The sequence below is a fragment of the Klebsiella sp. 54 genome (genome assembly GCF_018223875.1).
Taxonomy (GTDB): Bacteria; Pseudomonadota; Gammaproteobacteria; order Enterobacterales; family Enterobacteriaceae; genus Klebsiella; species Klebsiella quasipneumoniae.
The window spans coordinates 111,937-227,279 of record NZ_JAGRRA010000001.1; the positions used below are offsets into that span (position 1 = coordinate 111,937).

Annotated in this window: 86 protein-coding genes, 1 tRNA gene and 2 pseudogenes (2 of these 89 only partly in view); 52 read left to right on the forward strand and 37 right to left on the reverse strand. The window is 59.2% G+C overall.

From position 1 onward, the window contains the following. Window positions 1–873, reverse strand: the 5' portion of a protein-coding gene (gene mtlD / locus KHQ24_RS00560) for a mannitol-1-phosphate 5-dehydrogenase (RefSeq protein WP_004205038.1). The gene continues 276 nt to the left of window position 1, outside the view; the window shows 873 of its 1,149 coding nt (coding positions 1–873); the start codon lies at window positions 871–873; its stop codon lies beyond the left edge, outside the window. Window positions 874–975: 102 nt separating this feature from the next. Then, window positions 976–2,883, reverse strand: coding sequence for a PTS mannitol transporter subunit IICBA (mtlA, locus tag KHQ24_RS00565; RefSeq protein WP_017900038.1), 1,908 nt, complete (start codon window positions 2,881–2,883; stop codon window positions 976–978). A 538-nt stretch (window positions 2,884–3,421) separates the two neighbouring features. Here mtlA and KHQ24_RS00570 point away from each other — a divergent pair. The 5 genes from KHQ24_RS00570 to selB all read left to right on the forward strand — a co-directional run bounded on the left by KHQ24_RS00570 (window position 3,422) and on the right by selB (window position 8,978). Further along, the gene (locus KHQ24_RS00570; RefSeq protein ID WP_004205035.1) at window positions 3,422–3,790 is read left to right on the forward strand and encodes a DUF3302 domain-containing protein; all 369 of its coding nucleotides are present in this window, start codon (window positions 3,422–3,424) and stop codon (window positions 3,788–3,790) included. A 3-nt stretch (window positions 3,791–3,793) separates the two neighbouring features. Further along, window positions 3,794–4,930, forward strand: coding sequence for an HlyD family secretion protein (locus tag KHQ24_RS00575; protein ID WP_004205034.1), 1,137 nt, complete (start codon window positions 3,794–3,796; stop codon window positions 4,928–4,930). Between the two features lie 92 nt (window positions 4,931–5,022). Then, complete coding sequence (locus KHQ24_RS00580; RefSeq protein ID WP_004205033.1) at window positions 5,023–5,631, forward strand: glutathione S-transferase; 609 nt, start codon at window positions 5,023–5,025, stop codon at window positions 5,629–5,631. Between the two features lie 105 nt (window positions 5,632–5,736). Next, window positions 5,737–7,125, forward strand: coding sequence for an L-seryl-tRNA(Sec) selenium transferase (gene selA, locus KHQ24_RS00585; RefSeq protein WP_004205032.1), 1,389 nt, complete (start codon window positions 5,737–5,739; stop codon window positions 7,123–7,125). Continuing rightward, window positions 7,122–8,978, forward strand: a complete 1,857-nt coding sequence (gene selB / locus KHQ24_RS00590) for a selenocysteine-specific translation elongation factor (protein ID WP_211777079.1) — start codon at window positions 7,122–7,124, stop codon at window positions 8,976–8,978. The genes selA and selB overlap by 4 nt, the downstream gene beginning before the upstream one ends. A gap of 74 nt (window positions 8,979–9,052) precedes the next feature. Here selB and KHQ24_RS00595 read toward each other — a convergent pair whose 3' ends face one another. Both KHQ24_RS00595 and KHQ24_RS00600 read right to left on the reverse strand, forming a co-directional pair. Beyond that, entirely contained in the window at window positions 9,053–11,002 is a 1,950-nt protein-coding gene (locus KHQ24_RS00595) for a glycoside hydrolase family 127 protein (RefSeq protein ID WP_032456725.1), read from the reverse strand. Between the two features lie 9 nt (window positions 11,003–11,011). Next, window positions 11,012–12,412 (reverse strand): MFS transporter, encoded by a 1,401-nt coding sequence (locus KHQ24_RS00600; protein WP_032456724.1) that lies wholly within the window; start codon window positions 12,410–12,412, stop codon window positions 11,012–11,014. 251 nt (window positions 12,413–12,663) lie between these two features. Here KHQ24_RS00600 and KHQ24_RS00605 point away from each other — a divergent pair, with 251 nt between their 5' ends. Both KHQ24_RS00605 and KHQ24_RS00610 read left to right on the forward strand, forming a co-directional pair. After that, window positions 12,664–13,479 carry an AraC family transcriptional regulator gene (locus KHQ24_RS00605; RefSeq protein ID WP_004205028.1) on the forward strand — a complete coding sequence of 272 codons (816 nt, stop codon included), beginning with the start codon at window positions 12,664–12,666 and terminating at the stop codon, window positions 13,477–13,479. A gap of 110 nt (window positions 13,480–13,589) precedes the next feature. After that, window positions 13,590–14,075 carry a 4Fe-4S dicluster domain-containing protein gene (locus KHQ24_RS00610; protein WP_004205027.1) on the forward strand — a complete coding sequence of 162 codons (486 nt, stop codon included), beginning with the start codon at window positions 13,590–13,592 and terminating at the stop codon, window positions 14,073–14,075. Window positions 14,076–14,117: 42 nt separating this feature from the next. Here the strand turns inward: KHQ24_RS00610 and avtA are convergent, their stop codons facing one another. Then, on the reverse strand, window positions 14,118–15,374 hold the full coding sequence (avtA, locus tag KHQ24_RS00615) for a valine--pyruvate transaminase (protein ID WP_004205026.1): 1,257 nt from the start codon (window positions 15,372–15,374) through the stop codon (window positions 14,118–14,120). Between the two features lie 167 nt (window positions 15,375–15,541). Continuing rightward, window positions 15,542–17,575 carry an alpha-amylase gene (locus tag KHQ24_RS00620; RefSeq protein WP_004205025.1) on the reverse strand — a complete coding sequence of 678 codons (2,034 nt, stop codon included), beginning with the start codon at window positions 17,573–17,575 and terminating at the stop codon, window positions 15,542–15,544. Between the two features lie 313 nt (window positions 17,576–17,888). Between KHQ24_RS00620 and KHQ24_RS00625 the strand changes: the two genes are divergently transcribed. Further along, window positions 17,889–18,707, forward strand: a complete 819-nt coding sequence (locus KHQ24_RS00625; protein WP_017900030.1) for a protein bax — start codon at window positions 17,889–17,891, stop codon at window positions 18,705–18,707. 61 nt (window positions 18,708–18,768) lie between these two features. Here the strand turns inward: KHQ24_RS00625 and xylR are convergent, their stop codons facing one another. The 4 genes from xylR to xylF form a co-directional block, all read right to left on the reverse strand. Continuing rightward, the gene (gene xylR / locus KHQ24_RS00630) at window positions 18,769–19,947 is read right to left on the reverse strand and encodes a D-xylose utilization transcriptional activator XylR (protein WP_049004410.1); all 1,179 of its coding nucleotides are present in this window, start codon (window positions 19,945–19,947) and stop codon (window positions 18,769–18,771) included. A gap of 233 nt (window positions 19,948–20,180) precedes the next feature. Then, window positions 20,181–21,362, reverse strand: coding sequence for a xylose ABC transporter permease XylH (gene xylH, locus KHQ24_RS00635; RefSeq protein WP_053809875.1), 1,182 nt, complete (start codon window positions 21,360–21,362; stop codon window positions 20,181–20,183). Then, entirely contained in the window at window positions 21,340–22,881 is a 1,542-nt protein-coding gene (locus tag KHQ24_RS00640) for a xylose ABC transporter ATP-binding protein (RefSeq protein WP_017900028.1), read from the reverse strand. Before KHQ24_RS00640 ends, xylH begins: the two co-directional genes overlap by 23 nt. Window positions 22,882–22,944: 63 nt before the next feature. Beyond that, complete coding sequence (gene xylF / locus KHQ24_RS00645) at window positions 22,945–23,940, reverse strand: D-xylose ABC transporter substrate-binding protein (RefSeq protein ID WP_017900027.1); 996 nt, start codon at window positions 23,938–23,940, stop codon at window positions 22,945–22,947. A 495-nt stretch (window positions 23,941–24,435) separates the two neighbouring features. On the opposite strand from xylF, the gene xylA reads away from it, so the two are divergent. The 3 genes from xylA (at window position 24,436) to yiaB (ending at window position 27,843) form a co-directional block, all read left to right on the forward strand. Then, complete coding sequence (gene xylA, locus KHQ24_RS00650; RefSeq protein ID WP_004205019.1) at window positions 24,436–25,758, forward strand: xylose isomerase; 1,323 nt, start codon at window positions 24,436–24,438, stop codon at window positions 25,756–25,758. A 92-nt stretch (window positions 25,759–25,850) separates the two neighbouring features. Then, a complete protein-coding gene (xylB, locus tag KHQ24_RS00655) occupies window positions 25,851–27,305 on the forward strand; it encodes a xylulokinase (protein ID WP_064151002.1) in 1,455 nt (484 codons plus the stop codon). Between the two features lie 166 nt (window positions 27,306–27,471). Continuing rightward, window positions 27,472–27,843, forward strand: coding sequence for an inner membrane protein YiaB (gene yiaB, locus KHQ24_RS00660; protein ID WP_049115149.1), 372 nt, complete (start codon window positions 27,472–27,474; stop codon window positions 27,841–27,843). 28 nt (window positions 27,844–27,871) lie between these two features. Here the strand turns inward: yiaB and KHQ24_RS00665 are convergent, their stop codons facing one another. Next, complete coding sequence (locus KHQ24_RS00665) at window positions 27,872–28,867, reverse strand: acyltransferase (RefSeq protein ID WP_211777080.1); 996 nt, start codon at window positions 28,865–28,867, stop codon at window positions 27,872–27,874. Window positions 28,868–29,046: 179 nt separating this feature from the next. Between KHQ24_RS00665 and KHQ24_RS00670 the strand changes: the two genes are divergently transcribed. From KHQ24_RS00670 to KHQ24_RS00690, 5 genes are all read left to right on the forward strand, one after another. After that, on the forward strand, window positions 29,047–29,346 hold the full coding sequence (locus tag KHQ24_RS00670; RefSeq protein WP_025999219.1) for a YsaB family lipoprotein: 300 nt from the start codon (window positions 29,047–29,049) through the stop codon (window positions 29,344–29,346). 127 nt (window positions 29,347–29,473) lie between these two features. Next, complete coding sequence (gene glyQ, locus KHQ24_RS00675) at window positions 29,474–30,385, forward strand: glycine--tRNA ligase subunit alpha (protein WP_004205014.1); 912 nt, start codon at window positions 29,474–29,476, stop codon at window positions 30,383–30,385. Window positions 30,386–30,394: 9 nt separating this feature from the next. Continuing rightward, a complete protein-coding gene (glyS, locus tag KHQ24_RS00680; protein WP_211777081.1) occupies window positions 30,395–32,464 on the forward strand; it encodes a glycine--tRNA ligase subunit beta in 2,070 nt (689 codons plus the stop codon). 325 nt (window positions 32,465–32,789) lie between these two features. Next, on the forward strand, window positions 32,790–32,942 hold the full coding sequence (gene hokA / locus KHQ24_RS00685) for a type I toxin-antitoxin system toxin HokA (protein WP_004205012.1): 153 nt from the start codon (window positions 32,790–32,792) through the stop codon (window positions 32,940–32,942). Between the two features lie 301 nt (window positions 32,943–33,243). Further along, entirely contained in the window at window positions 33,244–34,863 is a 1,620-nt protein-coding gene (locus KHQ24_RS00690; protein ID WP_135699425.1) for an ATP-binding cassette domain-containing protein, read from the forward strand. Between the two features lie 98 nt (window positions 34,864–34,961). On the opposite strand, the gene cspA is transcribed toward KHQ24_RS00690, so the two are convergent. From cspA to KHQ24_RS00705, 3 genes are all read right to left on the reverse strand, one after another. After that, on the reverse strand, window positions 34,962–35,174 hold the full coding sequence (gene cspA / locus KHQ24_RS00695) for an RNA chaperone/antiterminator CspA (protein WP_000014594.1): 213 nt from the start codon (window positions 35,172–35,174) through the stop codon (window positions 34,962–34,964). Between the two features lie 251 nt (window positions 35,175–35,425). Next, window positions 35,426–35,716 (reverse strand): HTH-type transcriptional regulator, encoded by a 291-nt coding sequence (locus KHQ24_RS00700; RefSeq protein ID WP_004205010.1) that lies wholly within the window; start codon window positions 35,714–35,716, stop codon window positions 35,426–35,428. A 244-nt stretch (window positions 35,717–35,960) separates the two neighbouring features. Then, a complete protein-coding gene (locus KHQ24_RS00705; RefSeq protein WP_049093596.1) occupies window positions 35,961–37,316 on the reverse strand; it encodes an MFS transporter in 1,356 nt (451 codons plus the stop codon). 440 nt (window positions 37,317–37,756) lie between these two features. On the opposite strand from KHQ24_RS00705, the gene KHQ24_RS00710 reads away from it, so the two are divergent. Next, window positions 37,757–38,467 (forward strand): DUF3053 domain-containing protein, encoded by a 711-nt coding sequence (locus KHQ24_RS00710; RefSeq protein WP_002921929.1) that lies wholly within the window; start codon window positions 37,757–37,759, stop codon window positions 38,465–38,467. Between the two features lie 109 nt (window positions 38,468–38,576). Here the strand turns inward: KHQ24_RS00710 and ghrB are convergent, their stop codons facing one another. From ghrB to KHQ24_RS00740, 6 genes are all read right to left on the reverse strand, one after another. Beyond that, window positions 38,577–39,548, reverse strand: a complete 972-nt coding sequence (ghrB, locus tag KHQ24_RS00715; RefSeq protein WP_017900020.1) for a glyoxylate/hydroxypyruvate reductase GhrB — start codon at window positions 39,546–39,548, stop codon at window positions 38,577–38,579. Window positions 39,549–39,572: 24 nt separating this feature from the next. Then, on the reverse strand, window positions 39,573–40,853 hold the full coding sequence (locus KHQ24_RS00720; RefSeq protein WP_004205006.1) for an MFS transporter: 1,281 nt from the start codon (window positions 40,851–40,853) through the stop codon (window positions 39,573–39,575). A gap of 104 nt (window positions 40,854–40,957) precedes the next feature. Beyond that, a complete protein-coding gene (locus KHQ24_RS00725) occupies window positions 40,958–41,893 on the reverse strand; it encodes a sugar kinase (RefSeq protein ID WP_004205005.1) in 936 nt (311 codons plus the stop codon). Window positions 41,894–41,896: 3 nt separating this feature from the next. Then, the gene (locus tag KHQ24_RS00730; protein ID WP_211777082.1) at window positions 41,897–42,646 is read right to left on the reverse strand and encodes a sugar phosphate isomerase/epimerase family protein; all 750 of its coding nucleotides are present in this window, start codon (window positions 42,644–42,646) and stop codon (window positions 41,897–41,899) included. 111 nt (window positions 42,647–42,757) lie between these two features. Continuing rightward, window positions 42,758–43,774, reverse strand: a complete 1,017-nt coding sequence (locus tag KHQ24_RS00735) for a LacI family DNA-binding transcriptional regulator (RefSeq protein ID WP_004205002.1) — start codon at window positions 43,772–43,774, stop codon at window positions 42,758–42,760. 103 nt (window positions 43,775–43,877) lie between these two features. Continuing rightward, on the reverse strand, window positions 43,878–44,540 hold the full coding sequence (locus KHQ24_RS00740) for an OmpA family lipoprotein (protein ID WP_002921917.1): 663 nt from the start codon (window positions 44,538–44,540) through the stop codon (window positions 43,878–43,880). Window positions 44,541–44,706: 166 nt separating this feature from the next. Between KHQ24_RS00740 and KHQ24_RS00745 the strand changes: the two genes are divergently transcribed. Next, window positions 44,707–47,037 (forward strand): molybdopterin guanine dinucleotide-containing S/N-oxide reductase, encoded by a 2,331-nt coding sequence (locus KHQ24_RS00745; protein WP_180405310.1) that lies wholly within the window; start codon window positions 44,707–44,709, stop codon window positions 47,035–47,037. Here the strand turns inward: KHQ24_RS00745 and KHQ24_RS00750 are convergent. Both KHQ24_RS00750 and tag read right to left on the reverse strand, forming a co-directional pair. Then, the gene (locus tag KHQ24_RS00750; protein WP_004205000.1) at window positions 47,006–47,446 is read right to left on the reverse strand and encodes an N-acetyltransferase; all 441 of its coding nucleotides are present in this window, start codon (window positions 47,444–47,446) and stop codon (window positions 47,006–47,008) included. The genes KHQ24_RS00745 and KHQ24_RS00750 overlap by 32 nt on opposite strands. Beyond that, window positions 47,424–48,005 carry a DNA-3-methyladenine glycosylase I gene (tag, locus tag KHQ24_RS00755; RefSeq protein ID WP_004204998.1) on the reverse strand — a complete coding sequence of 194 codons (582 nt, stop codon included), beginning with the start codon at window positions 48,003–48,005 and terminating at the stop codon, window positions 47,424–47,426. The genes KHQ24_RS00750 and tag overlap by 23 nt, the downstream gene beginning before the upstream one ends. A 205-nt stretch (window positions 48,006–48,210) precedes the next feature. Between tag and KHQ24_RS00760 the strand changes: the two genes are divergently transcribed. The 18 genes and pseudogenes from KHQ24_RS00760 to KHQ24_RS00845 all read left to right on the forward strand — a co-directional run bounded on the left by KHQ24_RS00760 (window position 48,211) and on the right by KHQ24_RS00845 (window position 72,385). Then, entirely contained in the window at window positions 48,211–48,792 is a 582-nt protein-coding gene (locus tag KHQ24_RS00760; protein WP_072140522.1) for an autotransporter outer membrane beta-barrel domain-containing protein, read from the forward strand. A 241-nt stretch (window positions 48,793–49,033) separates the two neighbouring features. Further along, a complete protein-coding gene (locus KHQ24_RS00765) occupies window positions 49,034–50,239 on the forward strand; it encodes an MFS transporter (RefSeq protein WP_004204995.1) in 1,206 nt (401 codons plus the stop codon). Window positions 50,240–50,481: 242 nt separating this feature from the next. After that, window positions 50,482–52,155 carry a kdo(2)-lipid A phosphoethanolamine 7''-transferase gene (gene eptB / locus KHQ24_RS00770; RefSeq protein WP_211777083.1) on the forward strand — a complete coding sequence of 558 codons (1,674 nt, stop codon included), beginning with the start codon at window positions 50,482–50,484 and terminating at the stop codon, window positions 52,153–52,155. 193 nt (window positions 52,156–52,348) lie between these two features. After that, window positions 52,349–53,743: an ankyrin repeat domain-containing protein gene (locus KHQ24_RS00775; protein WP_154041470.1), complete on the forward strand. Its 1,395-nt coding sequence runs from the start codon at window positions 52,349–52,351 to the stop codon at window positions 53,741–53,743. 119 nt (window positions 53,744–53,862) lie between these two features. Further along, a tRNA-Pro gene (locus KHQ24_RS00780) sits at window positions 53,863–53,939 on the forward strand. An 828-nt stretch (window positions 53,940–54,767) separates the two neighbouring features. Next, complete coding sequence (gene dppA, locus KHQ24_RS00785; RefSeq protein WP_049004417.1) at window positions 54,768–56,375, forward strand: dipeptide ABC transporter periplasmic-binding protein DppA; 1,608 nt, start codon at window positions 54,768–54,770, stop codon at window positions 56,373–56,375. A gap of 134 nt (window positions 56,376–56,509) precedes the next feature. After that, window positions 56,510–57,529, forward strand: coding sequence for a dipeptide ABC transporter permease DppB (dppB, locus tag KHQ24_RS00790; protein ID WP_002921786.1), 1,020 nt, complete (start codon window positions 56,510–56,512; stop codon window positions 57,527–57,529). 9 nt (window positions 57,530–57,538) lie between these two features. Further along, the gene (dppC, locus tag KHQ24_RS00795; protein WP_004204988.1) at window positions 57,539–58,441 is read left to right on the forward strand and encodes a dipeptide ABC transporter permease DppC; all 903 of its coding nucleotides are present in this window, start codon (window positions 57,539–57,541) and stop codon (window positions 58,439–58,441) included. 10 nt (window positions 58,442–58,451) lie between these two features. Beyond that, window positions 58,452–59,435, forward strand: coding sequence for a dipeptide ABC transporter ATP-binding protein (dppD, locus tag KHQ24_RS00800; RefSeq protein WP_043522501.1), 984 nt, complete (start codon window positions 58,452–58,454; stop codon window positions 59,433–59,435). Beyond that, the gene (gene dppF, locus KHQ24_RS00805) at window positions 59,432–60,445 is read left to right on the forward strand and encodes a dipeptide ABC transporter ATP-binding subunit DppF (RefSeq protein WP_004204985.1); all 1,014 of its coding nucleotides are present in this window, start codon (window positions 59,432–59,434) and stop codon (window positions 60,443–60,445) included. Before dppD ends, dppF begins: the two co-directional genes overlap by 4 nt. Before the next feature lie 18 nt (window positions 60,446–60,463). Beyond that, a pseudogene (locus KHQ24_RS00810) lies at window positions 60,464–60,643 on the forward strand (hypothetical protein). 316 nt (window positions 60,644–60,959) lie between these two features. Next, window positions 60,960–61,496: a cellulose biosynthesis protein BcsO gene (bcsO, locus tag KHQ24_RS00815; protein ID WP_211777084.1), complete on the forward strand. Its 537-nt coding sequence runs from the start codon at window positions 60,960–60,962 to the stop codon at window positions 61,494–61,496. 1 nt (window position 61,497) lies between these two features. Further along, window positions 61,498–62,290, forward strand: a pseudogene (locus KHQ24_RS00820) (cellulose synthase operon protein YhjQ/BcsQ). Window positions 62,291–62,309: 19 nt separating this feature from the next. Next, window positions 62,310–64,421, forward strand: coding sequence for a UDP-forming cellulose synthase catalytic subunit (gene bcsA, locus KHQ24_RS00825; RefSeq protein WP_211777085.1), 2,112 nt, complete (start codon window positions 62,310–62,312; stop codon window positions 64,419–64,421). After that, window positions 64,418–66,853: a cellulose biosynthesis cyclic di-GMP-binding regulatory protein BcsB gene (bcsB, locus tag KHQ24_RS00830; protein ID WP_053809883.1), complete on the forward strand. Its 2,436-nt coding sequence runs from the start codon at window positions 64,418–64,420 to the stop codon at window positions 66,851–66,853. Before bcsA (KHQ24_RS00825) ends, bcsB (KHQ24_RS00830) begins: the two co-directional genes overlap by 4 nt. After that, a complete protein-coding gene (locus tag KHQ24_RS00835; protein ID WP_211777086.1) occupies window positions 66,850–70,896 on the forward strand; it encodes a cellulose biosynthesis protein BcsC in 4,047 nt (1,348 codons plus the stop codon). Before bcsB (KHQ24_RS00830) ends, KHQ24_RS00835 begins: the two co-directional genes overlap by 4 nt. Continuing rightward, the gene (bcsD, locus tag KHQ24_RS00840; RefSeq protein WP_004204979.1) at window positions 70,896–71,372 is read left to right on the forward strand and encodes a cellulose biosynthesis protein BcsD; all 477 of its coding nucleotides are present in this window, start codon (window positions 70,896–70,898) and stop codon (window positions 71,370–71,372) included. The genes KHQ24_RS00835 and bcsD overlap by 1 nt, the downstream gene beginning before the upstream one ends. Before the next feature lie 11 nt (window positions 71,373–71,383). Continuing rightward, window positions 71,384–72,385 (forward strand): glycosyl hydrolase family 8, encoded by a 1,002-nt coding sequence (locus KHQ24_RS00845; RefSeq protein WP_017900010.1) that lies wholly within the window; start codon window positions 71,384–71,386, stop codon window positions 72,383–72,385. Between the two features lie 105 nt (window positions 72,386–72,490). Here the strand turns inward: KHQ24_RS00845 and bcsG are convergent, their stop codons facing one another. The 3 genes from bcsG to bcsE are packed head-to-tail and all read right to left on the reverse strand — an operon-like array spanning window position 72,491 to window position 75,914. Continuing rightward, window positions 72,491–74,167: a cellulose biosynthesis protein BcsG gene (bcsG, locus tag KHQ24_RS00850; protein WP_004204977.1), complete on the reverse strand. Its 1,677-nt coding sequence runs from the start codon at window positions 74,165–74,167 to the stop codon at window positions 72,491–72,493. Next, complete coding sequence (gene bcsF, locus KHQ24_RS00855) at window positions 74,164–74,361, reverse strand: cellulose biosynthesis protein BcsF (RefSeq protein WP_004204976.1); 198 nt, start codon at window positions 74,359–74,361, stop codon at window positions 74,164–74,166. Before bcsF ends, bcsG begins: the two co-directional genes overlap by 4 nt. Further along, complete coding sequence (gene bcsE, locus KHQ24_RS00860; protein WP_064178572.1) at window positions 74,361–75,914, reverse strand: cellulose biosynthesis protein BcsE; 1,554 nt, start codon at window positions 75,912–75,914, stop codon at window positions 74,361–74,363. The genes bcsF and bcsE overlap by 1 nt, the downstream gene beginning before the upstream one ends. A 169-nt stretch (window positions 75,915–76,083) precedes the next feature. On the opposite strand from bcsE, the gene bcsR reads away from it, so the two are divergent. The 9 genes from bcsR (at window position 76,084) to KHQ24_RS00905 (ending at window position 91,984) form a co-directional block, all read left to right on the forward strand. After that, window positions 76,084–76,272: a cellulose biosynthesis protein BcsR gene (gene bcsR, locus KHQ24_RS00865; RefSeq protein WP_002921513.1), complete on the forward strand. Its 189-nt coding sequence runs from the start codon at window positions 76,084–76,086 to the stop codon at window positions 76,270–76,272. Window positions 76,273–76,283: 11 nt separating this feature from the next. Continuing rightward, window positions 76,284–77,015 carry a cellulose biosynthesis protein BcsQ gene (bcsQ, locus tag KHQ24_RS00870; RefSeq protein ID WP_004204974.1) on the forward strand — a complete coding sequence of 244 codons (732 nt, stop codon included), beginning with the start codon at window positions 76,284–76,286 and terminating at the stop codon, window positions 77,013–77,015. Next, window positions 77,012–79,630 carry a UDP-forming cellulose synthase catalytic subunit gene (gene bcsA, locus KHQ24_RS00875; protein ID WP_004204973.1) on the forward strand — a complete coding sequence of 873 codons (2,619 nt, stop codon included), beginning with the start codon at window positions 77,012–77,014 and terminating at the stop codon, window positions 79,628–79,630. Before bcsQ ends, bcsA (KHQ24_RS00875) begins: the two co-directional genes overlap by 4 nt. A 10-nt stretch (window positions 79,631–79,640) precedes the next feature. Further along, the gene (gene bcsB / locus KHQ24_RS00880; RefSeq protein ID WP_032426090.1) at window positions 79,641–81,986 is read left to right on the forward strand and encodes a cellulose biosynthesis cyclic di-GMP-binding regulatory protein BcsB; all 2,346 of its coding nucleotides are present in this window, start codon (window positions 79,641–79,643) and stop codon (window positions 81,984–81,986) included. Window positions 81,987–81,989: 3 nt separating this feature from the next. Then, a complete protein-coding gene (gene bcsZ / locus KHQ24_RS00885) occupies window positions 81,990–83,099 on the forward strand; it encodes a cellulose synthase complex periplasmic endoglucanase BcsZ (RefSeq protein ID WP_017900006.1) in 1,110 nt (369 codons plus the stop codon). Next, a complete protein-coding gene (gene bcsC / locus KHQ24_RS00890) occupies window positions 83,081–86,560 on the forward strand; it encodes a cellulose synthase complex outer membrane protein BcsC (protein WP_087771797.1) in 3,480 nt (1,159 codons plus the stop codon). Before bcsZ ends, bcsC begins: the two co-directional genes overlap by 19 nt. Window positions 86,561–86,803: 243 nt before the next feature. Then, window positions 86,804–88,810, forward strand: a complete 2,007-nt coding sequence (gene hmsP, locus KHQ24_RS00895; RefSeq protein WP_017900004.1) for a biofilm formation regulator HmsP — start codon at window positions 86,804–86,806, stop codon at window positions 88,808–88,810. A gap of 156 nt (window positions 88,811–88,966) precedes the next feature. Next, window positions 88,967–90,253, forward strand: coding sequence for a dicarboxylate/amino acid:cation symporter (locus KHQ24_RS00900; RefSeq protein ID WP_211777087.1), 1,287 nt, complete (start codon window positions 88,967–88,969; stop codon window positions 90,251–90,253). 219 nt (window positions 90,254–90,472) lie between these two features. After that, on the forward strand, window positions 90,473–91,984 hold the full coding sequence (locus KHQ24_RS00905; protein WP_004204964.1) for a M16 family metallopeptidase: 1,512 nt from the start codon (window positions 90,473–90,475) through the stop codon (window positions 91,982–91,984). Between the two features lie 54 nt (window positions 91,985–92,038). Here the strand turns inward: KHQ24_RS00905 and KHQ24_RS00910 are convergent, their stop codons facing one another. Beyond that, a complete protein-coding gene (locus tag KHQ24_RS00910; RefSeq protein ID WP_032456707.1) occupies window positions 92,039–92,968 on the reverse strand; it encodes a sugar kinase in 930 nt (309 codons plus the stop codon). Between the two features lie 194 nt (window positions 92,969–93,162). On the opposite strand from KHQ24_RS00910, the gene KHQ24_RS00915 reads away from it, so the two are divergent. Then, window positions 93,163–95,214, forward strand: a complete 2,052-nt coding sequence (locus KHQ24_RS00915) for an AsmA family protein (RefSeq protein WP_211777088.1) — start codon at window positions 93,163–93,165, stop codon at window positions 95,212–95,214. A gap of 37 nt (window positions 95,215–95,251) precedes the next feature. Here the strand turns inward: KHQ24_RS00915 and KHQ24_RS00920 are convergent, their stop codons facing one another. From KHQ24_RS00920 to KHQ24_RS00930, 3 genes are all read right to left on the reverse strand, one after another. Then, entirely contained in the window at window positions 95,252–96,574 is a 1,323-nt protein-coding gene (locus KHQ24_RS00920; protein WP_017900001.1) for an MFS transporter, read from the reverse strand. A 271-nt stretch (window positions 96,575–96,845) separates the two neighbouring features. Continuing rightward, window positions 96,846–97,877 (reverse strand): inner membrane protein YhjD, encoded by a 1,032-nt coding sequence (yhjD, locus tag KHQ24_RS00925; RefSeq protein ID WP_004204960.1) that lies wholly within the window; start codon window positions 97,875–97,877, stop codon window positions 96,846–96,848. A 106-nt stretch (window positions 97,878–97,983) separates the two neighbouring features. Further along, window positions 97,984–98,883 (reverse strand): LysR family transcriptional regulator, encoded by a 900-nt coding sequence (locus tag KHQ24_RS00930; RefSeq protein WP_004204959.1) that lies wholly within the window; start codon window positions 98,881–98,883, stop codon window positions 97,984–97,986. A gap of 119 nt (window positions 98,884–99,002) precedes the next feature. Here KHQ24_RS00930 and KHQ24_RS00935 point away from each other — a divergent pair, with 119 nt between their 5' ends. Next, window positions 99,003–99,761 (forward strand): SDR family NAD(P)-dependent oxidoreductase, encoded by a 759-nt coding sequence (locus tag KHQ24_RS00935; RefSeq protein WP_053809889.1) that lies wholly within the window; start codon window positions 99,003–99,005, stop codon window positions 99,759–99,761. A 34-nt stretch (window positions 99,762–99,795) separates the two neighbouring features. On the opposite strand, the gene KHQ24_RS00940 is transcribed toward KHQ24_RS00935, so the two are convergent. The 3 genes from KHQ24_RS00940 to KHQ24_RS00950 all read right to left on the reverse strand — a co-directional run bounded on the left by KHQ24_RS00940 (window position 99,796) and on the right by KHQ24_RS00950 (window position 103,436). Then, window positions 99,796–100,329 (reverse strand): GNAT family N-acetyltransferase, encoded by a 534-nt coding sequence (locus KHQ24_RS00940; RefSeq protein WP_017899999.1) that lies wholly within the window; start codon window positions 100,327–100,329, stop codon window positions 99,796–99,798. Window positions 100,330–100,395: 66 nt separating this feature from the next. Further along, window positions 100,396–102,048 (reverse strand): alpha,alpha-trehalase, encoded by a 1,653-nt coding sequence (locus KHQ24_RS00945; RefSeq protein WP_053809890.1) that lies wholly within the window; start codon window positions 102,046–102,048, stop codon window positions 100,396–100,398. A 239-nt stretch (window positions 102,049–102,287) separates the two neighbouring features. Next, window positions 102,288–103,436 (reverse strand): iron-containing alcohol dehydrogenase, encoded by a 1,149-nt coding sequence (locus KHQ24_RS00950; RefSeq protein WP_053809891.1) that lies wholly within the window; start codon window positions 103,434–103,436, stop codon window positions 102,288–102,290. A gap of 126 nt (window positions 103,437–103,562) precedes the next feature. Here KHQ24_RS00950 and KHQ24_RS00955 point away from each other — a divergent pair, with 126 nt between their 5' ends. After that, window positions 103,563–104,186 (forward strand): glutathione S-transferase family protein, encoded by a 624-nt coding sequence (locus KHQ24_RS00955; RefSeq protein ID WP_023319290.1) that lies wholly within the window; start codon window positions 103,563–103,565, stop codon window positions 104,184–104,186. Window positions 104,187–104,239: 53 nt separating this feature from the next. On the opposite strand, the gene gorA is transcribed toward KHQ24_RS00955, so the two are convergent. Together gorA and KHQ24_RS00965 are read right to left on the reverse strand one after the other, a co-directional pair. Then, complete coding sequence (gene gorA, locus KHQ24_RS00960; protein WP_023319289.1) at window positions 104,240–105,592, reverse strand: glutathione-disulfide reductase; 1,353 nt, start codon at window positions 105,590–105,592, stop codon at window positions 104,240–104,242. A 72-nt stretch (window positions 105,593–105,664) separates the two neighbouring features. Beyond that, window positions 105,665–106,507, reverse strand: a complete 843-nt coding sequence (locus KHQ24_RS00965) for a 23S rRNA (adenine(2030)-N(6))-methyltransferase RlmJ (RefSeq protein WP_211777089.1) — start codon at window positions 106,505–106,507, stop codon at window positions 105,665–105,667. Between the two features lie 193 nt (window positions 106,508–106,700). On the opposite strand from KHQ24_RS00965, the gene KHQ24_RS00970 reads away from it, so the two are divergent. The 3 genes from KHQ24_RS00970 (at window position 106,701) to rsmJ (ending at window position 110,957) form a co-directional block, all read left to right on the forward strand. Beyond that, window positions 106,701–107,972, forward strand: coding sequence for an acid phosphatase (locus tag KHQ24_RS00970; protein ID WP_211777090.1), 1,272 nt, complete (start codon window positions 106,701–106,703; stop codon window positions 107,970–107,972). Window positions 107,973–108,154: 182 nt separating this feature from the next. Next, window positions 108,155–110,197 carry an oligopeptidase A gene (gene prlC, locus KHQ24_RS00975; RefSeq protein ID WP_135683846.1) on the forward strand — a complete coding sequence of 681 codons (2,043 nt, stop codon included), beginning with the start codon at window positions 108,155–108,157 and terminating at the stop codon, window positions 110,195–110,197. A gap of 7 nt (window positions 110,198–110,204) precedes the next feature. Further along, window positions 110,205–110,957, forward strand: coding sequence for a 16S rRNA (guanine(1516)-N(2))-methyltransferase RsmJ (gene rsmJ / locus KHQ24_RS00980; RefSeq protein ID WP_043522531.1), 753 nt, complete (start codon window positions 110,205–110,207; stop codon window positions 110,955–110,957). Window positions 110,958–111,102: 145 nt separating this feature from the next. On the opposite strand, the gene dtpB is transcribed toward rsmJ, so the two are convergent. After that, complete coding sequence (gene dtpB, locus KHQ24_RS00985; protein WP_004204941.1) at window positions 111,103–112,575, reverse strand: dipeptide/tripeptide permease DtpB; 1,473 nt, start codon at window positions 112,573–112,575, stop codon at window positions 111,103–111,105. Window positions 112,576–112,830: 255 nt separating this feature from the next. Beyond that, window positions 112,831–113,268 (reverse strand): universal stress protein UspA, encoded by a 438-nt coding sequence (gene uspA, locus KHQ24_RS00990; protein WP_004145166.1) that lies wholly within the window; start codon window positions 113,266–113,268, stop codon window positions 112,831–112,833. A 382-nt stretch (window positions 113,269–113,650) separates the two neighbouring features. Here uspA and uspB point away from each other — a divergent pair, with 382 nt between their 5' ends. Continuing rightward, window positions 113,651–113,986: a universal stress protein UspB gene (gene uspB / locus KHQ24_RS00995; protein ID WP_002921203.1), complete on the forward strand. Its 336-nt coding sequence runs from the start codon at window positions 113,651–113,653 to the stop codon at window positions 113,984–113,986. A 58-nt stretch (window positions 113,987–114,044) separates the two neighbouring features. Here the strand turns inward: uspB and pitA are convergent, their stop codons facing one another. Then, window positions 114,045–115,343 carry the 3' portion of an inorganic phosphate transporter PitA gene (gene pitA, locus KHQ24_RS01000; protein WP_004204940.1) on the reverse strand. 198 nt of this gene lie beyond the right edge of the window, so the window shows 1,299 of its 1,497 coding nt (coding positions 199–1,497); the start codon falls outside the window, past its right edge; it ends in the stop codon at window positions 114,045–114,047.

The window sequence follows — 115,343 nt, forward strand, 5'->3', positions numbered from 1 at the left end:
CTCAACATCGTCTTTCAGGTACGGGTTCTCGAAACGGCCAAGAATTTTCTGGATATAAGCCGCGTGCTTCTGCGGGTCAAAGGCGTAGCGTTTGATCAGCACCGCGCCGCTCTCCTCCATCGCGCCCTGCACGACGGCCCGAATTTTCTCGTCGAGGATCGCATCGCGAATCGTCTGGTGGCCCGCCAGTTTTCCGAGGTAGGCGGTTATAGCATGCCCGGTGTTCAAGGTGAAGAGCTTGCGCTCGACAAATGCCATCAGGTTATCAGTTAATTCCATTCCCGGGATGGTCGGCAGTTCGCCCTTGAACTGGGTTTTATCGACGATCCATTCGCTGAAGGTTTCCACGGTGACTTCCAGCGGGTCATGGGTAGCGGACGCCGATGGCGGCACGATACGGTCAACGGCGGAGTCGACGAAGCCGATATGGGTTTCCACCCAGGCCTTATCTTCCTCCGCCAGGGCGTTAAATACGTGGCCTTTTAACTGCGTGGTGCCGCGCACCATATTTTCGCAGGCGATAATGTTCAGCGGGCGTTCGGTGCCTTGCGCTTTGCGCTTCGCCAGCCCTTTGGCGATGGCCGGGGCGATGCGCTCAAGGACCACGGGACCGACGGCAGTGGTCACCAGGTCGACGCTGGCGATCAGATCCACGACCTCGTCGCCAATGCTGCTGACGGCATTCACGCCGGAGACGGTATCCACCTGCTCATTTTCGCCAACGACGTGAACCTGGTAGCTATGACGGGCATTCAGGGCATCAAGTACGGTCTGATTAACATCGGCAAACGTCAGTTCGATGCCCGCGTCGGCCAGCAGTTTACCGATAAAGCCACGTCCGATATTACCTGCGCCAAAATGTAATGCTTTCATAGTAGTAACCTTCAATTAATGTTTTTACCTGAGAGGGCTGGGGTGAGGCTTTTCCCCTCACCCAAACCCTCTCCAAAAAGGAGAGGGAATGGACCGGTCTGTTTATTTATTCAGCAGCGCCAGTACGTCGTCGACGCTGGTGGTGTTCGCCAGTCGCTCAATCACCGTTTCGTCATCCAGCGCGTTGGTCAGGCTGGTAATCACCTGAATGTGCTCGTTGTTGCGGGCGGCGATGCCGATCACCAGGCGGGCAACATCGTCTTCATCTTCCCCAAAGCGCACCCCTTCCGGGTACTGGCAGAAGACGACGCCGGTTTTCAGCACGCGGTCTTTCGCTTCGATGGTGCCGTGCGGCACCGCGATGGACTCGCCAAGATAGGTCGAGGTCAGTTTTTCGCGGTCCAGCATCGCCTGCACATATTCCGGCTCAACGTAGCCGCCTTTCACCAGTTGCTCGCCGGCGAAGCGGATGGCTTCTTCTTTTGTGGCCGCTTTGCGACCGAGGAAGATGTTATCCGCACCCAGCTTGAACAGGTTTTTGTCAGTATCATCAAAGCTGTCTTTCAGGCTATCAGTGACTTTGACTTCGTTGTCGATGTGGCGCTGGGCCGCCACCAGACGCTCGGTCAGGCTGGTGTAGAGACCGCTGTCGAGGAAGTTGGTCAGCGAAATATGCTGCGCCTGCGGTACCTGGCGCATGGCGCGCTCGGTCAGGTCGCGGTGGGTGATCACCAGGTCAACATCCGGCGGCAGATTATTGATCGCGCTGTTGGTGACCGAGATGTTGCTCAGGCCGGCATCCTGCACTTTCTTGCGTAGTACCCCGGCGCCCATGGCGCTGGAACCCATCCCGGCGTCGCAAGCGACGATGATTTTCCGCACATGGCTCAGGTCGTTGGTGACATTGCCTGCCGCCAGCGGGTTGGCGCCTTTTGATTGCGCCTTCATGTCATGCATACGACGCGTCGCGGCTTCGATATCGTCTTCTTCTTTGACTTTGCTGGTCTTCAGCAGAACCGCAGAGACCACGAAGGAGACCGCCATCGCGGCGATAATGGCTGCGATGTTCGCGAAGTAGGCTCCTTTCGGCGTCATCGCCAGCACCGCCAGGATAGAGCCCGGGGAAGCCGGAGAGACCAGACCGCCGTTGAGGATGGTCAGGGTGAAGACACCGGTCATCCCGCCGAGGATAACGGCCAGGATCAGACGCGGGTTCATCAGCACGTACGGGAAGTAGATTTCATGGATACCACCCAGGAAGTGGATGATAGCCGCCCCGCCTGCAGACTGTTTAGCGCTGCCGCGGCCAAAGAACATGTACGCCAGCAGAACGCCCATCCCCGGACCCGGGTTCGCTTCAATCAGGAAGAAGATGGATTTACCCAGCTCGTGGGACTGCTGAATACCCAGCGGCGAGAAGATACCGTGGTTGATGGCGTTGTTAAGGAACAGGATTTTCGCCGGTTCCACGAAGATAGACGCCAGCGGCAGCATGTCGTGCGCCACCATGAAGTTAACGCCAGCCGCCAGAATTTTCGACAGAACTTCTACCGCCGGGCCGATGCCGAGGAAGGCAAGAATAGCGAGGATCATCCCGATGATGCCGGCGGAGAAGTTATTCACCAGCATTTCAAAACCGGATTTGATCTTACCGTCGACCCAGTTATCGAACTTCTTGATGCAGTAGCCGCCCAGCGGGCCGGCAATCATGGAGCCGAGGAACATCGGCATATCCGCGCCGACGATAACGCCCATGGTGGTGATCGCCCCGACCACGCCGCCACGTTCGCCGCCGACTAATTTACCGCCGGTGTAACCGATCAGCAGCGGCAGCAGGTAGGTGATCATCGGACCGACCAGCTTCGCCAGCGTTTCGTTTGGCAACCACCCTGTCGGAATGAAAAGCGCGGTGATGATACCCCACGCGATAAACGCGCCGATATTCGGCATCACCATATTGCTGAGAAAACGACCAAAGCTTTGCACTTTGATCTTGATATCGGATGACATAAAACACCCCTTCTTCTGTTTTGCGTATCGCGCAGGCTAAAAGCCCGAGGTTTGTTGTTAATGTGGCGGCAGAGGTAGCCGGGCCCTGATTGATAGTGCGAAATCTGGCACTGAATCGTTTAGCTGTCCAGCCAACGCCTTTTTATGTGATATAGATCACATGAATATAGGGGGCACGGTGGGTTTTGTAGTGATTGCGATCACATAATTGCTGTGTAAAAAAACAACAGACCGTCGTTTTTGCCGCTAATCTGCGATTTAGTGTGATATTTGTCACAATTTTGTTTCGTATTTTTGTTGTTTGTTTGTGATTTTGATCACAAAGAATTTCACGGTGGATTTTCGCCGCTGTGATCTCGGCCCGGTTTTGCGGCCAGGGTGAGGTGGCTGTGTAACTAAGCAACCATGTTGGTTAAATAACTTTTTTCCACCGGATGGCAAAAATGAAAGGGGTGAATTATGCTCAAATCAGCGGCCCGGATGTCAGTGGGTCGTGAATAAAATTTATATAAATTATTAGCGTAAAGCCGAGGGAATTATGTTTCTCAATTATTTTGCGCTGGGTGTTCTGATCTTCGTTTTTCTGGTCATTTTTTATGGGATTATCGTTATTCACGATATTCCTTATTTGATTGCCAAAAAACGCAACCACCCCCATTCCGATGCTATTCATGTCGCCGGATGGGTCAGTCTTTTTACTCTCCACGTCATCTGGCCGTTTTTATGGATATGGGCCACGCTGTACCAACCTGAGCGCGGCTGGGGCATGCAGCATAAGGCGAATACGGACCCCGACGAACCTGAAAAAGAAAGCGATATACAACAGCTTCGCCAACGACTGAGCGACCTTGAACATCAGGTGGCGGCCATCCAGCGGCCACAGTCCACCTCTGCGGCGGAGAAATAAACTATGGATCTGTTGATAATTTTGACCTACGTGGCTATCGCCTGGTCGATATTTAAAATTTTCAAAATACCGGTAAATAAATGGACAGTTCCCACCGCGGCGCTGGGGGGCGTATTTATTGTTAGCGCGCTTATTTTATTAATGAACTATAACCACCCTTACACCTTTCTGGCGCAAAAGGCGGTGATATCTATTCCTATCACGCCGCAGGTTACCGGAGTAGTTGACAGCGTCACCGACAAAGCGAATCAGCGCGTCAAAAAGGGCGAGGTGCTTTTTACTATTGACCCGGCGCGCTATCAGGCGCGGGTCGACCGTCTGCAGGCCGACCTGGTGACAGCGCTGCACAGTATTAACACCCTCAAGGCGCAGCTCTCTGAAGCCCAGGCCAACACCACCCGCGTATCGGCGGAACGCGATCGCTTATATAAAGACTATCAACGTTACCTGAAAGGGAGCCAGGCCCGGGTGAATCCGTTCTCAGAAAGCGACATCGATAACGCCCGGCAGAATTACCTTGCTCAGGACGCGCTGGTCAAGGCGTCGGTAGCGGAACAGGCGCAGATCCAGAGCCAGCTGGACAGCATGATCAACGGCGAGCAGTCGCAGGTGGTTAGCCTGCGCGCCCAGCTGGCGGAGGCGAAGTACAATCTCGACCAGACTACCGTGCGGGCGCCCAGCGATGGGTATATCACTCAAGTGTTGATCCGTCCGGGGACCTACGCTGCCTCGCTGCCGCTGCGGCCGGTGATGGTGTTTATCCCTGAGCAAAAAAGGCTGATCGTCGCCCAGTTCAGGCAAAATTCGCTGTTAAGGCTGGAGAAGGGCGACGACGCGGAAGCGGTGTTTAATGCCCTGCCCGGACAGGTATTCCACGGCAAACTGGTGAGCATTTTACCGGTGGTGCCGGGGGGAACCTATCAGGCGCAGGGGGCGTTGCAGTCGCTGACCGTGACGCCGGGCAGCGATGGCGTGCTGGCGACCATTGAGCTCGATCCGAATGCCGAAATCGATGCACTACCCGATGGCATCTATGCGCAGGTGGCGGTCTACTCCGACCATTTCGCCCACGTTTCGGTGATGCGTAAAGTGCTGCTGCGCATGACCAGTTGGATGCACTACCTCTATCTCGACCATTAATGCGATCGGCGGCAGGTTGAGCGGGATGCTCACCTGCCTTTTACCTCGCCCTGAGCCATACTCATATCTTTGTTGGCGATAAGGAGCAGGCTATGAAACTGATCGGCAGCTACACCAGTCCCTTTGTGCGCAAAATATCGGTGATCCTGCTGGAAAAGCGCATCCCTTTTGAATTTGTCAACGAATCCCCCTACAGCGAAAGCAACGGCGTGTCGCGCTATAACCCGCTGGGCAAAGTGCCGGTGCTGGTGACAGATGACGGCGAATGCTGGTTTGACTCTCCGGTTATCGCGCAGTATCTCGAGCTGCTGGGCGTGGCGCCGCCGATGATCCCCGCCGATCCCAGAGCCGCTCTCAGGATGCGCCAGCTTGAAGCGCTGGCAGATGGGGTGATGGAGGCCGCCCAGGCGCTGGTGCGCGAAAAAGCTCGCCCTGCGGCCCAACAGTCAGAGCAAGAGCTGCTCCGCCAGCGGGAGAAAGTGGCGCGCGGCCTCGACAGGCTGGAAGCCTGCGCGGCGGACGGAACGCTACGCGGCGACGAGGTCAATCTGGCGACCATCTCTACGGCCTGCGCCATTGCCTACCTGAACTTTCGCCGGGTGGCGCCGGGCTGGTGCGCCACCCGGCCGCAGTTGGTGAAGTTGGTGGATGCGCTGTTCCAGCGCGCCAGCTTTGCGCGCACCGAACCGCCGCGGACTTGACCCAGGCAGGTAACAGTTTGCGCAAGGAGGCGTTACAATCGCCGCTGATTGTTGACTCCCTCTCCCGTCGGGAGGGGGGAAAATAACTTACCGCCAGGCCCATTCATGACTACCGAAATTCGTGCGCTTTATACCCGGCTTCCGGCCATTGACCGCTTACTCCGCGACCCCGCTTTTTCCTCCCTGCTGGCGCAGCACGGCCATTCGCAGGTGGTGACGCAGCTGCGCCAGATGCTGGACGAGGCGCGGGAACAGATCCGCCAGTGTCAGACACTGCCTGACTGGAGCCATGACTGGCTGAGTGCCTGCGCGCAGCGGCTGACCGCCAGCCGGCAGAGCGCCCTGCGTCCGGTGTTTAATCTCACCGGTACGGTGCTGCACACCAATCTCGGGCGCGCCATCCAGGCTGAGGCGGCGGTGGAGGCGGTCGTCAGCGCGATGCGCGCGCCGGTGACGCTCGAATATGATCTCGACGACGCCGGGCGCGGCCATCGCGATCGCGCTATTGCCGATCTGCTGTGCCAGATCACCGGCGCGGAAGATGCCTGTATCGTGAACAACAACGCGGCGGCCGTGCTGCTGATGCTGGCGGCCACCGCCAGCGGCAGGGAGGTGGTGGTCTCCCGCGGCGAGCTGGTGGAGATCGGCGGGGCGTTCCGCATTCCCGACGTGATGCGTCAGGCAGGTTGTCAGCTGCACGAAGTGGGCACCACCAACCGCACCCACGCCAAAGACTATCGCCAGGCGGTGAATGACAATACCGCCCTGCTGATGAAGGTCCACACCAGCAACTACAGCATTGAAGGCTTTACCAAAGCCGTCGACGAAGCGGAGCTGGCGGTCATCGGCCGCGAGCTGGACGTCCCGGTAGTGGCCGACCTGGGCAGCGGGTCGCTGGTGGATCTCAGTCAGTATGGCCTGCCGAAAGAGCCGATGCCGCAAGAGATGATCGCCGCCGGGGTGAGCCTGGTCAGTTTCTCTGGCGACAAGCTGCTCGGCGGCCCGCAGGCCGGAATTATCGTTGGCAAACGCGCGCTGATTGCCCGCCTGCAGAGCCATCCGCTGAAGCGGGCCCTGCGCGCGGATAAAATGACTCTCGCGGCGCTGGAAGCCACGCTGCGCCTCTATCAGCATCCGGAAGCGCTGCGGGAAACCTTACCGACGCTGCGCCTGCTCACCCGCCCGGCGGACGAGATCCGCCGGCAGGCTGAACGCCTGCAGCCTGCCCTGGCGGCACACTATGCTGATTTTGCCGTCAACGTGGCAGCCTGCCAGTCGCAGATTGGCAGCGGCTCGTTACCCGTCGACCGTCTGCCTGGCGCGGCGTTGACCTTTACCCCCCATGACGGCCGCGGCAGCCGGCTGGAGGCTTTGGCGGCCCGCTGGCGCAGGCTGCCATGCCCGGTGATTGGCCGCATTTATGACGGCCGGCTCTGGCTGGATCTGCGCTGTCTGGAAGATGAAACCCGGTTTATGGAGATGTTGTTACGATGATTATTGCCACCGCTGGACATGTTGACCACGGCAAAACGACGCTGCTGCAGGCGATAACCGGCGTGAATGCCGATCGTCTGCCGGAAGAGAAAGCGCGGGGAATGACGATCGATCTCGGCTATGCCTACTGGCCGCAGCCGGACGGGCGGGTGCTGGGGTTTATTGACGTGCCCGGGCACGAAAAGTTTTTGTCCAACATGCTGGCGGGGGTGGGGGGGNNAGGGGTGGGTGGGATCGACCATGCGCTGCTGGTGGTGGCCTGCGATGACGGGGTGATGGCGCAAACCCGCGAACACCTGGCGATCCTGCAGCTGACCGGAAAGCCGACGCTGACCGTGGCGCTCACCAAGACGGACCGCGTGACGGCCGCCCGGGTGGCGGAGGTTCAGGCGGAGGTCGAGCAGGCCCTGCGCGAACTGGGCTTTGACGCCGCCGCTTTCTTCCCCACCGCGGCGGTGGAAAACCTCGGTATTGCCGAACTGCGCAGCCATCTGCTGCAGCTTGCGGAGCGCCCCCATCCGCAGCAGCGGCGTTTTCGCCTGGCGCTGGATCGCGCCTTTACCGTCAAAGGGGCGGGGCTGGTGGTCACCGGGACGGCGCTCTCCGGCGAAGTACGGGTCGGGGATACCCTGTGGCTCACCGGCGTCAACACGCCGATGCGCGTCCGCGGTCTGCATGCCCAGAATCAAGCGGTTGAGCAGGCGCACGCCGGGCAGCGCATTGCGCTGAATATTGTCGGCGATGCGCAGAAAGAGGCATTGCACCGCGGCGACTGGCTGCTCTCTTCCCCGCCGCCGGAGCCTGCAGAGCGGGTGATTGTCGAACTGCAGTGCTATACGCCGCTCAGCCAGTGGCAGCCGCTGCATATTCACCACGCTGCCAGCCACATCACCGGCCGGGTGTCGCTCCTTGAGGGCGACCTGGCGGAGCTGGTGCTGGATACCCCGCTGTGGCTGGCGGATAACGACCGGCTGGTGCTACGCGATATCTCCGCTCGCTTGACGTTGGCCGGCGCACGAGTGGTGACGCTGGATCCCCCGCGCCGCGGCAAGCGTAAACCGGAGTATTTGCAGTGGTTGCACGCCCTGGCAGCGGTTGGCGCTGACGATGCGCAGGCCCTGGAGCTGCATCTGCAGCGGGACGCCGTCCGGCTTGAGCGCTTCGCCTGGGCACGGCAGCTGAGTGAAACCGGAATGGCGGCCTTGATCCAGCGGCCTGACTATCTGCAGGCCGGACAGCGCTTGCTTAGCGCGCCGCTTGCCGCCCGCTGGCAGCGAAAATTGTTGGATGCCCTGGCGCGCTACCATGAGCAGCATCGCGACGAGCCGGGCCCTGGCCGGGAGCGCCTGCGCCGCATCGCGCTGCCGATGGAAGATGAAGCGCTGGTACTGCTGCTGATTGAGCAGATGCGCGAGAGCGGCTTCGTCCGCAGCCATCACGGCTGGCTGCATTTGCCCGAGCATAAAGCCGGGTTTACCGACGAGCAGCAGGCGGTCTGGCAGAAGGTGGAGACCCTGTTCGGCGATGATCCCTGGTGGGTGCGCGATCTCGCGCGCGAAGTCCATGTTGAAGAGTCCCTGATGCGCGCGGTGCTGCGCCAGGCGGCGCAGCAGGGGATAATTACCGCGATCGTCAAGGATCGTTACTACCGCAACGATCGCATTGTGCAGTTCGCCCAGCGGGTGCGCGAGCTGGATCAACTGCGCGGGTCAACCTGCGCGGCGGATTTTCGCGATACCTTAAACGTAGGGCGGAAGCTGGCGATCCAGATCCTGGAGTATTTCGATCGGATTGGCTTCACCCGCCGTCGCGGCAACGATCATATCCTGCGCGATAAGGCGTTGTTTCTGTAATCATTAACGCCTGCTCCCCGGCGGACAGCGAACGCTGTGTTGCCGGGGAAGAGGAGGTCGCACTGTGCCGGGCCTTATTCGGCTTCCCGTACCCAGATACGCATTTCGCCTTCTCCGCGGTTTGCCCAGCTAAACCAGGGAATAAAGGTCAGCGTCTGTGAATGGGGGGTGGCCAGCGGGTGATCGTAGCTCCAGAGATTCTGCGCGTCGGCGTTTTCTGCATGTTTTCTGTAGCCTGGAGCCTGAATCAACATGTTGCGAGCAAACAGCCCCTTTCCTTCAAACACCGTGAACCTGGCATCGCGTGGCAGCAGCAGGTTATGCAGCGCTTCGCCGTTATCAGCTTGTTCGAGACAATAGACCAGTGGACCGCGCTGCAGCGCGACCTGGCCTGCCTGGTGACGAACAAGCGGATTGCCATATACCCGGCGAACCGGCATCGGCAAGGTAAGCATCAGGGTGTCACCTTCCTGCCAGAGATGATGGATATGCAGATAGCCCTGGCGAATATCCTGCGTGACCGGCGCGCCGTTCAGGGTGATGTGCGGATCCTCGCACCAGTCAGGTAGACGCAGCGCCAGCGTATGGTTCACTGTTGACGGTGATTCGATGACAATTTTGACCTGTTCCCGCCAGGGATAGTCACCGCTGATACGCAGGCGTAACGTCTTTTCCCCAACCGGGATCTCGACCTGATTGCCGACATAGAGATTGATATACAACGCCTCCTCGCGTGGCGTGTAGATATAATGCCCCAGTGAGGTCAGAAGACGAGCGATATTCGGTGGGCAGCAGGCACAGCCGAACCAACGCTGACGAACAGGCTTAACATGGTCATAAATATGATTGAATTTTAAAGACTTAGGCTGCACTTCCAAGGGGTTGACGTAAAAGAAATGTTTACCGTCCAGCGCCATACCGCCCAGAACGGTATTGTACAGCGCGCGCTCCATTACATCAGCATATTGGCTGTCGGCTTCCAGTTCCAGCATGCGGCGCGCGAACATCATCAGCCCGATAGAGGCGCAGCTTTCCGCATAAACGGTATCATTCGGCAGGTCGTAATCGCTGCTGAAGGCTTCCCCGCTGCTCTGTGAGCCAATGCCGCCCGTAATATACAGCTGACGCTGGACCATGTTTTTCCATAACCGCAGGCAATCCTGGCGTTTGCCTTCGTTCTTGCTCAGGCGCGCAAGGTGCGCTACGCCGGCCATTAAATAAACAAAGCGAACCGCGTGACCCACAGCGGTGGTCTGTTCGGCAAGCGGCAAATGCGCCTGGCTGTAGGGTTTATCCATCACCATCCACGCCGGCCCATAGGTATTCCAGAAGGAAGTTTTGCCGCGTTTTTCATACTCGATGTCATAGAAATGCGGCTGTGTCCCACGCTGTTCAACGAAGTAATTAGCCAGCGCCATATAGCGTGGTTCCTGAGTCACATCGTACAAACGCATTAACGCTAGCTCTATTTCAGGGTGTCCCGGGTAGCCGTGCAACTGATTGTCGTCGGGGCCAAACACGCTGTCGATATGATCGGCGAGGCGACATACCACCTCCAGCAGGCGGCGTTTACTGGTCGCCTGGAAGAATGCCACCCCAGCCTCAATCAGGTGACCGGCACAGTACAATTCATGGCATTCGGCGAGATTGGTCCAGCGTTCCCCGGGCGCTTTCACCGTAAAATAGGTGTTCAGATAACCATCTTCACATTGCGCGGCGGCAATCAGCTCAATCACCTCATCGGCGGTTTTTTCCAGTTCCGCATCTGGCTTCTGGCACAATGACCAGGCGACGGCCTCCAGCCATTTCGCCACATCGCTATCCTGGAACACCATTCCGTAGAATTCTCCTGCCTGCTGACCTGCGGCGATACGGAAGTTTTCTATCGCATGGCTGGGCTCAGCCTCGGCGATCCGGTCATTGAGGGCCTCCCACTGGTAGGGAATGACGACATCACGCACCAGTTGCTGATACTGACCCAGAAACGGATCGTTAACTTTCAGTTTGTGCAGATCGACTTCCATGATTTCTCCTTAAGACTGAACGTGACGTGCGCGCAGATCGGCTGCAATACGCGACATCATGGGATTGTTGAGCTTGCAGGCGCGGATAGCGAAGGCCAGCAACAGATGGAACAGCGCGGGCAGCAGGGTTTCCATCGCCGTGATCCCCGATAGTGAGGATGGAGTCTGGTTGCTGGCGCCGGGTTGATAAGCGACGTAGATAAATACCAGGCTGATAATGCCCGCACTGGAGGCCCATGCCAGCTTGATAAAGAACAGGTTGAAAGCAAAGTTCATCCCCGACGAACGGACACCCGTCTTCCATTCGCCATAATCATCAGAGAAGGCCATCAACGAAAAATGCAGCGGTAGGGTAAAGCCCAGGATGATGCCATTGCCGAGAATGACCGCCAGCCACAGCGTTTGCCAGGACGGACCGGTGGGCAGGAACCACATTCCGACCGCCAGTAAGGCCAGTACCACATTGGTGTAGTAATAGAGCTTGACGGTATCAACGTGGCGCGACAGCCAATTGACGATCGCGGCACCCAGAATCGAGGAAAAGGTGACCATGGTGAAAAACAGCGATGTATAGCCAGTAGAGCCGCCGAGTACATAGGTAATGAAGTACATGTAGCCGCCACCGCGAATGTTAAACACGTTGATCAACAGGAATGACATCGCCAGCATGAGTAACAGCTGATCGTTTTTACGCAGACCGGCGATATGTTCGCGCAGGGTGAATCTGCCGAGCATCTCCAGGGAAACACGCTCACGTACCCAGAAAAAGCAGCACAGAAACATCACCGCCGCGATGGCGCACAGTACGCCGACACCATACTGATAACCCTGAGCGGTATTCCCCTGCCCGAGCGCTTTTACCAACCATGGCAGGCCCACGGAGACGAGGAATCCCGCCACGCCGCACAGTACAAAGCGCCATGCCTGGCAGGAGATCACCTCGCTATGGCGAGTGGTCATCGTATTAATGAGCGCGCAGTAAGGGACGTTAATCGCGGTATAGCTGACTGAAAGCAGCAGGTAAGTGCCGAAGGCCCAGGCGATTTTTACCCCCATGCCGGCATCCGGCACGGTAAAGGTCAGCACGCCGATCGCTGCAATAGGAACCGCAATCCATAGCTGCCAGGGGCGAAAACGTCCCCATCGGCTTTGGGTCCGATCGGCGAGGACGCCCATGATCGGATCGGAAATAGCATCAAACACGCGCAGCGCAAGGAACAGAGTACCGACCAGCGCCGGGGTGAGCCCAAAGACGTCAGTATAGAAAAAAGTGAGAAAGTTCATGATCAGGCAGGTGATGACCGTGCCACCGGCGTCGCCCAGACCATAGCCTATTTTTTCACGGAGAGATAATTTGTCGTCCTGCATGTGCTTCGTGAGGTCGCTTGTCGTAATCGGAGCCGTAGTCATAAATAACTCCCGAAGATAATGTTCAGAATTATTCCGCTGTCTGGCCGGCGGACATTTTTTGTCTTTTGCAAATACATTAATTATTTTGCACCGAATAAACGAGGCAACAAGGGAAGGGAAAAGTATAAAAAGAGAACGATTCCGACTTTGTCATAAAAGTGTGATTCCGATCCGGAAAGGCGTTAATTTATGATTAATAATCAGTTGGAAAGAGATGTTTTATCGTTTCGTTAGCGGAAAATTAAATATATATGCTTGAATTATCCATGTCTCTTCCGATTCGCGTACAAAATGGCGGCTTATTTATTTCCCGTGGCGTCGGCAGCCATCCGGCGCGTAAACTGCAATCCTGGGAAATTATTTTTGTCGAAAAGGGAACGTTAACGATTTGCGAAGAGGATGAAATATTTAACGTTAATGCAGGGGAAAGTTTATTGCTGTGGCCAGAACGTTCTCATGTTGGGGTGGGGGAATTTCCCGCCGACCTGAAATTTTATTGGCTGCATTTTGAAGTACTGACGGAGAGTGTCCGGTCTCTGCCGCCAGCGCTGCTTAACGTTCCGCAACATACCCGCGTCAGCGATCCACAATACATTATTTCGCTGTTTCGCCAGTTTCTTCGTGAACAGGAGAACATTCACCGCAGCCTGGCGCTGGAGCTCCTGTTATTGCTGATACTGCAGCAGATTGCTGCGGCGGCAAGCGAAAAACCGGACGACAGTCCCGGCGCTGCGCTGGCCTGGAAAGCGCAGCAGATCATCCATACCCGTTACCACTTGCCTGTTTCAGCCTCGACGCTGGCGAAAGAGCTGCACTGTAATGCGGACTATTTAGGACGCGTGTATCGTCACGTTTTCCGCGTGACGTTGACCGAAGCGATCCATCGTCAGCGGGTCAGAGCGGCGGAAAAGCTGTTGATCAGCGATTCACTGTCGTTGACCGAAGTCGCGGGTCAGTGTGGCTTTAATGACGTCGGTTATTTTCGCAAGATCTTTCGTAAGCACACCAGCCTCACGCCTGCCGCCTGGAAGCGCCGCTACTGTAAGGAGCACATTAATTCAGCGTAATGAAAAATCAGTTGTGCTAGTGACTAAAAACAGCGCTGATTCCATTCAGGATCAAAGCGCGGGCAGGGACTATTCTGGCACCCTGCGGTTTTATCCCCAGGGAGCAGAGGATGAACCGGTTTCTTATTGCTAATGCCCAACAGTGTATTGGCTGTCGTACCTGTGAAGTGGCCTGCGCGGTGGCGCACCAGCAGGCGCAGGATGTGTCCATGCTGTCGACAAGCCATTTCGCGCCGCGGATCCGGGTGGTGAAAAGCGGCGAGATATCAACGGCGACGGCCTGTCGGCAGTGTGAGGATGCGCCCTGCGCCAGCGTCTGCCCGCAGGGGGCGATTCGTCTGGAGGAGGACGTCTGGTGGGTCGATCAGCGCCGCTGCATCGGCTGTAAAAGCTGCATGGTGGCCTGCCCGTACGGCGCGATGACCGTCACGGTGGTGAACCAGCAGGCGCAGGCGCTGAAATGCGATTTATGCCACCACCGCGCCGAGGGGCCGGCCTGCGTAGCCGCCTGCCCGACGCAGGCGCTGCGGGTGATGGCTCCCGCGGAGCTGGAGGCGCTATGCGCGCAAAAACGCCAGCGGCTGGCGCTGGCGTGAGCGGGTCCGCCGACGGACGTTACCCGTCAGCAGCGTCAGGAATTACGCTTCCTGTTCGCGCCAGGCGAATTCAACCTCTTCGGCGAGAATTTTCACCCCGGCCTCGATTTTTTGCGGGTCCGGCACATAGTTCATGCGCATGCACTGGTGGGTATGCGGCCACGGTTTATCGAGTCCTGGGAAGAAGTAATCCCCCGGCACCATCAGCACGCCGCGCTTTTTCAGCCGCTGATACAGCAGCTCGGTGGAGATCGGCAGATCCTTAAACCACAGCCAGAGGAAGATCGCCCCCTCCGGTTTGTGAATAAGGCAGCGCTCCTCCGGCAGATAGCGGCGAATAATGGCGATGGTCTCCTGCACCCGCTGGTAATAGAAGGGTTTGATCACTGTCTCTGACAGGCGCAGCAGATCCTGACGTTTAATCATTTCACACATCATTGCCGGCCCGATACCGCCGGGCGCGAGGCTGATAATGCCGTTCATGTTGCTGATGGCGGTAATGATTTTCTCGTTGGCGATGATAATCCCGCAGCGGCTGCCCGGCAGGCCGAGCTTGGACAGGCTCATACACAGCACGATGTTCGGATTCCACAGCGGTCGGGCGTTGCTGAAGATTATGCCCGGGAACGGCACGCCGTAGGCGTTATCAATCACCAGCGGGACCCCGTGCTGATTCGCCAGCGCATCCAGTTTGATCAGCTCTTCATCAGTGATGACGTTGCCGGTCGGGTTGGTGGGACGCGAGACGCAGATCATCCCGGTCTCCTCCGTCACCTGCAGATGCTCAAAATCAACGTGGTACTTGAACTGGCCTTCCGGCAGCAGTTCGATATTCGGCCGGGTGGCAACGAACAGATCCTCTTCCAGGCCGGCATCGGCATAGCCGATATATTCCGGCGTCAGCGGGAACAGCACCTTGCGGGTGGTGCCATCTGCCCGACGCCCTGCGAACAGATTAAATAAGTAGAAAAATGCGCTCTGACTGCCATTTGTTAGCGCAATATTCTGTGGTTCGATCTCCCAGCCCAGTTCGTCGCGCAGCATCTTCGCCAGCAGGCTCAGCAGCTCGCTCTTGCCCTGCGGACCATCATAATTACAAAGCGCATCAAGGGCTTTGCCATTATCCAGCATGTCGGAGAGCAACTGCTGGAAGTAGTCATTCATCTCCGGGATCTGAGCGGGGTTGCCGCCGCCCAGCATAATAGCGCCCGGCGTGCGCAGACCGTCATTAAGGTCTTCCATCAGGCGGGTAATGCCTGAATGACGGGTGAATTTGTCGCCGAAAAGGGAAAATGTCATCGCGAATCGTCTGTCGGTGGTTCTGGAAAGTGGCTAACCATAACGCCAGCGCCAGCGTGGTGCAAATCGAAGGGAAGAGGGGTATTTTTGTTTTTATCCTGTGAATCGATATTTTATCAGCGTATTGTTCTGAATGGCTCCCCGCCGGGCAGGGAGCCACTCCTGTATTACTGCTGTTGTCCGGCCCAGATGACCATCACTTTGTCTTCACCGCTCTCGCGCACGAATCCGTAACCCCGCTGCATCGACAGCGTTGTCTGTTTGCCCATGCCGATCGCCGGATGGCGCGCGCGGAACTGGCCGATCTTCTGCCAGTGGGTAACGCTGCGGGCCGCTTTACCGTTGACATCCTGCCAGTTCATCTCTGAACGGGTGCCCTGCAGCGGATCCGAGCCGGTGGGGCCGAACGGGCGCGACGACTCGTCACCATAGAAAATCTGCACGGCGCCAGGGGCCAGCAGCAGCAGCTCTGCCGCCGTGGTGCCGCCTTCGCGGAACAGGCGCGTATCGTGTGAGGAGAGGTAGCTCAGCACGTTAAAGCTCTGCAGCTTGTCCGCCATTTGCTGCCAGGTGAGGTCAATGTTGGCCATGCAGGTCGCCGCTTTCGCCGCCTGGTCCTGATAGTCGAAATTGATCATCGCATCAAAACCGTGGCGATAGTAATCGCTCTCCATCACCCCGTGTCCCCAGGCTTCCCCGGTCATCCAGAACGGCGCCGCATCCAGCGCTTTATCCGGATTGGCTTTTTTCCACTCCGCCAGCGCGGCGGTGGCCTGGGTTTTTAACTGCTGCCAGGCATCCATCTCCACATGTTTAGCGGTATCGACGCGGAAGCCGTCGATGCCGTAGTCGCGCACCCACTGGCTCAGCCAGTGCGTCAGGTAGTCGCGCGGCGTATAGCCCGGGATCGCCTTCGCCGCAGTGTCCGGTTTATGGCTATAGAAGTTCGGCAGGCCCGACGCCTCCTTCGATTCGGTTTTCAGGTCCGGCAGGAAGGCCAGCGACATGGTGAGGTCGTCATAGCCCGGGTTGTCGTAATCGCCGATATCGGTGCGGATCCACTTCTTACCCCACCACTTCTCCCAACCGGCCTTGTCGCTGAAGTTGATATAGTCGTTAAAGCTGTGCCAGGTCTGGCCCGCGCCGGGCTTCCAGTCCGTCCAGCGCTCGCCGAGGGTTTTTTTCAGCTCATCCCCTTGCAGATACAGGGAGCCGAACTGGAACTCCTGCATGTCGGCCAGGGTGGCGTAACCGGTATGGTTCATCACCACGTCGAACAGAATACGTATTCCGCGCTTATGCGCTTCATCCACCAGCCGGCGGAGATCCGCTTCGGTCCCCATGTTGGCGTCCAGTTTCGACCAGTCCTGAGTGTAATAGCCGTGGTAGGCGTAGTGCGGGAAATCGCCTTTCGTCCCGCCGCCTACCCAGCCGTGGATCTGCTCGAGCGGGGAGCTGATCCACAGGGCATTGACCCCCATCTGCTGCAGATAATCCAGCTTGCTGGTTAATCCCTGCAGGTCGCCGCCGTGGAAGGTACCTATCTCCTGCATGCCGTCTTTATGTCGGCCATAGCTATTGTCGTTGGCCGGGTTACCGTTCACGAAGCGGTCGGTCAGGACGAAGTAGACGGTGGCGTTGTGCCAGTCGAACGGCGCCGGCGCGGCCGTCTCGGCGCGCTCAAGCAGCAGCAGGCCATTGCTGCCGAAGGCGGGCTGCAGAGTGATTTTGCCGCCGCTGACGGTCGCGACATTGCCGCTGTAAAAATCGCGAACCTTACTGCCCTCGGCGAAGGTTTTGCTAACGTCGATGGTCAGAGGTTTTCCATCCCACTTCGGACACTGGCGGATCTGCGGCGCCGCGGCGCTGGCCTCTTTTTCCTCCAGCGAAATCATCATCGTCGGCGTGCCGGAGCGGGTATCCACCTCCAGGGTATACAGGCCCTGGCGGAAGATGCGCCATTGCGGCGGCGTGCCGCGACAGGGTTCCATGGAGAGCATCTGGTTGAGCTTAATGCCGCCGGAAGGCTGCCAGCACTGTTGGTCAAAATTTAGCTGCAGGGGACGTGTACCCTTCTCAACCACTTTCTGGCTGATGAAGCGGCCCGTCCCTTCTTCGGTGAAAGCAGGGAAGTCGGCGGTGGTCCAGGCGGCAAAGGCCATCCCAGGCACGAATAACGTGGCAAGCGCAGCGAGTTTCATTGCGGGATCCTTGAGCGGTTTTTATCTAGTGTGCCTTGTTGCCGCAAGGGTGAACTCCTCCCGGCGGACGTTTTGCCAGGAGGATGAAAAGGGGTGAGTGACACCGCTCAAAAAATAGGCTAAAAATGAGACGAAGCTAGCATTTTCGCGCTGGCGATGCGGCGCAGAAACCGATTTCAGATGACAGCAATTCGGAATTGGACTATTTCTGTTGATGCCCTCAGTGCGTATTTTTGATACTATTAGCGATTCAGCTATCGTTTTTTTGTGAAAAACAAGGTGTTGGAATGCATATATCCGACCAGGAGACCTGATGATATCGAATCCCATACGACGATATGGGGCCGCCATACTTATGTTACTAACCTGCGTCTTTTCAGGTAGTGTGTTGGCAACAACGCACACAGCAACAAAGAGTCATAAAGCCCCAACGGTTAAGAAAATCAGTAGTACTAAGGTAAGCAGTAAACAAGAGTATTCTCGCAATAGTGTAAAGAGCAGTTCACTTCCTGACTTGCGAAAATACCCTTCCGGAACACCAAGGAAAAAAGCGTTTCTCCGGACGGTCATGCCTTATATTACCAAGCAGAATCAGGCGATTACTGCGGATCGTAACTGGCTTGTTTCCAAGCAGTACGATGCTCGCTGGTCGCCGAGCGAAAAGGCGCGCCTTAAAGATATCGCGACGCGTTACAAGGTGAAGTGGTCAGGCAATACGCGTCATGTGCCATGGAACGCGCTGCTTGAGCGTGTCGACATTATTCCGAACAGCATGGTTGCGACCATGGCGGCGGCGGAAAGTGGCTGGGGTACCTCTAAGCTGGCGCGTGAGAACAACAATCTGTTCGGCATGAAGTGCGGGGCTGGTCGCTGCCGCGGCGCGATGAAAGGCTACTCGCAGTTTGAGTCGGTGGAGCAGTCGGTGCAGGCTTACGTCACCAACCTGAACACCCACCCGGCCTATTCCTCTTTCCGCAAATCGCGCCTGCAGCTGCGTAAGGCGGATCAGGAAGTAACGGCCAGCACCATGATTCATAAGCTGAAGGGGTATTCGACCAAAGGGTCGAGCTACAACAACTATCTCTTCGCGATGTATCAGGATAACCAGCGGTTAATTGCCGCGCACATGTAATGCGCTTATCTACGTCATTATTAATGCCCGGCGCGCAAGCCCGGGCATTTTTCTTTGCTCTCTACATCATGACTTCACTGTGCCGGTCACGGTACTCTTTCGGCGTCACGTCGTACTCCTTCTTAAACACCGAATAGAAATATTGCAGCGACGGGTAGCCGCACATCTGCGAAATCTCATTGATCGACAGGCTGGTGGACACCAGCAGGCTGCGCGCCTTTTCCAGTTTCTCGCTGTGGATCACCGTGTGGATGGTCTCCCCCACTTCCTCTTTAAAGCGTTTCTCCAGGTTGGAGCGTGAAATGCCGACGGCGTCGAGCACCTGCTCCACCTTGATGCCTTTGCAGGCGTTGTTGCGAATGTAATGCATCGCCTGAATCACGGAGGGATCGTTTAAAGACCGGTAGTCGGTGGAGCGTCGCTCAACGACGCGCATCGGCGGGATCAGCTGGCGCTGCAGCGGGAGCGCCTCGTTATTCAGCAGCCGGTGGAGTAATTTTGCCGCCTGATAACCCATCTGGCGGGTGCCCTGGGCGACGGAGGAGAGGGCGACGCGAGAGAGATAGCGGGTCAGCTCTTCGTTATCGATGCCAATAACGCACAGTTTCTCTGGCACCGGGATATGCAGCAGCTCGCAGGCCTGCAGGACGTGGCGGGCGCGGGCGTCGGTGACGGCGATGATGCCGGTTTGCGGCGGCAGCGTTTGCAGCCAGTCGGCGAGCCGGTTTTGCGCGTGCTGCCAGTTTTCCGGCGCCGTCTCCAGCCCCTGGTAGACCACGCCGCGATACTTCTCCTTCGCCACCAACTGGCAGAAGGCATACTCGCGCTCTACTGCCCAGCGTTTACCGCTGGAGTTGGGGAGTCCGTAAAACGCGAAGCGGTGTACCCCTTTTTCCTTCAGATGAAGAAAGGCGCTTTCCACCAGCGCGGCGTTGTCCGTGGCGATATAGTGGACCGGCGGGTACTGCTCTGGCTGATGATAAGAGCCGCCGACGCCGACGATGGGGACGTTGACATCGGCCAGTAGCTTTTCGATTTCGGGATCGTCATAGTCGGCGATAACGCCATCGCCTAACCACTCTTTGATGTTTTCGATTCGTGCCCGAAAATCCTCTTCAATAAAGATATCCCACTCCAGCTGGGAGGCCTGCAGATACTCGCCGACACCCTCAACCACCTGGCGGTCATAAGCTTTGTTGGCGTTGAATAACAGCGTAATACGGTGACGCTTTTCAAACATAGATGATGTTCCTGCTCTAACCCCGGTCATACCCCTTCATTCATGATGTTGCCGATGGCCTGGCTTTCTCATTCACCCCGGCCACGTACGCGATACGCGGCCGGGATGCGCCGTCTGCAACCCGAATGCTGTTGGGTATACACTACCGGCTAATGCCCGAGATATTTCAAGCGCCTTATGGCGAAGTTTGGCGGTAGCGCAAAGAATTCAGACATTCTTCAGAGAGCGCTTCCTTACGCGCGCCGCTTGGTGGCGGAGTCCATCCACACCGCCAGCAGCAAAATGGCGCCTTTGACGATATATTGCCAGAAGGTGGCGACGTCCATCATGCTCATGCCGTTATCCAGGGCCGACATAATAAACGCCCCCATTACCGCCCCGGCGACGCTACCGATCCCGCCCGCCAGGCTGGTGCCGCCGATAACGCAGGCGGCGATGGCATCCAGTTCGGCGATGTTGCCCGCCGAGGGCGACCCCGCGCCGAGGCGTGAGCTGAGGATCAGACCGGCAATGGCGACCATCAGGCCGTTAATGGCAAACACCGCCAGCTTGGTACGCTCGACGTTAATCCCGGACAGGCGTGCCGCCTCCAGGTTGCCGCCGATGGCGTAGATGCGGCGGCCAAAGGCGGTACGAGTGGCCATGAACAGCCCTGCCAGCAGCAGGGCGGCGAGGATCAGTACCGGCGTCGGCACACCGCGATAGTCATTGAGCAGCCAGATTGCGCCCAGCACAATCACCGCGGTAATGGCCTGGCGGCCAACGGCGGCGGTGGAGGACGCGGTCGCGAGACCTAACGCCTGCCGGCGCATCCGTCCGCGCCACTGCCAGATAATGAACACTGCCATGCCGACAACGCCGATGCCAAAGCCAATGCCATCTGGCAGGTAACTTTGGCCGATCTGCGCCATCGCCGGGCTGGTGGGCGAGACGGTGGTCCCGTTGGTGATGCCGATCAGAATGCCGCGAAACGCCAGCATCCCGGCGAGGGTGACGATAAACGAGGGAACCTTGCGATAGGCCACCCACCATCCGTTCCACGCGCCGAGCAGCAGGCCCATCACCAGCGTCACCAGAATGGTGAGCGGCAGCGGCCAGCCGAGCCAGACGTCAAAGATCGCCGCCGCGCCGCCGAGAAGCCCCATCATCGAGCCGACGGACAGGTCGATTTCTGCCGAAATAATCACAAACACCATGCCGACGGCGAGGATGCCGGTGATGGCCGTCTGGCGCAGCAGGTTGGAGATATTGCGCGCGCTCAGGTAGGCGCCATCGGTAACCCAGGTGAAAAACAGCATAATGACGACGATCGCGGCGATCATCACGAAGACCTGGAGGTTAAGCCCCTTCAGCGCCGGCAGGGCGGTGGGGGCGGTTGGAGTAAGTTTGATTTCAGACGACGTGTTCTTCGACATGGCGTTCGCTCCTCAGCGCGGCTTCCATCACCTGTTCCTGGGTCAGATGTTGATTAACCAAATTGGCTTTTAGCCTGCCTTCGTGCATGACCAGCACCCGATCGCTAAGACCAAGCACCTCGGGCAGTTCGGATGAAATGACAATGACCGCGATGCCCTGCTGCACCAGCTGGTTAATCAGTTTATAAATTTCATACTTCGCCCCGATATCGATGCCGCGGGTGGGTTCGTCGAGGATCAGAATGCGCGGATTAAGCAGCAGACAGCGGGCCAGAATCGCCTTTTGCTGGTTGCCACCGCTCAGGCGGCCAATCGCCAGCTCCGGCGAGGAGGTTTTAATTTTCAATCGCTGAATGGACTGCTCAATACAGTGCTGCTCGGCGGCGTCGTCCAGGCTGCTCATCGCGCCGGTGAACTGGCTGAGCGCTGCCAGGGTAATGTTCTTACCTACCGCCATTACCGGCACGATACCGTCTTTTTTGCGGTCTTCCGGCACCATGGCGATGCCGTGGCCAATGGCCTGCTGACAGTTAGTGATGCTAACCGGCTGGCCATCAATGAAAATCTCCCCCTGCCAGCGCCCCGGCCAGACGCCGAACAGGCACTGCACCGCCTCGGTCCGTCCGGCGCCGACCAGCCCGGCGATGCCGAGGATTTCCCCGCGACGCAGGGAAAACGAGACGTCGTTGACCCGTTTAATATGACGGTTTACCGGGTGCCAGGCGGTCAAGTGTTCGACCCGCAGGATCTCCTCGCCGTGGGCGTGCGGTTCGCTGGGATAGAGCGCGGTGAGCTCCCGGCCAACCATCATGGTGATGATGTCGTCTTCGCTCATGCCGCTGGCGTCGCGGGTGCCGATATGCTGGCCGTCGCGGATCACGCAGATTGTATCGGAGATCGCTTTGACCTCATTGAGCTTGTGCGAAATATAGATGCAGGCGATATCGTGGTTTTGCAGATCGCGAACGATCGCCAGCAGCGTCGCGGTCTCTTGTTCGGTTAAGGAGGCGGTCGGTTCGTCGAGGATCAGCAGGCGAACCTGTTTATTCAGCGCCTTGGCGATCTCCACCAGCTGCTGCTGACCGAGGCCGAGGTCGCCGACGCGGGTGTCGGGCGAAATGGGCAGATTGACCTGCGCCAGCAGCTTCTGGCAGCGCAGCGTCATGGTTTCATAATCCAGCAGACCGTGGCGGGAGATCTCGGCGCCGAGGAAAATGTTCTCCAGCACGGTGAGATGTTTCACCAGCGCCAGCTCCTGATGAATAATGGCGATGCCTTTGCGTTCGGTATCGCGAATATGGTTTGCCTGCAGCGTTTCGCCGGCAAAAATAATCTCCCCCTCATAGCTTCCGTGCGGATAGATACCGCACAGCACTTTCATCAGCGTCGATTTTCCCGAACCATTTTCACCGCATAACGAGACCACCTCGCCAGCGTTCAGGCGCAGGCTGACATTATCCACGGCCTTAACGGCGCCGAAGGTTTTGGTGATGTTCTTCATTTCGAGTAGCCAGGCCATAAAGACTCCGAAAAGTGATATCCGGCGGGATGAAAATGACGCCCCGCAGCGGGGCGTCAGCCATTACAGTTCACTCTTTTTATGGAAACCGTCTTTAATCACCGTGGCGTCGATATTCTCTTTATTCACTTCAATTGGCGTTAACAGGCGCGAAGGGACATCTTTTAAACCGTTATTCAGCGTAGTGTCAGACTTCGGCTGCTTATCGTTGCCCAGCTCAACGGCGATTTCGGCGGCGTTGGTGGCCAGGGTGGTAATCGGTTTATAGACGGTCATCGTCTGGGTACCGGAAATAATGCGCTTCACGCCCGCCAGGTCAGCATCCTGACCGGAGATCGCCACTTTGCCGGCCAGCCCCTGGGCGGTTAAGGCCTGGATGGCGCCGCCGGCGGTGGCGTCATTGGAGGCAACCACGGCGTCGATTTTGTTATTATTCGCCGTCAACGCGTTTTCCATTATTTTCAGCGCGTTTTCCGGCAGCCAGCCGTCAACCCACTGATCGCCGACAATCTTAATTTTGCCCTCATCGACATACGGCTTGAGGACCTTCATCTGCCCGGCGCGGAACAGTTTGGCATTATTATCCACCGGCGAACCGCCCATCAGGAAATAATTACCCTGCGGCACTTTGTCGACCAGGCTTTGCGCCTGCATTTCGCCGACTTTTTCATTGTCGAAAGAAATATAAAAATCAATATCAGCATTATTAATCATGCGATCATAGGCCAGGACTTTAATACCTTCCTGTTTGGCCTCTTTAATAACGTTGCTGAGCACCTGACCGTTATAAGGAATAATGACTAAGACATCGACGCCGCGGTTGATCATGTTTTCAATTTGCGACATTTGCGTTTCTTCATTGCCATTGGCGGACTGAACAAAAACTTTGGCGCCTAAGGATTCCGCTTTATTGACGAAAATATCGCGGTCTTTCTGCCAGCGCTCCAGACGCAGATCGTCGATGGCCATGCCAATCTTCACTTCTTTCGCCATCCCCGCCATGCTGGCGAGCAGGAGGGAGCTGGCGCAAAGCGTAAGGCAAAGGTTCTTTATCTTCATAATAACGATACCTTTTTTGTAAGGGTAGGTAAGACGAACGGAAAATAATGTTTGATACATGAGGTTGCGGATACGTTACAGATTCTTAACGCGGAAAGCAGGGCTGGCAATTACCGGTTTTTATTTTGCGGTTATGAAATTTCGTTTAATGCGTAAATTATGACGGCGATCGTATTTTATTCATGCACACTCTTATTATTGCACTGGACTTCTCTGACAGGACGGCAGAAGAACGAGCAGATATTATTTTTTGCGAGCTAGCGCACGTTTGTGGATTCTCTCAATGGCGGTGTGAAATAACGTAATTGAGGAAAATGAAAGCGAAATTCTATATTGGCTTAAACCCGTCATACTTCAAGTTGTAGGTGTGTTGGTGACATTCGTTGCTTCGCCCCCTGGTTATCGGGGACTCGCGCTCCTGCCGCCTTCCTGCAACTCGAATTATTTAGGGTACCTGATTGGTTATTCGCCGCATCTCTGAATATGGAGTTCTCTATGCAGACCTATTTCGATCAACTCGATCGCGTTCGTTACGAAGGCCCGAAATCCACTAACCCGCTGGCTTTCCGTCATTACAACCCGGATGAACTGGTGCTGGGCAAACGGATGGAAGATCATCTGCGTTTTGCGGCCTGTTACTGGCACACTTTCTGCTGGAATGGCGCCGATATGTTTGGCGTGGGCTCCTTCGATCGCCCATGGCAGCAGCCTGGCGACGCCCTGGAGATGGCCAAACGCAAAGCCGATGTGGCGTTCGAATTTTTCCATAAACTCAACGTGCCTTACTACTGCTTCCACGACGTTGACGTCTCGCCGGAAGGGAGTTCGCTCAAGGAGTACAGCAATAACTTCGCCCGGATGGTCGAGGTACTGGCGGAGAAGCAGCAGCAGAGCGGCGTCAAGCTTCTGTGGGGGACCGCAAACTGCTTCACCAACCCGCGCTACGGCGCTGGCGCGGCCACCAACCCGGACCCGGAAGTGTTCAGCTGGGCGGCCACCCAGGTGGTCACCGCCATGAATGCCACCCATCAGCTGGGCGGCGAAAACTATGTTCTGTGGGGCGGTCGCGAGGGCTATGAAACCCTGCTGAATACCGACCTGCGCCAGGAGCGTGAACAGATTGGCCGCTTTATGCAGCTGGTGGTGGAGCATAAGCACAAAATCGGCTTTAAAGGCACGCTGCTGATCGAGCCCAAACCGCAGGAGCCTACCAAGCATCAGTATGATTATGATGCCTCTACCGTTTACGGCTTCCTCAAGCAGTTTGGTCTGGAAAAAGAGATTAAACTGAACATTGAAGCCAACCATGCGACCCTCGCCGGCCACTCGTTCCATCATGAGATCGCGACGGCCATCGCGCTGGGGCTGTTCGGTTCCGTCGACGCCAACCGCGGCGATCCGCAGCTGGGCTGGGATACCGACCAGTTCCCGAACAGCGTCGAAGAGAACGCGCTGGTGATGTATGAAATTCTCAAAGCGGGCGGCTTCACCACCGGCGGCCTCAATTTTGATGCGAAAGTGCGTCGTCAGAGCACCGACAAATACGATCTGTTCTATGGCCATATCGGCGCGATGGATACCATGGCGCTGTCGCTGAAGGTCGCGGCGCGGATGATCGAGGACGGTGAACTGGATAAACGCGTGGCCAAACGCTACGCCGGCTGGAACGGCGAGCTGGGGCAGCAGATCCTGAACGGGCAGATGACCCTCAGCGACATTGCCCAGTATGCCGTTCAGCATCAGCTGGCGCCGCAGCATCGCAGCGGCCAGCAGGAACAACTGGAAAACCTGGTCAACCATTATCTGTTTGACAAGTAATCATGCGGCGGCGCCCGGCGTGACCGGGGTCGCCACCAGGATGCTCTGTTCGCGCCACGCTCAGCCGTGGCGCGCGTTTAAGGAGAGGGAGTATGTATATCGGCATCGATCTGGGGACATCGGGCGTCAAAGCCATTCTGCTCAATGAGCAGGGTGATGTGGTGGCATCGCATACCGAAAAGCTTACCGTCTCGCGTCCGCATCCGCTGTGGTCGGAACAAGATCCCGAGCAGTGGTGGCAGGCGACGGACACGGCGATGAAAGCCTTGGGCGCGCAGCATAGTCTGCGCGACGTGAAGGCGCTGGGGATCGCCGGGCAGATGCACGGCGCCACCCTGCTGGATAAATCGTTACAGGTGCTGCGTCCTGCCATTTTATGGAATGACGGCCGCTGCGGCGAAGAGTGCCAGCTGCTGGAGGAAAAAGTCAGCGCTTCCCGGCAGATCACCGGCAACCTGATGATGCCGGGCTTTACGGCGCCGAAGCTCTTGTGGGTGCAGCGCCACGAGGCGGCGGTGTTCAGCCAGGTCGATAAAGTGCTGCTGCCGAAGGATTATCTGCGTCTGCGGATAACCGGCGAGCTTGCCAGCGATATGTCTGACGCCGCCGGTACCCTGTGGATGGACGTCGCCCGACGCGACTGGAGCGATGAGATGCTCGCCGCCTGCGATCTCAGCCGGGACGCGATGCCGGCGTTGTTTGAAGGCAGCGACGTCACCGGGCAGCTGCGCCCGGAGGTGGCGCAGGCGTGGAATATGCCACAGGCGCTGGTGGTGGGGGGGGGCGGCGACAACGCCGCCGGCGCAGTCGGGGTTGGCATGGCCGATGCCGGTCAGGCGATGCTGTCGCTGGGCACTTCAGGTGTGTATTTCGCGGTCAGCGAAGGATTCCTCAGCAAGCCTGAAAGCGCGGTGCATAGCTTTTGCCATGCGCTGCCGGGCCGCTGGCATTTGATGTCGGTGATGCTCAGCGCGGCCTCCTGTCTGGACTGGGCGGCGAAATTAACCGGTCTCGCCAGCGTGCCGGCGCTGATTGCGGCGGCACAGTCAGCCGACGAGAGCGCCGGTCCGGTGTGGTTCCTGCCCTATCTGTCGGGCGAACGCACGCCGCACAACAACCCGCAGGCCAAGGGCGTCTTCTTCGGCCTGACGCATCAGCATGGGCCGGCAGAGCTGGCGCGGGCGGTGCTGGAGGGGGTGGGCTATGCGCTGGCGGACGGTATGGACGTGGTACACGCCTGCGGCATCAAGCCGCAGAGCATCACCCTTATCGGCGGCGGGGCGCGTAGCGCTTACTGGCGACAAATGCTGGCGGATATCAGCGGCCAGCAGCTCGATTACCGTACCGGGGGCGACGTCGGCCCGGCGCTGGGGGCGGCCAGGCTGGCGCAGCTGGCGGTGCACGGCGAAACCGACCGCGCCGGGCTGTTGACGCCGCTGCCGCTTGAGCAAGCGCATCGCCCGGACGATCGCCGAGTGGCCCACTATGCGCCGCAGCGGGAAACCTTCCGCCAGATTTATCAGCAGCTGAAACCGCTGATGTCATAGCCTCAGTCCGTCCGGCAGCGCCGGGCGGATTACTCCCCTGAATGCCCAAGCTGCATTCATCCAAAACACGTATTTATTAATTCCGAAATGTCAGCTTTGCTGCACCTGGCCTGCGCCATCGCCGGGCGGTTCGGTCATAATCAGCGCGTGTCGACAGGGAGGAGCGATGAATATAAAACGCAGTATTGCCAGAGGGATGATGGCAGCAGGGTCGCTGGTTTATCTGCTGGGTATCTGGCGGACCTGCCCGCTGTTTAGCGGTAAAGGTTATTTTCTTGGCGTACTGGTGATGGGGATGTTTGCCGTCCTCGCCCATCAGCGCGCCAGACGGTGGCAGGGGCAGGACGACGGATTTATCGCGTTATGCCGGCTGGTGTTGCTGCTGTCGGCGGGCCTGCTACTGGTAGGCGCCTGGCATGTGCCGACAGACTGGTATGAAAAAGCCGTCTATATCGCGGCGTGGTTTGTCTGCTTATACGGCGCATCTGCGACCCCCGAACGGGCCCGCGTCGCCCGCGCGGTGCAAAAAACGGAATAGGCGCCCGGTTGTCCGGTGCGCCGGGCCGTTAGCTGACCAGCCGGCGGCGATCAACCCGCTGCACCAGGCCGGACAGCAGCAGACTGCCGAGCAGGGCGACGCTGAAAATCCACACAATATCCAGCAGCGGCCAGCGGCTCAGTTCCAGATGGCTGGCGCGCAGCGCATGCACAATCAGGGCATGGAAGCCGTAAATCCCCAGAGAATGACGCGCAATACATTCGATACCGGGCAGGGGACGCGCGTTAAGCCAGTTTTTGGCGAGCGTCAGCAGGGTGACCGCGCAAACGAACACCGCCGGTCCGCAGTAGAGATACCAGGTGTCGCCGAAGTCCCCGCGCCAGCGTAGCTCATGCAGCGTGCCGCGGGAGATGACCCACACGGCGGCGAGGAACAGCGCGGCGCAGAGCGGGGTCAGCCATTTTTTATCCGTGTTCAGGGTGCCAATGGCCCTGCCCAGCACGCCGTAGAGCACGTAATAAAAGGTGTCGCCATTGATATAGAGGTTGACCGGCAACCACTCAATCCCGGCGGCTTTGACGCCGACCATATTGGGGTTGGCCAGAATGCCGAGGATCGCCATCAGCGTCAGCAGCATTTTGCCGCTGACGGACTTAACCTGAATAAGCGGCGAGAGCAGATAGATAACGGTGATAGCAAAGAAAAACCACAGGTGGTAGAAGACAGGCTTCTGCAGCACATTCTTTAACGACAGCTCGACGTTGATATGGGTAAACAGCGCGATATACAGCAGAGAAAGCGCGCTATAGAACGCAATGCACAGGCCAATCCGCCAGAAGTGGCGCGGCTGGGCGCTGCGTTCCCCAAAAAAGAGGTAGCCCGAGATCATAAAAAACAGCGGCACGCTGACGCGGGAGGCGGAATTGAGCCGATTGGCGATATCCCATTGCAGCAGCGTAATCGCATGCGGATGAGTGATATACCAGCTGGTACTGTGGATCATCACCACCATCATGCAGGCAATGCCGCGCAGGTTGGTGATCCAGTGAATCTTTTCTTGCATCCGTCCCTCAAAGTCTACTGGCGAAATAAGGTCTGACCCGCCTTATGCCCCGGTGTCGCACGAGATTAGTCTGAGTTTTTGGTCACAGGCTTGTCGATGTTTCATGATATTCGCAAAATACCTGTAATACTGAATATTTACGATAACAACTTGCTAACAAGGCGGTGGAGGAGAACGTGGTGAAAGGTGTCGTTTCCATAATGCTGGTGCTGCTCCTTGCGGGCTGCAGCGAGACTGTTTCCCCGCCGGCGCAAAAAGCGCAGCGCGCGCGTATTACCCCGCAAACCACGCTCAATATGGCGCAGCTTTGCAAGGACCAGGCCGCTATCCGCTATAACACGCAAACGCAGTTAGTTGACGTGAACCATTTTGAACAATTCCAGGCAAGCTATGAGCTGTCGGGCCGTACCGGCAAGAATGAACGTTTCATCTGTTCCTTTGACCCGGACGGCCAGTTTATGCATCTTTCGATGCGCTGAATCGACCCCACCTGGCGTAAATTTCGTCCGTTTTCCTGAAACTACGCCGTTTCGTACTGTATATCTCGCAGCCAGCGGGTATACTGACTCCTTCCTTTAAATCCACACGTATCCAGCACGAAATCATATGCAAAAGTTTGATACCAGGACCTTCCAGGGCCTGATCCTGACCTTACAGGATTACTGGGCTCGTCAGGGCTGCACCATTGTTCAACCACTGGACATGGAAGTCGGCGCCGGCACCTCTCACCCGATGACCTGCCTGCGCGCGTTAGGGCCGGAGCCGATGGCGACCGCCTACGTACAGCCTTCCCGTCGTCCAACCGATGGCCGCTATGGCGAAAACCCGAACCGTTTACAGCATTACTATCAGTTCCAGGTGGTGATTAAGCCTTCTCCGGACAACATCCAGGAGCTGTACCTCGGGTCGCTGAAAGAGCTGGGTATGGACCCGACCATTCACGACATTCGCTTCGTCGAAGACAACTGGGAAAACCCGACGCTGGGAGCCTGGGGTCTTGGTTGGGAAGTGTGGCTCAACGGCATGGAAGTGACGCAGTTCACCTACTTCCAGCAGGTGGGCGGCCTGGAGTGTAAGCCGGTGACCGGCGAGATCACCTACGGTCTGGAACGTCTGGCGATGTACATCCAGGGCGTCGACAGCGTCTACGACCTGGTCTGGAGCGACGGCCCGCTGGGGAAAACCACTTACGGCGACGTGTTCCACCAGAACGAAGTGGAGCAGTCCACCTATAACTTCGAATACGCCGACGTCGATTTCCTCTTCTCCTGCTTCGAGCAGTATGAGAAAGAGGCCCAGCAGCTGCTGGCGCTGGAGACCCCGCTGCCGCTGCCGGCCTACGAGCGTATTCTGAAAGCGGCTCACAGCTTCAACCTGCTGGATGCGCGTAAAGCCATCTCCGTCACCGAGCGTCAGCGCTATATCCTGCGCATTCGCACCCTGACGAAAGCAGTGGCGGAAGCGTACTACGCTTCCCGTGAAGCGCTCGGCTTCCCGATGTGCAACAAGAATAAATAAGAGGCGGCCATGTCTGAGAATACTTTTCTGGTGGAAATCGGCACTGAAGAGCTGCCACCAAAAGCGCTGCGCAGCCTGGCGGAATCTTTTGCTGCGAACGTGACCGCAGAGCTGGATAACGCCGGCCTCGCGCACGGTAAAGTGGAATGGTTTGCCGCTCCGCGACGTCTGGCGCTGAAGGTAGCCAACCTGGCGGCGGCGCAGGCCGATCGCGAAGTGGAAAAACGCGGCCCGGCCGTTGCCCAGGCGTTCGATGCCGAAGGCAAGCCAAGCAAAGCGGCCGAAGGCTGGGCGCGCGGCTGCGGTATCACCGTCGATCAGGCCGAACGTCTGACCACGGACAAAGGCGAGTGGCTGCTGTATCGCGCCCATGTGAAGGGCGAAAGCACTGAAGCCCTGCTGCCGAACATGATTGCCAGCTCGCTGGCGAAGCTGCCGATCCCGAAACTGATGCGCTGGGGCGCGTCTGACGTCCACTTCGTGCGCCCGGTTCACACCGTCACGCTGCTGCTGGGTGACAAAGTGATCCCGGCTACTATCCTCGGTATTCCGTCCGATCGCGTGATCCGCGGCCATCGCTTTATGGGCGAGCCGGAATTCACCATCGACCATGCCGACCAGTATCCGCAGATCCTGCTGGAGCGCGGTAAAGTCATCGCCGATTACGAACAGCGTAAAGCCAAAATCAAAGCCGATGCGCAAGAGGCGGCGCGTAAGATTGGCGGTAAAGCCGATCTGAGCGAAAGCCTGTTGGAAGAAGTCACCTCGCTGGTGGAATGGCCGGTGGTACTGACGGCGAAGTTCGAAGAAAAATTCCTCGCGGTGCCGTCTGAAGCGCTGGTTTACACCATGAAGGGCGACCAGAAGTACTTCCCTGTCTACGACAACGCCGGTAAGCTGCTGCCGAACTTTATCTTCGTCGCTAACATCGAGTCGAAAGATCCGCAGCAGATCATCTCCGGTAACGAGAAGGTAGTCCGTCCGCGTCTGGCCGATGCCGAGTTCTTCTTCAACACCGACCGTAAAAAACGTCTGGAAGACAACCTGCCGCGTCTGGAAACCGTGCTGTTCCAGCAGCAGCTGGGGACGTTGCGCGACAAGACCGATCGCATTCAGGCGCTGGCGGGCTGGATTGCCGAGCAGATTGGCGCTGACGTGAACCACGCGACCCGCGCGGGCCTGCTGTCCAAGTGCGACCTGATGACCAACATGGTCTTCGAGTTCACCGACACCCAGGGCGTGATGGGGATGCACTACGCGCGCCATGATGGCGAAGCGGAAGATGTGGCCGTGGCGCTGAACGAACAGTATCAGCCGCGCTTTGCCGGCGACGCGCTGCCGTCTAACCCGGTGGCCTGCGCGGTGGCGATTGCCGATAAGATGGACACCCTGGCGGGTATCTTCGGTATCGGCCAGCACCCGAAAGGCGATAAAGACCCGTTTGCGCTGCGCCGCGCCGCGCTGGGCGTCCTGCGTATTATCGTCGAGAAGAACCTGAATCTCGATCTGCAAACGCTGACTGAAGAAGCGGTGCGTCTGTACGGTGAGAAGCTGACCAATGCCAACGTGGTTGATGACGTGATCGACTTTATGCTGGGCCGCTTCCGCGCCTGGTATCAGGACGAAGGCTACGGTGTCGACACTATCCAGGCGGTACTGGCGCGTCGTCCAACCCGCCCGGCGGATTTCGATGCGCGTATGAAGGCGGTATCGCACTTCCGTACTCTGGAAGAGTCCTCCGCGCTGGCGGCGGCGAACAAGCGTGTCTCCAACATCCTGGCGAAATCCGACGAAACGCTGAACGACATCGTTCACGCTTCGGTGCTGAAAGAAGCGGCGGAAATTAAGCTGGCGGGCAATCTGGTGGTGCTGCGCGACAAACTGCAGCCGTATTTCGCCGCAGGCCGTTATCAGGATGCGCTGATTGAGCTGGCTGCGCTGCGCGAGCCGGTGGATGAATTCTTCGAGAACGTGATGGTTAACGCTGAAGACAAAGATGTTCGCATCAACCGTCTGACGCTGCTGTCCAAACTGCGCGAGCTGTTCCTGCAGGTAGCGGATATTTCTCTGCTGCAGTAAGCGTATCGGAAATAATAAAAGACCTGCCTCAGGGCAGGTTTTTTTATACGTGAAATATAAATAGGTGAACCGCTAATAATTCTGTCATTGATATCTTCATTATTTTCATTCATCGATAAGAAATGTTTAGGAATATATAAACATAATTCCGCGAGGTATTTACGCTAGAATGGCGGCGGGTGCTTGAGACTGTGTGTCTCAGGTATTCAGCGGGAGGCAGACAGAGAAAAGCCCCACCTGATAGTAATCAAAGTGAGGCTCCCCTATGCATGAACACCATAAGAGTAGCCTCTTACTTGTTGAAAATCAACACGGGAGGCGAGGAATGCCGCAAAAGTATCTGTTGTTTGGCTTAGTAGTGATTTGCTTCACTATTTTATTATTGACCTGGATGGTTCGTGATTCGCTATGTGAATTACAGATCAGGCAGGGAAATATTGAGCTGGTGGCATTCTTAGCCTGTGATATTAAACAGTAAGAGCATCTGGTGGGGATCTATCCCCACCATGCTTGCGGTGTCAGGCATTCTCAATGCACCCTTTCATTGTTCACCAAATAAATCCTTTGCCTCCTGATATCAGGAGGCCTTTTTATTTTTACACGGTCGTTGAATTAAACGGGCTTGAAATTCATAGCGGAGTGTGGCTATCCTATGCCCCGACGAATCCCTCGTCTCACTGGAGCGCGCCCCACAAATGAACAAACACGACTGATGAATTTCACGCCTTACCTCGCAGATATTGCGGGTAGGGGAGTATTGATTTCATTCAGGAGTGCTTATGGCTCATTGCGCCCACATCCCCGCTTTTGTTTTACATCAGGTCACCTGTCAGTTTGCGACGGGACAGACCCTGTTTGGTCCGCTCAGCGTCTCGCTGGAACCGTCCCTTTGCGGCCTGGTCGGCCGGAACGGCGTCGGCAAGACGCGCCTGCTGCGCCTGCTGGCGGGCTTTGAGTCTCCTGCCGGCGGCCATGTCGAGCGCGCCGCCGCCGTGGCCTGGGTGGCGCAGCAGCCGACGCTCACGCCGGCGACCACCCTCGCCGCGCTGCTCGGCTATGCGCCGGTATTTGACGCCTTGTTCCGCCTTGAACAGGGTAATGGACTGGCCGACGATTTCGAGCTATTGGATGGCCACTGGGATCTCACCGATCGCCTGAGTTTAGCTTTCCGTGAAGCCGATCTCCCGCCGTTCTCTGCCGATCGCCCCGCGTTTTCACTCAGCGGCGGCGAGCGGATGAAGGCTCTGCTGTGCGGCGCCTTTGTCTCCGGCGCCGATTATCTGCTGCTGGATGAGCCTACCAACCATCTGGACCGCCAGGGGCGGGAGTGGCTCTATCACCAGCTGGAAAGCTGGCAGGGCGGGGCGCTGATCGCCAGCCACGACCGCGAGCTGCTGACGCGGATGCCGAGGATTATTGAGCTGACGCCGACGGCGCTGCGCAGCTACGGCGGCAACTATGCTGAATATGAGCGGCAGCGCGAGGCGGAGCAGCAGGCCGCGCGCGCGGCGCTGGAGCATGCCGTGACCGAACGACGGCGCACCCGCGCGCGAATGCAAAAGGAGCATGACGCCGCCCAGCGGCGCTCGGCGCAGACGCTGCGTACCGTTGATACCCTGAATATCGCCTCTTTTGAACGTGTGAAGTACAAAGGCGCGGCAAAAGAGCGTCCGGGAACGCTGCGCCGTCAGCATCGTGAACAGAACAGCAGTCTGAATGGCGCAGTGCAGCAGGCGCGAGAGCGGGTGGAAGAGGATACGCCGGTGATGTTCACCCTGCCAGGCAGCGAAGTGGCCGCCGGCAAGCAGGTGCTGGTGGTGGAAGCATTGCAGCTCGACCATGCACCGGCTGCGCCGCTGGACTGGCGCGTGGATGGTCCGATGCGCATCGCGCTAAAGGGGCCGAACGGCTGTGGCAAAACCACTTTGCTGAAAACGCTGCTGGGGCTGGAGCAGGCCGCCTCAGGCGATGTCCGGCTGTCGGTGAGCGCCGCTTACCTCGATCAACATCTGACGCAGCTGGATCTGTCGTTATCGGTCATGGCGCACCTGAGCCTGGAAGATACCCCGCTGGATGAGGGCCTCCTGCGCACCCGCCTGGCGCAGCTGCAGCTGGGCGCGGATAAGGTCACTCTGCCGCTGTCGGCGCTCAGCGGCGGCGAACGCCTGAAAGCGGCCCTGGCCTGCGTACTCTGGCGACGCGATCCGGCCCAGCTGCTGTTGTTGGATGAGCCGACCAACCATCTCGATTTAGCATCGACGCAGGCTATTGAAAGCGCGCTGGCGGCGTTTCCCGGCGCGATGCTGGTGGTGTCGCATGATGAGGCGTTTTTACAAGGTCTGAGGCTGACCCATAGTCTGGCATGGGAGGAAACGGGCTGGCGCTATACCCGGCTCTGAATGCCCAACAGCCGCCATCGTATGCTGGCGGCTGTTGGCGACAGATAAAAAAAATCCCCGCCATCAGGCAGGGATTCTTGATTCTTAGCGGCTTGAACTTACAGAGAAGTTACGTTGCCAGCTGCCGGGCCTTTAGCGCCGCTTTCGATGGTGAAGGAGACTTTCTGACCTTCATCCAGGGATTTGTAGCCATCGTTCTGGATAGCAGAGAAGTGTACGAACACGTCTTTAGAGCCATCGTCAGGAGTGATGAAGCCGAAGCCTTTGTCAGCGTTGAACCATTTTACGATACCAGTCATTTTACCGGACATAGTGAATTACCTTTAAAAAAATAAGTGAGCCTTGCGGCGTAGCGGTCTGGACTACAGATTTAAAGCGATAAAGGGAAAGTTCACTACGGGGGTATCTTTGGATAACCTTAGAAGGACTGCTCTATTCGACTGCTCTGTGGTCTGTACATCAAACCTGCGAGCATTAACGCACGTTCAGCACCTGATAGCAAACTTTTTTTACGGTGCAGCGGTAAAAGCTCCCTTGCTGGCCCTTACCGCTGCGCTCGGGATTAATCGAGTAACTGCCTTGAAAGCTGCGGGTTGGCCTGAATCAGGCGCATTAATTTTAGCTCAGTGGGGGACGGTCTTACCCGTCTCGATTCCCACTCTCTTACCATAGCGACGCTCACGCCCATGGCGTTGGCGAAGTCGTCAATCTTAAGTCCAGTGCCTTTACGCAGCTGTTCAAATTCACTAAACACAGTGGACTTACGGTTTGAGGTAAGTGTCTGATTATCGTCCTTAAAAACGATGTGTTCCAGGCTGCTCAGCAGTTCAAACACGGGATCTTTATATTCCATTGAGAACTCCTTTTATCACACAGCGGAAGAGATTTTTCTAAAGCTCTTTAAGAATAGTCAGAAAAAAGCATCAAGGATGGTAACGCCCGTGATTATTTGCCAGCAGGTTATCGAATCAGCCCCAATAGCCGAACGGCAGCGGTCCCTAAGAGCATGATTACTAATACGATGGCGTGGCTTCGAAAATTTTTGTAAACGGATAAGAAAAAAGCGGCAAAGCCGGCGCGGGTCGCCGGCTTGTCGATCAGGCTTTCTGCAGACCTCTCGCGTCCTCTGTCGCCGCCGGCGCTGATTTACTGACCCGATATTTAATCAGCAGCGCGATGGCTGACAGGAATGCCGGGATAGCCAGCAGGGTGAAAATGGTCTCAAACGAGAGCTGGGCTTGCATCAGGAAGGCGCCGCTGAACGCGCCAAGGATCCCGCCGAAGCGACCAATGCCCAGCATCCAGGCCACGCCGGTGGCGCGCCCTTGCGTTGGATAGAAGCCTGCCGCCAGCGCCGGCATCGACGACTGCGCGCCGTTCATAATACTGCCGGCGATGAACACCATCACCCCCATCAGCGCCAGGCTGCTGGTAGAGAAGCCCACCAGACAGACGAAAACGCCGGTCAGCAGCCAGCCGACGGCCACCACCTTATTGGGATTGATCTTGTCCATCAGAGCACCGAGGATCAGCACGCCAATTCCGCCGCCGAGCGGGAACAGGGCGGTGATAATTGAGGCCTGACTCATCGATGCGCCGGTTTCACGGATCAGCAGCGGCAGCCAGCTGGTCAGGAGATAGAAGATCAGCAGACCCATAAAGTAGGTCAGGCACAGCATCACGGTACCCACTGCGTAGCGTGGGGAGAAAATGACGCCGATAGCCGACTTCTCTTTCACCTGGCCTGCTTCGCGCAGCTCAAACTCCACCACCTCCGGCAGCGGCGCAATACGCCGCAGGATAGTGGCAATGCGCTGCGCCGGCTGACGCTTCACCACCAGATAGCGGGCGGACTCCGGCAGCAGGAAAATTAATGCTACCGCCAGCAGGAGAGGCATCACGCCGCCCAATACCAGCACGCTCTGCCAGCCATAGTGCGGGATCATCCAGGCGGATAAAAAGCCGCCCAGCGACGAGCCCATCGGAAAGCCGACAAACATCAGGTTCACCAGCAGCGCCCGACGGCGCTCCGGCGCATATTCGCTCATTAGCGTCGCGGCATTGGGCATCGCCGCGCCGAGGCCCAGGCCGGTCAGGAAGCGCAGCAGCGTCAGCTGGTTAAGGCTGGTGGCAAAGGCGGTGAGCAGGCTGAATCCTCCGAACACCACGATCGACATAATCAGCACTTTCTTGCGGCCGATACGGTCAGCCAGTGGTCCCGCGGTTAACGCGCCGACCGCCAGGCCAACCAGCGCGGCGCTCATCACCGGGCCGAGGGCTGATTTTTCCACGCCCCATTCCTGGACCAGGTCGGAGGCGATGAATCCGATGATCGCGGTGTCGAACCCGTCCATCGCGACGGTGATGAAGCAGAGCGCGAGGATCATCCACTGGTAGCGGGTGAAGGGGTGCTCGTTGATAAAGGCCTGAATGTCGATGGTTGTCTTAGTCATACGGCTTTCCTGGCAGACTGAGCGAGGGACAGAGGTTTGTTATTATCGTCGCCTTCGCGTCGTTGAGATTGATTTGTGCGATAATCGAACGCATCGCCGTTAATCGCTCATTTATCAAATCATTGAAGCGCTGACCAGGCAATCCGGGCGGGCGCCAAAGCGTGCGATTATCGTCCGCTTCAGGGCGCGGTGTTGGGCAGTGGATTATAAATTGCAGAAATATCAATCAGTTAATTGATATTCATCGGTCTAATTTGAAGCGCATATTTGTGATGCGCATAACAGACGCGCCAGGCGACGGCAGCGGCGTGCGGAATGGCGTTTTTCCTGCGTAAGATTAGCAGTAAAGGGTATCCTGCGAGGCCGAGCTGGACTATCCTTGTCAGCGTCTGGCACGTGTGTGTCTTTGTGCGCTTTTTTTGGCTGAAAGGAGTAAAAAAATGGCGACAGGAAAGTCCTGCTCTCGCTGGTTTGCGGCTATGGCGGCCTTATTAATGGTGGTTAGCCTGAGTGGGTGTTTTGATAAAGAAGGCGATCAGCGCAAAGCGTTTATCGACTTCCTGCAGAATACGGCGATGCGTAGCGGTGAACGACTGCCGACGCTGACCGCCGATCAGAAAAAACAGTTTGGGCCGTTTGTCTCTGACTACGCGGTGATCTACGGCTACTCGCAGCAGGTGAGCCAGGCGATGGACGCTGGTCTGCGCCCGGTAGTGGACAGCGTCAATGCGATCCGCGTTCCGCAGGACTATATGACCCAGCGCGAGCCGCTGCGTCAGGCGAACGGCGCGCTGGGCGTGCTCAGCCAGCAGCTGCAGAATGCCAAAATGCAGGCCGATGCCGCGCATGGCGCGCTGAAGCAGGCGGACGATCTCAAGCCGGTCTTCGATCAGGTTTACGCCAAGGTGGTGACGGCGCCAGCCGACGCGCTGCAGCCGCTGATCCCGGCCGCGCAGATCTTTACCCAGCAGCTGGTTCAGGTGGGGGATTTTGTCGCCCAGCAGGGAACCCAGGTGAGCTTTGTGGCCAACGGCATTCAATTCCCGACTTCCCAGCAGGCTAGTCAGTACAATGCGCTGATTGGGCCGCTGGCGGCGCAGCATCAGGCGTTTAATCAGGCATGGACGGCGGCGGTGAACGCGACCCGCTAATGCCCTGTCTGGCTGACGTGAGCTGTTGCGAACGGGCTGGATAACGGACAGAATGCAAAAAAGAACCCGGGGAGGGCGATTGCCGCCGCTACCCGGGTTTTTTTATGGCTTATTTTACCTGCGGATTGACGCAGTTTTTTTCGACCTTGCCGTTCAGGGCGTCGATCAGGTTATCCACCGCGCAGGCCGCCATGTTGTAGCGCGTCTCATGGGTGGCGGAGCCGATATGCGGCAGCGCGACGACGTTCGGCAGGCTCAGCAGCGGCGAATCTTTAGCCAGCGGCTCGTGCTCGAAGACATCAAGGCCGGCAGCGTGAATGTCACCCGCCTGCAGGGCGGCGATCAGCGCCTGCTCGTCGACCACCGGGCCGCGCCCGGCGTTAATAAAGATGGCGGAAGATTTCATTTTGGCGAACTGCGCCTGGCCGAACAGATGATGGGTCTCTTCGCTCAGGGGCAGGATCAGGCAGACAAAATCGGCTTCCTGCAGCAGGGTATCAAGATCGCAATAGCGTGCGTTGAAACGTTCCTCCGCCTGCGGATGCTGGCGGCGCGCGTTATACAGGATCGGCATGCCGAACCCGAAGTGGGCGCGCTGCGCCAGCGCCATGCCGATGCGGCCCATGCCGACGATACCTAAGGTTTTATGGTGTACGTCGGTACCGAACCAGTCTGGCCCAATGCTCTTCGTCCATTCGCCCGCTTTAACGCGCTCCGCCACTTCCACCACCCGGCGGGCGGTGCTCAGCACCAGCGCCATGATCGTGTCGGCGACGGTCTCGGTCAGCACGGTCGGGGTATGCATCAGCAGCACCCGGCGGGCGTTCAGCGCCTCGACGTCGAAGTTGTCATAACCAACGGACACGGTGGAGGTCGCACGCAGCTTCGGCATCTTCTCCAGCAGCGCGGCGTCAACCTTTTCGCTGGAGCCCAGCAGGCCTTCAGCCTGGGCAAAGGCCTCAGCGTGCTGCGAAACGGTCTCCGGCCGCAGGTTTTTCACCTGAGTGACGGAAAAGTGCTCCTCCAGACGCTGTAGCAGGTCGTCGGGAAGCGTTTTATAGAGAATGACAGACGGCTTCATGCGAATCTCCGTAGTGTGAGTCGTTCAGGCGTGATGAGCGCCAAGTGGAAGGTTTTGATTATTAGCAGGCTTAACAATCAAAGTCAGCCATACTGAGGCGAAAAGCGCCACCCCCATAAAAATATAGGAAGCTGCTGGGCTGCCGGTGGCACCGTTCAGGTAGCCGACAAACCACGAGCCGCAGAAGGATCCCAGGGCGCCCATGCTGTTGATCAGCGCCATGGCGCCACCGGCGACGTTGCGTGGCAGCATTTCCGGAATAATGGCGAAGAAGGGGCCGTAAGGCGCATACATTGCCGCACCAGCCACTACCAGCAAGGTGTAAGAGACCCAGAAGTGGTTGGCGCCGACCGCCCAGGAGCCGATGAAGGCCAGTCCGCCAATCAGCAGCAGCGGCCAGACGAACAGCTTACGGTTCTGCATTTTATCGGAAGCCCAGGAGACCACGATCATGGCGATAGTCGCCGCCAGGTATGGGACCGAGGAGAGCCAGCCCACTTCCACCATCCCCATATTTTCGCCGCCGCTGCGGATAATCGACGGCAGCCACAGTACAAAGCCGTACACGCCGATGCTCCAGGCAAAGTACTGGGCGCAGAGCAGGATCACGTTGCGGGAGCGGAAGGCCTCGCCATAGTTACGCACCGCTTTGATGCCCTGCTGCTCACGATCCAATTGTTCCTGCAGCGCGGCTTTTTCACTCTCCGCCAGCCAGGATACCTGCGACGGTTTATCTTTCACCAGCACCCACCAGCAGAAGGCCCAGATCACCGCCGGCACCCCTTCGATGATAAACATTTCCCGCCAGCCGAAGGCCTGAATCAGGTAGCCGGAGACCACCGACATCCACAGGACCGTCACCGGGTTGCCGAGGATCAGGAAGGTATTGGCCCGCGAGCGCTCGGATTTGGTGAACCAGTTGCTGATATAGATCAGCATCGCCGGCATCACCGCCGCTTCGACGACGCCGAGAATAAAGCGAATGGCCGCCAGCGCCGGGATATTATGCACAATCCCGGTCAGGGAGGCGCAGCCGCCCCACAGGATCAGGCAGATAAAGATCAGTTTGCGAACGCTGCGGCGCTCTGCATAAATAGCGCCGGGGATCTGAAAGAAGAAGTAGCCAAGGAAGAACAGCGCCCCCAGCAGGGAAGAGATCCCTTTGGTGATGCCCAGGTCTTCGGTAATGCCTGCCGCGGAGGCGAAGCTGAAGTTGGCGCGGTCGAGGTACGCCAGGCTATACGTGATAAACACGATAGGCATGATGTACCACCAGCGTTTCGTTGCATTTGTTGAGCTATTCATAGGCTTGCCTCTGTCAATGAGGTGACATACGTCCGTCGAAACGGGCGCTGCTGTGCCGCGCTGCAGGTAGGGTACAGGGCGGCTGTTATTGTTGCGTATAAATGTTATTCGCCCAGCGCGTCGCGGGTGGGCAGCCCCTCGCTGTCGCCCTGGACCTGAATCGCCAGCGAACCGATTTTATTGCCGCGGTTCACCGCCTGAAGCAGGGTTTTGCCTTCCAGCAGGGCGCTAATCACCCCAACGGCAAAGCCGTCGCCGGCGCCGACGGTATCGACGACGTTTTCGACTTTAATGGCATCAACCGTGCCCTGTTCGCCGTTGGCGCTCTTGAACCAGGCGCCGTCGCAGCCGGTTTTAATGACCACCGCCTTGACGCCGCGCGAGAGATAGAAATCGGCGATCCCCTCCGGAGTCTGCTGGCCGGTGAGAATCACGCCCTCTTTTAAGCCTGGCAAAACCCAGTCAGCCTGGAAGGCGAGACGGTTGAGTTTCTCCACCATCTCGGCTTCGCTTTTCCACAGCACCGGACGCAGATTGGGATCGAAAGAGAGGGTTTTGCCCTCGGCTTTCATGACCTTCGCCGCATGCTCCAGCAGCGCATATGAGCTTTCAGAGAGCGCGGCGGCCACGCCGCTCAGGTGCAAATGACGGGCGCTGGTGAAGTAGTCGGCGCGAAAATCGTCCGGCGACAGATGGCTGGCGGCAGAACCTTTGCGGAAATACTCCACAATGGGATCGGTTCCATTTTCGACTTTCGATTTCATCTGGAAACCGGTAGCGAAGCGGTTGTCAATGGCGACAGCATGGCTATCGATCCCCTCTTTCGCCAGCGATTGCAGTACGAAGCGGCCAAAGCTATCGTTACCGACGCGGCTGACCCAGCCGACCTTCAGACCCAGGCGCGCCAGGCCGGTGGCGACGTTCAGCTCGGCGCCGGCGACACGTTTCATAAAATGCTCCACCTCGGCCAGATCGCCGGTTTCGGTGGCGACAAACATGGCCATAGCTTCGCCGATGGTGATGACATCTAAATTTTCCACGGCTTATTCCTCGCGTAACAAATTGACGTAGCGGCGGGTCACGGCCGTCAGGTCATGGCCAGTCAGCGGAAACTCGATTCCACGCGGCGCGTCGGCGGGAAGATTATCGAGCAGGGCCAGCCAGCGGTCGGCGGCCTGATCCGGCGGCACAGCGCGGAATTTCTCCTGATGTGGCTCCGCCGCTTTCACATGAATATAGCTGACCGCCGGCGCAAGATGGCGGGCTGCCTCTTCCGGCGAATCGCCGACCCACAGCCAGTTGCCCATATCAAACGTTAAGGAGATCGGCAACTGATGGACCCGGCAGGCAGCTTTGAAGCGCTGCATCGGCGCCAGCTGGCCGCAGTCGGTCTGGTCATTCTCCACCACCAGCGCCATGCCGCTGTCGCTGAGGATATGGCGCAGCTCGTCGAGCTGCTGGTTGTGGCGGAAATGGCCAAGGGAGAGCTTCAGCCACAGGGCGTTAAGGGTCTGCGCTTCCGCGAGCAGCGTCGGGAGATGCGGGTTAAGCTCGCCGTTGTCGGCGAACAGCGCCTGGGGCGCGGAGTAGCAAGCCAGCAGGCCGTGGCGCTCGATGGTTGCCGCCAGCGCCGGCAGGGCGTTGAGCTCTTCGGCGCTGAACAGCTCGCGGCGGATTTCGACGCCGTCCGCGCCGGCGTCGGCGATAAACGGCAGGACGGCGGCCTGGCCGCCTAAGGATTTAACATGGTCATTACCATAGGCAGCGGTAACGACAATAATTTTTCTGGCCATCGCGCTCTTACTCCCGGCGTTTGTTGCTTAATCTCCTTATTACGCTAGATGGTATCGGTTCCATAAGAAAGGGCGAGATGTTTAATTTATGATCGGCATCACGAAGGATCGTTAACGGGAGGTTGATCCGCGGACGATAAGCTCGCCGGAAAAGACCCGCTCGCAGATGGGGTCGTTAGTGCCGGCAATGCGCCGAATTACCTGTTCCACCGCCGCGTAGCCGATCTGCCACGTCGGTTGTTTGAGGGTGGTGATGCCGACGCCGGCCAGCTCCGCCCACTCCAGTTCGTCGAAGCCCAGCAGGCCGATATCGCTGCCCCAGATCAGGCCGACGCGCTTCAGGGCGCGGGCCACCTGCAGCGTCAGCGCGCCGTTGGCGGAGATCACCGCTTTGCGCATCCCGCGGTGGCGGGCGTGGAACTGGCGCAGGACGTTGTCCATCATCGCGCCGTCGTTGAGCTGTACTTCGGCGTTTTCGGCCACCACGCCGTGGTGGCGGGCGAGCGTGGCGCGAAAGGCGCTCAGGCGCTCGCGGCGGGTATTGACCGAGCCCAGCGGTTCGCTGAGAAACAGGATGGCCTCAAAGCCTTTCTCCACCAGGTGTTCGGTGGCGGTGGTGGCGGCCTGAGCGTTATCAAGCCCGACCACATCGCAGGCGAAATCGGGGATTTTACGGTCAATCAGCACCATCGGCAGGGCCGACTGCTGCAGGCGGTTCAGGCCATCCTCCCGCATGCCGACCGCGTTGACGACGATGCCTTCCACCTGATAGCTGCGCAGCAGGTCGAGATAGTGCAGCTCCTGGTCAAGCTCGTTATTGGTGTTGCACACCAGCAGGGTAAAGCCCTTTTCCCGGCAGGCCGCTTCAATGCCGCTCATGACATTGACCGAATAGGGGTTGGTGATATCGGCGATGATCAGGCCGATGAGGCGGGTGCGGCCGTGCTTGAGGCCGCGGGCCATCAGGCTGGGGCGGTAGTCGAGTTCGGCAATGGCTTTTTCAATACGTGATAACAGATCGTCGGAAAGCAGGTGCTTCTCGCCGTTAAGGTACCGTGAAATGCTGGTTTTGCCGGTCTTTGCGGCTTTCGCCACATCGCTAATGGTTGCACGCGCCGCTTTCGCCATGATGGCTTCCTTTGCTGAAAATCTGCCAACACCTTAGCGCGAAAAATAGCGATATCAAGCATTTTGCCCGGCAGAGGCGCGGCCGGGCAACATGAGGATGCGCTTATTGCAGCGGGCTGAGGGTGATTTCCACGCGACGGTTCTGCGCCTTACCTTCCGCCGTGCTGTTGCTGGCGATCGGGTTCGCCGGCCCCATGCCGGTGGTGCGAATGCGGTTGGCCGCCACGCCCTGGGTGATCAGTGCGCTGGCGACGCTGTCAGCACGCTGCTGCGACAGACGCATATTCAGATCCTTACTGCCGGTGCTGTCGGTGTAGCCGACGACGTTAACGGCGGTTTTCTCATACTCTTTCAGCACCATGGCCACGCCGGTCAGGGTGTTGGCGCCGGCCGGTTTCAGGTTGGCGCTGTTGCTGTCGAAAGTGACGTTATTCGGCATGTTCAGCACGATATTGTCACCATTTCGCGTCACGCTGACCCCGGTTCCCTGCATTTTGTCGCGCAGCTTCGCTTCCTGCACGTCCATATAGTAGCCTATGCCGCCGCCCAGCGCCGCGCCTGCCGCTGCGCCAATCAGCGCGCCTTTGCCGCGGTCATGTTTGGAAGAGGAGAGCGCGCCGACGCCAGCGCCCACTAAGGAGCCAATACCTGCGCCAATACCGGATTTACCTGCTTCACGCTCACCGGTATAGGGGTTGGTGGTGCAGCCAGAAATCGCCAGGGTGCCGCTGACCAGCGCCGCAATCATAAGTACGCGTTTTTTCATTTAATGTCCTTAATCCTTTTTATTCTTTGTCACAGCGAACGTGACGGTTGATTATGACGCGCGAATACGTAGAAAATTCCCCAAACACCATCTCATTTTGTAAATAACATTGAACGGCGCCGATCGCACCGTCACCACACCTGCTTTCGCTGACCAGGAGCTGCCCTTGCCAACCTCATCTGCAACCAAAACCATTTTAACCGCCGCCCATTGGGGACCGATGCTGGTGGAAACGGACGGGGAAAACGTCCTCTCCTCCCGCGGCGCGCTGGCGACACCGTTTGCCAACTCGCTGCAAACGGCGGTGCGCGACCAGGTGCACAGTAAAACCCGCGTGCGCTACCCGATGGTGCGCAAAGGTTTCCTTGCCTCTCCGGACAAGCCCCAGGGGGTCCGCGGTCAGGATGAATTTGTGCGGGTGAGCTGGGAGCAGGCGCTGGATCTGATCGATGCCCAGCATCGTCGGATCCGCGAAAGCTACGGACCGGCCTCTATTTTTGCCGGCTCCTACGGCTGGCGTTCTAACGGCGTCCTGCATAAGGCGGCCACCCTGCTGCAGCGCTATATGAGCCTGGCGGGCGGCTACACCGGCCATCTCGGGGATTACTCCACCGGCGCGGCGCAGGCGATCATGCCTTACGTCGTGGGCGGCAATGAGGTATATCAGCAGCAGACCAGCTGGCCGCTGGTGCTGGAATACAGCGAGGTAGTGGTGCTGTGGAGCGCCAACCCGCTGAATACGCTGAAAATTGCCTGGAACGCCTCCGACGAGCAGGGTATCCCGTGGTTCGACCGGCTGCGCCAGAGCGGAAAACGCCTGATCTGCATCGATCCGATGCGATCGGAAACTGTCGATTTCTTTGGCGATTCGATGGAGTGGATCGCGCCGCATATGGGCACCGACGTCGCGCTGATGCTGGGTATCGCCCATACGCTGGTGGAGAATGGCTGGCAGGACGACGAGTTTCTTGCCCGCTGCGCCAGCGGCTACGAGATTTTTGCCCGCTATCTGACCGGCGAAAGCGACGGCGTGGCGAAAACCGCCGACTGGGCGGCGGCTATCTGCGGCGTCGCAGCGGATAAGATCCGCGAACTGGCGAAACTTTTCCACGAAAACACCACTATGCTGATGTCTGGCTGGGGCATGCAGCGCCAGCAGTATGGCGAGCAGAAACACTGGATGCTGGTCACCCTGGCTGCGATGCTGGGGCAGATTGGCACCCCGGGGGGCGGGTTTGGTCTTTCCTACCATTTCGCCAACGGCGGCAATCCGACCCGCCGCGCGGCGGTGCTGGGCTCGATGCAGGGGAGCGTGGCCGGAGGCGTGGACGCCGTGGAGAAGATCCCGGTCGCGCGGATTGTCGAGGCGCTGGAGAACCCGGGGGCGGAGTATCAGCACAACGGCATGGCGCGGCGCTTCCCCGATATTCGCTTTATCTGGTGGGCCGGCGGCGCCAACTTTACCCATCATCAGGATACCAACCGCCTGATTCAGGCCTGGCAGAAACCAGAGCTTATCGTCATCTCCGAATGCTTTTGGACCGCCGCCGCGCGTCATGCCGATATCGTCCTGCCGGCGACCACCTCGTTTGAGCGCAACGATCTGACGATGACCGGGGACTACAGCAATCAGCATCTGGTGCCGATGAAGCAGGTGGTCGCCCCGCAGGGTGAAGCGCGCGATGATTTCGCGGTCTTTGCCGACCTCAGCGAACGCTGGGAGGCGGGCGGCCGCGAGCGCTTTACCGAAGGGAAGAGCGATCTGCAGTGGCTGGAGACCTTCTATCAGATGGCCGCCCGGCGCGGCGCCCAGCAGCAGGTGACGCTGCCGCCGTTTGCCGAATTCTGGCAGGCTAACCAGCTGATTGAGATGCCGGAGGAGCCGGAGAATGCCCGTTTCATCCGCTTTGCCGCCTTCCGCGACGATCCCCTGGCCAACCCGCTGAAAACGGCGAGCGGTAAAATTGAGATCCACTCGCCGACCATCGCCGCCTTTGGCTACACCGACTGCCCGCCGCACCCAATGTGGCTGGAGCCCGACGAGTGGCATGGCAACGCCGAGGCGGGGCAGCTGCAGCTGCTGTCGGCCCATCCGGCCCACCGGCTGCACAGTCAACTGAACTACTCCGCGCTGCGCGAACGCTATGCCGTTGCCGGACGCGAACCGTTGACTATTCATCCGCAGGATGCCCGGGCGCGGGGGATTGCCGATGGCGATCTGGTGCGGGTGTGGAACGCCCGCGGTCAGGTGCTGGCCGGCGCGGTGGTGACGGAGGGGATCCGCCCGGGGGTGATATGCCTGCATGAAGGAGCGTGGCCCGACCTGGATCCGGTGGCGGGCATCTGCAAAAACGGGGCGGTGAACGTCTTAACTAAAGATATCCCAACATCCCGCCTGGGCAACGGCTGCGCCGGTAACACCGCCCTGGCGTGGCTGGAGAAATATACCGGCCCGGCGCTGCCGCTTACGGCATTTGATCCGCCGGCCAACGCATAATCCAGGTGGGGTGCTGAGTATCGTCCTGCCATGCGCAATCTTCAATGCGGAAGCCTTGCGCATGGTAGAAACTGACCGCTGATTCGTTTTTCTGATAAACCTCAAGGCTAAGCCAGGCGTAGTGCTGCTTGACTTCATCCAGCAGCGCCCGGCCAATGCCCTGGCGAATAGCGTCCGGCGCGACGAACAGCGCGCCGACGAAACGGGACTCCAGCACGCTGACAAAGCCTTTTAGCTCCCCGTCGCGCTCCCAGACCCAGGTGCTGGCGGCGGGAAGATAGACATCCCGTACCACCGCGACGCTGTCGCGCCAGTAGCTTTCGCTGATAAAGGGATGGGCATGAATCGTACTTTCCAGCCACAGGTCCAGCAGCGGCAGGTTATCTTTAGCGTCCCACTTGCGGATCATCCTGACCTCCAGGGTGACAGAAGCAGCCGGTGACATGGTCGTTGACCAGCCCGCAGGCCTGCATAAAAGAGTAACAGATCGTCGAACCGACAAACTTAAAACCGCGTTTTTTCAAAGCCTTAGACAGCGCATCTGAGGCCGGCGTCGTGGTCGGGATCTCCGCCAGCGTCGCCGCGCGGGTGACCTGGGGCGCATTGTCGACGAAGGACCAGACAAAATCAGTGAACGACTCGCCATTTTCCTCCATCGCCAGATACGCCCGGGCGTTGCCGATGATGGCCTGGATTTTTCCCCGATGGCGGATAATCCCGGCATCCTGCAGCAGCCGCTCGACATCTTCATCCCCCATCGCCGCCACCCGCACCGGATCGAACTGGTGAAAAGCCTGGCGATAGTTTTGCCGTTTTTTTAACACCGTGATCCATGATAACCCGGCCTGCTGACCCTCAAGGCAGATCATTTCAAACAGCCGCTGGGATGCTTTTTGCGCGACACCCCATTCGGTATCGTGATACTCGATATATAACGGATCCTGACTCACCCATCCGCAACGCTGCATAGCTATTTCTCCCTCTGCGCTAAAAAAGTGGACGCCCCGGCTTGACGACTGAAAGATAAAGATAATAGTTAATACAGGGAAATCGTATCCCCAAAAAAACACAGCAATAATGCCGATTCGGCTCTTTTCTGGAGTCGCATTAATGATAATAAAGAAATGCAATGGCCTCCGGGGGTTCTTGTTCCCGGTGTGCGTATCCGTCTGGGTGTCGTGTGTCTCTGGAGCGAATGCCTGGCAACAGGAATATATCGCTATCGATACAAAAAGTAATACGTCGGAACGCTATACATGGGATAGCGATCACCAACCACGCTATGAAGATATCCTCGCCGAGCGGATGAAGTCGTCTGAAACGCCGGGCGGACTGGCGTTAAACCAGGGGCTGGCGCCGCCGGACAGCAGCCGTGGGATGAGCGTCGGCTGGAATTATCTGCTGGCAAACGGCATGACCTCCGGGCCGGTGGCCAGCCTGCGCAGCGACTACACCGCGCCGGCGACGAAAAGCGTGGGCGAGACGGGATATGTCAACACGCTCGGCTGGCGTATGGATTATCAGTCGCTGTGGGGCGTGCACCCTTGGGCGCAGGTGAGCTATAACCAGTCGCTCGCCAGCGATGCCTGGTCGCCGACCACCCGCGCCAGAGAGGGCGGCTGGAGTGATGTCACCCTGGGCGCCGATATGCCGCTGGGATCGCATGTGGCGGCATGGGCCACGCTGTCACAGGCGGACAACGTCCCATCGGGGGAAAATACGCTCTATCTGATGGGGGTCAGCGCCAACTTTTGACCCGCGATTGTTACGCATTTGAAACGATGTGGTTATTGTTAAATCTCAGTAATGGCGCATTTCTGTGAGATAGCGCACACTAACTTTTTCCCTGAAATTCGCGGAATGAATGTCATGCAATGTCATTCATTCCGCCATTAATGCATTTCATTCCCTGCTGATGGCAGTTCATGCCTTTTTCCCCCACTGGATGAGGGGCCTTCGCTATTGTGGCGGCAGTTAATTTATCAGGACAACTGCTATGAACGCTGCAAACCGTCAATCGACCCGCTGGCTTACGCTTATCGGCACCATCATCACCCAATTCGCTCTCGGTTCGGTTTATACCTGGAGCCTGTTTAACAGTTCACTATCTGACAAACTGGGCGAACCGGTCAGCCAGGTCGCCTTCTCCTTTGGCCTGCTGAGCCTCGGGCTGGCGCTCTCTTCGTCGGTCGCCGGCAAGCTGCAGGAGCGTTTTGGCGTGAAGCGCGTCACCATGGCCTCCGGGATCCTGCTTGGTCTGGGCTTCTTTCTGACCGCCCACTCCAGCAGCCTGATGATGCTATGGCTGAGCGCTGGCGTGCTGGTGGGGCTGGCGGACGGGGCCGGTTATCTGCTGACCCTGTCGAACTGCGTCAAGTGGTTCCCGGAACGCAAAGGGCTGATCTCCGCCTTCTCCATCGGTTCCTATGGCCTCGGCAGCCTGGGGTTCAAATTCATTGATACTCATCTGCTGGCCACCGTTGGTCTGGAAAAAACCTTCGTTATCTGGGGCGCTATCGTGCTGGTGATGATCGTCTTTGGCGCGACCTTGATGAAAGATGCGCCAAATCATACGGCGACCACCACGGCCAACGGCGTCGTGGAAAACGACTTCACTCTCGCCGAATCGATGCGTAAACCGCAGTACTGGATGCTGGCGGTGATGTTCCTGACGGCCTGCATGAGCGGTCTGTATGTGATTGGCGTGGCGAAAGATATCGCGCAGGGAATGGTCCACCTGGATGTCGCCACGGCGGCCAATGCGGTAACGGTTATCTCAATCGCTAACCTTAGCGGTCGCCTGGTGTTAGGTATCCTGTCCGATAAAATTTCCCGCATTCGCGTGATCACCATCGGTCAGGTGGTGTCGCTGGTGGGGATGGCCGCGCTGCTGTTCGCCCCGCTGAATGCCATGACCTTTTTCGCCGCCATCGCCTGCGTTGCTTTTAACTTCGGCGGAACCATCACCGTCTTCCCATCGCTGGTCAGTGAATTCTTCGGTCTGAACAACCTGGCGAAAAACTATGGTGTGATTTATCTGGGTTTTGGTATCGGCAGCATCTGCGGTTCCCTCATCGCTTCGCTGTTCGGGGGCTTCTACGTCACCTTCTGCGTGATCTTCGCCCTGCTGATTATTTCGCTGGCGCTTTCCACCACCATTCGTCAGCCGAAAGGCAGTGTCTATAGCGAGGCGCACGCCTGAAACCTGCAGCGTGAAACGTGCCCCTGATTAATACCCTAAGCAAATAGTGCCAATCCAGCCAAATATTTTGTAAATGTTTGGCTGGATCACATTCCCTCCTGATACTTTTCCCGTTCCCTGTGGTCTACTTATCGCGCTTTGTAGAGGTTTCTGATAACCAACCCTAACGCACCCTATTAGCCTACTGACTCATGCCACAGCGTCAGGCGGTGTTTTATTCTTCTTTTTCCAGGTTTGCTTGCATGAAATATATTAGAACGATGACGCAGCAGAAGCTTAGTTTTTGGCTGGCGCTGTACATCGGCTGGTTTATGAACGTCGCCGTTTTTTTTCGGCGTTTCGATGGTTATGCTCAAGAGTTCACTGTCTGGAAAGGGCTTTCCGGTGTCGTTGAGCTGGTGGCCACGGTCTTTGTCACCTTCTTCCTGTTACGTCTTCTGTCGCTGTTCGGTCGCCGTATCTGGCGCATTCTGGCGACGCTGATTGTTCTGTTTTCCGCCGCCGCCAGTTACTACATGACGTTCCTTAACGTGGTGATTGGCTACGGGATTATCGCCTCGGTGATGACCACCGATATCGACCTGTCGAAAGAGGTCATCGGCTGGCATCTGATCCTCTGGCTGGCGGCAGTGAGCGCGCCGCCACTGCTGTTTATCTGGAGCAACCGCTGCCGCCATACGCTGCTGCGCCAACTGCGTACCCCGGGCCAGCGGGTTAAAAACGTGCTGATCGTGGTGTTGGCCGGCCTCATCGTCTGGGGACCTATCCGCCTGCTTGAGCTGCGCCAACACGATGTCGAGCGCCATTCGGAAGTGGATATGCCGAGCTACGGCGGGGTGATCGCCAACTCCTACCTGCCGTCGAACTGGCTGTCGGCGCTGGGGCTGTACGCCTGGGCGCAGGTGGATGAATCCTCAGATAACAAATCGCTGATTAACCCGGCGAAGAAATTTACCTACGTCGCCCCGGAAGGGCTCGATGACACCTACGTGGTGTTTATCATTGGCGAAACCACCCGCTGGGATCATATGGGCATCCTTGGCTATAGCCGTAACACCACGCCAGAGCTGGCGAAAGAGAAGAATCTGGTCGCTTTCCGCGGCTACTCGTGCGATACCGCCACCAAGCTGTCGTTACGCTGCATGTTTGTGCGTCAGGGCGGGGCAGAGGATAACCCGCAGCGGACCCTCAAAGAGCAGAACGTCTTTGCGGTGCTTCATCAGCTGGGCTTCAGCGGCAATCTGTACGCCATGCAGAGTGAGATGTGGTTCTACAGCAACACGATGGCCAACAATATCGCCTATCGCGAGCAGATTGGCGCCGAGCCGCGCAACCGCGGCAAGAGCGTTGACGATATGCTGCTGGTGGATGAGATGAAGCGCGGTATGGAGCAGGGCAACGCCTCTGGTAAGCACCTGATCATCCTCCACACGAAAGGCTCGCACTTTAACTACACCCAACGCTATCCGCGCAGCTTCGCCCAGTGGAAGCCGGAGTGCGTCGGTGTTGATAACAAGTGCTCGAAAGCGGAGCTGATCAACTCCTACGACAACAGCGTGACCTATGTCGATCACTTTATCGTCAGCGTCCTCGACCAGCTGCGGGATAAGAAAGCGATTGTGTTCTATGCCGCCGACCACGGCGAGTCGATTAACGAGCGTGAACATCTGCACGGTACGCCGCGCAAGATGGCGCCGCCGGAACAGTTCCGTGTGCCGATGATGGTCTGGATGTCGGATAAATACCTGGAGAATCCGGATCATGCCGCTGCGTTTGCCCATCTGCAGCAGCAGGCCGCGATGAAGGTGCCGCGCCGTCACGTCGAACTGTACGACACCATTATGGGCTGCCTTGGCTATACCTCGCCGGATGGCGGGATCAACGAGAACAATAACTGGTGTCGGCGGAAAAAGTAAGACAGCGGATTTTTCAGATTCTCGGGTCTGTTTTCCTTTCCTGAGCCCAGGATAAGCTAATCCCTCGCCGGCGTCCGCCGGGCGAGGGATTTTTTTTGCACAGCGGATGTGTCTGGCAGGTTGCCTCTTCTTCTTTGAATACCCTCCAGTGTTCCCGCTCCTCCTGTGCAGCCACTTTTCACGGAGAGAAAGGATGAAGGTAATAAAGGGGTTGGCCCTGCTGTGCCTGCTGATGCTAACGGGCTGTCAGTCCGAAGAGGAAACCCGCCAGTTCCTGCTGGCCTGTAAATACGATGCGCCGGCGACGATCGAAGCCATGCTGAATAACGGCATCGATGTGGATGGTCAGGATAAAACCGGCTTAAGCGGCCTGATGGTCGCTGCCGCGGAAAATCGTCGCGAGGTGGTAGCGCTCCTGCTTAAGCGTCAGGCGCAGCCGAATCTCCAGACGCGCCAGGGCGTCACGGCGCTGATGCTGGCGGCGGCGCGAGGCAGCGATGCGGCGATTATCGGCGATCTTCTCCAGGCGGGCGCGTCGGTGAATCAGACCACCGTCGACAAGAGCACAGCATTGATGTCCGCCATTGCCGACGGCGGGGACGTCAGAAGCGACTACCAGCATATTCTGGCGATGAAAAAGCCCGATGCGCCTGTGGAGGAGCAGAGTGCGCTGGACAAGATTGTCGGCGCAACGGCGGCGAAATCGCTGGCGACGGGCAGCCGCGCGCTGATGACGGAAGACATGGCGTTACAACTGGCCCCCGGCGCGTTTAAGAAGAACGTTGACGAGATCGTGGCGTTGCTGATCGGGCATGGGGCGGACGTGAAGGCCGTCAATGCTTCAGGGGAATCGGTCTTTTTCCTCGCTGTCGATCACGCGCGATCGGCGGAAACCATCACGACCCTGGCCAACGCCGGGGCGGATACCAGCCTGGCGGATAAATCCGGCACCACGCCGCTGATGCTGGCGGCGGCGGGGGACGATCCCAATCTGGTGCTGGCGTTGTCAGCCTCCGGCGTGGAGGTGGATAAGCCGAACCGGGAAGGGCTCACGGCGCTGCAGGTGGCGGCGGGTCAGGGGTCGCCTGCGGTGATCGCGGCGCTGGTGCAGCGCGGCGCAAAGGTGGACCAGCTCTCCGCCAACGACCTCAGCCCGCTGATGCTGGCGGTCAAAATGAATAATAAAGCCAATGTCGAGGCACTCCTCGAGGCCGGCGCCAGCGTCAATCTCAGCAATAAGGCAGGGTATACGGCGATTGGCTACAGCCGGGCCGGCGAGGTTCGCCAGCTGCTGCTGGCGCAGCATGCCGAGCTGAAAGGGCAGGCCGCGCATATGGCGCAAAGCGAACTGCAATTCTGCGCCAATGCCTTTGCCGACAAGCTGGCGTACAGCGACATCGCCCGCGCGGTAAACAACGATACCCGCCCGGACATTATGCGTCATCAGCATACCTGCCCGGGGTTGGGGGAACTGACGATGCTGCTGGGAGAGTTTACATTCAAACCGGCGGGCCCAACTTATCTCGGTGAGCCGGTGACCTGTAAGGTAGCCGAGCATCGCAAAGCGTTTGAGGTCAGCTGCCGCTAAAAAAGCGGACCAACCGGCGATTCGCTGCGCAGGGTGCTGAGTTTCTCGCCGGTTGAACGATTTTTTGAAAATAAGGCATTGACGGGTAGGCATCCCAGCAGTAAGATGCGCCCCGCATTCGGTGATTGGCGCAGCCTGGTAGCGCACTTCGTTCGGGACGAAGGGGTCGGAGGTTCGAATCCTCTATCACCGACCAAATTCGAAAAGCCTGCTCAACGAGCAGGCTTTTTTGCATCTGCGGCCAGTGAGGATGAGAACCCCGAAGGTTCGCTTCAGATCCCGTAGGCCCGCGCAAGCGCAGCGCCGCCGGGCACCTTCTGCAGTCTCCCGGCCCAAAACCGCATCAAAATCACAAAAAACATCTTTACCCCCGTTTCCAGCCAGCTGTTCGCTATTTTGTGACATCTTCCATTGCATTTTTTTATCGATGAACAGATCTTTTTTCGCGAAGCTTATGGCTGAATACAGCATTTTCCGCTGTGCGTTTTAACGTTCACGCTATTAACCGCTCACATATTGGTCACATAGCAAGAAATTTTTCTCATTTACTGGCATTGTTTCCCACTAGGTGTCGCAAATTAATAAGGTCTTTATTCTGCATATTAGCCAGTAGCATAAATTTCTCTGCTGAAAATAGCGTCTTGAAGTTTTTTTAATCTTTGCCTGTCGTTTCTCACGCTGGATGTAAAACCCGGCTGGCTGTATTGACGTTTCCCCATTCTGTTGACAGATTGTAGGGCATGAGGGGCATTTCATGGAGAATCCGTACTGCAACTCAGTCGTTTTTGCGAAAGGAATCCCCATCTCTCTCAACGCCTTCGGGCACCACCGACTGGACCGGGTATATTCTAAATAGTTCGAATTGCGGGAAGGCGGCAAGCTTGAGCATCCCCAGGAGCATAGATGGCTATGTGACTGGCTTATTGAGCACAGCCAACGCATCCATCATTCGAATATGACGAATAAAAATAAATAAAGGTCCGGCGGATATATGCAAACAACATCACAGTTTTGGAGCAGAATAATGAGTATTTCCTTGAAGAAATCAGGGATGCTGAAGCTTGGTCTGAGCCTTGTCGCCATGACCGTCGCTGCCAGCGTGCAAGCGAAAACCCTGGTTTATTGTTCAGAAGGCTCGCCGGAAGGCTTTAACCCACAGCTCTTCACCTCTGGCACCACCTATGACGCCAGTTCCGTACCGATCTACAATCGCCTGGTCGAATTCAAAACCGGTACGACGGAAGTTATTCCTGGACTGGCTGAAAAATGGGAAGTCAGCCCGGATGGTAAAACCTATACTTTCCACCTGCGTCAGGGCGTGAAATGGCAGGATAATAAAGACTTTAAACCAACCCGTGACCTGAACGCCGATGACGTGGTGTTCTCCTTCGATCGTCAGAAGAATACCAATAACCCGTACCATAAAGTTTCTGGCGGCAGCTATGAATACTTTGAAGGGATGGGGTTACCCGACCTGATTAGCGAAGTGAAGAAAGTGGACGATAAAACCGTCCAGTTCGTCCTGACCCGCCCGGAAGCGCCGTTCCTCGCTGACCTGGCCATGGACTTCGCCTCTATTCTCTCTAAAGAGTATGCCGACAATATGCTGAAAGCCGGCACGCCGGAAAAAGTAGACCTCAATCCTATCGGTACCGGTCCATTCCAGCTGCTGCAGTACCAGAAAGATTCCCGCATTCTGTATAAAGCCTTCCCGGGCTACTGGGGCACCAAGCCGAAGATCGATCGTCTGGTCTTCTCCATCACCCCGGATGCCTCCGTGCGCTATGCCAAGCTGCAGAAAAATGAGTGCCAGGTGATGCCGTATCCGAACCCGGCGGACATCGCGCGCATGAAGGAAGATAAGAGCATTACCCTGCTGGAACAGCCGGGCCTGAACGTCGGTTATCTCTCCTTCAACACCGAGAAGAAACCGCTGGACGACGTGAAAGTTCGTCAGGCGCTGACCTACGCGGTTAACAAAGAAGCGATCATCAAAGCCGTTTACCAGGGCGCAGGCCAGGCGGCGAAGAACCTGATCCCGCCGACCATGTGGGGCTATAACGACGACGTTAAAGACTACACCTACGATCCGGAGAAGGCGAAGCAGCTGCTGAAAGAAGCGGGCCTGGAAAAAGGCTTCACTATCGATCTGTGGGCGATGCCGGTACAGCGTCCGTATAACCCGAACGCCCGCCGTATGGCGGAAATGATTCAGGCCGACTGGGCCAAGATTGGCGTCCAGGCCAAAATCGTCACCTACGAGTGGGGCGAGTATCTGAAACGCGCGAAAGCGGGCGAGCACCAGACCGTCATGATGGGCTGGACCGGCGACAACGGGGATCCGGATAACTTCTTCGCCACCCTGTTCAGCTGCGCCGCGGCGAAAGACGGCTCCAACTACTCGCGCTGGTGCTATAAGCCGTTTGAAGATCTGATTCAGCCGGCCCGCGCCACCGACGACCACAACAAGCGTATTGAACTGTACAAACAGGCTCAGGTAGTGATGCATGACCAGGCTCCGGCGCTGATCATCGCTCACTCCACCGTTTACGAGCCAGTGCGTAAAGAAGTCAAAGGCTATGTGGTGGATCCGCTGGGTAAACACCACTTCGATAACGTCTCTGTCGAATAATAAGCACGATGCCTGACCCCCTCTCTCCGCGTGGGAGAGGTGGGGGGCGTATTCCCGCTATTCCGGGGAATGCTTTTGTGAGCAATACAGACGCCCTGTCGCCAGGCGGGGCGTCACTAGAGAGAATCCGGGTTATGTTGCAGTTTATTCTCCGACGTCTGGGACTTGTCATCCCGACATTTATCGGTATCACCCTTCTCACCTTTGCCTTCGTCCATATGATCCCCGGCGATCCGGTGATGATTATGGCGGGCGAACGTGGTATTTCCCCCGAACGTCACGCGCAGCTGCTGGCCGAAATGGGCCTTGATAAGCCGCTGTGGCAGCAATATGCCCACTATATCTGGGGCGTGCTGCACGGCGATTTAGGCATCTCGCTGAAAAGCCGCATTCCCGTGTGGCAGGAGTTTGTCCCACGCTTTAAAGCCACCCTTGAGCTGGGCGTCTGCGCGATGATCTTCGCCGTCGCCGTCGGCATTCCGGTGGGCGTGCTGGCTGCGGTAAAACGCGGCTCCATCTTTGACCACACCGCGGTGGGCCTGGCGCTGACCGGCTACTCGATGCCTATCTTCTGGTGGGGCATGATGTTGATTATGCTGGTTTCGGTGCAGCTGAACCTGACGCCGGTCTCCGGGCGTATCAGCGATACGGTCTTCCTTGACGATACCTTGCCGCTGACCGGCTTTATGCTGATCGACACCGCCATCTGGGGCGAGCAGGGCGACTTTATTGACGCCTTAATGCATATGATCCTGCCCGCCATCGTGCTGGGCACCATTCCGCTGGCAGTGATCGTGCGTATGACCCGATCGTCGATGCTGGAAGTGCTCGGCGAAGACTACATCCGCACCGCGCGCGCCAAAGGCCTGACCCGGATGCGGGTGATTGTGATCCACGCGCTGCGTAACGCGATGCTGCCGGTGGTCACGGTGATTGGCCTGCAGGTGGGCACGCTGCTGGCGGGCGCCATCCTGACGGAAACCATTTTCTCATGGCCTGGTTTAGGCCGCTGGCTGATCGACGCGCTGCAGCGTCGCGATTATCCGGTGGTGCAGGGCGGGGTGCTGCTGGTGGCGACGATGATTATCCTCGTCAACCTGCTGGTCGACCTGCTGTACGGCGTGGTGAACCCGCGTATCCGGCATAAGAAGTAAGGGGTCATCATGTCACAAGTTACTGAAAATAAAGTTATCACTGCGCCGGTGCCCATGACCCCGCTGCAGGAGTTCTGGCACTATTTCAAACGCAATAAAGGGGCGGTGGTCGGTCTGGTGTACGTGGCGGTGATGATCGTAATCGCCGTGTTCGCCAACTTTCTCGCCCCGTATAACCCGGCGGATCAGTTCCGTGATTCGCTGCTGGCGCCGCCGTTCTGGCAGGAGGGCGGCAGCCTGGCGCATCTGCTCGGCACCGACGACGTGGGCCGCGATATTCTGTCTCGCCTGATGTATGGCGCGCGCCTGTCGCTGCTGGTGGGCTGCCTGGTGGTGGTCCTGTCGCTGATCCTCGGCGTGGTGCTCGGCCTGGTGGCGGGCTATTTCGGCGGAGTGGTGGACTCAATCATCATGCGCGTCGTCGATATTATGCTGGCGCTGCCGAGTCTGCTTCTGGCGCTGGTGCTGGTGGCTATCTTCGGACCCTCCATCGTCAACGCCTCGCTGGCGCTGACCTTCGTGGCGCTCCCGCACTATGTGCGTCTGACGCGCGCGGCGGTGCTGGTGGAGGTCAACCGCGACTACGTGACCGCTTCCCGCGTGGCGGGCGCCGGGGCGATGCGCCAGATGTTCGTCAATATTCTGCCTAACTGTCTCGCGCCGCTGATCGTTCAGGCGTCGCTGGGCTTTTCTAACGCCATTCTCGACATGGCCGCGCTGGGGTTCCTCGGCATGGGCGCGCAGCCGCCGACGCCGGAGTGGGGTACCATGCTCTCCGACGTATTGCAGTTCGCGCAGAGCGCCTGGTGGGTGGTGACCTTCCCGGGCGTGGCGATCCTGCTGACGGTGCTGGCATTTAACCTGATGGGTGACGGTCTGCGTGACGCGCTCGATCCCAAACTGAAGCAGTAAGAGGTTCGAGATGGCGTTATTGAATGTAGATAAATTATCGGTGCATTTCGGCGATGAAAACGCGCCGTTCCGCGCCGTGGACCGCATCAGCTATAGCGTGAAGCAGGGCGAAGTGGTCGGCATCGTCGGGGAGTCTGGATCCGGTAAATCCGTCAGCTCGTTGGCGATTATGGGTCTGATTGATTACCCCGGCCGGGTCATGGCGGACAAACTGGAGTTTAACGGCCGCGACCTGCAGCGCATCTCTGAAAAAGAGCGGCGCCAGCTGGTGGGGGCGGAGGTGGCGATGATCTTCCAGGATCCGATGACCAGCCTCAATCCCTGCTTTACCGTCGGCTTCCAGATTATGGAAGCGATAAAAGTCCATCAGGGCGGCAACAAGCAAACCCGCCGCCAGCGGGCCATCGACCTGCTGAACCAGGTCGGCATTCCCGATCCGGCGTCGCGGCTGGACGTCTACCCGCATCAGCTTTCCGGCGGGATGAGCCAGCGCGTCATGATCGCGATGGCGATTGCCTGTCGGCCAAAACTGCTGATTGCCGATGAACCGACCACCGCGCTGGACGTGACCATTCAGGCGCAGATCATCGAGCTGCTGCTGGAACTGCAGCAGCAGGAGAATATGGCGCTAGTGTTGATCACCCACGACCTGGCGCTGGTGGCCGAGGCCGCGCATAAAATTATCGTTATGTATGCCGGTCAGGTGGTGGAGACTGGCGATGCGAAGGATATTTTCCGCGCGCCGCGCCATCCATACACCCAGGCGCTGCTGCGTGCGCTGCCGGAGTTTGCCCAGGATAAAGCGCGTCTGGCGTCGCTGCCGGGCGTAGTGCCGGGGAAATATGACCGTCCCAACGGCTGCCTGCTGAACCCGCGCTGCCCCTATGCTACGGATAAATGCCGTAGCGAAGAGCCGGCGCTCGCGGATCTCAATGGCGGTCGCCAGTCTAAATGTCACTACCCACTCGATGATGCCGGGAGGCCTGGATTATGAGTACGCAAAAGGCCGCCACGCCACAACCGCTGTTGCAGGCCATTGATCTGAAAAAACACTACCCGGTGAAGAAGGGGTTATTCGCCCCGGAACGGCTGGTGAAGGCGCTGGACGGCGTCTCCTTTACTCTTGAGCGCGGTAAAACGCTGGCGGTGGTGGGAGAGTCGGGCTGCGGTAAATCGACCCTCGGTCGTCTGCTGACGATGATTGAAATTCCCACCGGCGGCGAGCTCTATTATCAGGGGCAGGATTTGCTTAAGCACGACCCACAGGCGCAGAAGCTGCGGCGGCAAAAAATCCAGATTGTGTTCCAGAACCCCTACGGTTCTCTGAACCCGCGTAAAAAAGTGGGGCAGATTCTGGAAGAGCCGCTGCTGATTAACAGTAGCCTGAGCAAAGAGCAGCGCCGCGAAAAAGCGCTGGCGATGATGGCGAAAGTGGGCCTGAAAACAGAGCATTACGATCGCTACCCGCATATGTTCTCCGGCGGTCAGCGCCAGCGTATCGCCATTGCCCGCGGGCTGATGCTGGATCCGGACGTGGTGATCGCCGATGAGCCGGTCTCCGCGCTGGACGTTTCGGTACGCGCTCAGGTGCTGAACCTGATGATGGATCTGCAGCAGGATTTAGGTCTGTCCTACGTGTTTATCTCCCACGATCTGTCGGTCGTCGAGCATATCGCTGATGAAGTGATGGTGATGTATCTCGGCCGCTGCGTGGAGAAGGGCACCAAGGACCAGATCTTTAACAATCCGCGTCATCCGTACACCCAGGCGCTGTTGTCGGCGACGCCGCGTCTGAACCCGGACGACCGTCGCGAGCGGATTAAGCTGACCGGCGAGCTGCCGAGCCCGCTGAATCCGCCGCCGGGCTGCGCCTTCAACGCGCGCTGCCGCCGGCGCTTCGGCCCCTGCACCCAGCTTCAGCCGCAGCTGAAGGATTACGGCGGCCAGCTGGTGGCCTGCTTTGCCGTCGACCAGGATGAGAATCCGCAAAAGCCCCACGCCTGATGGCACGCTCCCGGTCCGATAACCGGGAGTTTCTCTCCCGCCGGGTATAAAACCCGGCGATATCGCCTTTTATCGCAGTGAATGCCACGTTCTCGGCGCATTCTTCGTCGATTATCCGAAAAAATAAGACTTTCAGTCCATTTTTATAGAATTAAAGAGAAATTAAAATGGTTCAGGTTTATTCTTTCGCTGATCTGACGCTATGATTCTATCATTACCTAATACATTTATATAAAAACGGACGGGAAGCGCGGTGGAAGCGTGGTTTAAGGATGGACGCATACCTAAAAAATGGGGCTATCCTTCTGAAAGGAAAATGTTAGTGTAGCGATACTTCTGCCGTGGAATCACACCGAAAATCAAATTCTAAACTATTATAACCCTGTCAACCGTATGTATTGGTACGTCTCCAACGGCGCGTTTTCTGCCATACCAGAGACGCAACGATATTTTAAATATACTTAGAAAATAACAACAAACTTAATATGAAATTTTTAAAATCATGAGGTTATCAATGAACCATTATGATGATCTGCAGCGCTTTCAGGAAAAAACGCGGACGCAAAACCTCAACTTTCAGGATCTTTCATCGCAAGCCGCCACGCGCGAGCATGGAGACTGGGCGATCCTCAATCAGCTAAATCCCGGCGCAGAGAAACCCTCTTCCCTGGCGCTGGGAGGCTCGGTTTCCGCGCCCCTGCCGCAGTCAGTGCCCGCGGATCTGTTCCACCAGATAGAAGCGGCCGTAGCGGCGGCGCCAGCCTCCGCTTCCGTTGTGCCTGCCGCTCCGGCCGCGCCAGCGGCCCCGCAGCCGGCCGTGGAGACCGCCACCGCCGCGCCGGAGCCAGTCAGGCAGGTGCCTGCGGTGACCCCTGCGCCTTCAATCCCGGCGCCTGAACCGGCAATGGCGCCACCGAGAATGGCTCCTCGACCCGCGCCCACCGCCGAGAACTATGCCCACCTGTTCGCGGCGAAAAGCGCAGAGCCGGTGGCGAAAAATAAAGACCAGCCTTTGAAATCACTTCTGGAAAGGATCGCAACATGCCGTTGATTTGCGTCTGTTCACCGAAAGGTGGCGTAGGGAAAACGACCCTGGCGGCCAATTTAGCCTATTCGCTGGCGCGGACCGGCAGCAAAGTGCTGGCGCTGGATTTTGATGTCCAGAACGCGCTGCGTTTGCATTTTGGCGTGCCGCTGAACGATGAGCGCGGCTATGTGGCGAAGGCGCTGGACCTGCACGACTGGAGCCAGTGCGTGCTGAGCGCCGGCAGCAACATTTTCGTCCTGCCGTATGGCGAAGTGAGCGAAGCGCAGCGTCAGGCGTTTGATGAGCAGCTGACCCACAATGACCATTTTCTCCAGCGCGGACTGTCCGCACTGCTGAATTATCCCGGACTTATCACCATCGCCGATATGCCGCCAGGGCCTTCGCCGGCGCTAAAGGCGCTGACGGGGCTGGCGGACCTGCATCTGATCCCGCTGCTGGCTGATACTGCCTCGATGTCGACCCTGGCGCACGTAGAAAAACAGCGCCTGACCGGCGCGGCGCTGAATCACAAGCATGGGCACTATTTCGTCATTAACCAAAGCGATAGCCGTCGCCAGGTCAGCCGGGACGTCACCAGCCTGATGGAAGAGAAGCTGGGCGAGCGACTGCTTGGCATCGTCCATCGTGATGAAAGCGTGGTGGAGGCCAATGCATCGCAGAAGTCGATTCTGGACTTTAACGCTTCCTCGGCAGCGGCCTTCGATATTGAAATTATTGCTAAAAAAATATCTTCGCTGTTGGGTATCCATATTGGCGATGGCACGGTGCACAGCCAGCCACGCATGTCAGGGCTTTAACTTATTGCAGGGCTGCTGAATGAAAAAATCTCTTTTTTGGTTGCTGGCGCTGGTGCTGTCACCCGTCGCCGTGCTGGTGGTGATCACGCCGATGGACAGCCAGAAGCAGTATATTTTTGGTCTGCTGAGCATCGGTATTCTCTTTCTGATGGGGTTCAGCAAGCGCCGCAGCGTATCGGTCATTATGGTCGTCACGTCGCTGCTGATGTCTACCCGTTACATGTATTTTCGTCTCACGCAGACCCTGCACTTCAACTCAGCTATTGAAACTATCCTCGGCATGGGGCTCTTTCTGGCGGAAGTCTATATCTGGGTGATGCTGCTGCTTAACTATCTGCAGACCGTGTGGCCGCTGAAGCGCGGTATTGTTCCGCTGCCGGATGATATGAGCAAGTGGCCGACGGTGGATATCTATATTCCGAGTTATAACGAACCGCTTGAGGTGGTGCGTGACACCGTCCTCGCGGCGCAATGTATTGATTATCCCAAAGAGAAAATGAAAATCTATCTTCTGGATGATGGTAAGCGCAGCGAGTTTGCCGTCTTCGCCGCCGACGTCGGGGTGGGCTATATCACCCGCAACGATAACAAACACGCTAAAGCGGGGAACCTCAACCACGCCCTAACCCTGACCCAGGGGGAGCTTATCTGTGTTTTCGACTGCGACCACGTCGCCACGCGCGTGTTTCTGCAGGCCACCGTCGGCGGCTTCCTGAAAGATCCGATGCTGGCTCTGGTGCAGACGCCGCACTACTTCTATTCCCCGGATCCGTTCGAGCGCAACCTCTCCGTCGGGCGCAACATCCCGAACGAAGGGATGCTGTTCTATGGCCCGATTCAGCAGGGCAACGATAACTGGAACGCCACCTTTTTCTGTGGCTCCTGCGCGGTGATCCGCCGCGAGGCGCTGGCGCAGATCGGCGGTTTCGCCGTTGAAACGGTGACTGAAGATGCCCATACGGCGCTCAAGTTCCAGCGCCTTGGTTGGAAGTCGGCCTTTCTCGATATCCCGCTGGCGGCGGGTCTCGCCACCGAGCGCCTGGTGGTGCACGTTATCCAGCGTACCCGCTGGGCGCGTGGGATGACGCAGATTTTTCGCGTCGATAACCCGCTGTTTGGCCGAGGGCTGACCTTCCAGCAGCGCTTGTGCTATCTCAGCGCCATGCTCTACTACCAGTTTGCGCTCCCGAGGGTGGTGTTTGTCACCGCCCCGCTGGCTTATCTGCTGTTTAACCTCAATATCATTTACTCGTCAGCGAGCCTGATCGTCTCCTATGCGCTGCCGCACCTGTTTCTCGCCATCTACGTCGGTTCGCGAATGAACGGCCGCTATCGCTACAGCTTCTGGGGGGAAATCTACGACATTGTGCTGGCTTTCCACCTGGTGCTGCCGACCCTGGTGACGATGATTTTCCCCAAACGCGGTAAATTCAACGTCACCGATAAGGGCGGCCTGCTGGACGTCGGCTACTTCGATTTCACCGTGGTGCGTCCGCACCTGGTGGTGGCCTGTCTGCTGGCGCTGGGGGTGATCGTCGGCATCGTCCGGGCGATTGGCCATGACTACTTTGGCTCGGACCCCAACGTTATCGCTCTGAACGTCGGGTGGGGGATCTACAGCCTGATCTTCCTGCTGGCGGCGATTGCCGTGGCGCGTGAAACGCGGCAGGTGCGGAAAACCATTCGTATCGATGTCGATATCCCGGTAGTGATCCATTACGCCAGCGGCATCGTGTCCCGCAGCCACACCGAGGATCTGTCGATGGGCGGTTGCCGCGTGGTGGCGCCGGATAAGCGCCATCTGGAGGATGATATCGAAGAGGTTGAGCTGATCCTGCAGTCCGGGGCTATCTCCATCCCGGCCCAGTTGGTCACCTCTGACGAGCGCTTCCTGCGCCTCAAGTTTGATGAAGATATTCCGCTTTCGCGCCGCCGTGAGCTGGTGCGCGTGGTGCTGGCCCGCGCGGATGCGTGGATTAATCCGCCGCGCCCGCAGGATAACCCGTTCCGCTCCTTCTTCACCATTTTACGCTGCGTGTTCGAACTGTTCTGGCTGACGTGGAAAACCCGTCGCAGCCAGCGCAATCGGGCAACAGTGGCGAAAACGGCGCAGGAGGATGGCACGTTATGAAGCGATTAACGACGCTGGCGCTGCTGGCAGGGATGCTCTCTGCGCCTGCGCTGCACAGTGAAGAACCGGGCTCCGGCGCCGCCGCGCCGCTGAGCTTTCCGCAGCTCAATGGCGCGGCGGACAACGAGCCAGGCGACGAACCCCCGGCCGCCTCGCCGGAGGAGAGCGCCTCCCCGACAGCCCCCGCCACCGCCGGCGATGCGGCGGCGACGGCCCCTGCGCCGGATATGCCGGACTTGCCCCCGCCGGTGAGCGGGTCGGCCGCGCCGGAGGTCATTCCTGTCGCTCCGGTCTGGGGAGGCGATCTGAATCTGGCGCAGATGGGGATGCCGGACGGCATTATTCTCAGCGGCGGTCAGCGGCAGGGGGGCGTCAGCTTTACCCTGCCTTCCGATCAGGTGGTGATCCATTCGCAGCTTAGCCTTGCCGTTCGCGTATCGCCGGAAATGGCGAGTCGCAATGCCACCCTGCAGCTGATGCTCAACGGTCAACCGCTCGGCACCCTGCCGCTGGGGGCCGATGGCGAGGATGTCTCCCATTATCAACTGGATATCCCGCCCGCGCTGATGGTTTCCAGTAATAACCTGAGCGTGAAGATCAACGATGGCGATACCCTGCAGTGCCAGCGTGACATTCATGATTCGTCGCGGGTGACGGTGCTGCCCACGTCGCATTTCAGCTGGGAAAGCCAGCAGTTGAACATCAGCGACGATCTGAGCCACTTCCCGCGTCCATTCTTCGACAGCATGCAGATGACGCCGGCGGACATCGCCGTTTCCTATGGAGCGAAGCCGTCGGCCGACGTCTTCAGCGCCGCGGCGCTGGTCTCTTCCTGGCTGGGTATCCAGGCGGACTATCGCGGCATCGCCTTCAGCGCGCTGCGCGACCGCCTGCCGGAACGCCACGGTATCGTGATTGGCCACCCGGGCGAGCAGGTGGGCGGCATGACGCTGCCGGAAACCGATAAGCCACTGCTGCGCATCATCGCCAACCCCGCCAATCCAGCCTACAAGCTGCTGTTGATTGTCGGCAAAAACGATACCGCGCTGCGCATGGCCGCCTGGCGCCTGACCCGCGGCAACTTCGCGCCGCAAACCGCGACGCTGGATGTTGAACCACAGACCATCCCGGTTGGCAAAGCGTACGATGCGCCGCGCTGGATCCCCACCGATCGTCCAGTCAGACTCAGCGAACTGCTGCGTAAGGATCAAAGCCCGACCGTCAGCGGCGTCTGGCACGAACCTTTACGTATCGCCTTCCGCGCCGCGCCGGACCTCTATCTGTGGGATGGCGAGACGATCCCGCTGCAGGTTGGCTACCGCTTCCCGTCGGAGAGTTGGATCAATGAAGACAAGTCCCTGCTGAGCGTCACGCTCAACGGCACCTTCCTCAACAACCTGCCGATGAACAAGCAGGGGCCGCTGGAGAAAGTCTGGCGCTACCTCGGGGGCGATGCGCGCCAGGAGCGCTTTACCATCCCGCTGGCACCCTACCTGATCTATGGCGATAACCAGCTGTCGATGTACTTCAATGTGGTGCCGAAGGACGATGTTCCGTGCTCGGTTCTGCTGAATAACAATATCAAGAGCCGCATCACTGACGACTCATGGATTGATTTGAGCAAAACGCGACACTTCTCGCTGCTGCCAAACCTCTCCTATTTCGTCGGCGCCTCTTTCCCTTTCTCGCGGCTGGCGGACTATTCGCAAACGACGCTCCTGCTGCCGGCGGAACCGTCTGAGACCCAGGTGGCAACCCTGCTGAATCTGGCGGCGCGCTCCGGGAATGCGACCGGCACCGCGCTGGCGAATAACCGCGTCGTGCTTGGGATGCCCACCGGCGGCGGGGATTTGCAGTCGCTGCGCGAACGTGATGTGCTGGCGGTCACCGCTCTCGATCAGCAGGCCTTCAACCAGAGCCTGCTGGCCGACTCACCCTACCGCCCGGTGGATAATGTGCTGAGCGTCCGCGAGCCCGACCTGTGGCAAAAAGCGCAGCGCCGACTCACCGGCGACTGGACCTCCGCCAGCCTCGATGCCGATCGCTACTTCTCATCCAGCAGCGCCTGGCGCGGGTTTATCAGCTATCGTTCGCCGTGGAACCCCGCCCGCCTGGTGGTGGTGGCGATGGCCAGCAATGATGACCAGCTGGCGCGACTGAAAAACGATCTGGACTCACCGCGCATCAATGCCGGGATCCGTGGCGATACCGCGGTGATCACCAGCGATAACGGGGTGCGTAGTTTCCAGGTAAGTACGCCGTTCCCCAGCGGTCAGATGCCGTGGTACATGATGGCGGTCTGGTATGCCAGCCAGCACTCCGGTTTCCTCGCTCTGCTGGGGCTGATTGCCACCTCGATAATGGGACTGGCGCTGACCGCGATGTTTAAACGTCACGCCCGTAAGCGTCTGGGTTCGGGGGATAACCAATGAAAAGAAAGATAACGATGAAAAGCTCCCGGCGGCTCACCACATTCTGCCTCACCGGCGCCCTGGCTCTCGGCGCTTCTGGCGGCGCGCTGGCGGCGGGTAACGACGCGGCGCTGCAGGCGCTGTTCGCCCAGGCCAACTACTGGCATGAGAAATCCCATGACGAGCTGGCGATGGAGTCCCTGCAGAAGGTGCTCTCGGTGGATGCCAACAACACCCAGGCGCTGTATCTGATGGCGCTCTGGTCGCAGCAGGGCGGCGATATGCAGGCGGCGGCGCAGTGGCGCGCGCGGCTGGCGAAAGCGGCGCCGGACAGCCCGGGACTGCAGGATCTGGACAACGCCAAAAAAATGTCGCAGGTGCCGCAGGGCCAGCTCAGTCTGGCTCGCCAGCAGGCGCGCGGCGGCAATATCCCCGGCGCGCTGGCGACCTGGCGCAGCATGTTCAATGGCAATACGCCGCCTGCCGGGCTGGCGGCGGAATATTACCTGACCATGGCCAGCGACAAATCGCTCTATCCGCAGGCCATTAGCGAACTGCGGCAGTACGTGGCGCAGCATCCCCAGGAGAACGCCCCGCGGGTAGCGTTGGGCAAAGCGTTAACCTGGCGGGAAGATACCCGTCGGGAAGGGATCGCCCTGCTCGAGCCGATGGCCAGCGGCAATAAAGAGGCGGACAGCGGCTTGCGTCAGGCCTTGCTCTGGCTGGGTCCGCAGGCCGGGGATGAGCAGTATTACGATACCTGGATGCAGCGTCATCCGCAGGATAGCGAAGTTCAGAACTACTTTCGTGAACGGCGCAGCGGCCAGGCGCGCGGCCAGGGCTACGCCAATCTCAACAGCGGCAATACCGCTGCCGCGAAGCAGCAGTTTGAAGAGGTATTGCAGACCAACCCGCAGGATGCCGATGCGTTGGCGGGCATGGGCTATATCGCGCAGCGCAGCGGCGACTACCAGGCCGCATCGCAATATCTGAGCCGGGCGGCGGACCTCGGCGGCGACGCCTCGGCGACCCGCCGTCAGCAGGCGGCTGATGCCCTGTTCTACGGCCAGCTGGCGCAGGCTCAGCAGGCCTATAAGCAGGGCAATATCAGCCAGGCGCTGGCGCTCTCCGCGCCGCTTGCGCAGCAGAGCGGGGCGCGGGGCGCCTCGGCGAAGCTGTTTCGCGCCGATGTGCTGCGACATAACAAAGATTTACCCCAGGCCGAGCAAACGCTGCGCTCACTGTTAAACGACGACCCGCAGAATGCGGCGGCGCGGGAAAACCTCTACTACGTGCTGCGCGAGCAGAATAAATCCGCCGAGGCGCAGGCGATGCTGCAGACGCTGCCGCAGAGCCTACAGCAAAAACTGCAGCCGCGAGTGGTGGCCGGCATGCCAGGCGACGCCCTGCGTCGTCAGGCCCAGGCGCAGGTCAGCAGCGGTAACCCAGCCGGCGCAATAGCCACCCTGCGCGAAGGCGTTGCCCGCTATCCGGACGATCCCTGGCTGCGTCTCGATCTGGCCCGACTGCTGCAAAAATCGGGTAACGCCAGCGAGGCCTCTTCGCTGATGTCGGCGGCCTATCGCCCCGGCGCCAGCAACAGCGCGTTGTATGCCGCCGCGCTGTTCGCCAGCGAAAACGGCGCCTGGCAACAGGCGCAGACGCTGCTGGCGCGCATTCCCGGCGGCAGCCAGACCAGCGACATGCGCGATTTACGTCAGCGGGTGAACTACAACCTGCAGCTGGTGACCGCCGAAAACTACCTGGCGCAGGGCAATACCATCGCCGCCAGCAATACCCTGCGGGCGATGGCCTCCACGCCGCCGAAAGCCCCGGCGGACGCCGGCAAGCTGGCGCGGCTGCTGGCCGAGAGCGGCGACCTGACCACCGCGGTATCGCTGGTGCGCAACAATATCAGCGGCGGGGTGTCCGGCAACGCCGGGGATTACGCCGATCAGATCGCCGTCCTGAACCAGGCCGGGCTGACCGGCGAGGCGCAGAACCTGATCAGCAATCCGCAGCTGCAGGCCAGCAGTACGCCGACGCAGCTGGCGAGCATTCGCAATGGCTATGTGATCAACGAGGCCGACCGCCTGCGCGAGCAGGGCAATTATGCCGCGGCGTATGACAAGCTGATCCGCGCCATGCAGAGCGATCCGCAGAATACCGATCTGATGTTCGCGATGGCGCGGCTGTACCAGAGCGGCAAAATGAACAAAGAGGCCGGGGTGGTCTATGACTACCTGATGACGCGCGATACGCCGAACCAGGATGCGCGCGCCGGGGCTATCGACGTCGCGCTGTCGGCGGGGAACAACGATCGCGCGGAACAGCTGGCCGGCGGCTTGCGTCAGGATAACTCCCCGGATCGCCTGCTGCTGCTGGCGAGAGTGGCGGAGGCCCAGGGTCATCATCAGCAGGCGATGACCTACCTGCGCAGCGCCCGCGGCAAACTGCTGGGCATGCAAAGCACCAACAGCAGCGAAACGCCGACCGTCGGCGGGGTGCTGGCGGCGGATAACCCCTTCATCGGCGTGTCGCAAACGTCGGCGCCGACGCGGACGGCCTCCGCCTACGGGCAGTATATGCCGTGGCAGGTTGCCCAGTCGGCCGCCGCGCCCGGCTCCTCACTGCCGGGGATCCATCGCACCGATCTGCCGGTGGACACCGCCCAGACGCGGATGCTGCGTCAGGTGGACACCATGATGGAGTCGCTGCAGGAGAAAACCGGCAGCTGGCTGCAGGGGGGAATGGACGTGCGCGGACGCGACGGCGAATCGGGCACCAGCAAGCTGACGGAGCTCAGAACGCCGCTGACCTGGTCCTCCTCGCCGTTTGGCGACTCGCGCTTTGACTTTACCGTCACCCCGGTGTCGTTAAACGCCGGGACCGCCAGCGGCGACGCCTGGCGTCGCTACGGCGCCAACCCGCTGGCCAACGCGGTCTCCAATATGGTGAGTACCGCCACCAGCGAGCAGGCGGCGATCGCCTCGATGACCGAGGCGGAGCGGACGGCCTATTTTGCCAGCAATCCGGGGGCAGAGGCGTTAAGCGGCCTGGGCACCCTGAACGCGGCGGACTTCAATCCGACCACCAGCAGCGGGATGGAAAACCTGGCGAAGCTCGGGAGCTATGATTCGGGGCAGGTGGCCAGCTATCTTTCCTCGTCCAGCCGTAAGCCGAACGTTGACCAGACCAGCGGCTCGACCGATTCGCAGAAGGCCAACGGCGTCGAACTGGCGCTGGCGCTAAGCGGTGACGATTACCGGGTCGATATCGGCAGCACGCCGCTGGGCCAGGATCTGAATACCGTTGTCGGCGGGGTGAAATGGTCGCCCAAGCTGACCAACTATCTGTCGCTGATCCTCACCGGCGAACGCCGCTCGCTCACCGACAGCCTGCTTTCGTATGTCGGTCTGAAGGATGCCTATTCCGGTAAAACCTGGGGGCAGGTGACGAAAAACGGCGGCACCCTGCAGCTGAGCTATGACGACGGTGACGCGGGCTTCTACGTTGGCGGCGGCGGTTACAGCTACCTGGGGCAGAACGTCGCCAGCAACACCAGCATCAACGCCAATGCCGGGGTCTATCTGCGGCCCTATCATGACGAATACCGCCAGCTGCAGGCCGGGTTGAGCATGAGCTATATGGATTACTCCAAAAACCTCAGCTACTTCACCTATGGCCAAGGGGGCTACTTTAGTCCGCAAAACTACGTCAGCGTGTCGCTGCCGGTCAGTCTGACGGAAAAATATGATAACTGGACCATGAAGCTCGGCGGCTCGGTGGGCTACCAGTCTTACAGCCAGGATAAGAGCGCCTATTTCCCGACCAATTCGGAGTGGCAGCAGACCCTGGAGACGGCGGTGAGCAATGGGTTTGCCAAGGAAGCCTACTATTCTGCGACCTCGAAGAGCGGCATCGGCTATACCCTGCGCGCCGGGGCGGATTACAAGGTCAACAAACAGATGACGCTGGGGGGCCAGATTGGCTATGACACCTTCGGGGATTATAACGAAAGCACCGCCGGGCTCTATATTCGCTATATGTTAGGAGATCATTGATGATGACGGAGAACAATAACCCGGTGGTGATGACCTGGTTTCAGCAGCAGCAAACGCCTGCCGGATGGTTCGATCTGTTGATTATTATGGTCGAAGGTATGTTAAATAATGCCGGCGAGCTGGAAAGTCAGCCCTTCCTGCGTCAGATGGGCGCCTCGTTGGCGGAGACCCATCCGTTGCCGGCGTCGGAGACCGTAGGGGAGCTGGAGGCGAATATCAACCGGCTGCTGACCCATTTCCACTGGGGGGTGGTGACCATCGACGTCGGTGAGGATGGCCTGCGCTTGCGCCATCAGGCGTTGCCGGTCAGCCGCGATGATGCGGGGCGCGTGCGCTGGTGCAACGCGTTCTGTGCCATACTCGAGGGGTTATATTCTCGCTGGCTGCAGAGTCAGGGAGGCAGCGCTCACGTAATATTGCAGCGTGAGCGGGTGTTCTCTGTCTCTGACGTTCAGTTTCTTTACTACCATCCATAATGAGTGAATTTATGCCCCTGCGTGCTTTAGTGGCGGTGATAGTGACAACGGCAGTAATGCTGGTGCCCCGGGCGTGGGCGGATACGGCCTGGGAGCGTTATAAGGCCCGTTTTATGATGCCGGACGGCCGTATCATTGATACCGCCAATGGCAATGTGTCGCATACGGAAGGCCAGGGCTTCGCCATGCTCCTGGCGGTGGCGAATAACGATCGCCCGGCGTTCGACAAGCTGTGGCAGTGGACGGACAGCACCCTGCGCGACAAGTCTAACGGGCTGTTTTACTGGCGCTATAACCCGGTGGCGCCGGACCCGATCGCCGATAAAAACAACGCCACCGATGGCGATACCCTGATCGCCTGGGCGCTGCTGCGCGCGCAAAAGCAGTGGCAGGACAAGCGCTACGCCATGGCCTCCGATGCCATCACCGCCTCCCTGCTGAAATATACGGTGGTGACTTTCGCCGGTCGCCAGGTGATGCTCCCGGGCGTGAAGGGGTTTAACCGCAACGACCACCTGAACCTTAACCCCTCCTATTTCATCTTCCCGGCCTGGCGCGCCTTTGCGGAGCGGACGCACCTGACCGCCTGGCGGACATTGCAGAGTGACGGGCAGGCGCTGCTGGGGCAGATGGGCTGGGGGAAATCGCATCTGCCCAGCGACTGGGTGGCGCTGCGGGCGGATGGCAAGATGCTGCCGGCCAAAGAGTGGCCGCCGCGGATGAGTTTCGATGCGATCCGTATCCCGCTGTATATCTCGTGGGTCGATCCGCACAGCGCCTTGCTCGCACCGTGGAAAGCCTGGATGCAGAGTTACCCGCGCCTGCAAACTCCGGCGTGGATCAACGTTAGCACCAACGAGGTCGCCCCGTGGAATATGGCCGGCGGCCTGCTGGCGGTGCGTGATTTAACGCTTGGCGAACCGCTGGAAGCGCCGCAGATTGACGACAAGGATGATTATTACTCCGCCAGCCTCAAGCTGCTGGTCTGGCTGGCGAAACAGGATCAGCGCTAGCGCTGTGATGTCTTTGCAGGTTTCTCAGCCCGTATCCTGCGGGCTGAGAGAAAAGAGCAGGAACGTCTCACGATGTAAGGCCGCCAGAATAGGCGGCCTTGTCGCTTATTGCGGATAAGGCACCCAACTGCCGCCATTCAACTGGACATAAGGCTTGCCCTGATACTGGATAACGATGGCGTTGGCGTTTTCGGACACCGCCGCGCTCTGCGGCAGGTTGGCGACATACTGCTGCCAGTTGACGCTGTCTTCGCTGAACATTTTGCCGTCGAGGGCGCGCACCACCAGCTCCGACACCGCCAGGTAGCTGCTGGGCTGATCGATGATAATTGGCGCGCCTTCATGCGGCGCCTTCATGCCGAAGAATTTCACCGCCGTCGGGACGTTAGTGATCGACGGGCTCGGGATATCCCGCAGGCCAGACACCTGCATCTTATCGCCCTTCAGCGCGCCGCCGTGTTCCGGCACCACTACCACCATCACCTTACGCCCCGATTTTTCCAGTTCGGTGAAGAAGTTATCCAGGTCGTCAAACAGCTTCTGCGCCCGCACTTTGTAGTCCGCGGTTTTGCTTTGTCCCGGGAAGTGATTGCCGTCATGCAGCGGCAGGGTGTTATAGAACGTGGCGCTCCGCGGATTGCTGCTGGCCTCTTCGGTCTTCAGCCAGCGGTTGAGAACCGCGAGATCCTCATACACTGGCGAGCCATCAAATGCCTGCAGGCTGACCGGCAGACCGCTCTGGTCCATCAGCGGGCTCTGCATGCCGCCCAGCGAACGCAGCTCTTTTAGGAAGTCGCCGAACAGGCCGTTGTGGCCGAGCATCAACTGCTGGTTGAAGCCGAGTTTCGCCAGATTTTCAAACAGGTAGCAATCGGCGCCGGATGGCTGATACAGGTTGGTATGCGACAGCTGGCCGCAGCTGGCGCGCAGCAGACGCACTGCCGCAGGTCCGCTGTAGGAGGTCGCTGAGTTAAAGTTTTTGAAGACGATATCGAAATGCTTCCACAGCGGGTGGTCCATCAGCCCGGCGGCTTCAATATCCGACCAGGAGAGCGAGCAGATATTGATCACCAGCAGGTCAAACGGCTGCGCATCCGCCGGCAGCTGGTCCGGGAACGGTGTCTTGCGCTTCTGCTCGGCGGCATAGAAACCGTTCAGCCAGTTGGTGAGGTTGGCCGAGGTCGGCGGTTCGGTCTGCGGCGGAATATCGCTGCTGGCCGGGCTGGACGCGGCGCCAGCGGCGGCGTTGGTCCCGACGTTGGCCGGCGCGGTGGCGGCGGCAGTGGTGGGCTGACCGGCAGGCCAAATGGTAAAGGCCGGCAGCAGCGGACTGACCGCCTGCCAGACGACCATCGCGGAGACAAACACGGTAACGCGCAGCCACTGGCTGATAAACAGCCACAGCACCAGTAAAACAAAGAAGGCGCCGACCATGCTCCAGTTGATAAAGCGGACAATCAGATCCCAGATATAGCTGGCGCTGAAGCCGGCGATTTGCGATCCCTGGCTAAAAATCGACTCTGGCCCGGGCAGCCAGGTATCGTGCCAGAACAGCGCGAATCCCAGCGGAATGGCGATCCAGTGGCGGATGCGGTGCAGCTTTTCGCGCGGGATTGGCACCAGCAGAAAGGCGAGAAACACCAGGTTAAGCATCGGGTGAAAATTGAGATACCCGGCCCACAGCAGGGCAAACTTGACCAGAAAGTAGAAGTTCCAGCCGCCAAGGCCGCGCCAGTACTGCCAGAGCGGAAGCGGTGCCGCGGTCGTTTTTTTATTTGTCATTTGTTCGCTTTGCCTTGCTTAACCGTTGTTCCCCGGCGTAATACCCCTGCCGGTTTCACGTAACGGGGTTTAAAGAACATCAGTCTTAACGTCGTGCGGATCCGGCGCTGATAGTGGCGCGTCAGGTAGCCCAGCGGAAAAAACAGCAGGGCGCAGAGCACCACCAGTTGCAGAATATCGGCGATAGACATCATCAGGCTTGCTCCTCACGGGTGGTTAACCGGTGTGGTTCGGGATAGCGTCGCCAGTGGCGTCCATCATGGGTGGCGTTGATGGTCTCGTTTTTACCGACCGTGAGAGGCAGCGGCGTATTCCAGCGCGCCGGCTCGATGCCGCGCATGATCACAATTTCCGAGAGAATCTGTTTGTCTTCAAACCACACCATGCGGTTAGAAAAAATATCGCCAGTCGGTAGCGGGAAGATATGATTTAGCGCGGTGTCGAGGTCATTGACTCGGCAAAATGACAAGAACAGCACCAGCCGGTTATTGCCGATAGTCATGATGTCGCCCATCCGGTTGGGTTTGCATAACGTCAGCGCCTGCTCAACGCGCAGCCCCGGCGCCGGGCGCAGGGCCACCATCACGCCTTTGCTGTCGGCCGGCAGCAGGGTATTGGTCATCACGTTGTGCACCGCTTCGCAAAAGGCGTCCCATTTCTGATAGCCGCGCAGTTTTAACGGCTGGCTCCAGGTGAGCAGGGTGGCAAAATCTTCCGGGATATGGCGGGAGAACTTTTGGTTCTGAACGCTTTCGATTAGCGTCAGGCAGCGGGAAAGCGACGCGCTGCTGGGGATCACCAGGCTGGCGCCGCTGCTGAGCAGCAGCCGCTCATCAGTCGCGCGCAGGCTGGGGGTTTGTTCGCGGACAATAATTTTCAGCGCCGTGCCGCGCTGACGGCGCAGGGTATGAATATAGCGGCCCAGCTGTTCAATTTGCGTATTTTGGGTAATGGAGAAGAGGATCGTCGCCGCTTGCGCGGTGCGCCCGGCGTTGAAGACCTCGTCGTTGGTGTCAAACAGCGTCCAGTATTCCGACAGCGGCGGGGCACCTTCCAGCACGCGCACATTGCTGAGGATCGCTTTTTCATCGCTGCGCGGCTGCACGCTGGTTTCAGCGTCCTGCGCTAATCGCCAGCCGGCGTCATCATGTTGCACCATCAGCTGCTGCTGGGCGCTGATACCCTTATCGCTTCCCCACCAGGCAATATCAAAGATATGCCGGTCGCCCTGGTAACGAATACTTGCCAGTCCGGAAAGGGAGCGGTACTCACGTAATAAGGGAGTCAGCTGCCGATCAATATCCTGCGCGGAATTGATCGCTAAGAATGCGCAGCGATGATATTGCGCCCAGCGGCTGGTCTTTTCCACCCAGGCGCATAACTTTTCGTTATTTATATTTTGCCAGGCATTTTCAGCACATAGCAGAATAAATAAATAATTGCCAGGTTCGAGGGAGCAGACCAAGTCGCGATGTATTTCTTCCAGCGCCTCCGGACGATTCGGCAGGGTAAACAGTGCAATATTATCCGGGCCGTGAATGTGTTCTAATGAAATGATATCATTTGGTTTATTCCCCATCACCAGCGCGGCAACCTTGCTGTTTTTCGCCTGCGTGGCCAGCGTCTGATTAAATAGACTGACGGCATCGGCATAACGGTCAACGTTGAGCCACCATACCCCGCCGACCGGCATATGGCACACTTCATCCCATAATGATGAAATACCCAAAGTAAATACACTATCCACGGCATCCCTCGTGCGCCCTGATTCACACTGGATAAGTTTACTAGCGAAACTGACAGAGTAAACCTAACATTGAAATTAAAGGTCATCAGTTTTAGCATGTACACCTGCTTTTTAAGGATGCGCTGTATACGTCCTCTGGTTTAATAATAAATTTCGAACGGACAGAGATATGCCAGCAAAAGATCCTGCGGTACCCACGGACGCCACGCTGGGGTACACCTTTCAAAATGATTTTCTGGCGCTTAGCCGGGCATTTTCCCTGCCGGATATTGATTATCATGATATTTCCAGGCGCGAACAGCTGAACGCGGCGCTGAAGCGCTGGCCGCTGCTGGCAGAGTTTGCAGAGAAAAAATAAGGAAGCCGGAGATGGCTATTCTGGGATTACAGGGCGTGCGAGGGGGGACTGGCGTCACGTCCATTACGGCTGCACTCGCCTGGGCGCTGCAATTGCTCGGTGAAACGGTGCTGGCGATCGACGCCAGCCCGGATAATATGCTGCGTTTTTTCTTCAATACCGACATCCATCATCAGGACGGCTGGGCGCGGGCGCTGCTCGATGGCCGGGACTGGCGCGACGCGGGTCTGCGCTATACGCAGCATATCGATCTGCTGCCGTTTGGCCAGCTCAGCGCGGGCGAAAGAGAAAACGTCGACCAGCTGCAGCCCACCCTGGGGGCGATGACGGAGGCCGTACTGCAGCTGCAGGGGCAGTACCGCTGGCTACTGCTGGATCTGCCGGCGGGCTATTCGCCGTTGACCCGCGAGCTGCTGACGCTCTGCGACCGCTCGCTGGTGGTGGTCCATCCCGACGCCAACAGCCATATCCGTTTGCACCAGCAGCCCTTTCCGGCCAACAGCGATATTCTGATTAACGATCTGCGGGTCGGCAGCCAGCTGCAGGAAGATCTCTACCAGCTGTGGCTCGAGAGCCAGCCGCGCATCCTGCCGGTGACCATTCATCGCGACGAGGCGATGGCCGAGTGCCTGGCGGCGAAGCAGCCCCTTGGGGAGTATCGCCAGGACTCTCTGGCGGCGGAAGAGGTACTGACCCTGGCGAACTGGTGTCTGATCCACTATGCCGGCGGGAGGCCGGCATGATCCGCCTCAGCACGCTGCTGCTGGCCCCGCCGGTGGGGGAACGGCTGCGCGCGCGCTATGACGACTACCGGCAGCATGGCGCCTCATGGCTGTCGGCGTCGCTTGGCTGCCTGTGGGCATCGCTGGTCTGGGCGCTAATGCCGCTGGAGACGCCGCGATGGCAGGCGATTCTGGCGCACCATGACACCTATTTCCCCCATATTAATCCGCATCGGCCACGTCCGCTGGATCCGCTGCGCTACCTGCTGCAATCCCTGTGGTTACTGACAACGCGCGTGCCGGAGCCGGAGAAAAAGGTCAACTGGCGTTCGCTGGCGGCGCTGGAAGGGGTGCACGGTCGCTATACGCAGTGGCTGGAAAAATTGCCTGAGCAGGTCAACGCCCGCACCGGTCATCTGGATAAACAGAAAGAGCTGGCGCACCTCAATCCCAAACTGCGCCGGGCGATCCTTGGGGGGGTGACCTGCTGCTCGCTGGTGCTGGCGCTGATGTGTATTACGCAGCCTTTTAACCCGCTGTCGCAGTTTATCTTCCTGATGCTGCTGTGGGGCGTGGCGCTGCTGGTGCGGCGCATCCCCGGCCGCTTCTCGGCGCTGATGCTGATCGTGCTGTCGCTGACGGTCTCGTGCCGCTATATCTGGTGGCGCTATACCTCGACGCTGAACTGGAACGACCCGGTAAGCCTGGTGTGCGGGATTATTTTGCTGTTCGCTGAGACCTACGCCTGGGTGGTGCTGGTGCTGGGCTACTTCCAGGTGGTCTGGCCGTTGAACCGCCAACCGGTGCCGCTGCCGGAGGACATGGATCTGTGGCCGACGGTGGACATCTTCGTCCCCACCTACAACGAAGATCTCAACGTGGTGAAAAACACCATCTACGCCTCGCAGGGCATCGACTGGCCGAAGGACAAGCTGAACATCTGGATCCTCGACGACGGCGGACGGGAAGCGTTTCGCCAGTTTGCCAAAGATGTCGGGGTGCACTATATCGCCCGTACCAGCCATGAGCACGCCAAAGCCGGCAACATCAACAATGCGCTGAAATACGCCAAAGGGGAGTTCGTCTCGATCTTTGACTGCGACCATGTGCCGACGCGCTCGTTTCTGCAGATGACCATGGGCTGGTTCCTGAAAGAGAAAGAGCTGGCGATGATGCAGACCCCGCACCACTTCTTCTCGCCCGATCCCTTCGAGCGCAACCTTGGTCGTTTTCGCAAAACGCCGAACGAAGGGACGCTATTCTACGGCCTGGTGCAGGACGGGAACGACATGTGGGACGCCACCTTCTTCTGCGGCTCCTGCGCCGTGATTCGCCGTGGCCCGCTGGATGAGATCGGCGGAATCGCCGTCGAAACGGTGACCGAAGATGCCCACACCTCGCTGCGCCTGCACCGGCGGGGTTACACCTCCGCCTATATGCGTATTCCGCAGGCGGCGGGGTTGGCGACGGAGAGTTTATCCGCGCATATCGGCCAGCGCATCCGCTGGGCGCGCGGGATGGTGCAGATATTCCGCCTCGATAATCCGCTGTTTGGCAAAGGCCTGAAGCTGGTACAGCGCGTCTGCTACGCCAACGCCATGCTTCACTTTCTCTCCGGTATTCCGCGCCTCATCTTCCTCACGGCGCCGCTGGCCTTTTTGCTGCTCCATGCCTATATCATTTATGCGCCAGCGCTGATGATCGCGCTATTCGTGTTGCCGCATATGATCCACGCCAGCCTGACCAACTCGAAGATTCAGGGCAAATATCGCCATTCGTTCTGGAGTGAAATCTACGAGACGGTGCTCGCCTGGTATATCGCGCCGCCCACCTTTGTGGCGCTGATTAATCCGCATAAAGGCAAATTCAACGTCACCGCGAAGGGCGGACTGGTGGAAGAGGAGTATGTCGACTGGGTGATTTCCCGGCCCTATATCTACCTCGTGCTGCTCAACCTGGTCGGCGTCGCGGTGGGGATCTGGCGCTTTATGTACGGCCCGGAAAACGAAATTCTCACCGTCTGGGTGAGTATTGTCTGGGTGTTCTACAACCTGATTATTCTTGGCGGCGCGGTGGCGGTCTCGGTCGAAAGCAAGCAGGTCCGCCGGTCGCATCGTGTCGAAATGAGCATGCCGGCGGCAATTGCCCGCGAAGATGGCCATCTGTTCTCCTGCACCGTTCACGACTATTCCGACGGTGGGCTGGGGATCAAAATTCACGGCGACGCTCAGGTGTTGGAGGGGCAGAACGCCAGGCTGCTGCTCAAACGGGGACAGCAGGAGTATGCCTTCCCGGTGCGGGTCGCGCGGGTCAACGGCAGCGAAGTGGGATTGCAGCTGCTGCCGTTGACCAACCAGCAGCATATCGATTTTGTGCAGTGTACGTTTGCCCGCGCCGATACGTGGGCGCTTTGGCAGGATAGCTTCCCGGAAGACAAGCCGATGGAAAGCCTGCTGGATATCCTCAAGCTGGGGTTCCGTGGCTATCGTCACCTGGCGGAGTTTTCGCCGCCGTCGGTGAAGGTGGTTTTCCGCGCGCTCACCTCGCTGGTGGCATGGATAGTGTCGTTTGTACCCCGACGCCCTGAACGCGCCGCGCCGACGCTCTCCGCAGACCCGGCAATGGCTCAACAATGATGATAATGCGATGAAAAGAAAACTTTCCTGGATGTGTGCAGTAGCGGTGGGCATGTGCAGCTGGTATCCGCTGGCCTCTTACGCGGCGCCGGCTACCGTGGTGAATCCGGCCCCTGGCGTTCAGCCGCAGGCGGCCTCCCCGCTCGCGCCGGTGACGACAGGCGAGCCGACGGCGACCCTCGCCGAACCGACCGCTCCGGCGGTGGTCGCCGAGAACGTCCCGCAGCGGGAGGTGAAGCTGACCTTTGCCACCATCGCGCCGCCTCCGGGCAGCATTGTGCTGCGCGGCTCACGGCCTGACGCCTCGGTTGAATTCGGCATGCGCAGCGATGAGCTGGTCGCTAACGCGCTGCTCAATCTGGAATACACCCCGTCGCCCTCGCTGCTGCCTGTGCAGTCGCAGCTGAAAGTCTATCTCAACGATGAGCTGATGGGCGTCCTGCCCGTCACCAAAGAGCAGCTGGGGAAAAAGATCCGCGCACAGCTGCCGATTGACCCGCTGTATATCACCGACTTCAACCGTATACGGCTGGAGTTTGTCGGCCACTACCGCGATGTCTGCGAAAACCCGGCCAGCAGCACGCTGTGGCTGGACGTCGGGCGCGAAAGCTATCTGGATCTCACCTACCAGTCGCTGAAGGTGCATAACGATCTGTCGCACTTCCCGGTACCGTTCTACGATCCGCGCGACAACCGCCCGCTGACGCTGCCGATGATTTTCCCGGGCTCGCCGGCGGTGGCCCAGCAGCAGGCGGCGGCGATTATCGCTTCATGGTTCGGCAGCAAGGCCGGCTGGCGCGGCCAGCAGTTCCCGGTCTATTTCAACGAACTGCCGGATCGTAACGCCATTGTCTTCGCCACCAACGACAAGCGTCCGGATTTCCTGCGCGATCATCCGCCGGTCAACGCGCCGACCATCGAAATGATCGACAACCCGAACGATCCTTACGTCAAGCTGCTGGTTATTTTCGGCCGCGATGATAAAGACCTGCTGCTGGCGGCGAAGGGGATTGCCCAGGGCAATATTCTGTTCCGCGGCAGCAGCGTCACCGTGGACGGCATCAAAACCCTGCAGCCGCGGCAGCCATACGATGCGCCAAACTGGGTGCGCACCGACCGCTCGGTCACCTTTGCTGAGCTGAAAACCTATGAGCAACAGCTGCAGTCCAGCGGGCTGGTGCCGGATGCCATCACCGTGGCGCTTAACCTGCCGCCGGATCTCTATCTGCTGCGGGCCAACGGCATCGATATGGATCTGAAATACCGCTATACCATGCCGCCGGTGAAGGATAGCTCGCGGATGGATATCAGCCTTAACGACCAGTTCCTGCAGTCGTTCAGCCTTAACAGCTCGCAGGATGTGAACAAACTGATCCTGCGCCTGCCGGTGCTGCAGGGGCTGCTGGACGGCAAATCGGAGGTTACCATACCCGCGCTGCGTCTTGGGGCGGTGAACCAGCTGCGCTTTGACTTCCAGTACATGAACCCGATGCCCGGCGGCTCTATCGACAACTGTATTACCTTCCAGCCGGTGCAGAACCATGTGGTGATCGGCGACGATTCGACCATCGACTTCTCGAAGTATTATCACTTTATTGCTCTACCGGACCTGCGCGTCTTCGCCAATGCCGGCTTCCCTTACAGCCGTATGGCGGACCTCGCCGACACCCTGGTGGTGGTGCCGAAGGCGCCGACCCAGGGCCAGGTGGCGACGCTGCTGCAGGCGCTGGGCGGCATCGGTTCGCAGACCGGCCTGGCGGCGATTAATCTGCAAATGACTGACGATGGCAACCAGATCAAGAATAAAGATGCGGATCTGCTGCTGATCGGCGCGATCCCCTCGTCCCTCAAGGACGATACCAAAATCAACCTGCTGGTCGAGGCGACCAAAAGCTGGGTGAAAATGCCGATGCGTCATTACGACCTGGCGAGCATTTATCCCGATGACGAGGCCCGCACGCCCAACACCCGCACCGACATCACTTCTTCCGGACCGATGGCGGCGGTGATTGGCTTCCAGTCGCCCTACAACGATCAACGCAGCGTGGTGGCCCTGCTGGCCGACAGCCCGCGCGGTAATGAACTGCTAACCAACGCCCTCAACGACAGCGGTAAGCGGGCGGCGATGTTTGGCTCGGTGGCGGTGATCCGCGAATCCGGCGTCAACAGCCTGCGGGTGGGCGATGTTTACTATGTCGGCCATCTGCCCTGGTTCGAGCGCATCTGGTTCGCGCTCTCTAACCACCCGATACTGCTGGCGATCTTCGCCGCGGTCAGTATCGTGCTGTTGGCGTGGGTCCTGTGGCGCATGCTGCGCATTATCAGCCGCCGCCGCCTTAGCCTGGATGATGAGTAAACCATGATGAAAGTACTTTGCGGCGCGGTGCTCTCCGCGCTGGTGCTGGCGGCGGGCCAGGCGAGCGCCGCCTGCCAGTGGCCCGCCTGGGAGCAGTTTAAGCAAGCCTACGTCAGCCCCGAGGGGCGGGTGATCGACCCCAGCGATGCGCGCAAAATTTCCACTTCCGAAGGACAGAGCTATGGCCTGTTCTTTGCCCTGGCGGCCAACGATCGCGCGGGGTTCGACAAGCTGCTGACCTGGACACAGAACAACCTGGCGGAGGGCGACCTGCGGCAGCATCTGCCGGGCTGGCTGTGGGGGAAAAAGGACGACGAGCAGTGGACGCTGCTGGACAGCAATTCGGCATCCGACTCAGATCTGTGGATAGCCTGGGCGCTGCTGGAGGCGGGGCGCCTGTGGCAGCAGCCGCAGTACACCGAGACCGGGAAAGCGCTGCTGGCGCGGATTGTCGATGAAGAGACGGTGGCGGTGCCGGGCCTTGGCACGATGCTGCTGCCGGGAAAAGTCGGTTTTGCCGATGACAGCGGCTGGCGGTTTAACCCCAGCTATCTTCCACCGCAGCTGGCCACCTATTTTGTGCGTTTTGGCGCGCCGTGGCCTGCCCTGCGCGATACTAACCTGCGTCTGCTGCTGGAGACCGCACCGAAAGGCTTTACCCCGGACTGGGTGCGCTATGAGAAAGGGAAAGGCTGGCAGCTGAAAACGGAGAAGCCGCCGATCGGCAGCTATGACGCGATTCGCGTCTACCTGTGGGTGGGCATGCTTCATGACGGCGATAAGCAGAAAGCGCGTCTGCTGGCCCGCTTTGCGCCGATGGCGGCGCAGACCGCGGAGCAGGGGGTACCGCCGGAGAAAGTGAATATCGCCACCGGCAAAACCAGCGGCCAGGGGCCGGTGGGCTTTTCCGCGGTGATGCTGCCGTTTTTACAGAACGACGAGGCCCGGTCGGTGCAACGGCAGCGCGTCGCCGATAACTATCCCGGCGCGGATGCCTACTACAGCGCGGTCCTGACGCTGTTTGGCCAGGGTTGGGATCAACACCGTTTTCGTTTCACTGCGGGTGGCGAATTACAACCTGACTGGAACCAGGAATGCGCAAGCTCTCACTAAGTTTACTCACGCTGTCCCTCGGCGTTGCGCTGCTGCCGTTAGCGCAGGCGGCGACGACGCCCGCCCAGGAACATCTGCTGGAGCAGGTGCGCCTCGGCGAGGCCAGCAATCGTGAAGACCTGGTGCGCCAGTCGCTGTACCGTCTGGAGCTGATTGACCCCAACAACCCGGACCTGATTGCCGCGCGGATGCGCTATCTGCTGCGCCAGGGGGATGCCGCCGGGGCGCAAAAAGAGCTGGAGCGACTGACGAAGCTGGCGCCGGACTCCCCGGAGCTGAAGGCGTCGCGCAATGAGATGAAAAGCAACACCGGCGAGGGTCGTCAGGCGCTGCAGCAGGCGCGACTGCTGGGCGTGGCCGGGAAGGTCGATGAAGCCATCGCCGCCTACGAAAAGCTGTTCGGCGGCGTGCCGGATGATGTTGATGCCGCGATTGAATACTGGACGCTGGTGGCGCGCCTGCCGGCCCGTCATAGCGAAGGCGTCAGCCAGCTGAAAAAACTGAACGCCAGCGCGCCGGGCAACGTCAGCCTGCTCACGGCGCTGGCGAAGCAGATGTTTGCCGATAACAAACCGCAGGAAGGGTTCGCCTATCTGGCGGAAATGGCCCGCTCGGCCTCAGGACGCGGTATCGCCGCCGATATGTGGTACAGCGAGGTGAAAAGCATGCCGGTGAGCAAGGCCAGCGTGCAGGCGTTGCAGCAATTCCTGCTGCAGTTTCCTACCGGCTCGGTGGCGGCGAACGCCCGCGTCCTGCTCGACCAGCAGCAGGCGCAGCTGCAGGATCCGACGTTCCGCGCCCGCTCGGAAGGGCTGGCGGCGGTCAAATCCGGAAATACCTCGCAGGCGGTGGCGGATCTGCAGAAAGCCGTTCAGGCCGACAGCCGCGACAGCGATGCGGTGGGCGCCCTCGGCCAGGCCTATTCCCAGCGCGGCGACCGCGCGCGGGCGGTGGCCCAGCTCAATAAAGCGATTGCCATGGATCCCGACAGCCCGAATCGCGGCAAATGGGACAGCCTGCTGCAAACCAACCGCTACTGGCTGCTGATCAAGCAGGGGGATAACGCCCTGAAGGCCGGTCAGCTTGCGCAGGCGCAGAATTATTATGCCCAGGCGCAGCGGGTCGATCGGACCGACAGCTATGCCGTGCTGGGGCTGGGCGACGTCGCGGCGGCGCGCAAAGAGTCGGCGGCGGCGGAGCGCTATTACCAGCAGGCGTTGCGCCTGGATCGCGGCAATAACCTGGCGGTGCGCGGCCTGGCCAACCTCTATCGCGCCGAATCGCCCGAGAAAGCCAGCGCCTGGATCGCCGGCCTTCCTGCTCCCCAGCGGCGCAGTATTGATGATATCGAGCGCAGCCTGACCAACGACCGGCTGGAGAAACAGGCGCAGGCCCTGGAGAGCCAGGGCAACTGGGCGCAGGCGGCGGAAGTCCAGCGTCGGCGCCTGGCGCTCGATCCGGACAGCGTGTGGATCACCTATCGTCTGGCGCGGGATCTGGTCAGCGCCGGCGAACGCCAGCAAGCCGATGCGCTGATGCGGGCGATGGTCAACCGCCGGCCGCAGGATGCTGAACGGATATACGCCTCGGGGCTGTACCTGTCGGGGAACGACCAGGACGATCTGGCGCTGGCGCAAATCGCCACCCTGCCGCGCAGCGCGTGGACGGATAACATCCGTGAACTGGAGGCGCGTCTGCAAAGCGACCGGGTGCTGCGCCAGGCGAACCAATTGCGCGACAGCGGCGAGGAAGCGCAGGCGATCGCCCTCATCAAACAGCAGCCGGCCTCGGTACGCTATGACCTGACGCTGGCCGACTGGGCGCAGCAGCGCGGCGACAACCAGACGGCGATTGCCGACTATCAGCGGGTGCTGCGTCAGGAAGCCGACAACGGCGATGCGCGCCTCGGCCTTGCGGAAGTCTACCTGGCCGAGGGGGATAAACCGGCCGCCCGGGCGCAGGTCATGCAGCTGAAAGGCGCAGAGGCCGAATCCATGAATATGCAGCGGCGGGTCGCCCTGGCGCGAGCTGGCCTTGGCGATACCGCTGACGCCCAACGGATTTTTAACCAGATTGTGCCGCAGGCGAAGGCGCAGCCGCCCTCGATGGAGAGCGCGCTGGTGCTGCGCGATGCCGCGCGCTTTGCCACCCGGAACGGGGAGCCGCAGCAGGCGCTGACTCACTACCGGGAGGCGATGGTGGCCTCCGGCATCACCCCCGCGCAGCCGCAGGATAACGATACCTTTACCCGGCTGACGCGCAACGACAGCCGGGATGACTGGCTGAAGCGCGGGATCCGCAGCGATGCCGCCGACCTTTATCGCCAGCAGGATCTGAACGTCACCCTGGAACATGACTTCTGGGGATCCAGCGGCACCGGCGGCTATTCCGATCTGAAGGCGCATACCACCATGCTGCAGGTGGATGCCCCGCTAGCGGATGGCCGGATGTTCTTCCGCACCGACCTGGTCAATATGGATGCCGGCAGCTTTTCCACCCACAGCGACGGGAGCTACTCGCCCAGCTGGGGCACCTGCGGGGAGATCGCCTGCACCAGCGGCAGTAAAAATCAGACCGACAGCGGGGCCAGCGTGGCGGTCGGCTGGCAGAACGACACCTGGAGCGGGGATATCGGCACCACGCCGATGGGCTTCAATGTCGTCGATGTGGTCGGCGGCCTGAGCTACAGCAGCGACGTCGGGCCAGTGGGGTACACGGTCAACGTCCACCGGCGGCCCATCTCCAGCTCGCTGCTCTCCTTCGGCGGGCAGAAAGACAGCAACAGCCATACCGGCACCACCTGGGGCGGTGTTCGCGCCGACGGCGGCGGTGTGAGCCTCAGCTATGACCGGGGCGAAGCGCACGGGATCTGGTCCTCGCTGGGGGCCGACTCGTTGACCGGTAAAAACGTGGCGGATAACTGGCGCGTGCGCTGGATGACCGGCTACTACTACAAGGTGATTAACGAGAATAATCGTCGCGTCACCGTCGGCCTCAACAATATGATCTGGCACTACGACAAAGATCTCAGCGGCTACACCCTCGGCCAGGGCGGCTATTACAGCCCGCAGGAGTACCTCTCTTTCGCCGTGCCGGTGACCTGGCGTCAGCGCACGGAGAACTGGTCCTGGGAACTCGGCGGGTCGGTGTCATGGTCCCATTCGCGTACCCAAACGCAGGCCCGCTATCCGCTGCTGAACCTGATCCCGTCCGACTACCGGCAGCGCGCCAGCGAACTGACGGAGCAGGGCAGCAGCAGCCAGGGATTCGGTTACACCGCCAGAGCGCTGGTGGAGCGGCGGGTGACCAGCAACTGGTTCGTTGGCGCCGCGGTCGATATTCAGCAGGCGAAGGATTATACCCCAAGCCATGCGCTGCTTTACGTCCGCTACTCGGCGGCAGGCTGGCAGGGGGATCTGGATATGCCGCCCCAGCCGCTGGTGCCTTACGCCGACTGGTAGCAGAATAGGCTGAATTACGTCACAGAGCGCCACTCCACGGCGCGCTTCGCGTATACTCGTGAGGCGTTGCCCACCGTCGGCCGCCGGGGAGGTCTCTCCGACGTCTGCGTCACCGCGCGGAAATATCCCGTCACTTCATCCCTCGCGGGCGTGGGCGAAGGATTTGAGTATATAATCAGCCTGAAACGACCGGGATTGAAGGATTGATACCGGGTATGCATTCAGTATCAGTGGAGAACACCGTTGCGCGTCAGCCGTTCACTTACAATCAAACAGATGGCGATGGTCGCGAGCGTGTCCATGGCCTTTGTATTGGTTTTTTGCACTATTTTGCTGTTTCACTTTGTGCAACAGAGTCGCTTTACCACGGCCACGCAGTTAGAAAGTATCGCGCGATCCGTTCGCGAACCGCTGTCGGCGGCTATTCTGAAAGCCGATATTCCGGAAGCGGAAGCTATTTTAAGCCGTATCCAGCCTGCTGGCATCGTCAGCCGGGCGGATGTGGTCTTGCCCAACCAGTTCCAGGCGTTACGGATGCGGTTTATCCCCGAGCGGTCGGTGCCGGTGACCATCACCCGGCTGTTTGAGCTGCCGGTGCAGATTTCGCTGCCCATTTATTCGCTGGAGCGGCCGGCCAACCCGCAGCCGCTGGCCTATCTGGTGCTGCAGGCCGATTCCTATCGCATGTATAAATTCGTCATGAGCGCCCTTGCCACGTTAGTGACTGCTTACTTACTTCTGGTGCTGATGTTGACGGTGGCGCTCACCTGGTGCATCAACCGGCTGATGGTTCGCCCTCTGCGGCGTATCGCCCGCGAGCTGAACGATCTCTCCCAGCAGGAGCGTCTTGGGCATCAGCTGACCCTCCCGCGCCTGCACCATGACGACGAGATCGGCATGCTGGTGCGCAGCTATAACCGCAACCAGCAGAGCCTGGTGCGCCAGCATGATGAGCTGTCCATCCAGTCGACCCGCTTCCCGGTCTCCGAGCTGCCGAATAAAGCCTTTTTGCTGGCGATGCTGGAGCAGACGGTGGCCCGCCCGCAGAGCGCCGCGCTGATCGTCGTCGCCTGTGAAACCCTGCAGGACGCCGCCGGCGTGCTCAAGGAGAGCCAGCGCGAAATGCTGCTCCTGACGCTGGTGGAGAAGCTGCGCGCCGCGATCCCGCCGCAGATGGTGCTGGCTCAGGTGAGCGGCTATGACTTCGCCATTCTCGCCGATGGCCTCGCCGAATCCTGGCAGGCGGTGACGTTAAGTAAGCAAGTGCTCACTATTATAAATGAACGTTTGCCGCTGCATGGTCTGCAGCTGCGACCCTACGCCAGCGTCGGGATCGCTATGTTCCACCCCGGCCTCAGCGCCGAACAGTTTTACCGGCGCGCGGTGTCAGCCGCCGTCACCGCAAGACGCAAAGGTAAAAACCAGATTGAGTTCTTCGATCCCGAGCAGATGGAAAAGGCTCAGCGTCGCTTGATGGAAGAGCACGATATAATGACCGCCCTCGACAACCAGCAGTTCGCTATCTGGCTGCAGCCGCAGGTGGCCTGCGCCAGCGGCGAGATCTGCGGCGCCGAGGTGCTGCTGCGTCAGCGGCAGGCGGATGGCAGCTGGTCGCTACCGCCGGCGCTGATTGAGCGCATTGAGTCCTGCGGGCTGATTATCCCGGTCGGCTACTGGGTGATGGAAGAGGCCTGCCGCCAGCTGGCGGCCTGGCAAAGCCAGGGGATTATGCTGCCGCTGTCGGTCAATGTTTCGCTGCTTCAGCTGCTGGAGCACGATCGCGGCGAGGAGATGCTGAAGCTGATCGCCCGCTACCGCATCGCGCCGGGTACCTTAATCCTCGAGGTGACGGAGAGCTGCCGGATGGACGATCCGCAGGACGTGATGGCGCGGTTGCGGCCTCTGCGCGAGGCCGGGGTACGTATTGCGCTGGATGATTTTGGCATGGGTTACGCCGGGTTGCACCAGCTGCAGCAGATGAAGGCCCTGCCGGTGGATATCCTGAAAATCGATAAGGTATTCATCGATATGCTGCCGGAGGATGTCAGCATGGTGCCGGCGATGATCCAGCTCGCGCGCGGCCTGTCGCTACGTATCGTGGCGGAAGGGGTGGAGAACGAGGCCCAGTACCGCTGGTTGCAAGCCGCCGGCGTCGAGGTGCTCCAGGGCCATCTGTTCGGTTGCGCTTTACCGCAGGAGGCGTTCAGCGCGCGCTATCTCTCCCCGGTCCGGGAGGATGCAAATTTGTAAATGTTTTGTTGACTTGTGCGAGTCAGCTCAAAGATTTTAACAATTGCGTTGCACTTTCGGCGTTAGTTATTTCTGAAATGTTTCCAGGGTGTTATTTTTAAGCCACAGACGTCAAATATCCCTTCTTGCTCTGTGGTTATTCCCAAAGGACACCCTATGAAAACCTCTATCTTTAAAAGCCTCTATGTCCAGGTTCTGACGGCCATAGCGATCGGTATTCTGCTGGGCCATTTTTACCCGGAACTGGGCGCGCAAATGAAACCCTTCGGCGACGCCTTCGTTAAGCTGATTAAAATGGTGATTGCTCCGGTTATCTTCTGTACCGTCGTGACGGGGATCGCCGGGATGGAGAGCATGAAAGCCGTTGGCCGTACCGGGGCGGTAGCGCTACTCTATTTCGAAGTGGTCAGCACCATCGCGCTGATTATCGGTCTGATTATCGTCAACGTGGTGCAGCCGGGGGCCGGGATGAACGTCGACCCGTCGACGCTCGATGCGAAAGCGGTGGCGGTGTACGCTGAGCAGGCGAAAGACCAGGGGGTGGTGGCCTTTTTACTGGATGTGATCCCGGGCAGCGTCATTGGCGCCTTCGCCAGCGGCAACATCCTGCAGGTTCTGCTGTTCGCCGTTCTGTTTGGCTTTGCCCTGCATCGTCTGGGCAGCAAGGGCCAGCTGATTTTCAACGTCATTGAAAGCTTCTCGCAGGTCATCTTCGGCATCATCAATATGATCATGCGCCTGGCGCCGATCGGCGCCTTCGGGGCCATGGCCTTCACCATCGGTAAATATGGCGTCGGCACCCTGGTGCAGCTGGGGCAGCTGATCATCTGCTTCTATATCACCTGTATCCTGTTCGTGGTGCTGGTGCTGGGGAGCATCGCCCGGGCCACCGGCTTCAGCATCTTTAAACTTATCCGCTATATCCGTGAAGAGCTGCTGATCGTGCTGGGGACCTCCTCATCCGAATCGGCGCTGCCGCGCATGCTCGACAAGATGGAGAAGCTCGGCTGTCGTAAGTCGGTGGTGGGCCTGGTGATCCCGACCGGCTATTCGTTTAACCTCGACGGCACCTCTATCTATCTGACGATGGCGGCGGTGTTTATCGCCCAGGCGACCAACAGCCATATGGATATTTTCCATCAAATCACCCTGCTGGTGGTGCTGCTGCTCTCCTCGAAAGGGGCGGCGGGAGTGACCGGGAGCGGCTTCATCGTGCTGGCGGCGACCATCTCGGCGGTTGGGCATTTACCGGTCGCTGGCCTGGCGCTGATCCTCGGTATCGACCGCTTTATGTCCGAAGCCCGCGCTTTGACTAACCTGGTCGGTAACGGCGTCGCCACGGTGGTGGTGGCAAAATGGGTGAAAGAACTCGATGCCAAACAAATGGATGATGTGCTGAATAACCGTGTTCCCGCGAACAAAACGCACGAATTATCCTCTTAAATCCTCCTCTTAGGCCCGTACTCCCTTGCTGGAGTACGGGCTCCTGCGCATAATTAGAGGTCATTTCCGCCCGGCGGGAATGACACGAAATGATTATTTTACGTTGTCATGCGACATTTTCGTCTCCGTGTGGTCTAACCGACGTATTTCACTCTCACTTTTTTCGGCAGCCCGTCAGTGGGATGCTGTTGTAACCAGGAATGTTCATCAGGGGTTCACATGCAGGGCACAACAATTAAACTCTTAACGGGCGGTTTGCTGATGGTAGCGGCGGCCGGTTATGTGCAGGCAGAAGCGCTCCAGCCTGATCCGGCCTGGCAACAAGGGACCTTAGCGAATGGGTTGTCGTGGCAGGTGCTGGCCACGCCGCAGCGTCCCAGCGACCGTATCGAAGTCCGTCTGTCCGTGAATATTGGCTCGCTGAGCGAAAGCACTCAGCAGAGCGGTTTCAGCCGTTTTATTCCCCGTCTGGCGTTGACGCAAAGCGGCAGCCTGCCGACGATGCAGGCGCGCTCGCTGTGGCAGCAGAGCATTGACCCGAAGCGTCCTCTGCCGCCGGCCATCGTCTCCTACGATTACACGATGTTTAATCTCAGCCTGCCGAATAACCGCAACGATCTGCTGAAAGAGGCGCTGAGCTGGCTGGCGGACGCCAGCGGTAAACTGACCATTACGCCTGAATCGATCAATCACGCGCTGCAGGGCAGCGACATGGTGGCGACCTGGCCGCTGGATACCAAAGAGGGCTGGTGGCGCTATCGCCTGAAGGGCTCCACCATGCTGGGCCACGATCCCGCCGCGCCGCTGAAGCAGCCGATCGACGTGGCGCAGCTGAAAGACTTTTATCAAAAATGGTACACCCCCGACGCCATGACGCTGATCGTGGTGGGTAACGTCGACAGCCGCAGCGTCGCTGAGCAAATCAGCAAGACCTTTGGCGATCTGAAGGGTAAGCGGGAAACGCCGGCGGCGGTGCCGACCTTATCGCCGCTGCCCACCGTGCCGGTCAGCATCATGACCAGCGCCGTGCGCCAGGACAAACTGTCCATCATGTGGGACGCCCCCTGGCAGCCGATCCGCGACTCCGCAGCGCTGCAGCGCTACTGGCGCGACGACCTCGCCCGCGAAGCGCTGTTCTGGCACGTGCAGCAGAGCCTGAGCAAAAATAACGTCAAGGATATTGGGCTTGGTTTCGACTGCCGGGTGCTCTATCAGCGCGCGCAGTGCGCCATCAACATCGAATCGCCGGGCGAGCGCCTGAATAACAATCTGAGCGTGGTTTCGCGCGAATTGGCGAAAGTGCGCGACAACGGCCTGCCGCAGGAGGAGTTTGACGCGCTTATCGCCCAGAAAAGCCTCGAGCTGCAGAAGCTGTTTGCCACCTATGCGCGCACCGATACCGACATTCTGATGAGCCAGCGCATGCGCTCCCTGCAAAATCAGGTGGTGGATATCGCGCCGGAGCAGTACCAGAAGCTGCGTCAGGAGTTCCTCAACTCCCTGACGGTGGACATGCTGAACCAGTACCTGCGTCAGCAACTCTCTCAGGATATGGCGCTGGTGTTACAGCAGCCGAAAGGCGAACCGGAATACAACATGAAGGAGCTGCAGGCCACGTGGGAAAAACTGATGGCGCCGAGTCCGGCGAGTCCGGCGGCCGCAGCGACCAGCGGCAGCGCCGATACGGTTGACGCCCACAGCGAGGCCAGCGACATCCCGTCGGGGCAGTAACCTGACGCCTCTCCGGCGCGCCAGCGGCGGCCGGAGAGCGCTTACAGGTGAGGATTATTGCGGCATCGCTTCCCGCGGGATGATCGCCCCGCGATACTGGATCACCGTGCTGGCGGTCAGATGTCCGCGTCTGGCGGCGGATTCAGCATCGCCGCCGGTCAGGCGAACGGCCAGATAGCCGGCGCTGAAGGAGTCGCCGGCGGCGGTGGTATCCACCACCTTCTCTTTGGCCAGCTTGACGGCCGGCACTTCCCGCAGCGGTTGCCCGCTAACCGAGACCAGGCAGGCATCCGCTCCGCGCTTCACCACCACCTCTTCCACGCCGGCGGCGTGGGTGCGGGCGATCACCTCGGCGACCGGTTTTTCCCCCCACAGCGCGTCTTCATCGTCGAGGGTCAGAAACGCGATATCGGTGCAGGCGAGCATCTCCTGATAAACCTGCTGCGTCTCCGCCTGGCTGGCCCACAGGCGCGGGCGATAGTTGTTGTCGAAGATCACCTTGCCGCCGTTGGCGCGGCACTCACGCAGCAGCGTGAACAACGTTGCACGACTGACCGGGCTGAGAATGGCGAGGCTGATACCGCTCAGATAGAGATAGTCGAAAGTGGCCAGCTCTTCGCAAATCGCCGCTGCGCGATCGCTCTCCAGCCAGAATTTTGCCGCCGCCTCGTTGCGCCAGTAGTAGAAGGTGCGCTCGCCGGCGTCATCGGTTTCAATGTAATACAGCCCCGGCAGGCGGTCGGCCATCCGCTGGATAAGATTGATGTTGACGTTTTCCTGCTGCCAGCTGTCGAGCATCTGCTGGCTGAACGCATCGGTTCCCAGCGCGGTGACGTAGTGGACGCTCAGCGCGCTGGCATCTGTCTGCCGCGCGATATAGACCGAAGTGTTTAAGGTATCGCCGCCAAAGCCGCGGTTAACGGCCCCGTTCTTCTCTGACAGCTCAATCATGCATTCGCCAATGACGGCAATTTTTTTAGACATAGCCAGAACCTGCAATGGAATCGATATAAGCGCTAGTGTGCGCTGCGCTGTTTTGCTGGTCAATCATATTAAAACATCGTTCCATTATTTTTTTGACCTGACGCGCGTAATGTGACGAAAAGCGCATTTCCAGGAGAAACGCCGCTTTTTGACTATATTCAGGACTGACGTGATGCAAAAGGAGCGGAGTAGGGATGAGCAGAACCCGTAAAACGTTGGTAATCATCACAGGAACGATACTGTTGCTGATCGTTCTCTTCTTTATCGTGCTGGCCACCTTTGACTGGAACCGGCTGAAGCCGACGTTCAATCAGAAAGTGTCTGCCGAGCTGAACCGCCCGTTCGCCATCCGCGGCGATCTCGGCGTGGTCTGGGAGCGTCAGCCGGAGGAGCGCGGCTGGCGCAGCTGGATCCCGTGGCCCCATGTGCACGCGGAGGATATCGTGCTGGGCAACCCGCCGGCCATTCCCCAGGTGACCATGATCCACCTGCCGCGGGTGGAGGCGACCCTCGCCCCGCTGGCGCTGCTGAGCAAAACGGTGTATCTGCCGTGGATCAAGCTGGAACGGCCCGACGTGCGGCTGATCCGCCTGGCGGAAGACAACAATAACTGGACCTTTCAGCTGGCTGGCGATCGGCGTGCCGCGGGGGACAGCGCCCCCTCCAGCTGGTCTTTCCGCCTCGATAATATTCTTTTCGACCGCGGGACTATCGCCATCGATGACAAGATCACCCGCAGCGATATCACCATCCTCGTCGATCCTCTCGGCAAACCGCTGCCGTTCAGCGAAGTCACCGGCACGCAGGATCGGCAGAGCGCGGCGAAACCAGGCGACTATGTCTTTGGTCTTTCGCTGAAGGGCCGCTACAAGGGGCAGCCGGTCACCGGCAACGGTAAAATCGGCGGCATGCTGGCCCTGCGCAGCGCAAGCACGCCTTTCCCGCTGCAGGGCGACTTCCGCTCCGGCAATACGCGGGTGGCGTTTAGCGGCACGGTCAGCGACCCGCTCAACGTCGGTGGCATTGACCTGCGGCTGAAATTCGCCGGCGATTCGCTGCGCGACCTCTACGACCTGACCGGCGTGCTGCTGCCGGAGACGCCGTCGTTCTCCACCGACGGCCACCTGCGCGCCGACTTTAAGCAGAAAAACCGCATGCGCTTTGACTATCAGGATTTTAACGGCCGGATCGGCGATAGCGACATTCATGGCTCCCTGACCTATACCACTGGCAAACCGCGACCGAAGCTCAGCGGCGACATGGAGTCGAAGCAGCTGCGGCTGGCGGATCTCGGGCCGTTAATCGGCGTCGACTCCGGCAAAGGGACGAAGAAAAGCGCTGCGCGCCAGGCGGGCGACCGACCGCAGCCGGCGGGTAAAGTGTTGCCGGCGGACCGCTTTGAAACCGATAAATGGCAGGTGATGGATGCCGATGTGCGCTTTAAGGGCCGGAGAATCGAGCACGGCGGCACGCTGCCGATCAGCGATCTGGCGACCCACGTGATCCTGGAGGATGGCGACCTGCGCCTGCAGCCGGTGCGTTTTGGCCTGGCCAACGGGTCGATTGCCGGCAGCGTGCACCTGCAGGGCGATAAAAAGCCGCTGCAGGGTGAGGCTAATCTGCAGGCGCGGCGCCTGAAGCTGAAGGCGCTGATGCCGAACGTCGAGATGATGCAGAAAACCCTCGGCGAGATGAATGGCGACGTTCAGCTGCGCGGCAGCGGCAACTCGGTGGCGGCCCTGCTCGGCAACAGCAACGGCAACCTGAAGCTGCTGATGAACGACGGCCTGATCAGTCGCAACCTGATGGAAATTCTCGGCCTTAACGTCGGCAACTACCTGATCGGCCAGATTTTTGGCGATGAGGAGGTTCGGGTGAACTGCGCGGCGGCCAATATCGACGTGACCAACGGCGTCGCCCGGCCGCAGATTTTTGCCTTCGATACGGAAAACGCGCTGATCAATGTGACCGGGACCGCCAGCTTCGCCTCCGAGCAGCTGGACCTGACCATCGATCCGGAAAGCAAAGGCTTCCGGGTGATCACCCTGCGTTCCCCGCTGTATGTTCGCGGCACCTTTAAATCGCCGCAGGCGGGGGTGAAGGCCGGGCCGCTGATTGTCCGCGGCGCGGTAGCGGCGGCGCTGGCCACCCTGGTGACCCCGGCTGCCGCGCTGCTGGCGCTGGTTTCTCCGGCGGAGGGCGATAGCAACCAGTGCCGGACCATTTTGTCGCAGATGAAAAAGTAGGGGAGCGCCCTGACGCCAGCGGCGTCAGGGCGAAGGATCACAACGACTGGTGGCGGGTCTCGTGGGTCAGCAGCAGGGCGATCAGCGTCAGCGCCGCCATCGCCGCCAGATAGGTGCCGACCGCCGCGAGGCCATAGTTGCCCTGCAGCCAGGCGGCAATGTACGGCGCCACCGAGGCGCCGAGGATCGACGACACGTTATAGGAGAACGATGCCCCGGTGTAACGCACTTCCGTCGGGAACAGCTCCGGCAGCAGCGCGCCCATCGGGCCAAAGGTCAGTCCCATCAGGCTTAAGCCCAGCAGCAGGAAGGCGAAGACCAGCAGCGGATTGCCGGAGCCCAGCAGCGGTTTAAAGGCGAACAGGGCGAACAAAATAATCATCGTGGTGATGATAATCATGCTCTTACGACGACCAAAGGCATCCGCCAGCAGGCCGGCGATCGGCACCATCACGCCAAAGCCAATCACTGCCATCATCAGCATCCACAGCACTTCGTTACGCGGCAGGCCCAGGCCATTCGGCGCCGCGCCGGTGCTGAAGGTCATCGAGTAGACGGTCATGATGTAGAACAGGGTATAGGTTGCCAGCATGATGAAGGTGCCCAGCACCGTCACGCGAACGTGTTTGGTCAACAGGGTACCCAGCGGGATTTTGACCTGTTTTTTTGCCGCCGCCACTTTGGCGAAGACCGGGGTCTCATGCAGCGAAACGCGAACATAAAGACCGATGATCACCAGCACCGCGGAGAAGATAAACGGCACACGCCAGCCCCACTCCATAAACTGCTGATCGGTTAACAGCCAGGAGAGCAGCAGGAAGGTGCCGTTGGCGAAGAAGAAGCCGATCGGCGCGCCCAGCTGCGGGAAGGAGCCGTACAGGGCGCGCTTGCGCGCCGGGGCGTTTTCCGTAGCCAGCAGCGCCGCGCCGCCCCATTCCCCTCCGAGGCCAAGTCCCTGACCGAAGCGCGCCAGCGCCAGCAGCATCGGCGCGACAATGCCAATGCTTTCATAGCCGGGCAGCAGGCCGATCACCACGGTGGAGATCCCCATGGTTAACAGCGAAGCCACCAGGGTAACCTTGCGGCCGACGCGATCGCCGAAGTGGCCAAACAGCGCGGAGCCGATTGGCCGGGCGACGAAGGCGATGGCGAAGGTGGCCAGCGATTGCAGGGTGGCCGCGGCGGCATCGCCCTGCGGGAAGAAGATATGCGGGAAGACGATGACCGCGGCAGTGGCATAAATGTAGAAGTCGAAAAACTCAATGGCGGTGCCAATGAGCGAGGCGACAACGACTTTATTGCGTGAGTTGACCGGGGCGGTTTCCTGCGTGTTTTCGAGTGTGGTGGCTGTGGCTTGCATAGATCTTTCTTATTTTTGCGCGAACGAAAAGCCATATAGCCACAGCCACAGGGACATTTCAATCTGTAACAAACGAAGAGAATGAGCAAAAAAGCGGCAAAAAGCGGATAATTTTTACGCCAGAAAAAATAGTTCTATGAAATGCTTCACACAATTAAAAGGATAGAGAATAAAACCAGTTTTTCGTTAAATAAAAGTTACGCGCTGGATTTATCTGCTGAAATCAAGCGCGAGGATGAATTTTGCCTCTTTTATTCATCCTCGCAATACGTCAGCGGTGGGTTTTGCCCGGCATCCGTCGGTCGTCTTTATACTCCGCGGTGGCGATCCACGCGGCGCAGAACAGCGTCAGGCGGGCAAAGAAATAGAAAAAGGCCATCAGCCCGAGCACCGATCCGAACGCCGCCCCGGAGGGGGATTTCACCAGCGCCGGCAGCGTCCAGGTCATGACGATTTTGATGATTTCAAAGCCAATCGCCGCGATAAGCGTGCCGCGAAACAGGGCCTTGCGCCGCGGACGATGGCGCGGCAGCCGCCAGAAGATCCAGAAAAAGAGCAGATAGTTGGCAAAAATAGAGATGGCGAGACCGATCAGCCGCCAGGCGGGTTTCAGCCATTCAATATTGTCCAGATACAGCGCGGAGATAATCAACTGCTGGGCGGAACCGGCGACAGAGGTGATCGACAGCGTAATAATCAGCGCCACCAGCAGACCGATCAGCGAGATAAGATCGCGGAAGTATTTTATCCAGATTTTCTCCTCGTCCTGCGGCCGGCGCTCCCAGACGTCGCGTGACTGAGCGCGGATCGCTTCGCGCAGGTTGCCCATCCAGTTAATACCGGAATAGAGCGCCACCAGCAGGCCGACCACACCGACGGCGGTACGCTGCTGCACCGCGGTGTTGATGGTGTTTTTCAGCGTCGCCGCCAGCGTCGGGTCGCTGACGTTTTGCAGAATTTTGTCGAAAATGTCCTGCAGCAGGGTCGGATGCCAGGCCAGAACGAAGCCGGCGGCGGCAAATGAGACCATCAGGATCGGGATCATCGACAGGAACGAGAAATAGGTGATGGCCGCGCCGAACTGATTTCCCAGCCGGTCGTTGAAGCGCTCTGCGGCGCGTAGCAGGTGGGCGATCACCGGGTTGCGCTGCACTTTAGCCGCCGTTCCGGTGACGGTCTTCAGCGCCTGGCTGGCTTTTTGGCCGACGGCCGTGTCATTGAGGGCGTCGAGGGGGCTTTTGCTTTTCTCCGGCTGCGTGTCCGGTTCCTGTGGTGGGCGTCGATCGTCGTTTTCCGGCGTCATACGTAATTTCTTCCTTTTTTACCGCGAGATTCAGCAAAAAGTATACCTTAAATGCCGTATCCTGCAGGAACGCATCTGCCCGCCCCCCGTTCACCCTCCGCGCGGATCAATCGACGTAATCTTTCATCAGCCCGCCCAGCCACTCCATAAACAGATGCACGCGGCGGGAGAGATTGCGCCGGTGCGGGTAGATAAGCGAGACCGGCAGCGGCTCAGCGCGGTACTGGGGCAGGATCTCGATCAGTTCGCCGGCGCGTAACGCCTCGCGCACGCCGGTGCGCGGCACCTGAATAATTCCCAGCCCGGCGATACAGGCCGCCTGATAGGTTTCCGTGCTGTTGACCGTCAATATGCCGCCGCTTTTTACCCAGCGCACGGCGCCGTCGATCACCACCTCGAAGCCGGAAGGACGGACCCCGAGAGTGCTGGCGTAGTGGATCAGGGCATGATCCGCCAGATCCTCCAGGGATTGCGGGTAGCCAAAACGGGCCAGGTAGTCCGGGCTGGCGCAGTTAATTTGCGTCAGCTTGCCCAGCGGGCGGGCGATAAGCCCGGAGTCTTTGAGCGCGCCGACGCGCACCACGCAGTCAAACCCCTCGCGGATCACGTCCACCAGCCGGTCGCTGCTGCTCAGCTCCAGTTCGATGCCCGGATACTGCTGCAAAAAAGTCGGCAGATGCGGGATCACCAGCTTTTTGGCAAAACCGACCGGCATATCCACCCGCAGCCGACCGCTGATGCTCGCCGGATCGTGCTGGAACATCCCGTCCAGTTCGTCGAGATTGCTCAGCAGATCCTTCGCCCGCTCGTAGTAGACCATCCCATCCTGGGTGAGTTGAACCCGACGGGTGGTACGGTGCAGGAGCCGCACGCCAAGATGGCTTTCCAGGGCCTGAATCTGCCGCGAGACGCTGCCTTTCGGCAGCGCCAGGGTCTCGGCGGCGCGGGAGAAGCTCTCCAGATCCGCTACGCGAATGAATAACTGCATTGCATGAATTTTATCCATGCTCATGGCCTATTGTTGTTGTGAATGAAACAGTAAAACGTAATGTAGCGTATTTATTGTTTTACTGGCAGTTAATAAGCTAGGACACAATCACAACGCAACCTGAAAGGGGTCTTCTGATGACACAACGTATCGCTTTAGTGACCGGCGGCAGCCGTGGCCTGGGTAAAAACGCCTCGTTGAAGCTGGCGGCGAAGGGAACCGACATTCTTCTGACCTATCACAGCAACCGCCAGGCGGCTCTTGATGTGGTGGCGGAGATTGAGCAAAAAGGGGTCAAGGCGGCAGCATTGGCGCTGAACGTCGGCGATTCCTCAACATTCGACGCCTTTGCCAGCGAGGTGGCGCAGGTGCTGGCGCAGAAGTGGGGACGCACTACCTTTGATTATTTACTGAACAACGCTGGGATCGGCCTCAACGTCCCCTTCGCCGAGACCAGTGAAGCGCAGTTTGACGAGCTGATGAACATCCAGTTCAAAGGGCCGTTTTTTCTGACCCAGCGGCTGCTGCCCCTCCTGCAGGACGGGGGGCGGATCCTTAATGTCTCCAGCGGCCTGGCGCGCTTTGCCCTGCCGGGCTATGCGGCCTACGCCGCGATGAAGGGGGCGATGGAGGTCCTGACCCGCTATCAGGCGAAAGAGCTGGGCGGACGGGGGATATCGGTGAACATCATCGCGCCGGGGGCCATTGAGACCGATTTTGGCGGCGGGGAGGTGCGTGATAACGCCGAGGTGAATCGGCATATCGCCGCCCAGACCGCGCTGGGGCGCGTCGGGCTACCGGATGATATCGGCGACGCCATCGCCGCCCTGCTCAGCGATGAGCTGGCGTGGATGAACGCGCAGCGTGTGGAAGTCTCGGGAGGGATGTTCCTCTGAACCCCGCTGTCGTCAGACCGTGAGCGGCGGCGCGCTAGGGCGCATCGCCCTCCGCGCGCAGCCGACCGAACAGCCAGTCGTTGTGCCAGCGTCCGTTGAGCCAGTAGTTCTCCCGCAGCTCCCCCTCCAGCCGGAACCCGGCTTTGAGCAGTAACTGCTTAGACGCCTCGTTGCCGGCGGTGACGGTGGCGGTCAGGCGGCGGACGCCGCCGGTGGTGAAGGCGTAGTCGCACAGCGCGCGCAGCGATTCGTAGCCGTAGCCCCGGCCCTGCGCCGCCGGGGCGAAGAGAAAGCCGACCTCGGCTATGTCGCGCTGATGATGTAGGTAACCGGTGAGGCCGAGCGGGGTATGGGTCAGCCTGTCGCGCACCACCAGGCACAGCCAGTGTGCATCCCCGGGCGTCCACGGCGGCAGCCGCGAATCGAACGCCTCGCGGATGGCCGCCTGCGGCCGGGGGTCGGCCACATAGAGCATGACCTGCGGATCCTGCTGCAGGGAAAGAAAAAACGACCAGTCGTCCAGCTGCAGCGGTGAGCAGCGCAGGCGCGGCGTCAGAAGTTCAGGCATAAGCGTCATTCCGGGCAGGGCGAATCCCCTGAACATAGCAGGAGAAGGCCGCCGGGAACAGCCCGACTAGGTTGGCTCACCGTACAGGCCAATCAGCCGGCGCACCACGCCGTTGGTCCAGCCGAAGCCATCCTGCAGGGGATACTCCCCGCCGCCGCCCTCATGCGGCACGCCGGTGGCGATGTGGTATTTCTCAATCAGCTTGTGGTGCTGCTTGTAGAAGTGGTTGACCGTCTGCAGCCAGCTCCAGGCGATCTCATCTCCCAACGGATCCTGACCGTAGCGTTTAAATCCCTGCACCGCCATCCACTGTAGCGGCGCCCAGCCGTTGGGTTTATCCCACTGCTCGCCGCTTTCGTATTCGGTGGCCATGATCCCTCCGGGGGTGAGCAGGCGGGCCCGCACCGCATCGGCAAGGCGTTCCGCCTGTTCGTGGGTCGCCAGGCCGACGTAAAGGGTGACAATGCTGGCGGCGGAAAACAGCGCCAGCTGTTCGCGGCGCCAGTCATAATCGCGAAAACAGCCGTTCTCATCGTCCCACAGGTAGCGGTTAACCGCCGCCCGCCGATCCTGAGCCTTCTGGCGGAAGGCTGCTTCCGTCTCGCGATCGCCCTTCAGCCCGGAGAGGTTGGCGATGGTCGTCTCCAGCTTGAACAGGAAGGCGTTCAGGTCGATGGGGATAAACTGCGTGGTACGGATACTGGCCAGCCGCGTGATATCCCGCAGCCAGCGGCTGGAGTAGTCCCAGCCGGACGCGGCGCCCGCCCGCAGATCGCGGTAGACTTCATTAGCCGGCCGTCCCGAGTGGCGGGCGGTCTCCACGTCCTCGCGCCACGATTCATCCCGCGGCGTGTCCCGATCGTCCCAGTAGCGATTGAGCAAGGAGCCATCCGGCATGCGCACCACGTGCCGATACGCCTGATGCGGGATCAGCGACTCGGCGCCGTCCATCCAGAAGGCGTGCTCCATCTTCAGATGATCCAGATAGCGCTTCGCGCCGCGCACGCCGTCCTCTTCAAAAAGTTCGACCATCAGGGCGAACACCGGTGGCTGCGAGCGGCTGAGGTAGTAGGTGCGGTTGCCGTTCGGAATGTGACCGTAGGTTTCAATCAGCCAGGCGAAGTTATCGGCCATGCATTTTAGCAGATCTTCCCGGCCGCTCTCCGCCAGCCCCAGCATGGTGAAATAAGAGTCCCAGTAATAGGTTTCGCTAAAGCGGCCGCCGGGGACGATATAGGCCTGCGGCAGCGCCAGCAGCGACGACCAGGGGATATGATCCTGAGGCTCGCGGGTCAGCACCGGCCACAGCTTATCGATGTGCTCTTTCAGCGTCAGGTTGGGGTCGGAGGTGTAAACGTCGGTCTGGCTCTCCGGCAGCCAGAAGTTGTCCTCAACGAACTGCCGTAGATCGAAATTGGGCTGACGTTTGACCTTCCGGTAGTTCCGCAGGATGTCCAGCGGGTCGTGCTTCGGCGCGCAGTCGGGAAACGTTTTGCTGTCGGCAAAAATGCGTGATTTCTGCACGTTGGTAAACAGCTCAAGATAGCGATCCGCCGGGGTGAGGGCGTCAGACGCCGGAAGCCCCTCGATCACCTCAGGCTCCGGTTCAGCGTCAATCATCTCATCCAGCTTTAATTCGTACGGATCGGCTTCGTAGCAGGGATCGATGTCGATCCTTAACTCGTCGTCTTCAACGTGGCGTAATTTCTGGCTGAACATAGCGATACGGACCTCCGGATAGCGTGAGTTCTCGGCCGGGCGTACCCGGCCTTGTCTTTTAAGCGTAGACAGTCGCTTCGGTGAGTGTGAAGCAAACTGTGCGTTAGATCACGCTTTTCCGCCTGCAGGGGACGCCGTGATTTTTAAGTAACGCCTTGATAAATCATTAATAAGTCCGCGCTTGGGCGAAGATAAAATTCGGACCATTCATTATGCAACAAAATTTTATCCCGGGGCGCTCACTCCCACGCCGCCTCCAGCATCTCCAGCAGCTGTTCGCTGCTCAGGCTGACCGGATTGGCCTTCATCGATGAGGAGGTGCTGGCGGCCAGCGCCGCCGGCTCCAGCGCGTCGCGCGCCACGCCGAGGTCGCGCAGGGTGCCGAGACCGGCGCGAAGGCTCCATTCCCGCAGACTGTCCCAGACCCGATCCGCCGGAACCTCCAGCCCGTCGGCCAGCCAGCGGCGAACGTCGTTGAAGCGCTGGCGCAGGGAGGGGTCGTTTATCTGCGACTCATTAAGCGCCAGCCCAAACGGCAGCAGGCTGCCGCACAGGGCACCATGCGAGGCGCGGCTCAGGCCGCCCAGCGGGCCGGCGAGGCCATGGATCACCCCCAGCCCGGCGTTCGCCAGCGCCAGTCCGCCGCACAGGCTGACCCAGGCCATCTCGTCGCGGCTGGCCGGGCACTCTTTTTCCATCAGAACCTTCAGCGCGCGGATACCCCGCGGGATCGCCTGTTGACAGAGGGCGTCGGTGAAAGGGGTGGCCCGGCTGCAGAGCCACGGCTCTATCACCTGGGTCAGGGCGTCAAGGCCGGAGCTCAGGGTGATACTCCGCGGCGCGTTGTCGGTTAGCGCCGGGTCGACAATCGCCAGGTCAGGCAGCATCCGGTCGTCGCGCAGGCTCACCTTCCGCTGCTGTTCCGGAACGTTGATCACCGCATTTTTGGTAACCTCCGCGCCCGTCCCGGCGGTGGTGGGGATCGCCACGAACGGCAGGGGACTGGCTTCCAGCTGACGGCCCGTTCCCACCACCTCCAGATAGTCGATCACCGGGCCGGTGGCGGGCGCCAGCGCCGCAATCGCCTTACCGGCGTCAATCACCGCGCCGCCGCCGAGGCTGACCACCGCCCTGATCCCTTTCTCGCGCGCCAGCTGGACGCCCTGCTCAATATCGCTAAGCCAGGGTTCGCGACTTATCGCCAGCGTCGTGACCGCAAGCTGCAGCGCCTCCAGCTGCTGGCGGAGAAACGCCGCCCGCTGCGGGCTGGCACCATGCACCAGCAGAATGGGACCACCCTGCTGCGCCAGCCAGGGGGCGGCGCTCTGGGCCTGACCGCGGCCAAAACGAATATTGGCGGGCATCAAAACGGTAAAAGGGGTCAACATGTCGGGTTCCTTTTCGGCAAACAGGCTGGAATCAACTATACACATTATCCAGCGCTCTGCCTTGTTGCTGGCTGGCAATAGAGTAGAGTGAATGAACTGTCTTTTATGGCTGAGGAATCGCTGACGATGCTAACAATTCTGGGCAAACGCTCTTCAATCAATGTACGGAAAGTGCTGTGGACCTGCGAGGAGATCGGGCTGGCGTACCAGCAGGAGGATTACGGCAGCGGGTTTAAGCCCCTGGACACCCCTGAATTTCAGCGCCTGAATCCTAACAGCCTGGTGCCGGTGCTGCTGGACGATGACTTTGTGCTCTGGGAGTCGAACAGCATCTGCCGCTATCTGGCGCGGAAAGCGGAGCGCTGGGATCTGCTGCCCGCTGAGCCGCAGCCCGCCGCCGAGGTGGAGCACTGGATGGACTGGCAGGCGACCGAGTTCAATAATGCCTGGCGCCATGCCTTTATGGGGCTGGTGCGTAAAGATCCTCGCTTTCAGGATCCGGCGGCGATTAAAGAGAGCATTGCCACCTGGACCCACTGTGTGCGCATTGTCGAGGCGCAGTTGCAGCGTACCGGGGCGTGGATAGCCGGCGAGCGCTTCACCCTGGCCGATATCGTGCTGGGGCTGTCGGTGCATCGCTGGAAGATGACGCCCTTTGCGCATCCGGAAATGCCGGCCGTGGAGCGCTGGTATATGGCGCTCAATCAGCGCCCGGCGTTTATGCGCCATGGCAATAACGGCGTGGCCTGAGCATAAAAAAAGAAGCCCCTCAGGGCTTCTTTTTATCATCCGGCGCTCGCGTGTTAGCGCATGGTGACAAACTCTTCTGCCGCCGTCGGGTGAATAGCGACGGTATTGTCGAAGTCTTTTTTGGTAGCGCCCATCTTCAACGCCACCGCAAAGCCCTGCAGCATCTCATCCATTCCGAAGCCGATGCCGTGGATGCCGACAATCTTCTCTTCCGGGCCAACGCACACCAGCTTCATGCGGCACGGCTGGCGGTGCGAGGTGACGGCGGTGTACATCGCGGTGAAGGAGGATTTGTAGACCTTCACCGCGTCGTCGCCATACTGCTCGCGCGCCTGCGGCTCGGTTAAGCCGACGGTGCCGATAGGCGGGTGGCTGAAGACCACGGTCGGAATATTGTTGTAGTCCAGATGCTCTTCCGGCTTGTTGTTAAACAAGCGTTCGGAGAGGCGACGGCCTGCGGCCACGGCCACCGGGGTCAGTTCGACGGCGCCAGTGTTATCGCCCACGGCGTAGATGCCCGGCACGCTGGTGTTCTGGAACTTATCGACGATGATGTAGCCTTTATCGTCGGTTTTCACGCCGGTAGCCGCCAGGTTGAAGTTATCGGTCGCCGGTTCGCGGCCAATCGCCCAGATCAGGCAGTCAACGGTCTGGCTGCGGCCATCTTCCAGCTCAAGGGTCAGGCTACCGTCGGCATGCTTCACCACCGCTTTCGGGATGGCGTTGGTATGCAGCTGCGGACCTTCGGCGTTCATCACTTCCACCAGCGTTTCGACGATCAGCGGATCGAAGCTGCGCAGCGGCGCGTGCTTACGCACGAACAGGTGGGTCTCAGCGCCGAGGCCGTTAATCACCCCCGCCAGTTCAACGGCGATGTAGCCCGCGCCGACCACCGCCACGCGCTTCGGCAGCGCCGGCAGTTCGAAGAAACCGTCGGAATCAATACCGTATTCCACGCCCGGAATGTTCGGGTGGCTCGGACGGCCGCCGGTGGCGATCAGGATATGATCGGCGGTAATGGTCTCGCCGTTCACTTCCACGGTGTGGGCATCGACAAAGCGCGCAAACCCTTTGATCACGTCGACGTTATTCTTACCCAGCACGTTGTCGTAGGAGGTATGAATGCGGTCGATATAGGCGCTGCGGCTGGCGACCAGCTTCTCCCAGTCGAAATGGTTGATGGTGGTATCGAAACCGTAGTCCGGGCCGTAAAGATGAATGGCTTCGCGGATCTGCGCCGCATGCCACATCACTTTTTTCGGCACGCAGCCGACGTTGACGCAGGTGCCGCCCAGCGCTTTGGCTTCAATCAGCGCGCACTTCTGGCCGTACATGGCCGCACGGTTAATCGAGGCGATACCGCCGCTACCGCCGCCGATGGCGAGGTAATCATAATGTTTGCTCATGCCCATATGTCCTTAATCGTTGATTGCCGCGATTGTAGCGCGAGGCGTAAAAGGTTCCACCGATGGTTGCGATTACTCCGGCACGATCCAGCTGACGGTCGTGTGACCGGTACCGGCCGGCACCAGCTTGCTGTGTAGCCACGGCAGCACATTGTTCATCTGCTGCTCCAGCTTCCACGGCGGGTTGATGACGATCATCCCGGAGGCGGTCATGCCGCGCTGGTCGCTGTCCGGACGCACCGCCAGCTCGATTTGCAGAATTTTGCGGATACCTGTGGCTTCTAAATCTTTGATCATGCGTTTTATTTGCGCGCGCAGCACCACCGGATACCACAGCGCGTAGGTGCCGGTGGCGAAGCGTTTATAGCCTTCGTTAATCCCGGTCACCACCGCCTGATAGTCGTTTTTAATTTCGTACGGCGGGTCGATCAGAATCAGACCGCGGCGCGAGACCGGCGGCAGCTTAGCTTTCAGCTGCTGGTAGCCATCGGCTTTATCGACGCGCGCGCGGCTGTCTTTCTGGAACTCGGCGCGCAGCAGCGGGAAGTCGCTCGGGTGCAGCTCGGTCATCTGCAGGCTGTCCTGCTCGCGGAGCAGCTGGCGGGCGATCAGCGGGGAGCCCGGGTAGTAGCGCAGCTGGCCGTTACGGTTGAAGTGTTCGACCACCGAAATATAGGGCTCAAGCTCTGCCGGCAGGTCGTCCTGCTGCCAGATCCGGGCGATGCCTTCGAGATACTCGCCGGTACGCTCGGCGTGCTCGCCGCTCAGCTGATAGCGGCCCGCGCCGGCGTGGGTGTCCAGGTAGAGAAACGGTTTTTCTTTCTCTTTCAGCGCTTCGATGATCAGGCTCTGAACGGTGTGTTTGAGGACGTCGGCGTGGTTGCCTGCGTGAAAGCTGTGGCGATAACTGAGCATGGATGCAGAGATTCCGGGAAATAAACAAGTTAACCGATAGTTTACCGCAGATCGGCCGAGATTACCGCTGCGCCGCCGCGCTGTTTCATTTCTGCCAAAAGCGTTGCAAAACATAACGCTGTCATAAAAGCGTCAAACGGCCGCGCTAGCGTCGGATACAGGCAAGGTAATTGTTTGAATAAAAGGAAAAATAATGAAAAATCAACTCTCGCTGCTGGCCGTGGCGCTGCTGCTGGCGCAACCGGTTCTGGCTAAAGACATCCCGCTGAACAGGGCGGCGGCCCTCGCCAATAGCGTGACGCCGGCTGCCTCCAGCCAGGCGTATGACGATCTTGAGCAACAGGCGCTGGCGCAGCTGCGCCACGCTTTGCAGGGGGATGCCGCCGCGCTGACACGCGATCGGCTGGCGCACGCGAAACAAAACAAAACCCAGGCCGATACCGCCTGGCTGAAGGCCAGCGGCTATGACTTCCAGACCCGGGCCAATCAGCAGGCGGGCATTGCGCTGATGTCGGCGTTCAGCAGCCTGCCGGAGACCGTCGTGCAGCAGAATCTGGCGATGGTGACCGCCATTAACCGCGACGCCGTACAGACCACCCGCCGTCAGGCGCTGGCCGATGCGGAAGGGATTAGCTACCTCTACTTCCTCAGCGACGCGCTGGGGCCGCGGCTGGGCAACGCGTTTCTGACCGCCTATGACCAGGGCGCGCTGGGGAAAGCGGCGGCGCTGATCAAAGCCTCGGAGGTCAGCACCGGCGAGGCGAAAAAGCACTACAACAATCCGCGGCCGTTTCTGGTGCAGGGCAACACCATTCACCTGGTGCCGGACGACGTGGTGGTGAAGGATAACCAGCCCTATACCGCCGACGGCGGCTCGTTCCCCAGCGGTCACACCAACACTGGCTATACTGATGCGCTGCTGCTGGCGGCGATGATCCCGGAGCGCTACGACGCGCTGGTGGCGCGCGGCGCACGCTATGGCTATTCGCGCATCGTGCTGGGTGTCCACTATCCCCTGGATGTGATCGGCTCGCGGATGGTGGCCGAGCGCAACGTGGCCCATTATCTTAACGATCCGCGCTACCGGGTATTATTTAACGAAGCCCGCGATCAGCTGCGCGCCGCGCTGGCGAAAGCCTGCGGCACATCGCTTGCCGAGTGCGCGAAGAGCAGCGTGAAAGACGATCCCTGGCGCGATCCGGCGATGCGTGATTTCACTCGTTTCACCATGACCTACGACCTGCCGCGCCAGACGGGGCCGCAGCCGCGCCTGCAGGTGCCGAAGGGGGCGGAAGTGCTGCTGGAGGCTGCCCTGCCGCAGCTGTCTGCGGCCCAGCGCCGGGCGCTGATGGTCAATACCGCGCTGCCGGCGGGCTACCCGCTGTCCGGCGCCACCCCCGAGCAGCAGTTCTGGCAGCGGCTGAATCTGTCGGCGGCCTGGGAAATGGCGCAAAAAGGGCATTAATGCGGTTTCCGGCACGCTGCACCGCGTGCCGCGTTTTTCCGGCAACGGGCGGACTTATCGCAGCAATACCCAGGCTGACGCACCGCCCGTCATTGAAATTCCCCCAACTATCCCCCATTCTAGATCTCATGCATAAGCGCCGGACGCGCGCTTCACTCACCCTTTTCAACAGGACAGCGCATATGACCAATCCATTACTGACGCCTTTTTCCCTGCCGCCTTTTTCTGCGATCAAACCAGAGCACGTGGTCCCCGCGGTCACCAAAGCGCTGGAGGATTGCCGGGCCGCAGTGGAAAGCGCGGTGGCGCACGGCGCGCCGTATAGCTGGGAAAATCTTTGCCAGCCGCTGGCGGAAGTGGACGATGTGCTGGGACGCATCTTCTCGCCTGTCAGCCATCTCAATTCGGTAAAAAACAGCCCGGAACTGCGCGAGGCCTACGAACAGACGCTGCCGCTGCTCTCCGAGTACAGCACCTGGGTCGGCCAGCATGAAGGCCTGTATAAAGCCTACCGCGACCTGCGCGATGGCGATAACTACGCCACGCTGAATACCGCGCAGAAAAAAGCGGTTGATAACGCGCTGCGCGATTTCGAATTATCCGGTATTGGCCTGCCGCCGGAGGCGCAGAAACGCTACGGTGAAATCGCCGCGCGCCTCTCTGAGCTGGGCAACCAGTATAGCAACAACGTCCTTGACGCCACTATGGGCTGGAACAAGCTGGTGACCGACGTCGCCGATCTGGCCGGTATGCCGGAAAGCGCGCTGGCCGCCGCTCAGGCGCAGGCCCAGGCCAAAGAGCAGGAAGGGTATCTACTGACGCTGGATATCCCGAGCTACCTGCCGGTGATGACCTACTGCGACAATCAGGCGCTGCGCGAAGAGATGTACCGCGCCTATTCCACCCGCGCCTCCGATCAGGGGCCGAACGCCGGGAAATGGGATAACAGCCCGGTGATGGCGGAGATCCTCGCTCTGCGCCACGAGCTGGCGCAGCTGCTGGGCTTTGACAGCTACGCCTTTAAATCCCTCGCCACCAAAATGGCGGAGGATCCGCAGCAGGTGCTCGACTTCCTCACCGACCTGGCAAAACGCGCCCGTCCACAGGGCGAAAAAGAGCTGGCCCAGCTGCGCGCTTTCGCTAAAACCGAGTTCGGCGTCGAAGAGCTGCAGCCGTGGGACATCGCTTACTACAGCGAAAAACAGAAACAGCATCTCTACAGCATCAGCGATGAGCAGCTGCGCCCCTATTTCCCTGAAAACAAAGTCGTTAACGGTCTGTTCGAAGTGGTGAAGCGCATTTACGGCATTACCGCCAAAGAGCGTACCGATGTCGATGTGTGGCATCCGGAAGTGCGCTTCTTCGAGCTGTATGACGAACACAACGAGCTGCGCGGCAGCTTCTATCTCGACCTGTATGCCCGCGAGCACAAGCGCGGCGGGGCGTGGATGGACGACTGCGTCGGCCAGATGCGTAAGCTGGATGGCTCCCTGCAGAAGCCGGTCGCCTACCTGACCTGTAACTTCAACCGTCCGGTCAACGGCAAACCGGCGCTGTTCACCCACGACGAAGTGATCACCCTGTTCCACGAGTTCGGCCACGGTCTGCACCACATGCTGACCCGCATCGATACCGCCGGGGTTTCCGGCATCAGCGGGGTGCCGTGGGACGCGGTCGAGCTGCCGAGCCAGTTTATGGAAAACTGGTGCTGGGAGCCGGAAGCGCTGGCCTTTATCTCCGGTCATTATGAAACCGGTGAACCGCTGCCGCAGGCGCTGCTGGAGAAAATGCTGGCGGCGAAAAATTACCAGGCGGCGATGTTTATTCTGCGCCAGCTGGAGTTCGGCCTGTTCGATTTCCGCCTGCACGCGGAGTACAAGCCGGAGCAGGGGGCGAAAATCCTTGAGACCCTGGCGGAGATTAAAAAGCAGGTCGCCGTGGTGCCAGGCCCAACCTGGGGCCGCTTCCCGCACGCCTTCAGCCATATCTTCGCCGGCGGTTACGCGGCGGGTTACTACAGCTACCTGTGGGCCGACGTGCTGGCGGCAGATGCCTTCTCACGCTTTGAAGAAGAGGGCATCTTCAACCGCGAAACCGGTCAGTCGTTCCTCGACAACATCCTGAGCCGCGGCGGTTCCGAAGAGCCGATGGTGCTGTTCAAACGCTTCCGCGGGCGCGAGCCGCAGCTGGACGCGATGCTTGAGCATTACGGGATCAAAGGCTGATTGCTACGTGAAGATCTGCTTAATTGATGAAACGGGCGCCGGAGACGGCGCCTTATCTGTTTTGGCCGCCCGCTGGGGGCTGGAGCAGGATGACAATAACCTGATGGCGCTGGTGTTGACCGCTGAGCATCTGGAGCTGCGTAAGCGCGATGAGCCTAAGCTTGGCGGTATCTTCGTCGATTTCGTCGGCGGGGCGATGGCCCACCGGCGCAAGTTTGGCGGCGGCCGCGGTGAAGCGGTAGCCAAAGCGGTGGGCATTAAAGGCGATTATCTGCCGGATGTGGTTGACGCCACCGCCGGCCTGGGGCGCGATGCCTTTGTGCTGGCGTCGGTCGGCTGTCGCGTGCGGATGCTGGAGCGCAATCCGGTGGTCGCCGCGCTGCTCGACGATGGTCTGGCCCGCGGCTATGCCGATGCGGAAATCGGCGGCTGGCTGCAGGAGCGGCTGCAGCTGATCCACGCCTCCAGCCTGACGGCGCTGACCGATATCACCCCGCGTCCGCAGGTGGTCTACCTCGACCCGATGTTCCCGCATAAGCAGAAAAGCGCGCTGGTGAAGAAAGAGATGCGCGTTTTTCAGTCGCTGGTGGGGCCTGATTTAGACGCCGATGGCCTGCTGGCCCCGGCGCGCCAGCTGGCGACCAAACGGGTGGTGGTAAAGCGCCCGGATTACGCGCCGCCGCTGGCGGAAGTCGCCACGCCGAACGCGGTGGTGACCAAAGGGCATCGGTTTGATATTTACGCCGGCACGCCGGAGTAATATTACCCCGTGGTGGTATCTCCCGGATAGCGGCGCAACGCGCCTTATCCGGGCTACCGCATTGTAGCCCGGCTCAGCGTAGCGCAAGCCGGGAACCGTAATATTTGAACAAACGGCGCCAGTGCGGGTCGGCCATCTTAAACGGTTACTCGGCGCTGGCCGGGGTATTAATCATCCGGTTCAGCCACGGCACCATTAGCGCCATCACCACCGTGACCCCCAGGGTCACCAGGCCAATTTTACTGAACACGCTGGTGTAAACCGGCAGCGTCTGCAGCGGGTCGGTGATATTTTCCGGCACCGCGGTGAAGGTCGCCACATAGCCGCCGAGCAGGAACGCGGCGGCCTGGGTCAGGAACCACATCCCCAGAATAAAGCCCATCAGATGCTGCGGCACCAGCGCGGCGACCATCGCCAGCCCCAGGGCGCTGATCAGCAGCTCGCCCAGGCTCTGGAACAGATAAACCAGCACAATAAACCACGGCGAGGTTAATCCCTGGGCGTCGGCGAACCACATCCCGGCGGCCGCGGCGGTCAGGAAGCCCAGCGCGCAGAGGAACATCCCGAGGGTAAATTTCACCGGCATGGTCAGGTCTTTACCCTTATGACCGAGATGGGTGTAAATCGCCGCCAGCACCGGGCTGGCTACCACCACCCAGAAGGGGTTCAGCGCCTGGAAGCTGACCGGGTTGATGGTAAAACCCAGGATCTGATGATGGACGTTGTTGATGGCGAAGAAGTTCAGCGAGGTCGGCATCTGGGCGTAGAGAATGTAAAACAGCACCGCCTCGATCATCAGGATAAAGGCGACGAACATTTTGTTGCGCCCGGTTTTATCAAGGCGAAACGCCTCGCGGAAAAAGAACGCAATGACCACGACCGACAGGACAATCAGCACCAGGTTGGCGATCATCACGTTATGCATCAGCCAGGCGCAGAGAAAAATCATTACCACCGTACCGGCCAGCACCAGCGCCAGATTGCGCAGGCTGAGGGGGCGGTGATCGGGCTCGGAGCCAATATCTTTTACCATCCCGCGGCAGGCGAAGTAGACCAGCAGCGCGATAATCAGCCCCGCGCCGCACAGGTTATAGGTCACCGCGTAGCCAAACTTTTCCGCGATCACCGGCGCCAGCGACAGCGACAGCAGCGAACCGATGTTTATCGACATATAAAACAGGGTGAACGCCCCGTCGAGACGGGCATCCTTCGGCGGATAGCATTTTGACAGCAGGCTCGCCGGGTTGGCTTTAAACAAACCGTTGCCGACGGCGATGGTGCCGAGGGCGATAAAGATCAGCTGCGGTTTCAGCAGCGACATCCCGGTCATAAAGTAGCCGATAGCCAGCACAACCGCGCCGAGCACCAGGGTACGTTTGGTCCCCAGAAGATGGTCGCCCACGTAGCCGCCGATCGAGATCAGCCCGTAAACCAGCGCCGCGAAGGCGCCGAAGGTGATAAAGGCCTGTTCCTGAGAGAAGCCCAACTGTTTAACAAAGAAGACCGCCAGGATCCCCTGAACGCCGTAATAGCCAAAACGTTCCCAGAGCTCCACAAAGAAGATCATGAAGAACGGACGAGGTTGCTGCAGCAAACCCGTAGGTGCAGTTGTATTCATATTCCTTCGCCTTGTATTACTTTCCCAAAAAGTATGAACGCGTATGCCAGAACGCGCCGAAAATGTCTGATAACTCGCCATGCTGCGATTATTGGCTTAATGAGTAGATTATTATATAGATGTTTTAGTGAATAACTGGCTGATCACACTAATTGAATAGCTTTTTTATGGAGTTAATCTCTGTTGTCTGGCGGGGCGGAAGCGAAAATAAAAACGCCCGCAGCGGCGGGCGTCTGGCATGACACAACGGGAGGGTTATTCGTCTTCTTCGTCGCGCAGCGGGACGATCAGCATGTCGACATGGACGGTGTTGATCAGCTGACGGGCAGAGGACATCAGCTTGCTCCAGAAGTCCTGATGATGGCCGCAGACCACCAGGTCCATATCGTATTTTTTAATCGCATCGACCAGCACCTGACCGAGGTCGCCGCTGCCGCTCAGGGTCTCGGTGATCGGGTAGCCGGCGTTGGTTGAGAGCTCGGTCAGCGCGTGATGGGTCTCTTCGGAGATGCGTTTTTGCATATCGCCGAGGTTCACGTCAATCAGCCCGGTGTAGAGGTCGGAGTAATTGACATCCACGTGGATCAGGGAGACTTTCGCGTTATAAGGGCGGGCCATAGAAACGGCTTTTTCAACCAGTACTTTACTCTCCGGGGACAGGTCTACTGCAATCAGAATATGTTTGTAAGCCATAGTGTTACTCCTTCCATAAGTTTGTCGATGACCATTGGACCTGACAGCTGGCGCTGCCGTTTCGCCCGCGTCCTGCGTGCTACATTCGCGGGAGGGTAGCCTTTAAGGACTTCATTGTAGAAGATATTTCTTACCTTATAGCGCCCCCCGCACTCCGTCAATGCACTGGGTTCACCTAAAAGCTAAACAAATTTATCCGTCTTACGTATTGATAACGAATAACCTTGTGGTAAAAAAATTAATGGATCTCCTACACTATTTAATGAGCCGGTCGGAAAAATAAATGTGATCGGAATCGCACTCTTTACGGTATTGTCGTCGGTTATTTGGGGAGCGGTAGCCGCGGAGGATTTCTCCGTGGGCGGGTCGCCGGGGAGGAGGTATGATCAGCACTATTGCGCTGTTTTGGGCCCTGTGTGTCGTTTGTGTGGTGAATATGGCACGCTACTTCTCATCGTTGCGTGCATTATTGGTTGTGCTACGTGGTTGCGATCCCTTGCTCTATCAGTACGTCGATGGCGGCGGCTTTTTTACCTCGCACGGGCAGCCCAGCAAACAGATGCGGCTGGTCTGGTATATCTATGCCCAGCGCTACCGTGACCATCATGACGATGAATTTATTCGTCGCTGCGAACGTGTTCGTCGCCAGTTTATTCTGACCAGCGCCCTGTGCGGCCTGGTGGTGGTGAGCCTGATTGCGCTGATGATCTGGCACTAACGATATTTTCAGAATAAAAAACGGGCCAGCAAGCTGGCCCGTTTTGAACGAATAACGCTTAAATCAGCTTCAGGGAGAGCCAGTAAAGGACGCCTGAAAGGATAATCGCTGCCGGCAGGGTCAGTACCCAGGCCATCAGAATGCTGGTTACCGTCTTTTTCTGCAGACCACCGCCATCCACCAGCATCGTCCCCGCTACCGAGGAGGAGAGCACGTGGGTGGTGGAAACTGGCATCCCGGTGTAGCTCGCCAGACCGATTGAGACCGCTGCGGTCATCTGCGCCGACATCCCCTGGGCGTAGGTCATACCCTTCTTACCGATCTTCTCACCGATGGTGGTCGCCACGCGGCGCCAGCCGATCATGGTACCAATACCCAGCGCCAGCGCGACCGCCATGATAATCCAGATTGGCGCGTACTCGATGGTGCTCAGCATATCGGTTTTCAGTTTCTTCAGCAGACGCTGGTCGTCAGCGCTCACGTCCGGCAGTTTCGCCACTTTGTCGGTAGTGTCGGAGATGCAGAGCATGATGCGACGCAGCTGGCCGCGCTGTTCCGGTTTTAGCGACTCGTAGTTCTCAACGCCGGTCAGCATGGTCTTCACGCGGTCAAGGGCGTTGATGGTGTTCGCCGGATGGCAATGAAACTCGCCGTTGGCCGCGGTATTGGTGTCCGGAGAGGGAACCAGCTGGTCAACGCCGGTGGCTTTCTTCAGCAGGTCAGGGCGCTGCTGGAAGAAGGTTTCCACGTTGTTGACCGCATCGCGGGTACGGGTGATTTCGTAACCGGAGGCGTTCATATTCACCACGAAGCCCGCCGGGGCGACGCCGATCAGGACCAGCATCACCAGACCAATGCCTTTCTGTCCATCGTTAGCGCCGTGAGAGAACGACACGCCGATAGCGGACAGGATCAGGGCGATACGGGTCCAGAACGGCGGCTTTTTCTTGCCGTCTTTCTTTTCACGCTCCGCCGGGGTCAGGTGGATACGCGCCCGTTTTTTGGTGCCGCTCCAGTAGCGGCGCAGCAGGAAAATCAGGCCGCCCGCAATCACCAGACCAACGATAGGCGAGATGATAAGCGAACCAAAAATGCCGATGACTTTCGGGATATTCAACGCATCAACCACGGAGGTGCCTGTCATCAGCGCATTGGTTAAACCAATACCGATGATGGCGCCGATCAGGGTATGAGAACTGGATGCCGGAAGACCGAAGTACCAGGTCCCGAGGTTCCAGATGATCGCCGCCAGCAGCATAGAGAACACCATGGCGAGGCCATGCGCGGAACCCATGTTAAGCAGCAGATCGGTCGGCAGCATATGCACGATGGCATAGGCTACGCTGAGACCGCCCAG

Coding starts and splice junctions, on each gene's coding strand:
- KHQ24_RS00610 (WP_004205027.1), top strand. CDS start 13,590: ATGAACCGGTTTCTTATTGCTAATGCCCAACAGTGTATTGGCTGTCGT.
- dppA (WP_049004417.1), top strand. CDS start 54,768: ATGAGTATTTCCTTGAAGAAATCAGGGATGCTGAAGCTTGGTCTGAGC.
- KHQ24_RS00915 (WP_211777088.1), top strand. CDS start 93,163: ATGAGCAGAACCCGTAAAACGTTGGTAATCATCACAGGAACGATACTG.
- KHQ24_RS00710 (WP_002921929.1), top strand. CDS start 37,757: ATGGCGACAGGAAAGTCCTGCTCTCGCTGGTTTGCGGCTATGGCGGCC.
- KHQ24_RS00640 (WP_017900028.1), bottom strand. CDS start 22,881: ATGGCCTGGCTACTCGAAATGAAGAACATCACCAAAACCTTCGGCGCC.
- xylR (WP_049004410.1), bottom strand. CDS start 19,947: ATGTTTGAAAAGCGTCACCGTATTACGCTGTTATTCAACGCCAACAAA.
- KHQ24_RS00940 (WP_017899999.1), bottom strand. CDS start 100,329: ATGCCTGAACTTCTGACGCCGCGCCTGCGCTGCTCACCGCTGCAGCTG.
- KHQ24_RS00750 (WP_004205000.1), bottom strand. CDS start 47,446: ATGATCCGCAAGTGGGACGCTAAAGATAACCTGCCGCTGCTGGACCTG.
- KHQ24_RS00690 (WP_135699425.1), top strand. CDS start 33,244: ATGGCTCATTGCGCCCACATCCCCGCTTTTGTTTTACATCAGGTCACC.
- uspA (WP_004145166.1), bottom strand. CDS start 113,268: ATGGCTTACAAACATATTCTGATTGCAGTAGACCTGTCCCCGGAGAGT.
- xylF (WP_017900027.1), bottom strand. CDS start 23,940: ATGAAGATAAAGAACCTTTGCCTTACGCTTTGCGCCAGCTCCCTCCTG.
- KHQ24_RS00835 (WP_211777086.1), top strand. CDS start 66,850: ATGAAAAGAAAGATAACGATGAAAAGCTCCCGGCGGCTCACCACATTC.
- KHQ24_RS00705 (WP_049093596.1), bottom strand. CDS start 37,316: ATGACTAAGACAACCATCGACATTCAGGCCTTTATCAACGAGCACCCC.
- KHQ24_RS00720 (WP_004205006.1), bottom strand. CDS start 40,853: ATGAATAGCTCAACAAATGCAACGAAACGCTGGTGGTACATCATGCCT.
- KHQ24_RS00900 (WP_211777087.1), top strand. CDS start 88,967: ATGAAAACCTCTATCTTTAAAAGCCTCTATGTCCAGGTTCTGACGGCC.
- dppF (WP_004204985.1), top strand. CDS start 59,432: ATGAGTACGCAAAAGGCCGCCACGCCACAACCGCTGTTGCAGGCCATT.
- KHQ24_RS00700 (WP_004205010.1), bottom strand. CDS start 35,716: ATGGAATATAAAGATCCCGTGTTTGAACTGCTGAGCAGCCTGGAACAC.
- dppC (WP_004204988.1), top strand. CDS start 57,539: ATGTCACAAGTTACTGAAAATAAAGTTATCACTGCGCCGGTGCCCATG.
- uspB (WP_002921203.1), top strand. CDS start 113,651: ATGATCAGCACTATTGCGCTGTTTTGGGCCCTGTGTGTCGTTTGTGTG.
- glyS (WP_211777081.1), top strand. CDS start 30,395: ATGTCTGAGAATACTTTTCTGGTGGAAATCGGCACTGAAGAGCTGCCA.
- KHQ24_RS00620 (WP_004205025.1), bottom strand. CDS start 17,575: ATGAAACTCGCTGCGCTTGCCACGTTATTCGTGCCTGGGATGGCCTTT.
- KHQ24_RS00910 (WP_032456707.1), bottom strand. CDS start 92,968: ATGTCTAAAAAAATTGCCGTCATTGGCGAATGCATGATTGAGCTGTCA.
- dppB (WP_002921786.1), top strand. CDS start 56,510: ATGTTGCAGTTTATTCTCCGACGTCTGGGACTTGTCATCCCGACATTT.
- KHQ24_RS00730 (WP_211777082.1), bottom strand. CDS start 42,646: ATGGCCAGAAAAATTATTGTCGTTACCGCTGCCTATGGTAATGACCAT.
- KHQ24_RS00970 (WP_211777090.1), top strand. CDS start 106,701: ATGAAAAATCAACTCTCGCTGCTGGCCGTGGCGCTGCTGCTGGCGCAA.
- xylH (WP_053809875.1), bottom strand. CDS start 21,362: ATGTCGAAGAACACGTCGTCTGAAATCAAACTTACTCCAACCGCCCCC.
- bcsD (WP_004204979.1), top strand. CDS start 70,896: ATGATGACGGAGAACAATAACCCGGTGGTGATGACCTGGTTTCAGCAG.
- mtlA (WP_017900038.1), bottom strand. CDS start 2,883: ATGTCATCCGATATCAAGATCAAAGTGCAAAGCTTTGGTCGTTTTCTC.
- bcsF (WP_004204976.1), bottom strand. CDS start 74,361: ATGATGTCTATCGCCGATATTCTGCAACTGGTGGTGCTCTGCGCCCTG.
- KHQ24_RS00570 (WP_004205035.1), top strand. CDS start 3,422: ATGTTTCTCAATTATTTTGCGCTGGGTGTTCTGATCTTCGTTTTTCTG.
- KHQ24_RS00735 (WP_004205002.1), bottom strand. CDS start 43,774: ATGGCGAAAGCGGCGCGTGCAACCATTAGCGATGTGGCGAAAGCCGCA.
- bcsQ (WP_004204974.1), top strand. CDS start 76,284: ATGGCTATTCTGGGATTACAGGGCGTGCGAGGGGGGACTGGCGTCACG.
- eptB (WP_211777083.1), top strand. CDS start 50,482: ATGAAATATATTAGAACGATGACGCAGCAGAAGCTTAGTTTTTGGCTG.
- KHQ24_RS00950 (WP_053809891.1), bottom strand. CDS start 103,436: ATGTTGACCCCTTTTACCGTTTTGATGCCCGCCAATATTCGTTTTGGC.
- gorA (WP_023319289.1), bottom strand. CDS start 105,592: ATGAGCAAACATTATGATTACCTCGCCATCGGCGGCGGTAGCGGCGGT.
- cspA (WP_000014594.1), bottom strand. CDS start 35,174: ATGTCCGGTAAAATGACTGGTATCGTAAAATGGTTCAACGCTGACAAA.
- KHQ24_RS00945 (WP_053809890.1), bottom strand. CDS start 102,048: ATGTTCAGCCAGAAATTACGCCACGTTGAAGACGACGAGTTAAGGATC.
- tag (WP_004204998.1), bottom strand. CDS start 48,005: ATGCAGCGTTGCGGATGGGTGAGTCAGGATCCGTTATATATCGAGTAT.
- dtpB (WP_004204941.1), bottom strand. CDS start 112,575: ATGAATACAACTGCACCTACGGGTTTGCTGCAGCAACCTCGTCCGTTC.
- avtA (WP_004205026.1), bottom strand. CDS start 15,374: ATGACATTTTCCCTTTTCGGCGACAAATTCACCCGTCATTCAGGCATT.
- xylA (WP_004205019.1), top strand. CDS start 24,436: ATGCAGACCTATTTCGATCAACTCGATCGCGTTCGTTACGAAGGCCCG.
- prlC (WP_135683846.1), top strand. CDS start 108,155: ATGACCAATCCATTACTGACGCCTTTTTCCCTGCCGCCTTTTTCTGCG.
- KHQ24_RS00955 (WP_023319290.1), top strand. CDS start 103,563: ATGCTAACAATTCTGGGCAAACGCTCTTCAATCAATGTACGGAAAGTG.
- bcsG (WP_004204977.1), bottom strand. CDS start 74,167: ATGACAAATAAAAAAACGACCGCGGCACCGCTTCCGCTCTGGCAGTAC.
- KHQ24_RS00595 (WP_032456725.1), bottom strand. CDS start 11,002: ATGGAAGTCGATCTGCACAAACTGAAAGTTAACGATCCGTTTCTGGGT.
- KHQ24_RS00575 (WP_004205034.1), top strand. CDS start 3,794: ATGGATCTGTTGATAATTTTGACCTACGTGGCTATCGCCTGGTCGATA.
- KHQ24_RS00740 (WP_002921917.1), bottom strand. CDS start 44,540: ATGAAAAAACGCGTACTTATGATTGCGGCGCTGGTCAGCGGCACCCTG.
- dppD (WP_043522501.1), top strand. CDS start 58,452: ATGGCGTTATTGAATGTAGATAAATTATCGGTGCATTTCGGCGATGAA.
- bcsA (WP_004204973.1), top strand. CDS start 77,012: ATGATCCGCCTCAGCACGCTGCTGCTGGCCCCGCCGGTGGGGGAACGG.
- KHQ24_RS00765 (WP_004204995.1), top strand. CDS start 49,034: ATGAACGCTGCAAACCGTCAATCGACCCGCTGGCTTACGCTTATCGGC.
- bcsB (WP_053809883.1), top strand. CDS start 64,418: ATGAAGCGATTAACGACGCTGGCGCTGCTGGCAGGGATGCTCTCTGCG.
- KHQ24_RS00625 (WP_017900030.1), top strand. CDS start 17,889: ATGATATCGAATCCCATACGACGATATGGGGCCGCCATACTTATGTTA.
- KHQ24_RS00665 (WP_211777080.1), bottom strand. CDS start 28,867: ATGCAAGAAAAGATTCACTGGATCACCAACCTGCGCGGCATTGCCTGC.
- yhjD (WP_004204960.1), bottom strand. CDS start 97,877: ATGACGCCGGAAAACGACGATCGACGCCCACCACAGGAACCGGACACG.
- bcsR (WP_002921513.1), top strand. CDS start 76,084: ATGCCAGCAAAAGATCCTGCGGTACCCACGGACGCCACGCTGGGGTAC.
- bcsB (WP_032426090.1), top strand. CDS start 79,641: ATGAAAAGAAAACTTTCCTGGATGTGTGCAGTAGCGGTGGGCATGTGC.
- KHQ24_RS00600 (WP_032456724.1), bottom strand. CDS start 12,412: ATGACTACGGCTCCGATTACGACAAGCGACCTCACGAAGCACATGCAG.
- KHQ24_RS00905 (WP_004204964.1), top strand. CDS start 90,473: ATGCAGGGCACAACAATTAAACTCTTAACGGGCGGTTTGCTGATGGTA.
- hokA (WP_004205012.1), top strand. CDS start 32,790: ATGCCGCAAAAGTATCTGTTGTTTGGCTTAGTAGTGATTTGCTTCACT.
- bcsA (WP_211777085.1), top strand. CDS start 62,310: ATGAAAAAATCTCTTTTTTGGTTGCTGGCGCTGGTGCTGTCACCCGTC.
- xylB (WP_064151002.1), top strand. CDS start 25,851: ATGTATATCGGCATCGATCTGGGGACATCGGGCGTCAAAGCCATTCTG.
- bcsO (WP_211777084.1), top strand. CDS start 60,960: ATGAACCATTATGATGATCTGCAGCGCTTTCAGGAAAAAACGCGGACG.
- KHQ24_RS00845 (WP_017900010.1), top strand. CDS start 71,384: ATGCCCCTGCGTGCTTTAGTGGCGGTGATAGTGACAACGGCAGTAATG.
- ghrB (WP_017900020.1), bottom strand. CDS start 39,548: ATGAAGCCGTCTGTCATTCTCTATAAAACGCTTCCCGACGACCTGCTA.
- KHQ24_RS00965 (WP_211777089.1), bottom strand. CDS start 106,507: ATGCTCAGTTATCGCCACAGCTTTCACGCAGGCAACCACGCCGACGTC.
- KHQ24_RS00930 (WP_004204959.1), bottom strand. CDS start 98,883: ATGGATAAAATTCATGCAATGCAGTTATTCATTCGCGTAGCGGATCTG.
- yiaB (WP_049115149.1), top strand. CDS start 27,472: ATGAATATAAAACGCAGTATTGCCAGAGGGATGATGGCAGCAGGGTCG.
- KHQ24_RS00935 (WP_053809889.1), top strand. CDS start 99,003: ATGACACAACGTATCGCTTTAGTGACCGGCGGCAGCCGTGGCCTGGGT.
- glyQ (WP_004205014.1), top strand. CDS start 29,474: ATGCAAAAGTTTGATACCAGGACCTTCCAGGGCCTGATCCTGACCTTA.
- bcsZ (WP_017900006.1), top strand. CDS start 81,990: ATGATGAAAGTACTTTGCGGCGCGGTGCTCTCCGCGCTGGTGCTGGCG.
- KHQ24_RS00920 (WP_017900001.1), bottom strand. CDS start 96,574: ATGCAAGCCACAGCCACCACACTCGAAAACACGCAGGAAACCGCCCCG.
- bcsC (WP_087771797.1), top strand. CDS start 83,081: ATGCGCAAGCTCTCACTAAGTTTACTCACGCTGTCCCTCGGCGTTGCG.
- KHQ24_RS00580 (WP_004205033.1), top strand. CDS start 5,023: ATGAAACTGATCGGCAGCTACACCAGTCCCTTTGTGCGCAAAATATCG.
- KHQ24_RS00605 (WP_004205028.1), top strand. CDS start 12,664: ATGCTTGAATTATCCATGTCTCTTCCGATTCGCGTACAAAATGGCGGC.
- KHQ24_RS00775 (WP_154041470.1), top strand. CDS start 52,349: ATGAAGGTAATAAAGGGGTTGGCCCTGCTGTGCCTGCTGATGCTAACG.
- selA (WP_004205032.1), top strand. CDS start 5,737: ATGACTACCGAAATTCGTGCGCTTTATACCCGGCTTCCGGCCATTGAC.